This window comes from Flavobacterium fragile (assembly GCF_023634865.1).
Lineage (GTDB): Bacteria > Bacteroidota > Bacteroidia > Flavobacteriales > Flavobacteriaceae > Flavobacterium > Flavobacterium fragile.
Map to the genome: position 1 here is coordinate 1 of NZ_JAMLJN010000006.1, position 115,343 is coordinate 115,343.

Sequence of the window (115,343 nt, forward strand, 5' to 3'; positions counted from 1 at the left end):
TCACCTCTTCCCATTCCGAACAGAGAAGTTAAGCCCGACTGCGCAGATGGTACTGCATTTATGTGGGAGAGTATGTCGCCGCCTTTTTTTTGAAAACCCTTCATCATTCGATGAGGGGTTTTTTGTTACCAATATGCCGTCCCAACGGGACTCTAAATAAGAAATTCTAACTTTCAACGGTTAGGATTTTTTTGTTTTTACAAATAGTAGACTTCTTATCAAATTGATTTAATGAATTGAATAGTTATCTTTTAAAATTTCAATGAAATTATTCAATAGGAAATGGATATTATTAAGTTGTTCTATTTGTTTTTAATTTTTCTTGTTTAGCATAATAGAGCATATATTTTCCATCTTCGGGAAGTTCATTAAATAATCCTTTATCATTAATGATTTCTAATCTATCTGGTTGTAAAGAAATGATTTGATTTATCAAGATTTCATTTTTTAAAATGGCGATAGCCTTATATTCATGATTACTTTGGAGGAAGTATTTTTTATCAAAATCTTTATTATTAATCGTAATATCTTTTCGATTAAAAACTTTGCCAATTTTTGTTAGAATATCTTCTTGGGTGATACACAATTCGATTTTAATAGGATTGAAGAATTCGACAATCCCAATCATGTATTTTTTCTCAAATGTTCTTCCACCTGAAGTGACATAATAGGTTTTGTTTGCAATATTATATCTAAAACCTGAATGCTCATAGGTTACAAATAAATCACCACTTTCAGATTTTAATATCCCATTTCTTTCAGTAGCAAATTGCTCCCAAATGTATCTTATATCTTTTCCTAGTATGAATTCTTTAATTTTCTTATAAACGGACATTATATTAACTAGATAAATTAGTTTTCAATAAAGATAGTAATTAATGTCATTTTATATAAGTATATGGGGATATAAAAAAATCCGACTTTAAAAGAGTCGGATTTCGTATTTTATCTAAATTGTTTTATTTTAACGTACTCGGACAAACATAAGCTGTTAAAGGAATATCCGTCGTTCTGATGCCGGACATTCCTTTTTCTACGTTTATCATGTTGTGGTAGCCTCTTGCTTTTAAGATTGATGACATGATTACCGAGCGGTAACCACCTGCACAATGAATGAAGAATTTTTCGTCTTTTGGCACTTCGGCTAATTGTTCGTTAACGTAATCTAATGGGATGTTTTTAGCATTTACGACATGTTCGGCTGTAAATTCTCCTGGTTTTCTTGAGTCGATTACTGGTGCGGTTTCGTATTGTGATGCGAAAACTTCTGGTGAAATCGATTCAATGCTATCGATTTCGTAACCTGCAGCTTTCCATGCTTCGATTCCTCCTAATAAGAAACCTAATGTATTATCAAATCCTACACGAGATAATCTGGTGATGGTTTCTACTTCTTTTCCTTCAGGAGTAATTAATAAAATAGGTTGTTTGGTATCTCTAATTAAAGCCCCTACCCAAGGAGCAAATTGCCCATGTAATCCAATAAAAATTGATCCTGGAATATGTTCTTTTACGAAATCATTCTCATTTCGAACATCTAAAATTAAGGCATCTGTTTGATTTGCAACGGCTTCAAATTCTTTTGGATGTAAAGGTGTTTCTGCTTTTGACATTACCGCATCTAAACTTTCATATCCTTGAATGTTCATCAATACATTTTGTGGAAAATAAGCAGGAGGAGGCGTTAACCCATCTAATAATTCTTTAATGAATTCTTCTTTAGTCATATCGGCTCTTAAAGCGTAGTTGACTTTCTTTTGATTGCCTAAAGTATCGGTGGTTTCTTTACTCATGTTTTTTCCACAAGCACTTCCTGCACCGTGATTTGGATAGACAATTAAATCATCACTCAAAGGCATAATTTTATTGCGTAACGAATCGAATAAATGTCCTGCTAATATTTCTTGTGTTAAATCTTCTACCAATTCTTGAGCCAAATCAGGACGACCCACATCTCCAATAAATAAAGTATCTCCGGTGATAATTCCGTGTTGTTTTCCAGTTTCATCTGTAACTAAATAACACGTACTTTCTAAGGTGTGACCCGGTGTGTGAATCGCTTTAATAGTTACATTTCCTACTTTAAACTCTTGTCCGTCAGTAGCTACAATGCACTCAAAGTTTGGTTTTGCTGTTGGACCGTAAACGATAGAAGCACCGGTTTTCTTAGCCAAGTCTAAATGTCCCGAAACGAAATCAGCATGAAAATGTGTTTCAAAAATGTATTTGATTTTAGCGTTGTCTTTATTCGCTTTTTCGATGTAAGGTTGTACTTCTCTCAATGGATCTACGATTGCCGCTTCGCCATTGCTTTCAATGTAATACGCTGCGTGAGCAATGCATCCGGTATATATTTGTTCGATTTTCATAATAATCTTATTTTTTACAAATTTACGTTCTAAAATTTATTTCTTCTGTACCCAAAGTTACATTTACATTTCTTTTAACAAGATAATGGCAGCCATTACCAATACAAAGTAAGCAAAAATCTTTTTTAATTGGCTTTCATTTGTGTATTTAGTAAGGTACATGCCTAGAAATATTCCTACTATTGAAATAGCCGAAAACGTTAACAAAAATAGCCAATCGATTTCCAAATTCTGCACATCACCGATAAATCCTACCAATGAGTTCATGGCAATTATAAATAGGGAAGTTCCAACGGCTTTCTTCATCGGTAATTTAGCAAACAAAATTAATGATGGAATAATTAAAAATCCGCCACCTGCTCCGACTAATCCAATTATGATTCCGATTATAAAAGTTTGAATTCCGATTAAAATGGCATTTCTTTTCTCTTCATCATTGATGTTTTGACTTTTCTTTTTTAAAACTGAAAGAGCTCCAAAAATCATAATCACAGCAAAAAATAACATCAAGAATGTTTCTTTTGTAATGAGAAAAGGAGATTCTATTAAGACTTTAGGAATTTTGGGAACAATAAATTTTCGAGTTAAGTAAACTGCTATGAATGAAGGAATTGCAAATAGGAATCCGTTTTTAATATCAACTAAGTTTTTTCGGTAGTTTTGAATCGCGCCAAAAGTAGAAGTTGTTCCAACAATAAATAAGGAATAAGCGGTTGCTGTAACGGGATTTATACTCATCAAATAGACCAAAATGGGTACGGTTAAAATAGATCCACCACCGCCTGTTAGTCCTAAAACTAATCCAATAAACAACGCGCCAATGTAGCCTAAAATCTCCATTAGAATTGAAGGATTTCAATTTTGTTTCGGTGCAATTTGATTTTTCCTTGCAATTCTAATGCTTTTAATAAACGCGAAATTACAACTCTCGATGTATGCATTTCATAAGCAATCTCTTGGTGTGTGTTTTTGATTTCGGTATCGCCAATTACTTTTGCTTTATCAGTTAAATATTTGTACAAACGTTCGTCTAAATTCATGAAAGCCAAGGTGTCAATCGCTTCTAACATTTCGTTTAAACGGACATTGTAGCTGTCAAAAACGAAGTTTCTCCACGTTTTGTATTTGGTCAACCATTCTTCCATTTTTTCTACTGGAATCATTAACATTGCTCCATCGGTTTCGGCAATAGCACGAATGCGACTTTTCGATTGTCCCATACAACACGTCAAGGTCATAGCACACGTATCGCCACGCTCTAGGAAATACAACAATAATTCATCGCCATTTTCATCTTCTCTTAATATTTTAATCGCGCCAGTTAATAAAAGCGGCATCGTTTTGATATAATCCCCAATTTCAATCAGGTAATCATCGGCTTTAAATTCCTTGTAAATTGCCACTTTTGCAATTTCGTCCAATAAAGCTTCCTCAAAAATATAGCTGTAGGCTTGATCTAAAATAGCTCTCATTTGTAATCCTTTTTTTGTAAAGATACGACGATTCTTTAAAAATCAAATGTTACTTTTGTTACAAAGAAATCGAATCGACACTTTATGACTCCAAAAAAATACAATAAGACCAATTTCCACAAATATACTTTTTGTGAGTTTATTGAAGTCGATACGAATGTGATTCCAAATATCGAGTGGCATTACAAAAGTAAATCGGGTAGTGGTTATTGTTTTACAGAGGAAGGTGTTTATCGTATTTCGAATCATTGGGGAAGAGCCGCGAATTGTAGGTGGCGTTTGATTTCCGAAATTAAGAATCCAAATCAGAAAGAACGAATTGGTTATGCCAAATGGACAGATTTCTATCCGAATAACGAAACTGAAAACTTTTTCTACATAGAAGTTAATTTCGAAACCAAAGAAGTAACTTTCCAACACAAAAATAATCCGAATTACGACGGAAAAGCTGTTTTACGAAATGCTTCCGAAACTGCAAAAGTCATCCGACAGATAAAAGAAATTTTGGAATCTGATATATGGGCAAAATATTTGGATTTTGATGATTTGGAACAACTTCGAAAAGAAATTATTCAAAAGTTAATTACGGATCATCAATCCTTAGCGACAATAAAAAAAGAATTATTTTAAAATATGGAAACACAATTCGACGAAATAAAAAAAGACATTCAATTAATCATCGACAATATGGCGATTAAGAACTTTTCGGAAGCCAGTATTTTACTGATTGAAGTAAGTGATGTATTAGATGAAATGATTGATAGTACAGATGACGAAGTGGTTTTGAGAGAAATTAGCAAGTACCAAGTTTTATTAAATCATTTGCAAATTAAAATGAGTACGAAAGAATAATTAAAATAAGGTCAATTGTTCTTTTTCAGGTTCGATTTCACTCAGAAAAGGTATAGTTTCTAGTACATCATATTGTTTTCTATCGGGATTAAAAATTCGGATCGTGATGCCTATGCAAATGAAATTCAAATTTACAGCATCAAATAAACGGTAAGCAATTTTGATTTGATCTTCAGTAAGTTTTCTTCCAATAGAAATATGTGGTTCTGAACTTTTATGATTTACTGGAAATTGAATTTGTTTTGGAATTTCCTTCATAATGGCAGCCATTTTACTTTTACTTTCTTTGTCAGGTGCAATGAAAAAGGCACCATTTGGATATTGTTCGAAAGCATTAAAGGTCACTTCAAAAGGAATTTGATAACGGCAGTAATTGGCAATTCTCGATTTTATATTTTCATAAGTAGTCAAATCGTATTCAAACTCACAAATAGTTACGTGCGCTAAAGAATTCTTACTTGGATACCATCCAATTTTAGCACTCAATTGTTCTTTGAGTTCTTTGACTGCTTCGATAACGCTTTCAGAAGGTTGAAAAACTACCGAATATTTTGCCATACCTTAATTACCTTTTAAACGTGTAAAAATCTTTTGTAATAATGCTTTTCCATCTCTTTTGGCTTTTGGAACTTCCTCAGCCCAATAAATTCCATCAGAGATTGGTATCATTTGGTAACTAAAAGCAAACTGAGGATTTTCAGGATTATCGTTCAATAAACCAAATCGCAAATCATTAAAATATAAGCGATTATTTTGTTCAGTAATCAAATACCAACCTTCGCTAATTTTCTTAAGTTGTTGGAAATCATACGAATTTATTAATTTTTCTTCTAATTTTTGATTTTTAGGATAGAAAGTAAAACTAATTGCTTGGGAATCAAATAGAGAATAATCAGCAAGATAATAGCCTTTTGAAGTGGCAATATTCGCATTCCAAAGAATACAATTGAAAGCAGTGGGTTTTACAATCAATTCTTGGTAAGTTATTTTTTGATTTTTTAATGCGTTTTCGAATTGCTGCACCGCAAAAAGTTTCAAAATACAAGTTAGAAGTAAATACGCAGAACTAATTACCAAACCGCGAATCAGATATTTTCTTCGAGTTAAAGACCCTTTATTTTTCCAAACAAAAATTAAGCAAATTAAAAGAGGAATCGTGTATAAAGGATCAATTACGAAGATGGTTTTCAAGGCAAATCGGTAATCCAAAGGCCAAAGTATTTGAGTTCCCCAAGAGGTAAACAAGTCTAGTAAAACATGGGTAAATAAACACCAAAACGCCAATAAAGAAGCACTTTTGAAGCTGATTAAATTCTTTTCAATTTTAGAAATTATCCAACCTAATATTGGCGACAAAAACGCAAAAAAGAGTAGGGAATGACTCAACCCTCGATGAATAGCGACACCTCCAACATCACTAAGAAACTTTCCCACTATAATATCTAAATCGGGAATTGTACCTAAAATAGCACCATACAAAAACGTTTTGTTTTGCAGTTTTTTACCTGCAACCAATTCGGCTGTAGCAATTCCTAGTGCGATTTGTGTTAGTGAATCCATTAAGGTTTACTTTCCGATACAATATTTGAAGTTAGTAGTATTTATAATGCTTTACAAGGTTTGGGCAACAAATAAGCATCAAATTCTTATAAATAAAGGCTTAAAAACAAGTAAATAAAGGAAAGTTGATTTATTTGTCAGCATGTAAATATATAAAAAAAGTCGCTACTATGAGCGACTTAATTCTAAGTAATTTAAACTTATCCTGCGATTTGAGAGCCTAAATACATGCTGTTTGATAGTTGTGTTCCATCAGCCGACATAAACGCTATAAAAAGCTCTAAAGTGTCTCCTGCATAGGTAGTTGGAATAGCTACGTTGTAAGAACCATCAACACGAGTGTTTCCATCCCCAACAATTGAAACAGATTCTTTTTTAGCTGGGTTGTAAACTAACAACATTACTTTATCAGTAGCATTTGCATTACTCTCAGCCGAGTTGTCTCCCCAAGTGAATGTAACCTCTCCAGAAGTTGAAGCATCAGCTGAAGGGTTTAAAGGCATTGATAAACCACCTCTACTCAAAAGTGCTAATGTGTAATCTACAATGAAGTCAGGATCTACTCCTGTAATTGCATTGTTTAAGATGTAAGACATTGCAGCATTAAACTCTGTCTTTTTGTTTGCAAGGTTTCTGTAACCTGCTTTAACAAAAGGCTTAATCGCTTGTAAAAACTCTAAAGTCACAGTAAATTTTGTTCTTTGCATTACTTGACCTGCTGTTCTCGGATTTGCAACATTTGAAGGTTTAACTCTGATGTAGTCAATCCCTTTCCAGTTACCACCAATAACATTACCTACTTTACCTGATACTCCTCCTAGAATACCTTGATTAATTTTTCCCATTAGATGAAAATTTTTATGAATTAATAACTTACTTGGACTTGGTACGGCTTTGTCCAAGAGCTGTACCATTTGTGTAAATATAGGGCAATAATTGTGCTAAACTATTGTGAAATAAGGCTTTGCAGTCGTTTGCGTTCTGTTGCTTTGTTTGGGTTGTGACAAGTTATTTATGACAAAGTGCAAAATAATGCAGGGACATTTTTTTAGTGTCATATATGACAAATTTTCAATGTGATTTTTAAAGAAATAGCCCGAAAAAATCGGGCTGGGATTAGAGGTAATAATGAAGTATTGCAGCTTTTAATCTTTCTATGGTGTCTAAATTTTTGCTGTAGATAGTTGATAGACTTTCTAGTTTTTTGAGTTTTTCTACGTTTTCAGTGTGTTTTTTGTGTTCCTTGTAGATTTGTAAAACTTTATCTCTGAAATTGCTTTTAAACTCCTGTAATCGAAGAAACGGAATAACTGAACCGACTAGGTGTTGATACCAGAATTTTGATTTCCATAAGCTTAATGCTATCCAATAGAGGTTTTCGGCTTCTTCTTCGGTTTTTACCAGTATTACGAAGCAGTTCGGGCAAGGTTCTTTTAGAGGTTTTCCGCTATTGTTTCCTTTGCTTAAAACGAAGAAGTGGGGTTGGCTGTAAACTCTGTCTTTTTGGTGTGTAAATACGTTGTGATAAGTCATAATATCGGATTTAAAGATATGCTCGCATTTCATGCTTCGCCATAAAATTTTTCAAAAGAAAAAAGGAAAAAAAAGAAAGCCATCTGTTCTAGTGTAGGGTTTCAAAAAAGCAAGTTTTTTTAAAAAAATACTACCCATATGGTTGAACTGGAATAGGGTTTTCGTTGTTTAATCGGGAAGTGGATTGGAAATGTTTGGGTGGAGATTTTTTTAAAAACCGTAGGCTTGAACTTGCTTTTTTGTAAACCCGAAACTTACCTTTGCATTCTTTTTTTTATTTTTTTGTTTTGTTTCCTTGACTTAATCGGGAGTTGTTTTTTGGTGGGATTTTCTTTTTGAATCGGGTAGTTCTGAAAGGGTAACAAATTTTATGGGATGGATATAAAAACCATTGAAAAAACAAATAAAACTGCTTTATATCCAGCACAAAAATTTGTTACTCTTTTTAGGTTTTGATTTTTGAGGGTGCAAGGGTGTTGATTGAAATTAGGGTTTTCAATGCTTGCTGAAGTGTTGTTATGGAATTGTATTGCACCTTCAAAAAACAATGAAAATACTGTTCCTATTTACTCCCGAAGATGATTATTTGTTTTTTTAAGGAGGTCGTGATTACTTACGTAATTCGGGTGGGAGCGTTGGAGTGCGGCTATTTTACATAATGAAATTATAGTTCAAAAAAATAACGCTTTTCCAATATTATCTCTTTTTTTTGAACTATAATGTTGCCATCATTATGTAAATATTGCTTGGGAGTGGTTTTAGCGTTGGGTTTCAGCTCTTGTTTTTGGGTTGGGAGTGCAGTGCTTTTATCTGGCTGTTTTATGTGCGATGGGGTTGGGAGAATAAAACAGACAAGGAAAAGTACAGCACATAGGGAAAAACAAGTGCTGAGTGCGTTGGGAGAAACCACTTGTGCGGTGGGGAGCGTTGGGCTGGGTGGGATGCAAATACGACAGCGATAGCGTTCCTAATTATTTTCTTTATCTGTTATGTTATGCATAAAAGCACCATTGTTTATCAATTCCTCTTCTAAAACTACTTTATAATGATTACGACCATGTAATATTTTTTCCATCTTTATTTTTTTACTAATACCATAAACCACTTTAAATCTTTAATCTAATATAATACTTACCATTGCTTTTAAATATGCATTTGTATTTTTTCTAAATTAAGGTAAGAAATTCAATTGACTTTCTCTTTCGTAAAGTTTAGAAGGTTCAAATAACTTATTATATGCAATAATTCTTAGATATAGTGATTTACATTGCATTGTTGCTTTTAGCTTATCAAACTCATATATTTTTTTATAGTAGTTTCGTAATTTTGATACTTGATGGTTATTTGCACTTTTTCAAATTTTTGCTGGCTTACTCACTTGTTTTAGCATTACCTAATTGACTATAAAATAATATATTTTATTGCCCGTTTATAATTTCTTTTATCAGTTGTCCTGACTTTTTATCATACCAACGACCTGAAAAGGTTCTGCCCTTTTTGAATTGCCCTTCAAAAATCTGATTTTTAGAATTTGTTAATTTTCCAAAACCATCAAAAAAATCATTTTCAAAATTTCCTTCATATTTTAAGTTAGGTCCAGTAACAATACCATATCCAGATCTTTTACCATTTTTTAAGTTACCTTCATATTTATTTCCATTATACCAAGTTACGGTACAATTACCTTCCTCTCTACCATTAGAAAAATTACCCTCAACTCTGGAATAAACAACATTTGTTCCTATAAAATACGAAGTTAAGACTCCATAACCAGATAAAAAACCATTACTACAAGCCCCCTCCCAAAAGTAAATGACTTTATCTTTTACATCTTTAAAATACATGCATTCTGAATTTTGTACTTTGACATAGTCATCTATTATCATGCTTTGATTCAGCTTTGTTATTGCTAATTTATAATCTTTAATAGTTGCAGGGTATATTTTTAAATCTTCGTTTATTTTATAAATCTCACGAAATTTATCGTCTAGTTCTTCGCTTTCCATTGCTTTAATGTATATGGAAACGTTTTTTCTTAAAGATAGTAATAAATTAAATTCTTCTTCACTTTCAAAAATTTTGTCTTTAATTAATAGTTTATTCTGACAAACAATTCTCAGATAAAGAGATTTGGCTGTAATCTTTCCATAAGTTTTATCAAATTCATCTAATTTCTTAATTGTAGTTTCATAATTTTGATTGTTGAAAGCTATCTCGGCTTCTTCAAATTTTAGGTCGGCTAATGCCCCGCCTTGTGCGAAAATTGTTTCGCACAAAAATGTAAAAAATAATAGAAAAAGTACTTTGGTTTTCATATTTGATAAAATTTTGAATTAGTTATCTCTTATAAAGAAATAAACATCTTCTTTTCCATTGAATTTTATTATTAATTTATTTTGTTCGATGTTAAAGATTAGCTCATCTTTGTCATAATCGAATTTTTTTTTGTCAACTATTTTATAAGAACAAACAAATTCATCTTTATTTTTTTTACGGACAAAATACCAATATTCACTAGCATCTTTACCTCTCGACATTTCTAATATCGGAAAATTCTCTACCCGCTTAAATGTAAACAATCCATTTTCTACATTACCATATAATCCTGTAAATCGGTTCAAATAATCCAAATCATAGGCTTCTTCAGAATATTTATTAATTCTATCAATATCGCGTTCATAATCTTGGGGTTCCAAAAAATCCCCTATCATTTTTAATATTTTGATTGTGCGGAACACATTCAAAACTATAATCTTACTTTTGGAATATGGTGATTTTATGACATAATAATTATTATATTTATCCTGTGAATACCTATCAAATACAAGGTTTTCGCCAAAGTATGCTTTCAGATTATCAAGTATGCTTTTGAAATGACCCGACTCGTCATCTCTATTAATTACTTCAAATTCATAAAATATAATCTTATTATCTTTTAGACCTATTGATTCTAAACTATTTGGTATATGTTTTTTGGAAAATTTTTTTTCATATCCGTATCGTGTTTTATAAGTTTTTTTAAACCAATCTTTATGAGTACTTTCAAAATCGTTAAAATCCATTCCTATTTTGATTCCTTCTTTATACTCCCAAGCGTCTATTTTTGGGGCGATTTCACGGTAATATTCGTCTTTTTTATCGTCATAATCCTTGATTTTAGCTAAACGTTCTAGTTTCTTTTTTTTTGCTCTTATTTTTTCTTCGGCCAATAACTGGTCTTTTTCCTCCTTTTTTTTCTTCCATTCGGCTTTGTTTTTTGGGTAATCTTTCAGTTTTTCATTAATATTGTAAACTTCTCTAAATTTATCATCCAATTCTTCGCCACCCATTGCTTTGAGATAAGAAGAAGTATTTTTTAGTAATGAAACCAATAAGTCTATTTGCGTTTCATTTTTGTATAACTCATTTGGAACAAACAGCTTGTCCTGCGAAACGATACGCAAATACAACGATTTTGCGGACACAGAGCCATATTGTTTGTCAAATTCATCTAATTTCTTAATTGTAGTTTCATAATTTTGATTGTTGAAAGCTATCTCGGCTTCTTCAAATTTCAGGTCGGCTAATGCCCCGCCTTGTGCTAAAGTAATTGTGCTAATAAAAATTAATAAAAATGTTGTAATAATCTTCATGATTAGTCTATTTTAATAGTTTTACCGTACTTGCTTTGTTTCTTTTTTTCTTCCTCCGTTGCTTTTTCTATATTGCGTTTGGGTACTTCGGTTGGTTTAGGGTCGTTGAGTGTGGCAGGTGCAAAATTTTGATCATTAATTTTTATTGTCTTGCCGTATTTTGATTCGTTTGTGTTTTTAGAATTGTTATTTACAGTGGTAGTTTTTGTACCCGGTTTACCTTTGTAAAAAATGTTGTTGATAGACACTCCATTACTTTTTAATAAATTGATGAAGGATTCTCTAAGATTTTCGGCTTCTGCCTCTGAATAATAATATCCATGAAGCACTTCATTGAAGGGTGTTAAATTAATTATCTCGCTTTTAACCGTTGATGTGTAAGCCCTGGTACCGTCACTGAAAGTGCCTATTTCAAAAACATTTGAAACATAAACCGTTGCTCCATATTCTTGATTAAGATTATTATTTTCAAAAGCATATATGAAATAATATATTTTATTTGCTTGTTCACGCGATGATAATGGAATATCTTTAGCATTAAATTTGTTGATGAATACAGATCTATTGTCTATTATCCTTTTTAGGTTTTCATTTTTAATCCTTTCGTTTTCTGCCACAATACGTTTTCTTTCTTCTTCTCGTTCTTCTCGTTCAAGTCTTTCTTGTCTTGATTGTACCCATATGTCTGCTAAGCTCCATAGTCCTTCAGAAACAACTTGTTCTGTTGTATTGGCGGTGTTTGTTGGAGATATACCCAATATTCGATTACTTTCTTGAGCATTTCTTTCTAACAAAGCGTTTACATCTGCTTGTGTCATTCCTTGGTTTTTATTGTTTTGAGAGTTTTTGGTAGTTGTAGAAGTATTGTTATTATTGTTGTTTTGAGAGGCTTTGGTAGTTGTGTAAGTATTATTGACCGTATATTGTCTTCTTTGCCAAGCTGCGAGTTCTTCAAGTGAAGCGTTTGGTCCAGGTTTTGGATCATTGTTTACGTTTGAACTTATATTTATATTGCTAGAATTTGATGAACTAGAAGTTTGCGTTGAAGCTGTTTCTTTCTTTTTTGCACTAAATTTTATAAGCCTAGCACCAGACACACCTTTTTCACAACCCTTTACATCGGGAATAGCTATAGTCCATCCACCAGTATCATCTGTTTTTCCTGCTTTAATACCTATATCGTTTTCAGAATAAGTTTTGGTTCCACCGCATTTTAATGTAAATTCTACTGTATATGAGACAATGTAAAGATCGGAAACATGATTGTTTGTTACAAAAATATCCGCAGTATGACCTAAATTTTTAACCTTCATTGAAATCGATGTGTGATTAGTATTTAAGTCAAAAGTTTGAGCATTAACTTTAATACTCACTAACATCCCTACTAATAGGACTAAAATTTTGGTTGTATGCATAAAAAAAATTTTAAATTAAAGAATCGTTTTAATAGGGATTTAATTTTTCTTTGGTTTGTAATTTTATTTATTTACCTAAAGTATTGTTAATTAATGCTAAATTATTAATTTTATAAATCAAATAATATAATGAAAGTAATTTTGTTTTTAATTTAATATTATTTGATTTGTTTTAATGAGAAAACATAACTTTTCTTTGTATTATTACAAAAACCATAATATCTCTTTACCGTGAGGTGGAATGTTTCCGCTCTCGAAGTGTGGTGCTATTTCGGCTACCATTTCTGGGTATTTGATGGTTATGGGTACGTTTTGTTGTCTTAATGATTTCCAATATAATCTACTAAATTGATATACTTGCTCAATTAGTTTTTTGATTTCGAAATTGTCTAAATCTTCTTCGTTATTGGGTGACGAAATTTTTAGTTTTATTGGGAATGGATAGCCTTCTTGTTCTGAATGTTTTTCGGAATCGTTGTATCTTGTATTGTTGAATAGTAGGTATTCTTTTTTCCCAATGTTTATTATAGTTCCACTTTTTGGCATTAAACGATTGTACCAATTGTTGTCAAAAGCAATTAAGTCTTCTGAATTGGTTTTATTAATGTTGATTATGTATAAAGGACAATCTAGTTTTAACCTGTTCATTTTTTGAATGATGGGTTTTAACTCTTTGTCGCTCATTTCTTTGTAAAAGTGAATGACTACTTTAGTAGGATTCTCTTCAAGGTTTGCATATTGATGTATTGCATCGCAAATTGAACCTGCTAACAGATTTGTATCACTTTTGGTAAAGTATTCGAACTTTTTAAATGAACCACTATTGTTGAAACTAAAAGCACTTGCCACGTAGTTAGTGTTTTCGTCTACATTTTTAAAAGCACCAACACCAATAATTAAATCTTTGTTTGAACTTGTGGAAAGCTGCCAAGGTTTACCCTCTAATTTAGCTAACAAGGCTAATGATATGTTGTTTAATTCGAATTGATAGTTGTTGATTTTTGATTTTAGTTTATCAAAATCAATTACTTGAGAAATAATTCTTCTTTTGAGTAATTCTTCTTTTACTCTGTAATATACTTTTTTACGTGTTTTATCTTCGTCAAACTTTGCAATAGGACTAATGTAAAATGCTACATAAGTGTTTTCGTAATTGAAATTACTATTGTTTAATTTTTCTATAATCTCAGGTAATGGATTATTTTCATCTTTGTATTTTATTGCTAATGACATATCGGTATGGGATTCGATATTAGCAAATTTGTATAAGCCTTTGTAATATGTTCCTGTTCCTTTTTGTAAATGATTATGCAATTCTTTGCATACCTCAGCGTGACTTTCGTGATAAATATAAAATATAGTGATGTTTGGTTTTGGTGATGTAACTAAAGCCCCTTTTGTTGGAAAGTCTAGTTTTGGTGTAAAACCAATTTCACCACCTTTGAATACAAGGTCATTGCAACTTCTGTCTACATGTAATATTCTTGTTTCCTCAACAGGTAAGTAGTTTAAGGAATGTAAGGGAATAAGGGTTTTAAAATCTACATTGTTTAAATAGGTTTGAACAAACTCATCAATAGCTGTTTTGTAGCGTATGTATCTATTTTTTGTTCTTTCTACTTCTACATCGATATTTAGTTTTGAAGCTAACTCACGATTAAGTATAGGCCATGATTTTTCAAGGTCTAGACTTGTTTTTAGTTCTGCATCAATTTTTTGATAATTTAATACAGATTTGTTATTGATAATCTTTTTTATGTATGTTGCTGGGACATCTTCTAATACTTCTATAACTGATTTTTTACACATTTTTGAAGTGTCATCATAAGCAATAACTAACTCAGGAAATTTTGATACTTTACTGAATTGGATTTTTAATGAAAACTTATTGAATACCCAAAAGTCTTTCTTTTCTTCTGTTTTATTTATAATCCAAATTTGAGGTTCTTTGATAAAGTTACGGGTAACTACTACACCTGATATGGATTTAAAATAATGGTATAATTTGTAGTTTAGAAAATCTTTATAGAAAAAAACATTCTTATCATTGAAATCAATTTCCAATGGGGTAGTGCCTTCGACATTTTTATCGAAAGTGGTGTAGATTTTCTCAATTCCCTCATTTCCTAGATTCGGGAAAATTTCTGTTATGTTGTTTGGATGGTTTGATTTATATACCGATACACTTCCTTTAATTTGTTCTAAACTAAAGTAAAGTGTTATTGGCTTTTGTGGCCAGTCAAAAGTTAGTAGGTTGAAATACAATTGTTGGCTCATATTGTGCTGTTTTAAATTATTCTAGTTTTTCAATCTTTTTAAAGTGTTTTAGGATTTCGTCCAATTCATTATCATCATTATGTTTTGCAAGGAGTAACCTATTGTCTATTGTGCAAAAGCATTTTCCGTTTAGTTTTTTAAAGTTATTCACAACAAATGTTTCGTATTCTTCTGTTTTTAAAAGTGATTCATAAAACTTAAAACCGCACTTTTCTTGTTTATTAAAAAATTTAAGGAAATGATTTCTAAAGGTACCTTTTACTTCATCCCTAAATGTTTGTATTTCACTTTCATTGAAGTTAGTGTAAGCCTTTAAAACAAATAAAAAATTAATTTTATATTGATGAACAAACAGAGTGTCTCTGTCAAATAATCGTTCTTTAAAATGGTAAGAGGGAACTGGTTTCCCTTTTTTCTTTATTGAGTGCGTATCGTAATTATTAATATCATCGATATAACCATATATGAAGAAGTTAGGAGAAATGTTATATCCTTCAGTTATTTTATCTCTATATCTGAGATTACCTAACTGATTTTGTCCCTTTTTGTTGAGTAAATCAATATTGAATTGAATCACATTTTTAGCATAAGTGAATTGTTTGTACTTTGAGACTTTACCCGCTTCACTATCTGATTTGTAGTATTTAGAATCTCCAATATAGAAAATATTACTTGTATCTATTAATGATTTATAATCATAAATATGGTCAATGATTTTACCATCATCGTTGTTTTTTAATTTGTCTATCGTAATACCATCAAGTTCAAGTGTATTTAATTTATCAGAGAATAATTTATCTACCATATCCTCAAAAACGAGGTTGTAATTGCTGATTGCTAAAAAATCTTCTCTTTTTCGTTTAATACTACTTTTGTCAAATTGAGAAAAATACAAATCACATAAAACATACATTTTCTTTAAGGTATCATTAAAGTAACGATGTTTAATTTTTCTGAGTTTAGACGAACCATTAATACATAAAGTTTCAAATTGTTTACCTGTAATGAAATTGAATGACTTATCAATTTTTAGGTTTAAATTATGCTCCGTGTTTAAATGATTTAGGATTGAGAAAAAGTATGTTAGTAATTCTTCTTCAGTATTTATTATTTTCTTCTTATTAGTAATTTCAACGTAAATAGGTGTTTTACCATTAGCTAGAATTGGTAATGACTTTCTGATTGTTTTTTCCCACTTAGGCTTTTTTGCTTGGTTTGATACAAACTCTATATGTTTGAATAAAATTTGTTGTTTATTCTTTTTATAGAAGTTAACAAAGCTTAATAGCAAGTCTAGAAAAGAATATTCTTTGTCTCCTAAATTTGTGTTTAACTCAAATGTTTCCGTATTATGGATTATAGAAGTATTGGTGTATCTCTTTTTAAACTCCGTTAAACTATTATAAAAATGTACTGATAATTGACGAACCCAATTGTATTGCGTTTTATGCTTTATGGATTCATTTACAATTAAGTCAACTAATTCATCTTTAGTGCAATTAAAAACCGTTTTTTTATCCTCTGCCATAAAAACTTTAGGCAGCATAAATACTAAACTATTTTTCTCAAATGAATGGTAATACCCTACAGACGTAATTGTTCCCTCCAAACCGTTTTGTTTATAAAACTTTGGATCATCAAATACTTCTTGAAGTAAATCGATTGGGTATATTTCGTTTTCTATTAGGATTTTCATTTCTTAAGATTCCATTTCTTCGGGACTTTCAGCAACTTGTCCTAGTGGATTTTCATCTTCTACAATTTCTAGAGATGGTATTGCTTTTAAATCAATTCTGTCAAATAATTCTTTTATTTTCTTTTTTCCATTTGTTTCTATTGGAAAGAAATCTTCATAAGAAGTGTTTTCTTCAAAAACCTTGTTATCTTCATCTTTGAATACATCATTCCATAAGTAAAATATGACTTTATTAACGAATGGTTTTAATGATATTACATTGCCATTATCGGGTTTAATGAAGTAATTTCCAATACATTTATCCATACCTAATGATGGATTAACTTTTATATGGTTTAAATTGATTTTTTCAATGAATTTAATCCAGCTGTATTTTTTGCCATCCTCAATATTAATTTCAAAATCAAAAGAGTCGTTTTTCTGTTTTTTATTATTTTCATCTAGATAAAATACTTCGTAACAAATTGGAACATATTCCCAATCCCATCGTCTTTTGAAAGCACTATCCATAGGGAATAATGACTGGTCTGAAGTATTCATTGTAGCAAGGATACTTAAATTAGGTGGCAGTTTTAAACCATTTACAATGCCTAAATGATTTTCATCTTCAAAAGCTTCATTTATTAGGTATTCTTTCAATTCTTTTGATGGTGTTACCGTATAACTTGAATTTCTATCTAACAATTGAAAAATTTCTCCAAAAATTTCAGCACAATTCCCTCTATTTATTTCCTCAATAACTAAAAAATATGGGTTTTCTAAATCTTGCCAAGCACGCTCATAAATGTTTGTAAACGCTTGTGGTACAAATTTATATTTAATAGTATCATTGCCAGCTGAATCCTTATCAGAAATAGGTTTATATCCGCCAATAAATGATGCATTATCATATTCTGGATGAAATGTTATTCTTTCGTAATAGTGTGAATCTAAATTTTCAATAATTTTATCAACTTTATATGATTTTCCAGTTCCTGGGGCACCATAAAAGATAATATTGACTGATTTAAACTTTGAAGCTAATTCAGTTTTGCTTTGATTTTCTGGTTTTGACTGAAATACTTTGATATCAATATATTTGCTTATTTCTGAAATAAATTCAGGTACAGAAGCGGTATTTATATTATTAAATTGAATATTGACACCGTATTTTTTAGAAAGTTCTTCTGGGTTTAAATCAGTTTTATATAACAAGCATAATGCAGATAAACCTTTATTTTCTGAAAGCCTTGAGCCTTCAATTTTATCAATTTCAGTTTCGAATATATATTTGATTAGTTTTTGAGCTCTATCAGTCATTCTTTATTATTTGGTTTAAAGTTAATTTGTTACAGTTACACAGTTAAATTATTACTAGATTCTTCTGTGTTCTGAATTATTTTACTTTTTGTAATTTTTTAATTAAGTTCTTTTATAGATTATAAGGTTTTGCAATTTTTATTTCCTTTTCAACTACTTGTAATATTTCTGATGGATTGCTTTCTTCTTTTATTATTTCATATATTTGGTCTGCTAGCCATATTGTGAATAACTCCCTTTCATTTGCGTGAAGTAAGCTTGCTAATAAAGGAATATGCTCCTTTTTTGCTCTTCGTTCTCCTCTTTCAATCTTACTTAGCATGGCGGTATCCATATCTAAAGCATTAGCTAATTGTCTTTGCAATAGGTGGTTTTGTTCCCGCAATTGTTTTATGTGTTCTCCAAATTTCATATCGGAATTTTTATTTTTTTGTCATAGGAGATATGTAATACCCTTTTTTATTTTAAAGGAATTTAAATATTTTAATGGGGTATTTCATAATACTATTATTGACTTGTCAAATTTTGTCTAATATATAGATTAGTAAGAAAAAACCAAATAAGTGAAAAGAAAAGTTATTCACAAGTTATAAGGCAGTTGAGGGTTATGAGAGAATAAGGGAAACTTGTATTAGTTTCCCTTAAAATCCTTATTTCCTTGTTTACTCGTGTTGCGGTATTTTCCATTCATTTCTCTATGTATTAAACCTACTTTTGCAAATGCAGTTATGTAGCCTTCGGCAGTTTTGTGAGGAATAGTTAATTTCTCTGCAATAGCTAAATAGTCGGCTGTTGTGAAAGCTTCGGGAAGCATTTCCAAGAACTTTTCTTTACGGTTTGTTCTTGTGGCTACTGGAGTTTCAACAGGTAAATCGTTAAACACTTTGCTACTATGCTGTGTCAAAACCGTTACTACATCGAGGACATTTTGAAAATCAATATCATCACATTCTCTAGTAGTGGAACAATCGCCATCTTCCATGATTCGTAAAGTTGTGATTACCATCATTAGACGAAAGGCATTTAATCCCATTCTTCTGATGGTAGCAATGTAATCATCGGTTTGAATATTCAAATATTTGGTTTGCACTTTTGAAAAATACTCATTGAATTGTAATTGTTGGCTTTGGCTCAATTTAATTTGAATACTCGGGTTGTTGTTTAACGCTTTGTAGAACTCCAAAAATTGTCCGCCTAGTTCGTTGTAATAATCATCTAATCCGTTTGTAGTTTGAATTTCAAATACGTTTTTCCAAATAGGTGTGATGTTCATGTAATAAAACATAAAACGACTGAATAAACCATTTTCTGCATTTGGTATTAAAGCTGAAACTTGCTTTGGTGTTCCAGATAATACCGTTGATAAACATGGGTTTTCAATATCTACATATTCACGGTCTGTTCTACGGTAATAGCTTATTGTTTCGTGATGATATGCTTTACGAAAACCATCGGAATAATTGCCATAATCGCTTTTAAATGCTTGTGCTAATGTATCGCCTTCGGTTTCAAAAATTAATCCTTCTCCGTTATTATCAAACAACAATTGAAATACTCCTGTTGTACTATTATTGGCAGGAATGAACAACATTCTTTCGGGTGGTTTTGCAGGTTTTTCGGCATTTGGATTTTTACCCTTTTCTTGGTTGTACATTGCAAGGTTAGCTTCGTATTCCTTTTTTATTAAAGTGGCTTGTTCTCGCTTTAATCTGTGAATAGGCTGCACCAATTGTTTGCATTGGGTTAATCTTCCTTTTCCTGCTGATGCTGGAGCTGTTACAAATAAATACAAGTTTGCCATTACTTTTTTACCATCGTAAATACCATAAATGGTAGGTAGGCAAGCACTTAATGTTGTGAGTGTTCCCAATAACAAAATATCTCTTTCCTCGTTTGTGGTTGCAGGTTTAACACAATCTTTTAGGAAAAGTGGTAAGGTGTCGTAAATATGACTTGGAAATACTGGAGTTTTCTCTGTTTTTACTTCGGTAACTTCATTATTTACTATTGGTTTTTCATTATGTATTTTAATGTTGTTCTGTTGTGCTAAATAATAGATTGTAGCCATTGTAACGCCTGTCCCCTTTGCTTTTAAGCAATTGTTGTATTGTACATCACATTCTTTGTAATCATAAGCACTATTGAATTTACTTATTCTGTGAAAATAGTCTCTACCCATTTCGCCAAATTCGTCAGCTAGTGCAAAGCCTACGTTTCTCCAGTTGTCGTAGCCCTGTGTTATGTCGGTTCCTGTGTATTCAATTTGTTGTAAATAGTTTTCAAACTGATTGTCGGAAACAATAGGAGTAGGCATTTGTTTTGGTTGAGGTTCTTGCTTTGCAGGAGCTTCTAACCATTCTTTTGGATTAAATATTTTCTTATTCATTTTGTTGTGTGTCTAGGGTTAATGTAAGCTTCGGAATCATAACATAAAAAACAAGCTCGGGAAATGTCTTTACCCGATGCATCGACTTTGATATTGTATTGCTGCTCTAAATAATTAGATACTGCGGTATAATATTCTTGATGTGTTGCTTGTTGTAAATCAATTTTTATAATCCATTTTAAACCATCGCCCGAAGGAGATTTGAAAAGTAATTCGGTTTCAAAATATTCATCTTTCAATAACATTTCTCTAGTTTGGTTTAGGTTTTCCAAATGATCTAAATCAATTGTCATTAGTAGTGAATGTTTGATTAAATCTTCGTCGTTTCGCTTGGTAAAAGTTCCTGAGAAGGTTACATAATCAAATTTGTTAGCTTTGTACTTTTTTTTCTCTTTAAGGTCTGTAATCGTTCTTAAATGGTTTGTAACGTTTTCATAAGTATTGCTTGTAATTAAATCGTATATCTCGCTTAATTTTAATTCTTTCGATGGAAATACGTTCATTACAGGAGCTTTGTAAAAACTGCATTTTACATACCAAGTTGTGTCTTCGCTTTCTATGTAATTTGTATTCTTTTCTTCTGAAACACTTAGTCTTAAATGCAATACTTTATCTATTGTTTGTAATAGCTCTTTTTTATTGTTGGCTTTAAAATACAATTGAGCAAAGTCGAAGACATCACCATGAAAATCCAAAATTTCGACATCTTTATGCGTTGCACAATTATTTACGATACTTACTAATAATGTTTCTTTATCCTGATTGTAAGGGTTACAAGTAACACTACATTCTCTCCCATGAAGAGAGAGAACGGTAGCGTTAGGATAAAACTGTCTCAATATAAACGCATAGATATTTATACCGTAGTGCGTTTTGTTCAGTATTTTTTCCTTAGTAATCATACTACTTGTCTTTTGATTTGTTGGTATAATTACACTGTAAAAGGTTTTCTATATCACTTGATTTGTAATAGAATTTACCTTCAATTTTACTGAATGGAAGTGTACCATTGTCACGATAGGTTTGAAGTGTTCGTGGGCTTATATGAAGTGTTTGTAGTACTTCTTGATTGTCTAACCACTCATCACTTAACTTTCCTCTTTTTTGATTTTTTAAGGCTTCTATATAAGCTTTCAAATATTGAATGTCTTTTGACATTTCCATTGCTAAGTCCATTAACTCTATCATAATTGCACCCTCCCTTTCTTAATTAAGTAGTTAGCTGCTTCTTGTTCGATTTCGTCAATAGAATTGCTTCTGTTTCTCAAAAGCCAATTGTCAAGTTCTTGGCGATTGAAATACAGTTTTTTCCCATTAGGTTTGTAATGAGGAATGCTTCCAGTACTCGTAAGTTTATACAAGTGTGACTGGGAAAGTTCTAAATAAATGCAAGCATCGTTAAAGTTTAGTACTTGCTTTTGCATTGCCTGCTGTGTTTCTAGCAATTTTTCAATGCGTTCTAATTTTTCTAAAATATTAGTGTCCATCTTCCTTAAAAGATTTAATTTAAAATGGACATCTGGCCAAATGTCATAGTTGGTTTTCAACTACGTTTCAAAGGTAGGGTAGGCACTTTGGTAAGGAAGAAAAAGGAAAAAATGGTATTAGTAACCTATTGAAAATAAATAGGTTAAAATATTTTTTGGTATTATGGTTTGGTATTATGAATTGATAATACCACTTTTTGATTTTAGGATATTTTGTCTAACCAGTAGGTTTTATCTACTAATTGTTTAAATTTCAATTCATCTTTACCTCTAAAGTTTCTGAACTCTTTATTTATATCGCTATTTTTACCATAGCGGTGTTCAAAAAAATTATAGATTTTAGAATCTCTAATAGGTTTTCTGCCCGGGAAAGTAAACTCATTGAAGTAGCCTTTGTTTTTTAGTTGTAATATAAATGCAGCTAAAAGCTGTTTGTTTCCTTTTTTGAAAATAAACTCATATTCGTTATCGATTATGCCGTATTCATTCAATGTTTTTTCATGAATTACAAATTGGTCAGGTTTGGTAATTAAATCTTCAAATTTGATTATTTTATTGTTTTCTCGTCTGTCTTCTAAATCACCTTTAATTGGTCTGAAAGCTTTTGCGTCTTCCTTGATTTTCTCGGTGTAATGAACTGGACTGCCTTCGTATGGTTTGATTACTAAATCTTTTGAAGCTTCTTCATATAAATATGTTTCTTGTATTTCTTCCAATTCCATTATTTCAAACTCGGCTTTGCCTTTGAAACGTTCTTGAAGTTCCATAAATAACATTATGCAATTGTATTTCATAAAATGAATTACATAAGCTTCATCGCTTTTTTTGTCTCTGGAAGGACTTTTGTATAAATCTTCTGTAAGATTATTATTTTCGATATGCTCTCTAATGAAATTAAAATATTGTTTTATACCGCTTTCGGCAACTACATATAAATATTGGTATTCTTCCTCTAGTTTATCTGTTTTGCTGTTTGAAATTATTTCGTTCAGCTTACTTGTAATGAAGTTTTTTATTAGTTCCGTGTAATATTTACGAATAGGAGTAATAGCCTTTTTAAAATCAATCTCATAAAGAGGAGTTGCAATAGGATATTCTTTTACTAAACTTTTTAGTTCTTCATTAATCTTTGCATCTGTTCTGTTGTCTTTTGATACAGGATTTATATAGATTAGATCATTAATAATATCTTTACTCATAACTAGAAATCTAATTTAATTTTGTTTGCAGCTTCTTGTTTTTTCTCGTCAATGATTTTAGCATAAATTTGAGTGGTTCTCAATTCTTTATGACCTAACATTTTTGATACCGTATAAATATCAGTTCCCAGTGTTAATTGCAATGTTGCATAAGTATGCCTTGCACAATGGAACGTAATATCTTTATGAATACCTGCTTTATATACCCATTGTTGTAATTTTAGGTTTGACCAAGCACTATAATTCAAAGCATCAAAGATTTTATCATCAGGTTCTTTGCGTTCTCCTAATAAGCTTACTGCTTGTTCTGAGATTGGTTGTGTTTCTGCTCCTTTGGTTTTCTTTTGTCTGAATCTTATGTAATATCCATAATCATTGGAGTGTTGGATTTCAGACCATTTTAGTTTTTCAATATCTGACCAACGTAAACCTGTAAGAGCTGAAAATAAAAATGCTTTTTTTAGTTCTGGCAGTTCACATTCTACTGGAACCAATTTTTGTAATTCTTCTAAAGTTAGAAATTCTCTTTGCGGTTCTCCTTGCTTAAAGGTATCAACACCTTCACCTGGATTGGTTTTTATAATGCCATCTTTAACCGCTTGTTTTAGTGCAGCTTTAAATTTATTGAAATATGAATATTTAGAGTTTTGAGAAAGTTTCTTTTTGCTTTTGGATTCTGCTTTAGAATCTAAATAGGTTCTGAAATTCTCTACTAACTTTCTATCTAAATCTTGAAAGCTTACATCGTAAGGAGCAAAGGTTTTAAAGTGTTTTATCATACTATCCCAATTACCATAATTACCATCACTTGTATTACGGTCTTCAGAAAGCTTTAGTAAATAAGCTGTAAAACTTCCTTTTAGCTTTTCAATATCATGAAAGCCAAAAGTTCCGTTTTGCATTTCTATTTGTCTTTGTGCTCGAATAGTTTCTGCAAGCTCTCGTGTTTTTTTGTTTACATCTTTTTCAGCCTTTGTTTTCGGGTCTGGGTTGAGGTATAGTCTTAAAAACTCGTTTTTTCTTTTTCCTTTGTGATAATAGTCAAGATATAAACTGATGCTATTACCTTTTAATCTTTCTCTTAGTGTAACTTTCATAGTGTTAAGATTTAAAAAGGTTTTCTATTTGCTCTTTCTGAATAATTTTCTTTCTTCCAAATTTGTGAATTTGTAATTCTCCACGTTTAACCATCCTATTAATAGTCCAACGACTTACACCGATGAGGTCGGCAGTATCTTGGATTGATAAATAGTTTTTAGTAAGTAGTGAATTAGGATTTAAGATTTGAGTGTCATTCTTTGAAACAATGATGTTTTGTTGTTCCAGTAGTGTTTGTTCAATCTTTTGCTGTTTGGCTTTTAATTTGTAATCACGTTGATTGCATTTGTGACTGCAATATCTTGTAGTGGTTTTGTGGGCAATATAAGTTTTGCCACAATGATTACATACTTTTGGAATAGAAATATTACTGCTCATAAAATGTTGCTTTATGTTGCAATAGGTAGCGAAGTGTAGCAATATGTAGCACTATTTCTCTACTTTATATCATTTGGTTATTTGGGCAACAAAAATGATATTATGGCAACAATTGAACAACAAATATATTTAAAAAAAGGCAGTTTGGCAACAAATAAAGGAAGAAAAAAATCCGTAAACACAACAAAAACAGATGCTTAACAATAAAGAGAAGTATAGTTACTTCCCGATACAGAAATTTGCAAAAATATTTCCAAGCAACTCGTCATTTGTAACTTCGCCTGTAATCTCACCAAAGTAATGCAACGCAGAGCGAATATCAATCGCCATTAAGTCAGAAGAAAGTCCCGAGTCTAAGCCCCATTTCACCTTTTGAATTTCTTCTAAAGCCTTCAATAAAGAGTCATAATGACGTGTATTGGTTACGATTGTTTCGTTATTTCTAAGCGCACCAGTGTTTATTAAAGAAAGTAACTCTTCTTTTAAAGTATCGATACCTGATTTTTCTTTTGCTGAAATAGTAGCCAATTTAACATTTAATTCTTGTAATTGTTTGCGAATTTGATTCACTTCTACTTCCGAAATTAAATCGATTTTATTGACTACAACGATAAGTTGTTTTAATGGGTATTTGTTTTTTATTTTCTCGATTTCGGTAATATAACGAGAACCTGAAACTTGAAACTTAGAACTTTCAAACAAATATATCACAACCTGTGCTTGTTCAATTTTTTCAAACGTTTTTTGAATCCCAATACTTTCCACCACATCTTTCGTTTCACGAATTCCAGCCGTGTCAATAAATCTAAAACCAATACCATTAATAACCAATTCGTCTTCAATGGTATCTCGAGTGGTTCCTGCAATATCAGAAACAATGGCGCGTTCTTCGTTTAATAAAGCATTTAATAAAGTCGATTTTCCAACGTTTGGTTCGCCTACGATAGCAACAGGAATACCGTTTTTGATCACATTTCCTACTGCAAACGAATCAATCAAACGTTTTAAAACGAATTCAATCCGTTCTAATAATTCATGAAATTGGGTTCTATCGGCAAACTCTACATCTTCTTCTGCAAAGTCTAATTCCAATTCGATTAGAGAAGCAAAATTTAGTAATTCTTCACGAAGTTTGGTAATCTCGTTACTAAAACCACCACGCATTTGTTGCATGGCAATTTGGTGACTCGCTTCATTATCAGAGGCAATTAAGTCAGCAACCGCTTCTGCTTGCGATAAGTCTAATTTTCCGTTTAAAAATGCTCGTAGGGTAAATTCACCTGCTTGTGCCATTTTCGCCCCTTTACGAAGCAATAATTGGATGATTTGTTGTTGGATAAAAGTAGAACCATGACATGAAATTTCAATCACGTTTTCACCTGTGTAAGAATTCGGACCTTTGAAAATAGAAAGTAATACTTGATCGTAAACTTTTCCATTTTCTACAATATGTCCCAAATGAATCGTGTGGGTTTTCTGTTTCGTAATATCCTTTCCTGAAACCGATTGAAATACTTCAGCTGCTATCGCAATAGCATCCTTACCAGATAATCGAATAATAGCAATCGCACCCGCTCCAGAAGGGGTGGCCAACGCAACTATAGTATCTTGTGGAATCATGTTCTAAATTTAGATCACAAAGATAGAAAAGTTATATTTAAAAAGTGATTGATTTTGTGTTAACGAGATAGTTTTAGGTTTAAAATATTAATTCAACAATCATCACTATCTTTGCTACATGAATCGAAATCCCTATTCCAACAATGTACTATTGAATCTTGGTATTCAAAGTTTAAATAAAATGCAAGAAGCAGCCCAAAAGGCTATTTTAAATGAAGATAATATTTTATTGCTTTCTCCAACAGGTTCGGGAAAAACATTAGCGTTTTTATTACCTATTTTTCAACTATTAGATGAAGAAGTAAAAGGTGTTCAATGTTTAATTTTAGTACCATCACGCGAATTAGGTTCGCAAATTGAGCAAGTTTGGAAAAAAATGGGAACGCATTACAAAGTCAATACGTGTTATGGAGGTCACTCGATAGAAACAGAATTCAAAAATTTAAGTAATCCACCAGCGTTGTTAATTGGAACACCTGGTAGAATTGCCGATCATATTGAACGAGGAAGTTTTGCTACTGAAAATGTAAAAACCTATGTTTTAGATGAATTTGACAAGTCGTTGCAATTGGGTTTTCATGAAGAAATGTCCTATATCATTGGGAAAATTACAAAAGCGAACAAACGTATCTTAGTTTCTGCTACTTCAGGTGTGGAAATTCCGAAATATACCAAAGTAATTGATCCGAAAGTATTGGATTTCATTCCGAAAGAAAAACAGAACGATAATTTAGATATTCGCATTGTATTTTCGAAATCAAAAGATAAAATTGATTCGTTGTTTCAATTGATTTGCTCTTTAAATTCCGAAGCTGCGATTATTTTTTGTAATCATAGAGAAGCGGTAGAACGCATTCATGATATGTTGACTCAAAAAGGCATCATTTCTACGTTTTATCATGGTGGATTAGACCAAGACGAACGAGAACGTGCGTTAATTCAGTTCAGAAACGGCAGTGTTTCGTATTTAATCACAACTGATTTAGGGGCGCGTGGTCTGGATATTCCAGAAATGAATCACGTAATTCATTACCATTTACCTGCCAAAGAGGACGAATTCACCCACCGAAACGGAAGAACCGCTCGTATGTTAGCCACCGGAACTGCTTATGTTTTGGTAAACGAAACCGAAAAGAAAGTCGATTATTTTGATTATGGCAAACGTAGATTAGATGTTTCTAATGCCAAATCGTTGCCAAAAGCACCTTTATATCAAACGCTTTACATTAGTGGAGGAAAGAAAAATAAGTTGAATAAAATTGATATTGTAGGCTTCTTTTCGCAAAAAGGAAAGTTGGAAAAAGACGACATTGGATTAATCGAAGTCAAAGATTTTATTTCTTTTGTTGCGGTGAAATATCCAAAAGTGAAATCGTTATTGCAAAATATCAAAGAGGAGAAAATGAAAGGGAAGAGGTATAAAATTGAAGTAGCGAGAAAAGTAATTAAGAAAGAGGAAGAGTAAAAATCTTGGTCTATGAAATATTTGGTTTTTATTTTTATATTTAGTTTGTTTTCATGTAAATCTGATGATAAAAAGTTAGAAGGTTTTCAGGAAAAAGCCGTAGAAATGAATCAGGAAAACTCCGCTGTTTCAATTGATACAACTTCTTTTATGGAATTTTTTGAAAGTTTTATTTTTGATAAAAGACTTCAAAAAAGCAATAAAGACTATTCTATTGATTATAATTTTTTCTCATCGAAAGATTTTATTGCTTACTTGAACTCTGACACATTATCTGTTTTTGAAGATAAGAATCTTTCAGACGAACAAGGTTTGATAATTCTCGATTTTAAAAAAGGTAAAAATTTAAAGTACAAGTTTGAAAAGATAAATAATAAATGGACGTTTTCTGGTTCTAATGCTATTTCCATTAATAGTTTGTCCGAAAAAAAGTTTGTTGATTTTTTAATGAAATTCTCTAAAGATAGTATTTATCAAAAATCACACATTTTATTTCCCTTAGTAGATTATTCTCTTGATGATGATTATGAAATCATTTCGCAGAAAATAGAAAAAGGAAAATGGAATCATTTTAATCTTGTAGAAGAAATAGAAAGTTTACTTTTTTTAGCCAATATTGATTCTAATAATAACTTTAGAAATATTTATTACAGAGGAAACGACAATGGAATTTTAATAAAGTTAACTTTCAAAAAAGTTAATAATAACTGGTTTTTAGTTAAAACAGAGGATTATTCAACTTAATGCATAATTTTGATTTATGATTTCTCCTACTTGCTCGCTTTGTAATTCCACATCAAGAATTTTTTGTGAAAAACCAAAGCATTTGTTTTATAAATGTGATTCTTGCGATGGTATTTTCAGACCCAAACATACTTTTTTAACCGCTGAAGAAGAGAAAGAACACTACGAAAAACACAATAATGATATTTATGATGAGCGCTATCAAAACTTTGTTTCGCCAATCGTAAATGCTGTTTTACAAGATTTTTCTCCTGAAGCGAAAGGTTTGGATTTCGGTTCTGGAACGGGTCCGGTAATTGCTAAAATGTTGACAGATAAAGGTTTTCAAGTGCAGAATTACGATTTATTCTTTGCGAATGAACCGTCACTTTTAAACCAAAAATACGATTACGTTTCGTGTTGCGAAGTAATGGAGCATTTTCATCAGCCTTACAAAGAATTTGAATTATTGAAAAGCATATTACTTCCGAAAGGAAAATTATACTGCAAAACAGAAGTTTTCAATAACCAAAAACCTTTTGAAAATTGGTATTACAAAGATGATTTCACCCACGTTTTTATTTACCAACCCAAAACTTTAGAATGGATAAAAGAAGAATTCCACTTTTCGAATTTGATTATCAAAGAAAAGTTGCTAGTGTTTGAGAATTAATTTATTTCTTATCCAAAACCGATTCTGGAACTAATTGTGAAATATCACCACCATTTCGCAACACATCACGCACAATACTCGATGAAATAAAGGATGTTCGAGCCGCAGTCAACAAGAAAACCGTTTCTATTTTCGACATGACACGGTTGGTGTGAGCAATGGCTTTTTCGAACTCAAAGTCGGCTGGATTTCGTAATCCACGTAAGATAAATTCTGCTTTTTCTTTTTTACATAAATCGATTGTTAAACCAGAGTAGGTAATAACTTTTACTTTTGGTTCGTCTTTAAAAGCTTCTTCGATGAAACGTTTTCTATCTTCTAATGAAAACATGTATTTTTTTTCAGCATTAACCCCAATCGCTACAATGACTTCATCAAATAAAGAAATACCTCTTTTGATAATATCGTAATGTCCGTTGGTAATGGGATCAAATGATCCTGGAAATATTGCTTTTTTCATGTTTTACTTCTTTAAAGCTAATTCAATAGCGTTTTCAAATAATTCTGGTAACGAAATTCCTGCTTCGCGAGCTTGTTGTGGTAGAATACTTTCGGTGGTTAGACCTGGAATTGTATTCATTTCTAACATATGCGGTTCATTGTTGACAATAATGAATTCACTTCTCGAAAAACCTTTCATTTTTAATACTTCGTAAGCTCTTTTGGCAACCGTTTCGATTTTTACTTTCAATTCATCCGAAATTCTGGCTGGCGTAATTTCTTTCGATTTGCCCAAATACTTTGCTTCGTAATCAAAAAAGTCATTTTCTGATACGATTTCGGTAATTGGTAAAACGGTAATTGTTCCTTTATAATTAATCACACCAACTGAAACTTCTGTTCCGTCCAAGAAACTTTCAATGATGATTTCGTCGTCTTCTTTGTAAGCGTTTTCAATAGCTGGAAGAAATTCTCCTCTAGTTTTCACTTTCGAAATTCCGAAACTTGAACCTGATTTATTTGGTTTTACGAAACATGGTAAACCTACTTTCGCTAAAATTTTTTCTACATTGATTTCATCCCCTAAATTCAAATAGTAGGATTCCGCTGTTTTGATTCCGTAAGGCTTTAAAACCGATAACATGTCGCGTTTGTTGAACGTTAATGCTGCTTGGTAATAATCACCAGAAGAATGTGGAATATTCAACAGTTCAAAATACGCTTGCATCAAACCATCTTCGCCTGGCGTTCCATGAATAGCATTGAAAACCACATCAAAATTGATTTTAGTTCCATTTACGGTTACTGAAAAATCGTTTTTATCAATTGGGAATTCGGCATCATTTTCGTCCACGTACACCCATTTTTCTTTGAAAATATGAATGCGATACGGATTATATTTTTCACGATTAATATTGTTAAACACAACATTTCCGCTAGTTAACGAAATTTTGTACTCGCTAGAGTAACCTCCCATGATAATGGCAACGTTTTTCATTTTGAAATTCTAAAAGTGATACACAAAATTACATTATTTATTCAGATTTTACGCTCTTTTATTTGTTTACCAAAGAAATATTTTTTCAAAACTATCGTTTTTAAAGAGTGAAGAAATGAAAATGAATTGCATCGAAATTTCTTATTGAATTTTATATCTTTGTCAAAATATCATTTTGTATGAGTTTATTTAAATATTTAACCAGTAAAACATTTTTTACTCAAGTTTTTTTAGCGGCTACAATTGTGGTAGTTTTCACATTTTTAGTAATTCAGTTTTTAGATTTTAGAACCAATCATGGTCAGGAAATCAAGGTACCCGATTTATCTAAAATGAAATTGGAAATCGCTGAAGAAAAACTAAACGAATTAGATTTAGAAGTCTTCTTATTAGATACCGTTGAATTTAATGCGGATTTTCCACCTTTTACGATTTTAGAACAAGATCCAAAAGCAGGAAGTTTGGTTAAAGATGGTCGTAAAGTCTATGTAAAATTAAATGCTGGTGAATTTACCGATATCACAATTCCTGAATTCAAAGATAAAACGTTCCGACAAATTTCCGCTACGATAAAATCCCTGACTTTAAAAGAAGGGAAAATCACTTATAAACCGCACATTGCTAAGGATATTGTATTGCAAATTTTTCAAGATGGAAGGCGTTTAAGAGCAGGAGATAAGGTGAAAAAAAATTCAACATTGGATTTTGTATTAGGGGATGGAAAAGAAGTTTTTAATGAAGAAACTTTTAGTTCAGAAGAACCTGCTGATACATTACCACCAGTAGAAGAAGTACAACCAGCAGAATTTAAAGAAGGAGATGGCGGATTATAATGTAGGAACCGAACTCGAAGACGAGTTATACGAACATCATCGTTTTGAAGCAAGTAAAGGTCAATCGGCTTTGCGTGTGGATAAATTTTTGATGAACATGATTGAAAATACCACTCGAAATAAAATTCAACAAGCGGCAGAAAAAGGTTCTATTTTAGTGAACGATGTTCCCGTAAAATCGAATTACAAAGTAAAAGCAGGCGATGTGGTGCGTTTAGTTTTGGCTCACCCAACTTACGAGCAATTGCTAACACCCGAAAATATTCCGTTAGATATTGTATATGAAGACGACCAATTGTTGGTGATTAACAAACCAGCGGGAATGGTAGTACATCCAGGTCACGGAAATTATTCAGGAACTTTAGTGAATGCGTTGGCGTATCATTTTGAGAATTTACCCATGAACAGTTCGGAACGACCAGGTTTGGTACATCGTATTGATAAAGATACTTCTGGTTTATTGGTTGTTGCCAAAACGGATTTTGCGATGGCATATCTTACCAAACAATTTGCTGAGAAAACTTCGGAAAGAGAATACATTGCCTTAGTTTGGGGTAATATCGAAGAAGACGAAGGAACTGTGGAAGGAAATATCGGTCGTCATGATACAAATCGAATGCAAATGGCGGTTCATTCTGAAGAAGAAAAAGGTAAACCTGCTGTAACACATTATAAAGTTTTAGAACGATTTGGTTATGTAACATTAGTTTCTTGTCAATTAGAAACAGGTAGAACGCATCAAATTCGTGTTCACATGAAACACATTGGTCACACACTTTTTAACGACGAACGTTATGGAGGTGATTCCATTTTAAAAGGAACAACTTTTACCAAATACAAGCAGTTTGTTGATAATTGTTTTAAAGTATTACCAAGACAAGCGCTTCATGCGAAAACATTAGGTTTTGAACATCCCATAACAAAAGAATTTTTACGTTTTGATTCTCCAATTCCGCAAGATTTACAAGAATGTATTGATAAATGGAGGGTTTATTCAAAAGCGCAAACCTTTACAGAAGAATAAAATTATTATTTATATTTGAACTTTATTACAAAACAAACTAACACGAATATTTATCATGAAATTATTAGAAGGAAAAGTTGCCATTATTACTGGTGCAAGCCGAGGAATTGGTAGCGGTATAGCAAAAGTTTTTGCAGAACAAGGTGCTAATGTTGCCTTTACGTACAGTTCGTCTGTAGAATCGGCAATGGCTTTAGAAAGTGAATTAAACGCTTTAGGAATTAAAGCTAAAGGATATAAATCAAATGCAGCAGATTTTAATGAAGCACAAAAATTAGTTGATGATGTAATTGCTGAATTCGGAACAATTGACGTTTTAATCAACAATGCTGGAATTACAAAAGACAATTTATTAATGCGTATGTCAGAGGAAGATTTTGATAAAGTAATCGAAATCAACTTAAAATCGGTTTTCAACATGACTAAAGCGGTACAAAAAATTATGTTGAAAAACCGTAAAGGTTCTATCGTAAACATGAGTAGTGTAGTAGGAGTAAAAGGAAATGCAGGTCAAGCCAACTACGCAGCTTCTAAAGCAGGTATGAACGGATTTACTAAATCTATCGCGTTAGAATTAGGTTCGAGAAATATCCGTTGCAATGCAATCGCTCCAGGTTTTATCGAAACTGAAATGACAGCTAAGTTAAACGAAGATGTTGTAAAAGGATGGAGAGACGCTATTCCATTAAAACGTGGTGGAACTCCAGAAGATGTAGCAAACGTTTGTGTTTTCTTAGCTTCAGATATGAGTGCTTATGTAACAGGTCAAGTTATTAACGTTGACGGCGGAATGTTAACTTAAGAGTTTAAACTATAAATGACAACAAGCACAATTTTACTTTTATTATTGTCAGTAATTATTGCTGCTGGATTGTCGTTTTACCAATATTCATATAAAGTCAAAAATCAGTCAAAATTGTACTGGTTTTTGGCTTTTTTACGTTTTATAAGTTTATTTTCAATCTTTTTGTTGTTGATAAATCCAATTATTAGCCGAAAAATAACAGAAATTAAGAAAACACCTTTGCCAATAGTAGTAGATAATTCCAAATCTATTTCCGAATTAAAAGCCACTAAAGAAGCATCAGAATTATATCTTAATATTTCTGAAAATAAAGCTATTGCTGAAAAATATGATGTTCAACTGTTTTCGTTTTCTGATGAATTTCAATCCTTAGAAAAGCTTGATTTTAAAGGCAATCAATCACACATTGATGGTGTGGCAAAGAATTTAAAACAGTTATTTCGAAACATTAATTATCCTGTAGTTTTATTTACCGATGGAAATCAAACCATGGGAAATGATTATGTATTTAGTTTTCATGAAAATACAAGTGTTTTTCCAGTTGTTTTAGGAGATACAACTTCGGTTTTGGATTTGAAAATTAATCAAATTAACGTTAATAAATATGCTTTTTTAAAGAACAAATTTCCAGTTGAGGTTTTTTTGCAATACAATGGAAATGACTTGATTACTTCTAATTTTTCAATTCAATCGGGTAATCAAACTATTTATAAACAAGCTGTTTCCTTTTCAAAAGATAAAAAAGCCCAATCAGTTATCATTTTGTTAGATGCTGATAAAGTGGGTATAGCAAAATACAAAGCGGTTATTTCTTCGAATATCAAAGAGAAAAATACCATTAACAATACCAAGAATTTTGCTGTTGAAATCATCGATCAACGAAGTGAAATTGCTCTGGTTTCAGCCATTAATCATCCCGATTTAGGTGCTTTGAAACGAAGTATTGAAACCAACCAGCAACGAAAAGTTTCAATTGTTAAACCCAATGAAATCAAATCGTTACAAGAGTATAATGTTTTGATTTTGTATCAACCTACAACTGCTTTTAAGCCGATATTGGATCAAAACAAAGTAGCTCAAATCAATACATTTGTGATTACGGGAACGGCTACAGATTTTGACTTCTTAAATCAAGTTCAGAACGATTTGAATTTTAAAATGTCTTCTTCAAAAGAGGATTATTTGGCAACGTTTGAGGCAAACTTTAATTTGTTTGCTCAGACTAATATAGGATTTGAAAACTTTCCACCATTGGAACATAATTTTGGAGTTATAACGGCAAAAAGCAATGTAAATACTTTACTGTCAGCTAGAGTTCGAAATGTACCAGTTCAAAATCCAATTTTAACGTTTACAGAAAATGGTGGTAAAAGGAAAGCTTATCTAATCGGAGAAAATATCTGGAAATGGCGTTTGGAAAATCATTTAAACAAAAAATCATTTGAAGACTTTGATTTGTTTGCTGATAAAATCATTCAGTTTTTAGTTTCCAATGCGTCTAAAAAGAATTTGAATGTTACTTACGAAAGCTTCTATAATTCAGGAGAAAGTATTGAAATTACAGCGGAATTTTTCAATAAAAACTACGAATTTGATGAAAAAGCGCAACTAACTATTCAAGTCACTAATTCCAAAACAAAAGCAACAAAGAAATACGATTTTTTGAAAACGATGAATTCCTATAAAGTAAATTTAGATGGTTTAGAAGCTGGAAATTATTCGTTTAAAGTTACTGAAAAACAATCAAACACTAGTTTCTCAGGAAGTTTCGAAGTGTTAGATTTTGAAATTGAGAAACAATTCGTAAATCCAGATAAAAATAGATTGGAACAATTGGCAACAAATACGAATGGAAAAGTGTATTATCCTAATCAAGTTGAGAATTTAATTCAAAGTTTGATTGATAATGAAAATTATATTCCTACCCAAAAAGAAATCATTAAAAAATCACCACTAATTGATTGGATTTGGTTGTTAGTTCTTGTAATTATCGCTTTAGCTACGGAATGGTTTACTCGAAAATATAACGGATTGTTATAAAAGAGTAATGTTTATTTCTCTTTCAAATTCAATATTATTATCTAAAAGTTGAATTCCTTCTTTCTCATAAATATTTCCATTATGATTGATATTATCTGCCAAACCACACCAAGGTTCGATACATAAAAAAGGTGCGTTTGGTTTAGTCCAAATTCCTAAATAAGAAAAGCCTTTGAATTCTACTGAAATATAAGGTTGATTCTTTCTCAAAAGCGTAAGTGTGTCTGATTTTAAATGTTTAAAAACCAAAGCATCCTTTTCAAATAAAGCATAATCTAAGTTGATTTTTCCATTTTCGGAAGGGATGATTTGAAACGAATTATTAAACTGTTCGTTTTCTAATTCATAAGAAACAAACTCTTCAACTTCATTAAATGCTAATGTAAAATTTGAAAGTGGTTCGTTTATTGCAAATGCCGGATGTGCTCCAATAGAAAACGGCATAATCTTATTCGATTTGTTGATTACCGAGTAATCCATTTTTAATCCATTTTCGGTTACTTCATATTTTAATCGCAATTCGAAAGGAAATGGATAACATTTCAGCGTTTCTGCATTTTCAGTTAAAAGAAATACTACGGAATTATCGGTTAGATATTCTGTCTTAAATTCAAAATTTCTGGCAAAACCGTGGCGTGGCAATTCATAAGTTTTTCCTTCAATCGTGTAAGCATCGTTTTTTAATCTTCCCACTATTGGAAAAAGAATCGGAGAGGTTTTATTCCAATACGTTTCTTCAACAGTCCAAATGTAATTTTGATTTTTTTTCTCTAATCGAATTAATTCGGCACCTAACGTGTTAATGGTAGCTTTTATTTGATGATTGTATATGGTGATATTCATTTATTGGTTTTATTTTTACGATGTTTACTATCAGTAATTTTATTTTTATAAAACAAATATACTTCACTTTCATGGCATTGTAAATAAATTATAACCCAAAATCTTTAACAAAATTTATTGGTTTTGTGTTGGTTTTCAGTGATTCAATTCACACCAAATCATTAAATTTGTGAAAAAAAGTTATGAGAAAATTATACATTTTTGTTTTGGTGATTTTTAGTCAGTGTATCTTTTCACAAACAGATGCAAGAATTTATGAAATCATCGAATCCGTTTCCACTAAGCGAATAGAAAGTGATATTCGAACATTGGCCAATTTTGGCACTCGAAATACGTTTAGCGATACAATATCTAATAAAAGAGGAATTGGAGCAGCTAGACGATGGATAAAATCAGAATTTGAAAAAGTATCTAAAGAGTGTTCAAATTGTTTAGAGGTTTTTTATCAAAAAGATTTTGTAACTACTAATGATGGAGAGCGTGTTCCAAAAGATACTTGGATTGTAAATGTAGTTGCTGTTCAAAAAGGTACCAAAAACAGCAATCGTTATGTAATTATGACGGGTGATATTGATAGTAGAAATTCGGATCCAATCGATTTTACAAAAGATGCGCCAGGTGCTAATGATAATGCTTCAGGAATGGCCGGAACGATAGAAGCTGCCAGGGTTTTATCTAAATATAAATTCGATTACAATATCGTTTATTTAGGATTGTCAGGCGAGGAGCAAGGCTTGTTTGGCGGAAAAGGTTTTGCAGAATACGCTAAAAAACAAGGATGGGATATCATTGGAGTTTTAAATAACGATATGATTGGAAATATCGAAGGCGTTGATGGTGTAATTGATAATCGTACTTTTAGAATTTTCTCGGAACCAACCCCTATTACAGAATCAGAGCGTGATAGAAATAATCGTCGTTTTTATGGAGGTGAAGTGGATGGAAATTCAAGACAATTGGCTAGATATATTCACAAATTAGCCACAACTTATATGCCTGAGATGAATCCAATGTTAGTCTATCGTTTGGATCGATTTGGACGTGGTGGTCATCATCGTCCTTTTAATGATTTAGGGTTTGCAGGGGTACGAATTATGGAAGCACATGAGAATTACAACCGCCAACATCAAGATTTAAGAGTAGAAAATGGAATCAAATACGGTGATGTCATTGAAGGAGTAAATTTTGAATATGCGAACAAGTTAACGGCTGTTAATGCTATTACTTTGGCAAGTTTAGCTTGGGCTACACCGGAACCTAAAAACGTGAGAATAGGAGGAATTGTTGAGCCTAATACCAAATTACGTTGGGAAAAACCAAATGATGAAAATATAATTGGATATAAAATTTATTGGCGATTAACTACTTCACCTCAATGGGAATTCAGTCGTTTTGTGGGTGATGTAGATAATTTTGAATTGAAAGGAATTGTGATTGATAATTATTATTTCGGAGTGGCTTCTGTTTCTAAATCGGGACACGAAAGTGTGGTTGTTTTTCCAAACGATATTATCCGAACTACTTTCAAAAGAAAATAATAGTAAAAAGAAACACCGATTCGAAATTGAACCGGTGTTTCCCAAACTAAAACAAACTTAACCCATTATGAACCCATGGATTGTGGGGATATTTTATGAATTGGTCTTAGTGAACCAATTCACTTTGATTTCTAAATACTAATTGTCCGTCGAAACTATCTAAAAGAATGATGCTGTCAGTAGTTACTTTTCCAGCTAATATTTCTTTCGAAAGTTGGTTCAATACTTCACGTTGGATTACACGTTTTACAGGTCTTGCTCCAAATTGAGGATCGTATCCTTTTTCGGCTAAATAGGCTACTGCTTCTGGAGTTGCATCCATAGTAATGTGTTGTTGTGCCAACATTTTAATCACACTCTTCAATTGTAATCCTACAATTTCTTTAATGTTTTTATCAGTTAACGGTGTGAACATTACGATTTCATCGATACGGTTGATAAACTCAGGTCTAACGGTTTGTTTTAATAACCCTAGGACTTCTGTTTTTGCCGCTTCGGTAGCCGCTTCAATTCCGCCTTTTAAATTCTCGAATTTCTCCTGAATAATGTGACTTCCCATATTTGAAGTCATGATGATAATCGTATTTTTGAAATCTGCCACACGACCTTTGTTATCGGTTAATCGACCTTCATCTAATACTTGTAACAAGATATTAAACGTATCAGGATGAGCCTTTTCAATTTCGTCTAACAATACCACAGAATACGGTTTTCTTCGAACGGCTTCCGTTAATTGTCCACCTTCATCATAACCTACATATCCTGGAGGCGCACCCACCAATCTACTAACCGCATGACGTTCTTGATATTCACTCATATCAATTCGGGTCATCGCATTTTCATCGTCGAAAAGGTATTCGGCAAGAGCTTTCGCTAATTCAGTTTTACCAACACCTGTTGTTCCTAAGAATAAGAACGAACCAATTGGTTTTTTTGCATCTTGTAAACCAGCACGACTTCTTCTAACGGCATCACTTATAGCTCCAATAGCTTCTTCTTGTCCCACAACTCTTCGATGTAATTCATCTTCTAATTTGAGCAGTTTTTCTCTTTCACTTTGAAGCATTTTGGTAACTGGAATTCCGGTCCATTTTGCTACTACTTCTGCGATATCATCATGTGTAACTTCTTCTTTGATTAGCGAAGTTCCAGCTTGATTTTCTGCTAATTGAATTTGTAAAGCATCTAATCGTTCTTGTGCTTCTTTAATTTTTCCGTAACGAATTTCAGCTACTTTCCCGTAATCGCCATCTCGTTCTGCGCGTTCAGCTTCTAGTTTAAAATCTTCAATCTCAAGTTTTACCGCTTGAATATTATCTACAACATCTTTTTCTGATTTCCATTTGGTGAAAATTTCGTTACGCTCTTCTTTTAAATTCGCTAAATCTAAACCAAGAACTTTTAACTTAGTTTCATCGTTCTCACGTTTAATCGCTTCTATTTCGATTTCCAATTGCATGATTTTTCTATCCAAAACGTCTAATTCTTCTGGTTTCGAATTGATTTCCATACGCAATTTTGAAGCTGCCTCATCCATCAAGTCAATCGCTTTATCTGGTAAGAAACGATTCGTAATATAACGTTGCGAAAGTTCTACCGCAGCAATAATGGCATCGTCTTTAATACGAACTTTATGATGCGCTTCATATTTTTCTTTGATACCACGTAAAATCGAAATCGCACTTTCAGTATCAGGTTCGTCGATGTTTACTTTTTGGAAACGTCTTTCTAATGCTTTATCTTTTTCGAAATATTTTTGATATTCGTCCAAAGTTGTAGCTCCAATCGCACGTAATTCACCACGAGCTAAGGCTGGTTTTAAAATATTGGCTGCGTCCATAGCGCCTTCGCCACCACCAGCACCTACTAAGGTGTGAATTTCGTCAATGAAAAGCACGATATCACCTTCAGCTGAAGTTACTTCTTTCACTACGGCTTTCAAACGTTCTTCAAATTCCCCTTTGTATTTGGCTCCAGCAATTAACGCACCCATATCTAAAGAGTAAACAATTTTATCTTTTAGATTTTCTGGAACGTCACCATCCACTATTCGATGTGCTAAACCTTCTGCTATAGCGGTTTTACCCACACCTGGTTCTCCAATTAACATTGGATTGTTTTTGGTTCTTCGAGTTAGGATTTGTAGTACTCTACGAATTTCCTCATCGCGACCAATAACAGGGTCTAATTTTCCATTTCTTGCTAAATCATTTAGATTTTTAGCGTATTTGTTTAAGGAATTATAAGTTTCTTCTGCAGAAGCTGAGGTTACTCGTTCTCCTTTTCTAATTTCCGCAATAGCTGCTTCTAAGCCTTTTTCGGTAACGCTTTGATCTTTTAAAATTTGCGCTACTTTGCTTTTCGATTTGAAAATAGCTAAAATCAAATGTTCGATTGAAACATATTCATCGTTCATTTTTTTAGCGATAATTTCGGCTTCGGTAAGTGTTGAAGATGCGCTTCTTGAAAACATTAAATCGCTACCCGTAACTTTTGGAAAACTCTGAATGGTACTGTCCAATACTTTTTTGAAAAGCTCTACGTTAACATTCAATTTTTTCAAAATGAAAGGCGTAACGTTTTCGTCTACTTCTAAAATTCCTTTGAATATATGTTCGTTTTCAAGCTGTTGGTGCCCAAAACTTTGTGCAATTTGCTGTGCTTGTTGCAAAGCTTCTTGCGATTTGATTGTAAATTTGTTGATATTCATATTCTTAATTAATCCTTTTTAGTGAGTTGTTTGATAGGGATTATTCAATATATGTTCCAATCTTTAAAAAATGCCAAAATGTCTTTATTTTCTGTGTTTTGCAGTTGTTTTGATGTCAAAATGACATTTTTTATTGTTTTTTTGAGTTAAAAACACTTATAAAGTTACAAAAAAAGACAGTAGGTTGTACTACTGTCTTCTGTTAATTAAGTTTTAAAATTTATCTTCTATTCTTAATATTGGAATTGGATTTTTTTATTTTTTGAGTAATCATTTCAAATCATTTAAAAAACTAATATAATGTTTTTTGATTTTTAAAACTGCAGTATATAATAAATCATGATCTTCTGATTGTGATATGATGGTAGTATTAAATTTTGGATTGGTGTTGTTTTCTCCATTGTATGAAATATTGTTTTCAAATTTCATGGAGTTGTTCAAGTTGTTATTTGAGTAAACTGAAGCATTATTGTTGGCATAATATTGATCTCCTTTTTTTTCGATTTTGTTATTCTTTATTAAGCTAGTTGATTTAATTTTTTTATTAGTTACTAACTCTCCATTCTCTAAATTAAGAAGATTTATTTCTGCATCTATAGTGCAATATTTTTTATTAATAAATTCATTAATTTCACCCTCATAAGCCATAGAGGTGTAAATTGTTTTACTTGTATTGGAATTTAAATCTGTAATAGTGTATGGATTACTAACCACAGTTTGATATTTTTGAGATTTAGGATTTTCAGATGTTTCAACTATTTCAATTTCTTTAATCAAAACTTGTATTAAATAATCATATTTAACAGATTCGTTTGTAATAGTGTGGAATTTTATATTTTTATTTTTTTTACTTTTAGTAACAGAGTTCAGAATTTCATTCTTGTATTCTTCCAAAAGTGGAATATTTGACTCGTTATTAATTACAATTAGAACTGATTTGTTTTCATTTGGATCAAATATTCTTTGATTGGATGAACAACTTAAAAATACAAAGGGGAGTAAAAGGAGAATTATTTTTTTCATAATTAAAAGTTTTTGGTACTAAAATCGAATCAAATATTATGCCAATAAATCTTACAATTAAAAAAGTGGTTTTTTTGAATAAAAAAACGCATTTAATATTTTTAAATGCGTTTATTAAATTTTAAAATTTACCTTCTAAACTTATTATTGGTAATAATTCCTTTGAGTTTGGCTTTTAAATCTTCGCCGGTATCATAAACCATTTGTTCATTACTTGGGAAAGGTACGGCTCTTCGGTCAAAATATTGATAATAATTTTCATCACAAGCGCGTTTGTCTCCGTTATAATTGGCGTAGATGTAATCAAAAATAAATTCACTAGTCACTGGAAAAGCATCAATTAATTGATTGGTTCTAAAGTCAATATAGTCCACTTTAGCAGTTACTTGACACGATTTGAATTGAGTAAATTCATAGATATTAACCGTAATCGTTTTCATGTTATCCACTTTGATTGGATTACCTAAACTATCTTTAACTACATTTCCATTGGCATCTAAAAGTGTTTTAGTACCATCCTTAATCTGTTTTTCTTTAATAAATTGCTTTTCTCTTACTTGTTCTGGTGAGATGTTAATTTGTCTGAAATTTACAATCATACCAAAATCATAGTTGATATTTTTTTGTTTGTTGTTATGATATACCGTCCATTTATCATTGATACCATGCGTGCTGAAATCCAGTAAATCGTCTTGTAAACGAGCTGGAATTACCATGTTGGTTTCGTTTTTAGTATACACGTGAACAAAATCAGTTCCTTTAAATTGCGCCTCATCCATTAAAGCACGAACGTCTTTGTAATTGGGATTTAATTTATCTAAATAAGCTAAATCGTCATAGGCTTGTCTGAAATCCATTTTATTTTTGGATGTCATTAATTTTTTAGCATTTGTGTATAAAAATCCTGAAAGATTGTTTTTTGAATTAATTAAGTTATCGGAATAATCATCTAAAGGAAAAATAGCATTTCTTCCTTCTTTAATAAGTTTTAGGGGTAAAAGCGGTTTGATTCTTTCTTGTCGATTATTTAATTGAGTGTATAAATTGAAAATTCGCTCGTGATTAGAAGGGTTATTTTCTTTTATTAGTAAGTTCAAAGTTTCTAAATCACGTTGTTTGGCTTTGGCGAAAGCTTCCTCTAAGATATAAATGTATTGTTGCTTTCCTTTATCATTTTTTCCACTGAGGAGTTTGTTTATCGAATTATTTATAGCCTCATCATAATTTCCTGAATTTAAAGCAGTATGCGTTTGTTTTAAGCTACAAGAGGTTATTAAAGCTAGAATGCCTAATAAGAAAAAAATTTTTTTTACCATATTTTTAATGTGATTAAATATTAGGGTAAAATTATGGTATTTATATTTTAAATTATAATTTTTGTTAATTAAGTTCTACATTAAGATTACATGTTTGGTTATATAGTTAGTAGCCTGTTACTTCTACATAGTAAGTAACAGAAGAAGGTGATGAGTGAAATTGTAATCCATCTATAGAACCTCCAAGTAAAACAGCAGTGGTTTTAGATTGTAGCATATTTACTACTATTGCGGTTGTAGATACACTTTTAACCTGAGCTATAGCACCCTTTTCATTGTTAACATTATTTACAGGGGAAATATGAACACTTAATATTGTTGTAAATCCTGCGGAACTGATGTTAATACTCTGTCCATCTGCCGTAGATCCAGTTACTGTACCGTACCATTTTTTTATTTGATTAGTAATTGCGCCACTTGAATTAAAGCTTTTAACAGTATTTTCTGCAATTGCCAACTTAACCCATTTTGTACCATTCCAATTGTAGTAACCTGGTATAACATCACTTACAGTTGTGGTATTATAAACAATGGTACCTTCAGCTAAAGAACCTCCTTGCGGATTGGTAACTGTTGTAATATCTGTTGTAGATGTTAACGCCACTTGCGGAGGTAAAAAACCAGTAGAGCTAGAATTTACGTCAAGTGCTCCTCTAGGTGTTGTGGTGCCAATACCTACTTGAGCATAAGAGGTATGGATTAGCAAAAACAGCACTAATAGTAAGAATAATTTCTTCATGATTTATTAGTAAAAAAAATGTTGTAACTATATAAAATTACAACAATTTTTTAAAAAGAAATTATTTTTTTTCAAAAAGTATTCTAATGTTTTAATTCTACTGCTGGTAGTAATTTAGTGGAAACTTCACCAAAACCAATTCTTAAATTTCCTTTTTGACAATATCCTCTTATGATAACAGTATCGTTATCATTAATAAATTTACGTTCAGAGCCATCTTTCATTTTCAATGGTTTTTGTCCACCCCAGGTTAACTCTAACATAGAACCAAAAGAATCTTCTGTAGGCCCTGATATTGTTCCACTTCCCATCATATCTCCTGAATTTACTCTACATCCATTAATCGTGTGATGAGCTAGTTGTTGCGCCATTGACCAATACATGTATTTAAAGTTAGAACGAGAAACTATTGTTTCATCAATATTTTCAGGTTTAATTGCAACTTCTAAATTGATATCAAATGCTTTTTCTCCTTTTTGTTGTAAATAAGGTAATGGCTCAGGAGATTGCTCAGGACCTTTTGTTCTGAAAGGTTCTAATGCATCCATTGTTACAATCCAAGGTGAAATTGAGGAAGCAAAGTTTTTTGCTAAGAAAGGTCCTAGTGGCACATATTCCCATTTTTGGATATCACGAGCACTCCAATCGTTAAACAACACCATTCCAAAGATGTGTTCTTCTGCTTCTTCAACCGAAATAGGTTCTCCCATTAAATTGGCATCAGTGGTTATAAAAGCTGTTTCTAATTCAAAATCCACTAATCTTGAGGGGCCAAAAACGGGGGTTGTTTCTCCATTTGGTAAAGTTTGGCCATAAGGTCTGTGAACAGGGATACCTGAAGGAACAATTGTCGAGCTTCTTCCATGGTATCCAACAGGAATGTGCAACCAGTTGGGTAAAAGTGCATTGTCTGGATCTCGGAACATTTTTCCTACGTTTGTAGCGTGTTCTTTTGAACTATAAAAATCGGTGTAGTCTCCAATTTGAACGGGTAAAAGCATTTCAATATCTTCTACTTTGAAAATAACCACTTCTCTGTGACTTTTGTTATCTCTTAAAATTGGGTTGTTTTCATCAAAAAGTTCAGCTAAACGATTTCTGACTAAACGCCATGTTTTTCTACCATCTGATATGAAATCGTTCAATGTATCTTGCATAAACATATCATCAGTAAGTTCAATACCTTCAAAATATCCTAATTGTTGTAAAGCACCCATGTCGATAGCACAATTTCCAATTCGTGTTCCAATGGTAATTACGTCTTCTTTAGTAATGAAAACACCAAAAGGGATATTTTGAATAGGAAAGTCACTATTTTCAGGTACTGGAATCCATGATTTTCTATTTGGGTCGTTTGCAGTATTTGGCATATTTATATTGATAAGTTTGTTGTTGAAAAATTATGAACCAAATATAAAATTATCTATTAATTTAACAAACCTTTTTCGTAATTTTGACCTAATTTTAACGAATATTTATTGCAATGCTACGCGACGAACAAATTTTTGACCTAATTCTTGACGAACAAGATAGACAAATTCACGGAATTGAATTAATTGCTTCTGAAAACTTTGTGAGCGACCAAGTAATGGAAGCTGCAGGTTCATGTTTAACTAACAAATATGCTGAAGGATATCCAGGTAAAAGATACTATGGAGGATGTGAAGTGGTAGATATTGTAGAACAAATCGCAATCGATAGAGCTAAGGCTTTGTTTGGTGCTGAATATGTTAACGTTCAACCACACTCAGGTTCTCAAGCTAACACAGCAGTTTTTGCAGCTTGTTTAAAACCAGGTGATACTATTTTAGGATTTGACTTATCTCACGGTGGTCACTTAACGCATGGTTCTCCTGTAAATTTCTCAGGTAAATTATATCGTCCTGTTTTTTATGGAGTTGAAGAAGAGACTGGTGTATTGAACTATGACAAAATCCAAGAAATTGCTTTAAGAGAAAAACCAAAAATGATCATTGCTGGTGCTTCGGCTTATTCTCGTGATATGGATTTTAAACGTTTCAGAGAAATTGCAGATAGCGTTGGTGCTTTATTGTTAGCCGATATTTCACACCCAGCAGGCTTAATCGCTAAAGGTCTATTGAATGATCCAATTCCACATTGTCATATTGTAACTACTACTACTCATAAGACTTTAAGAGGTCCAAGAGGTGGAATGATTATGATGGGTAAAGATTTTGAAAACCCATGGGGATTAACCACTCCAAAAGGAGAAATCAGAATGATGTCGCATGTTTTAGATATGTCGGTTTTCCCTGGAAATCAAGGTGGACCTTTAATGCATATTATTGCGGCTAAAGCAGTGGCTTTTGGGGAAGCTTTAACGGATGAATTTTTCCGTTATGCTATGCAAGTAAAGAAAAATGCACAAGCAATGGCAGAAGCGTTCAACAAAAGAGGTTACAAATTAATTTCTGGTGGTACTGATAACCACATGATGTTAATCGATTTAAGAAATAAAGGAATTTCTGGTAAAGATGCGGAAAATGCATTGGTAAAAGCTGAAATTACAGTGAATAAAAACATGGTGCCATTTGATGATAAATCACCATTTGTTACTTCGGGTATTCGTGTGGGAACTCCTGCTATCACAACACGTGGTTTAGTGGAAGAAGATATGGAAACGGTTGTAGCTTTAATTGATAAAGTATTAATGAATCATACTGATGAAGCAGTTTTAGAACAAGTTGCAGAAGAAGTAAATGAATTAATGAGCGAAAGAGCAATGTTTGTATTTTAATTTCAAACAAAATCCCAATAAAAAACTCCTGACTAATCATCAGGAGTTTTTATTTTTAAAAAGTTCAGGATTATTTTCCGTCTCTATCTACTTTAATTCTTTCTTCTCGATTCGCTAATTCCCAAGCTAAGGCAAATGCTAATTGAGCACGTTTGGCTAAAGCATCGTACTCAATTTTGTCAGGAGTATCGCTAGGTAAGTGGTAATCAGCATGAACTCCATTAAAGAAGAAAATAGCCGGAATTCCTTTTTTAGCAAAGTTATAATGGTCTGAACGAAAATAGATTCTTTCAGGATCGTTTCTTTCGTTGTATTTATAGTCTAATTTTAATTGGGTGTACTTTGTATTCACCTCTTCATTAATACTGTGTAATTCACTACTTAATCGATCTGAACCAATGACATAGATGTAATTGTTTGTGTTTGGATGAAGTGTATCTCTTCTTCCAATCATATCAATATTAATGTTAGCGATGGTATTTTTTAAGGGAAATAAAGGATTTTCTGAATAGTATCTTGAACCATGTAATCCGTGTTCCTCACCCGTTACGTGTAAAAATAAAATCGAACGTTTTGGTCCGTGACCTTTTTTCTGAGCTTCTTTGAAAGCTTGAGCAATTTCTAGTAAAGCAACTGTTCCAGATCCATCATCGTCAGCTCCGTTGTAAATTTCACCGTTTTTCATTCCAACATGGTCGTAATGAGCTGAAATCACTAAAATTTCATCTGGTTTTTCAGAACCTTTAATGAAAGCCCAAATATTTTCTGAATCATTAAGTTTTGGTGCAAATCCTCTTTTCATAAATTCAGAAGGCACTTTTTGATAAAAATCAGTTGCTCCAGGTGGAAAACTGATGTCCATTTTTTTGTATTCGTTGATTAAATACTCCCCTGCTTTTTTTTGTCCAGGTTCTCCTGTGTTTCTACCTTGCATTTCATCACCTGCTACAATATATAAGTGTTTACTTAGTTCAGGAGCCGTGATGGTTGAAATATAAGTTCCAGCTTCCGCTAGAGTTTGCGTCTTTTGTGCCGAAGAACAACTTGTTAAAAATAAAGTTAGGATAGCACTAGAAAGCAATAGTTTCTTCATAGTTTTATTTCGTTTTTTTTGTTTAAAACAAATATAAAAAGTTAGCGGTGAAAGTCAATTTTTTTATTACTTTCAATTGAAGATTTTAACATTTATTTCGCTATTGAATTTAAAAATTTTGAAATGTCTGAAATCGGATTTTCCTTCAAAAAGTTAATAAAAGCACTTCCAATTATCGCACCTTTTTGATATTTTGTAGCTTGTTCAAATGTTTCTTCATCTTTAATTCCAAAACCAACAATTTGCGGATTTTTTAAGTTTATATTTGAAATTCGTTTGAAATACTCCATTTGTTCTGAACCAAATCCTGATTGACTTCCCGTAACGGCTGCAGAACTCACCATGTAAATAAAACTATCGGAAATCGCATCGATTTGTTGTATTCTTCCTTCCGAAGTTTGTGGCGAAATCAAAAAGATGTTTTTCAAGTTATATTTTTCAAAAATAGACTTGTATTCGGTTTCGTAAATGAATAGCGGTAAATCAGGAATAATTAAACCATCAATTCCAACTTCAGCACATTTTTTACAAAATTGCTCTATTCCAAATTGCAACATCGGATTAAAATAACCCATTATGATTAAAGGAATTTGAACCGATTTTCTAATGTCTTTTAATTGTTCAAATAGTAATGAAGTCGTCATGCCGTTTTCAATCGCAATAGTTGAACTTTCTTGAATGGTTGGTCCATCAGCTAATGGATCAGAAAAAGGTAACCCAATTTCTATCATATCCACACCATTTTTTTCCAATTCTTGAATGATGGAATCGGTGTCGTTTAGTTCCGGAAATCCTGCAGTAAAATAGATGGAAAGCAGTTTTTTATCTTCTTGTAATTTTTGGTTAATTCTGTTCATATTTTTTTGTTTTAACGCAAAGGCGCAAAGTTTTTCGCAAAGTGCGTAATGATTTTATTAAACATATAAATCATATAAGATGATATACTAACTTTATATAAAGTTTTTAAAAGTTCATGTAAGTTTTTAGCTAATCACTATTCAAAACTTAAAATAATCGATATACGTATTCAAATCTTTATCCCCTCTTCCCGATAAATTGATGACCACAATATCATTAGGTTGGAATTGTTTTTTATCCAAGACAGAAAAAGCATGAGCGGTCTCAATTGCTGGAATAATACCTTCTGTTTTTGATATTTCTAATCCAGATTGCATGGCTTCTTTATCTGTTATAGCTATGAATTCTGCACGTTTAGTATCGTGTAAATGAGCATGAAGTGGACCAACACCCGGATAATCCAATCCAGCGGAAATAGAGTAAGGTTCGGTAATTTGTCCGTCTTCGGTTTGCATTAATAAAGTTTTACTTCCGTGAATGATTCCAATTTTTCCTAAAACAGAAGTCGCAGCACTTTCATCAGAATCAACTCCGTGTCCAGCCGCTTCCACAGCAATTAATTTTACCGATTCTTCGTCTAAAAATTCGTAAAAAGCACCAGCAGCATTGCTTCCACCACCCACACAAGCAATTACATAATCTGGATTTTCTTTACCTTCTTGAGCTAAAAGTTGGGATTTAATTTCCTTAGAAATCACACTTTGAAAACGTGCCACCATATCTGGATAAGGATGTGGTCCCACCACAGAACCAATGATGTAAAACGTATCAATTGGATTGTTAATCCAATCGCGAATCGCTTCATTAGTAGCATCTTTCAAAGTTTTTGAACCTGAAGATGCTGGACGAACTTCTGCGCCTAACATTTTCATGCGGGCTACATTGGGAGCTTGTCTTTTGATGTCGACTTCACCCATGTACACGATACATTCTAATCCCATTAAAGCACAAACCGTTGCTGTCGCTACGCCATGTTGACCTGCACCAGTTTCAGCAATGATTCTGGTTTTACCTAAACGTTTGGCGACTAAAATTTGACCGATGGTGTTGTTAATTTTGTGTGCTCCGGTGTGACATAAATCTTCTCGCTTCAAGTAGATTTTGGTGTTGTATTTTTCGGATAAACGTTTGGCAAAATACAAAGGCGTTGGGCGACCCACAAATTGTTGTAGCAAGTCGTTAAACTCTTCTTGAAAAGAAGGTTCGGCCATAATTTTTAAGTAGTTTTCTTTTAATTCCTCTACATTAGGATACAACATTTCGGGAATAAAAGCTCCTCCAAATTGGCCGTAAAATCCATTTTCATCAACATTATATTTCATATAGCAATTTTTTAAATTTTTGCAACTTGATTTTATTTTTGATTCCAAGTTTTTTTTCGAAACGGCTATTGACATCAATTCCATAGCACTTATTTGCAGCGGGTGATTTTAGAAGTTTTTTTAATCCGTCAATTTCTGTAGTTCCAATGCCACCGCTTAAAAAGTATGGAACATTAAAGTGATAATTTTCCAAAATAGTCCAATCGAAAGTAATTCCGTTGCCACCTGGTAATTTTCCTTTCGTATCAAAAAGAAAATAATCGACAGCAAATACATATTCTTTTAATTTTGAAAAATTGAAAGTTGAATCCATGGAAAAAACTTTGATGACTTCAACACCTAATTTTTTCACATTTTCACAAATAATAAACGACTCATTTCCATGTAATTGAATGATGTCTAATTGATATTGATTAATTTTTGCAGCAATTTCTTGTATCGACGCATCTACAAAAACGCCTACTTTTTTTGTAGTTTCATGAAGTTCAGGAATCGAATCCAAAGTCATATTTCGTTTTGATTTTTCCCAAAAGATAAAACCTAGATAATCAGGTTGTAAAGCTGAAATTTCCGTGATGTTTTCTGGATATTTCATACCGCAAATTTTTAGTTTTATGTTTTTCATGCCATTAATTTTTGAATGAATTGTTTAGCTTCCAAACCTGGATTTTCAGTTTTCATGAAAAGTTCTCCCATTAAAAATCCTTGATAGCCAAGTTGTTGTAATTCTTTTACTGCTTCAATTGAACTAATGCCACTTTCAGACACTTTTACGAATTCTTCTGGAATTTTAGTAGCTAATTCTTTGCTGTAATCCAAACTCACTTCAAAAGTTTTTAAATTGCGATTGTTCACTCCAATCATATCTAAACTTGGCATAATCGATTTTTCCAATTCCTCCAAATTATGAACTTCCAACAATACTTCTAAACCTAAACTTTGAGCAAATTCAGAAAGTTGCTTGATTTCTTTTTGAGTTAAAACCGCTGCGATTAGTAAGATTACATCGGCTCCGTGCGCTTTGGCTTCCAAAATTTGATATTCCTCAACAATGAATTCTTTTCGTAACAAAGGAATATTTGCCGAAGCTTTTGCTAATAAAAAATCATCCAAACTTCCACCAAAATATTTAGCATCTGTCAAAACAGAAATTCCGCAAACGCCTGCATTTTGATAACCTAAAACCACATCTTCTACTGAATGATTATTGTTAATTACAGCTTTAGAAGGCGAACGACGCTTATGCTCGGCAATAATTCCTGAAACACTATTTTTCAATAATTTACTCATAGAATACGTTCGAGAATTGAATAAAACCGAAGCTTCTAATTGCGAAACAGGAATAATGTTTTTCTTTATTTCGACTTCGCGTTTTTTATCGGTGATGATTTTATCTAAGATATTCATAATTATTATTTTTGTGTCACATCGAGCGAAGTCGAGATGTTCATAAGTTCTCGATTTCGCTCGAATTGATAACTATTAGTTGCTTATTTCAATTAATTTTTTCAATTTTTCTAATGCTTTTCCGCTGGCTAAACTTTCTTGCGCTTTGGCTAAAGCTTCCTCATAATTCGACTTTTCAACGGTCTGAATTGCAATTGCTGCATTTGCACAAACCACATTATTTTGAGCTGTGGTTCCTTTTCCAGAAATCACGTTGTAGAAAATTTTAGCGGTTTCATCCACAGTTGTTCCCCCTCTGATAGTTTCTAGTTTGCATTCTGGTAATTTGAAATCGTAAGGTTTTAAAATTTGTTCGGAAGTGTTGGAAATGATTTTTACTTCATCAGTCAAGGAAACTTCATCAAATCCGCTTAATCCGTGTAAAATGGAGTAGTTGGTATTCGTGTTTTGGTACAAATACGCATACATTCTCGCTAATTCCAAACTAAAAACGCCCACCATTTGATTCTTTGGGAATGATGGATTCACCATAGGGCCTAACATATTAAAAAACGTTTTCACGCCTAATTCTTTTCGAATCGGACCTACATTTTTCATAGCAGGGTGGAAGAGTGGTGCGTGTAAAATAGCAATATTGGTTTCTTCAATAGATTTGGTTAAGAAATCGGAATCGTTAGTGAATTTTACCCCCATTTTTTCCATCACATTACTTGATCCAGAAATCGAAGAAACTCCATAATTTCCATGTTTTGCGACTTTAATTCCTGTTCCAGCTACAATAAAAGAAGCTAAAGTGGAAATATTGAAAGTATCTTTTCCATCGCCACCAGTTCCACACAAGTCAATCGTATTGTAAGCAGAAAAATCTACGGGATTACACAATTCTAGCAAAGCTTCACGGAAACCTGCTAATTCTTCAATAGTAATGCTTCGCATCATATAAACCGTCATGAATGCTGCAATTTGACTTGGATTATAACTTCCCGATGAAATATTGATCAAAACATCTTTTGCTTCTTCTTTAGTTAGAATTTCGTGTTGGATTAAACGATTTAATATATTTTTCATTTTAATTATTTTAAAATTGGACATAAGTTGGGCTGTACTTCACTGATTTTGTGTTAGAGAAGCAAGAAATTAAGCGTGTATGTTGTTGTTAATTAATGGCTAAGCCAATTTTCTAGAATTTTTTTTCCGAAAGGAGTTAAAACACTTTCTGGATGATATTGCACACCTCGAATATCAAAATGAGTGTGTTTCATAGACATAATTTGACCGTTTTCATCAATAGAAGTTACGATTAAATCGGCAGGAAGATTTTCGTTGGAAACGACCCAAGAATGGTAACGGCCTACTTCGAATTCGTTTGGTAAATCCTTGAAAATAAAGTCGTCTTCGGTTTTTGTGACTTTGGTTGCCACACCGTGATATACTTTTTCTAGATTGGTTAATTCTCCTCCAAAAACTTCTCCGATAGCTTGTAAGCCCAAACAAACTCCGAAAATACTTTTGCTTGAAGCGTATTTTTTGATTACCTCTTTCAATAAACCCGCTTCATCAGGAATTCCTGGTCCTGGCGAAAGTAATATTTTATCGAATTTTTCTAGTTCATTCAATTCAAATTCATCGTTTCTAAATACGGTTACATTCGCATTCAAATCCTCTAAATAGTGGACTAAATTGTAGGTGAAACTATCGTAATTGTCTATAACTGCTATTTTCATAATTTTTGTTTCATGTTTTTTTGTTTCAAGTTTCAAGTTCCAATTAACCTGAAACTTGAAACCTTTTTATATGTTTTCTGCTAAATCAAGGGCTTTTTGTAAAGCACCTAACTTATTGTACACTTCTTGTATTTCGTTTTCTTCGGTTGAACTTTCAACAATTCCGGCTCCAGCTTGAAAATGTAACGTGTGATTTTTACTCAAAAAAGAACGAATCATAATCGCGTGATTGAAATTGCCTTCAAAGTCTAACACTCCGATGGCGCCACCATAGAAACTTCGATTGGTTTTTTCGATGTTTTCAATCAATTGCATGGCTTTTATTTTTGGCGCTCCAGTTAAAGTTCCTGCCGGAAATGTCTTGGCAACTAATTCCATAAATGTATGATTTTCTTTTAATTTTCCCGATACTTTTGATACCAAATGAATCACGTGAGAGAAAAATTGCACTTCTTTGTATTTTTCTACTTTCACTTCGTGGCAACTTCGGCTTAAATCGTTTCTTGCTAAATCGACTAACATGACATGTTCGCTGTTTTCTTTCGTGTCTTCGCCTAATCTTTTGGCTAACTCGGCATCTTGTTCGTCGTTTCCTGTGCGTTTGAATGTGCCTGCGATAGGATGAATTTCGGCAAAATTGTTTTTGATTACTAATTGTGCTTCTGGTGATGAGCCGAATATTTTGAAATTTCCATAATCAAAATAAAACAAATACGGTGAAGGATTTATGCTTCGTAAAGCACGATACACATTGAATTCATCGCCTTTGAAATCTTGTGAAAATCTTCTAGAAAGTACCAATTGAAAAACATCGCCGCGTAAACAGTGTTTTTTGGCTAATGAAACATAGTTTTTGAATTCGTCATCGGTTAAGTTAGAAGTTCCGTTTCCTGATTTTTGAAAGGAGAATGTAGCAAAATTTCTTGCTTGTAATAACTGTTCAATTTCAGGGATATTATTACTTCCATCAAAACTATGACAAAATAAATAGGCTTCATTTTTGAAATGATTTATTGCGATGATATTCTGATAAACAGCGTAATAAATTTCAGGAATTTCGTTTTCTGATGATTTTTTAGCAATTGAAACTTTCTCAAAATATTGAATTGCATCGTAAGCTAAATAACCAAATAATCCTTGTGTAATGAATTTAAAATCTGACTTTTCATTTTCGAATTGATTAGAGAAATTTTCGATTTTTTTAGCAACATTAACATCAGCATCAATTGGAATAATCTCTGAAAATCCATCTGGAAAATTCGTTTCAATTTTTTGATTTTCCACTTTTATGGAAGCTATCGGATTGAAGCAGATGTACGAAAAACTATTATCATTTGCATGATAATCCGAACTTTCCAATAAAATGCTATTGGGAAATTTATCGCGAATTTTTAAGTAAACACTTACTGGCGTAATGGTGTCGGCAAGAATTTGTTTGTAACTAGTATGTAACTTGTATTTTTTCATGTGATTTGAATTTTTGGCAATAAAAAAAGGCTTGTCGTGATTGACAAGCCTTTTCTATGTATTGGTTTTAAATTATACTATAGCAGGTTTCGCTCACGACGTTTGACGTAAGTTAGACCACCACCAAGTATTATTTAAAATTGAAATCATGTTCTTAATTGTATGATGCAAATATTTCTAATTAATTTTCGAATAAACAAATTTTTTAATACAAACTTGGATATTTTGTTGGATCTGCTTCATTCATAATCGCATAAACTTTCTCAAAAATGTCTTCTGCAGAGGGCTTTGAGAAGTAATCACCATCCGTTCCATAAGCTGGTCGGTGCGCTTTAGATGTTAAGGTTTGAGGTGCGCTATCTAAATGTTTATAAGCATTTTGATTCTCCACAATTTCTTGTAAAATATAAGCACTTGCTCCACCTGGAACGTCTTCGTCAATTACTAATAAACGATTCGTTTTTGCAACCGATTTTACAATATCGTGATTGATATCGAAAGGTAAAAGCGATTGAATATCAATAATTTCAGCGCTAATTCCAACAGATTCTAATTCATTTGCTGCTTGTTCAACCAAACGTAATGTTGAACCGTAAGAAACTAACGTAATATCCGTTCCTTGTTTGATAGTTTCAACAACTCCGATTGGTGTTTTGAATTCGCCTAAATTCGTAGGCATTTTTTCTTTTAAACGGTAACCGTTCAAACATTCTACTACCAATGCAGGTTCGTCAGTTTCTAGCAATGTGTTATAAAAACCAGCGGCTTTGGTCATGTTTCTTGGAACTAAAACGTGAATTCCTCTAATCGCATTGATAATCATTCCCATTGGTGAACCTGAATGCCACACACCTTCTAAACGGTGACCGCGAGTTCTGATGATTAACGGTGCTTTTTGACGACCCGCTGTTCTGTATTGTAATGTCGCTAAATCATCACTCATGATTTGGATAGCGTACAACAAATAATCTAAATATTGAATTTCAGCAATTGGTCGTAATCCACGCATTGCCATTCCAATTCCTTGACCTAAAATTGTAGCTTCACGAATTCCTACATCGGCAACGCGTAATTCTCCGTATTTCTCTTGCATTCCTTCTAAACCTTGGTTTACGTCACCAATATTTCCAGAATCCTCACCAAAAATTAAGGTTTCTGGATATTTAGAAAAGATAGCATCAAAGTTGTCTCTTAAAACCAAACGAGCATCCACATCTTCCGCAGTTGCATCGTAAGTTGGAGCTACTTCTTTCGTTTTTAAAACGGTTGTATCCGATTGCGAAAATAAGTGCGAACTGAATTTTGGTTGGATTTTCTCTGTATAATTCTCAATCCAAGTTGCTAAAGTAGCACGTGAATTTTCTTTGATTATCATGCGCAATACTTTACGAGCGGCTACCAATAAATCTTTGCGAATTGGTTCTTTTATAGAAGCAACATCGTTAGCTATTTTTTCGATAAATACTTTGTTTTCACTTTGTGAAGCGATGGTGTTTAATAGACCAACTAACTCTTGTTGTTCAGCTTTAATTGGACTTGTAAAGTTGGTCCAAGCTGCTTTTTTACCTTCTAAAACATCTTTTTTAGCTTGGGCGTCGATTTCTTCTAATTCTTCTGAAGTAGCGATGTTGTTATCGATTAACCAAGTTTTCATTTTAGCTACACAATCAAATTCTGCTTCCCAAGCCAAACGTTCTGCATTTTTATAGCGTTCGTGACTTCCAGAAGTTGAGTGACCTTGCGGTTGCGTTAATTCGCTTACGTGCACTAAAACAGGAACGTGTTCTTCACGAGCAATTTGAGATGCTTTTTGGTACGTTTCTACTAAAGCTGGGTAATCCCAACCTTTAACGCGTAAAATTTCGTATCCTTTATTTTCTTCATCACGTTGGAAACCTTTTAAGATTTCTGAAATGTTTTCTTTTGTGGTTTGATGACGCGCATGCACTGAAATTCCGTATTCGTCATCCCAAACGCTCATTACCATTGGTACTTGTAAAACACCCGCAGCATTAATCGTTTCGAAGAATAAACCTTCAGAAGTAGAAGCATTTCCGATAGTTCCCCAAGCTACTTCATTTCCGTTTTCGGAGAAGTTGGTTTGGTTAATACCTGAAACATTTCTATATATTTTTGAAGCTTGAGCCAATCCTAACAAACGCGGCATTTGTCCAGCGGTAGGAGAGATGTCAGAGCTCGAATTTTTTTGTTGGGTTAAGTTTTTCCAATTTCCATTTTCATCTAATGAATGCGTTGCAAAGTGTCCGCCCATTTGACGACCAGCACTCATTGGATCAAAATTAATATCGGTATGGCCATATAATCCAGCGAAGAATTGCTCGATATTCATAGCACCAATTGCCATCATAAAGGTTTGGTCGCGGTAGTATCCTGAACGGAAATCTCCATTTTGAAATGCTTTTGCCATAGCTAATTGCGGCACTTCTTTACCATCGCCAAAAATACCAAATTTAGCTTTACCTGTGAGTACTTCTTTTCTTCCAAGAAGACTACATTCTCTACTAATTCGGGCGATTTTATAATCGTTAAGGACTTCTTTTTTGAAATCTTCAAAAGAAACTACTTCCGATGTTGTTGCTGTTTTCATAAACCGTTTATACGAAATTGATAATTCAACAAATTTAATTATTTAGCAGAATAAAACAATACTATGTTTGATAATTTTTTAATTATTATTAATTTATCAATAGATTTCGTTTTAAAAACGCAATGAATTTAAAAAAAAATGATTTTTATTTATGTAATTCTTAAAGATAGGGTTGAAAATATGTTAAAACCATTTTCTAGTGAATAATGAAATTAAAGTTTTAGGGGCTAATGTTACTACAAAACGAATTTTTTCTCCATAATTATTTGAATTTAATTCGAAACCATTGGAAGAGTAAACAGGTAAGAAAAGTTCAAAAAAATCAGGAACTAAGTTAAAATGCAAACCGGAATCAAAAACGAATTTAGCAGTTGAATATTGGTTTTTAAGCATTCCAGCATCTCCATAAATTTGAATCCAATTCCAAATATTGAAAGTTCCGTTAATAGTTGCCATCCATTGGTTAGCAAGTCTTGTGTCAAATTTAGACTTGAATCCACCTTCTGCATAAACGTATTGTTGACTATAAATACCTGTGGTTTCACTTCTTCCTAATAAATTATAATCAAACATATAATCGTTGGGTCTGTCTAGTCCAAAACTAAAAAAGTCTGAATTGGTACTTCTGAACATAAAGGCTCCGGCAAAAAGGCGTAAACTAATTTGACGATTGTTTTCGAATAATTTTCGATAGTGAATTTCAGAAGCAATTTTTCCAAAAGAATTGGATATTTGCAAATCATTTAAAATGGAAAAGTGTTTGGTTCCTTCGGACTGGTAATTTCCATATTTTAGATTGAAAATATTGTAATTTTCAGTGTTAGTATCTGTAATATATTCTGATTTATCACGATTCACATACACTTGTCTTATTTGAATGAATTCGTTTTTATTAGTTCTTAAATTTTCATCACGAAATCTAAATTGAATCATCGGTGTAAAAGTTGTGTAAAAAGCATCTTTTGTGTAATGAAAACGACTACCATTTGCCATGTATCTGATACTATATAGCTTTCCTTTTTCGCGAATATTATCTTCAATTAAGGTGGAAAATTTTCCAACAAAAGTCCCCGTATTAGTTGAATACATAGGACTTATACTAAATATAAAAGGTTTATTGAGTATTGATTTATTGTTGAATCGAATTCCAGGTGCTATTCCGTCATATATATTAAATTCAGCTTCTGGAACAAAAAATAATTGATTGTAATTTGGCTCTTCCAAATCTTTGAAAAAAAGAAACTTAAATGGACGGTTGTTAAAAAAGAAACCTTTTAGAGATTTCCAATTGTTTCTTAGATTGTATTCGGGAACTTCATTGAAATAGTTTAAGGTTAATTTATCAGCTTCAAATCTTGGAACGATTAGTGTGGAATCGGATGTGATATTGGTAATCCAACTTTTATGAACGATTTCATTATCCTTGATGTGATAGAGTGAAATCGGCACATTAGTTCCTGTTTTATTGATAATGTTAACTGATAAAGAATCCTTTGATTTGGTTACTTTTCCAAATTTATAATCTATTAAATCACGCGTTTCAATAACAGTTCTAAAAAACCAACCGATATCTTTAGGACTATTTTTCAATAAAACGGTTTCGAATTGACGTGAATTGCTTCCGAAAAATTGATTTTCTTGGATATATTCTCGAATTGAATTATGAACAATATCATCTCCTAAATAACTATCTAAATATTTAAAACTTAATCCTGCTCTATATTTACTAGCGATTTGCTCATTAAATTTTATCAATTTATTTTTTGGTTCGTTCAGTGGTTGATCTAGATTTTTTCTTGCCATCAACATATATAAATAATTGAATTGTTGGTTAAAATCGAGATTAACAAAATGGTAAGGTTTTAAAATTTTTAGATTAGCTACATTTCCAGTCATCTTTAAATTTGGGAAATATTCTTCCGCGTACTGCATCATTAAAAATAGTTGAATACCATCATAAATCCAATAGTCGCGTCTTTGGTTAAGATTCAAATTTTCCTTTAAATAATTATTCAAATAGGTTTTTAAAAATTTTAATTCAAACATGAGATTGTCTGAAAATGGACTTAAAAAACTAGGTAATTGATTTAATCCATAAAAAGGCTGACGCGCATAATCTTCTTGAGAAATTAATATTTTAGAAGTTAGTGGCGATCCAAGTTTTGAAGCTGTAAACCTACTAATTCTGTCAAAAATAATAGCTTTATCAATTTCATTTACTTTGTTGTCAACAATGCCACAACTTACTTCAATAATTTCATTTTTATAAGTTTGATAAGTTAAATTTGGTTCAATAATTATAACAACTTCACTTTTGTTTTTTGCATTTAAAGTGATTTTTTTAGTGGATGAAAGAGCCAAAGTTTCTAATATGTTCAAATTACTATTTAAATAGAAATCGTTCGGAATTTCGATGTCAATTTCAAAATCTGAAAAAGCATTTGGAATGTCATCGAGATTCTCGTTGCTTTGTAATACAAATTGTTTGTTTTCGAATTGTGCCGGATTCAAATACCAATTTTTTAATATGATACTTCCATTGCTGTAATAACCATATTTAGTGAACTTAGCGTCGGGAATTTTTACAAGATAAGTAAATGAAAAAGTTTGTTTTGAACAAGGTAAGATAGGTTCATTAAGTTCTAATTTTAATAAATCAACTTTTGCATTGGCTCGATTCCATGAAACGGACTTATATTTTTCATCAACTATGTTTTTTATGCTTGTGAAACCTCTTTCTTTTTCACTTGCCAAGTGAAAAGAGCGGATAAATTCATCCGAAAATTTCTTTGCCAAAGGGGATGTTTTAGATGAAAATGCGTTGTTCCAATCGTTGAGAATAATATGGTTTAAAGTGTCGTTACTTGTGTTGTTGTAGGTTAAAACTTGTTGTATTAGTAAAGTTTTTTCTTCTATGTTTACTCTTACGCTAATTTTAGAATGGTGTTGAGAGTAAAATAGAACAGGAAATAAAAGTAGAAATATTTTAATCGCTTTTTTCAATATCGAGATAAATGTTTTTGTTATTTATGTTTTATAGATCACAAATTAAGTAAAAAGTTGCTTTATTTTCCTGAAAATAAATTAAATTCACGATTTATATCGTGAATTAGGCTATTTTATAACTAATATTCGTAATTTTGATAAAAATAGTTTTTTATGCCCCAAAATTTACTTGCTTATTTATTCCTTTTATTAGGAATGTTTTCTTATTCTCAAAATGTAGTTATCAATGAAATTGATGCTGATACTCCTGGTACTGATCAATTAGAATTTGTTGAATTAAAGTCTACTACCCCTAACTTTTCTTTAGATGGTTATGTTCTAGTTTTTTTTAATGGAGGAAGTTCAACACCTTTTTCAGGTACATTAAGTTATTATGCTATTGATCTTGATGGATTACAAACTGATTTCAATGGAATAATTCACATTGGGAATCAGTTAGTGACTCCTACACCTTTTCAACTTTTTCCAAATAGTACAATACAAAATGGTCCAGACGTAGTTGCTTTATATTTGGGAAATGCTTCAGATTTTGAATCAGGTACTGTTGCAACAAATAGTAATCTTGTAGATGCATTGGCATATTCAGGAAATAATAATCAACCAGCTAGTTTGATGAATATTTTAGGTATTTCGAATTGTACAAATGAAAATAGAAATAATTTAGCTGCTTCACAATCCATTCAAAGAAAAAATGATGGAACTTATGAAGTAAAATCTCCAACTCCAGGTATGAACAACGATGGTAGTGGAACAATTCCAAATTACATAACTGTTTCATTTCCACAAACTAGTTTTAATGAAGGTGATAGTTTTAATATCACATTTACCACTAGTCAACCAGTTCAGAATCAAAATTTGATAATGAATTTTACTTTGGCTAATGGAAATTTCAATAATCAAGATTTTTCCGGAGGTTTAACTGTAATGATTCCTGTTGGGCAAACAACTACACAGAATGGTATTATTATTAGAAATGATGGAATTGATGAAGGGGATGAAGAAATGAAATTTATTTTACAGTCTTTACCAATTGGTTATGTTTCTTATAACAATAATATGATCTTTAGGGTTAATGATGCTAATTTTGCGACTGATCCTTGGGGAACCCCTTTAAATCCTACCTATAATATTGTATCACCAACGATACCTCAGGGTTATTATAGTTCTTTAGAGGGTTTATCCGGAAATGCATTAAAACAAGAATTACAGAATATTATTGCGAATCCTGCAGTAGTTAGATTGCATAGTTATGCTGATATTTGGGAGATTTTAAGAAACGCTGATCGTAATCCCGCCAATAATAATCAGGTTTGGTGTATGTATGTAGAGCAGCCAATGTCAAAATTAGATCAACAAATTACAAGTAGTATTGTTGATAAATGGAATAGAGAACATATTTTTTGTCAATCAAGAGGTGGTTTTGAAGTGGCTCAAGGGGATACAGCGGATGGTATCAATATATGGACAACTACAAGTGCAGCAAGTAGAGTTGATGGTGTTTCTGATGCTCATCATATACGAGCTGAGAATGGTCAAGAAAATTCATCTAGAAATAATAAAAATTATGGTCCATCAAATACTACTACTGTTTATGCCGGACCAACGGGAACTCACGGTTCGTGGAGAGGTGATGTGGCCAGAGCTTTGTTTTATATGGCGGTTCGTTTTGATGGTTTAAATATAGTTAATGGTGATCCTAGCGAATATTTGATTAATACAACAACAAGTTCCGGTAACATAGGTGATTTAGCCACTTTATTGGTATGGAATAGTTTAGACCCAAGAGACGATTTTGAAATGAATCGAAACAATTACATCTATACTTGGCAAATGAATCGTAATCCCTTTATTGATCATCCTAGTTTAGTAGATTATATTTTTGGTACAAATTTTGGCCAACCTTGGTCAGCAACTTTATCAACTCAAACACCTATTGATAAAAAAATAGCAGTTTATCCAAATCCAGCTTCGGATTATCTGATAGTTTCTGGTTTAGAGGGAGTTTCAAAAGTTGAAATTTACACCATCACAGGTCAATTGGTGCAAAATATAGATTTTGAAAATGAGGTACGCATTAAATTAGATATAAGTGCCGGAATGTATTTGGTTAAAGTTACTAACGGTTTTCAAACATCAACAAAAAAAATCATAGTTAAATAAACTCATTACTGTTTTTAGAAATGTTAAAAAATGTTAAAATTACTTTTCATGTAATTTTTGGCAATGTTATTGGTTTTAGTTTTATAACTATTAAATTTAAAACTATGGAAACTATTAAAAACAAAATAGCAACCCTTCTAGGAGTATTGATTTTAGTGTTTATGTTGGTTGTACCATCAGATGTTTTTTCTCAAGGGCCTCCACCATGGGCTCCAGCTCATGGCTACAGAGCAAAAACAAGACATATTTACTTCCCTGATCAGAACATGTATTATGACATTCAAAAAGGGGTTTATATTTATTTTAATAATGGAAAATGGTCGGTTAGCGCAAAAGTTCCTTCAGTTTTTGTTAGTATTAATCTGGGAAGAAGTACCCAAGTTGAATTGGATTTCTATGGAGATAGACCACAACGATATAATTATTCTCATAAAACAAAATACAAAGTAAAGAAGCACAAATCTCATAAACACGACCACCACAATCATCATCACCATAAAAAAGGGAATGGTAATGGAATTAATGGGAGAGGAAATGGTAAATAAAAAAAGGTCAGATTTTTAAATCTGACCTTTTCATTTATATTCTCGCTATCTCTTTTAGCTCCTTAACAAAGCGTTCGGCTAAAACATCGGCTTCGGTTTGTGATGGTGCTTCCGTGTAAATTCTGATGATAGGTTCTGTGTTTGATTTTCTTAAATGCACCCATTCGGTTGGGAAATCAATTTTTACGCCATCTATAGTTGAAATATTTTCCGATTTATATTTTTCGGTTAACGTGGCTAAAACGTTGTCTACATCAATTTGAGGGGTTAATTCAATTTTGTTTTTACTCATGTAATATTGTGGAAAACTCGCTCTAATTTCAGCAACCGTCTTATCTTGATTGGCTAAATAGGTTAAAAACAAAGCCGCTCCTACAATACTATCACGACCATAATGCGATGATGGATAGATAATTCCTCCATTTCCTTCACCACCAATAATAGCATTGGTTTTCTTCATTAATTCTACAACATTCACTTCTCCAACAGCACTTGCTTGATACGTTCCGCCATGTTTTTCGGTAATATCACGTAAAGCACGAGAAGACGACATATTAGAAACCGTATTTCCTGGAGTTTTTGATAAAACATAATCCGCAACAGCTACCAAAGTATATTCTTCACCAAACATTTCGCCATCGTTCGAAATGAAAGCTAATCGATCTACATCTGGGTCAACTACAATTCCGAAATCAGCTTTTTCTTCTACAACTAATTTACAAATATCACTTAAGTGTTCTTTCAAAGGCTCTGGATTGTGTGGAAAATGTCCGTTTGGCTCGCAGTATAATTTTACGACTTCAACACCCATTTGCTCTAATAGGTTGGGAATAATAATTCCTCCTGAAGAATTTACAGCATCTACAACCACTTTGAATTTTTTAGAACGAACTAAGTCGGCATCAACCAAAGGCAATTCTAATACTTCATCAATATGAATATCCATGTAAGCATGGTTCTCAGTAACTTCTCCTAATGAATCTACATCAGCAAAATCAAAGGCTTCAGCTTCTGCAATTTCAAGAATTTTAGCTCCATCGGCACCGCTTAAAAATTCGCCCTTTGCATTTAATAATTTAAGAGCATTCCATTGTTTTGGGTTGTGTGATGCGGTTAAGATGATTCCGCCATCCGCTTTTTCCATTGGTACTGCAATTTCAACCGTTGGTGTAGTGGATAAACCCAAATCGATAACATCAATTCCTAAACCAACTAAGGTATTCACCACCAAATTATGAATCATAGGCCCCGAGATTCTCGCATCTCGACCAATAACTACTTTTAGTTTCTCTTTTGCAATGTTTTGTTTTAAAAAGGTTCCGTAGGCAGAAGCAAATTTTACGGCATCAACCGGAGTTAAATTATCACCAACTTTGCCTCCAATAGTACCGCGAATTCCTGAGATAGATTTTATTAATGTCATTTTTATAGTTTAAAAGTTTAAAAGTAAACCGAATTGTGTCACAAATATAAAAAGTTAGAAATTGGAATTCGTCAAAAATTAGAAAGATTTTTATATATTTACTCTTGATAGTTATGTGTAAACAAAATCAGCAATCCTTTTAAACTTATAAACACATAAACTTTTAACCTTTTCCAATATGAATTTTCTCGCACATATTTATTTATCTGGTGATAATGATTTTGTTAAAATTGGCAATTTCATGGCGGATAGTATTCGTGGTTCCAGGTATTTAGATTATTCGCCTGAGATTCAGAAAGGGGTTTTGTTGCATCGTCATATCGATAGTTTTACTGACGCACATTCTATTTATCGGAGAAGTAAACATCGTTTGCATGAAAAATACGGACATTATTCAGGGGTGATTATGGACATAGCATATGATCATTTTTTAGCGAAAAATTGGAGTAAATATTCTAATGAAAAGTTAGAACATTATGCCGCTGATTTTTATCAATTAATGCAAGATAACTACGAAATTCTAACCGAAAGAACAAAAGGAATGTTGCCTTACATGATTGGCAGAAATTGGTTAGTAAGTTATGCATCTTTAGAAGGTTTAGAAATGATTCTTTTTCAAATGGATCATAGAACTAAAAACAGAGTGCATATGCAGGAAGCGGTTGTAGAAATTAAAGCATTTTATTCTGAATTTGAAGCCGAATTTTTTCAGTTTTTTGAGGAATTAAAACTTTCATGTCAACAAAAATTAAAGGAATTGAATCAACTATAAATTTTGATTTCGATTTATAAAACTTAATTTCGCATGTAAAATCAAAACAATGCCAAGAAAGAAATCCTTTTCCTTAAAAACGTTTTTACATAAAACCTTCCGACGTTTAGAGCGATTTGTTTTTCTTTTGAAATCGTTATTAACACCGCGTCAGTTTATTTATTTGTCATGTGTTTTAGTTGGAATTTCTTCTGCATTAGCGGTAATTATTCTTAAAACTTTTGCACATTGGGTTTTTAAATCTTCCCAAAAGTTAGATGATATTTTTCATCTTCCCTATAGTAATAGTACATTACCTATCATTGGAATTATAATAACTGTAATTATTGTAAAAAAAGTTTTGGATGGTTCCATTGAAAAGGGAACTTCTCAAATTATGTATGCCGTTGCCAAAAAGCGCGGTATTATGTCTAGAAAACAAATGTTTGCCCAAATTATCACAAGTTCCTTCACCGTAGGTATGGGCGGAAGTGCTGGTTTAGAATCACCCATTACCATTACTGGAGCTGCTTTTGGAAGTAATTATGCGCAGAATTATCGTTTAAGTTACAAAGACCGAACGCTATTATTAGCTTGTGGTGTCGCTGCTGGAATCGGTGCTGCCTTCAACGCTCCGATTGCTGGAGTTTTGTTTGCTATCGAAGTAGTTTTGGCTGAAATTAGTATTACAGCATTTATCCCGATTATGATTAGTGCTGCTACAGGAGCTTTAGTTTCAACGGTAATGTTAAATGAAGACATCTTGTTTTCGTTTAAAAAAGTGCAGTTTTTCGATTATCATAATTTACCGTATTATATTTTATTAGGCGTTTTAAGCGGATTAGTTTCAATAAACTATGCACGAACTTTTAGAAAAATCGAACATTATTTTAGTGGTTTAAAATTTAATATCATCAATAAAGCATTGTTTGGAGCTGGAATTTTAGGTGTACTGATTTTCTTGTTTCCGTCTTTATTTGGTGAAGGTTATGAAAGCATCAAGCTATTAGCCGACAGTAATCCCGAGCGATTAGTTCAAAATACCGTTTTTGAGCGCTTTGAAGATTCGAAATGGATTTTGTTGTTGTTTGTTGGTGCTACCATGTTGATTAAAGTCTATGCCACAAGTTTAACATTAGGCGCTGGTGGAAATGGTGGAAATTTTGCTCCTTCGCTTTTTGTAGGTTCGTATTTAGGATTTTGTGTGGCTTATTTTTTCAACATAATAGGTTTTGCCAAATTGCCAATTGGGAACTTTACTCTTGTTGGAATGGCAGGTATTTTGAGCGGATTGTTTCACGCACCTTTAACCGCAATTTTCCTTATTGCTGAAATTACAGGTGGTTACAATTTGATGGTTCCTTTAATGATCGTTTCCTCGGTAAGTTTTGCGATTTCTAAGCGTTTTGAGCCTTATTCTTTCGATATTAAAAATTTGGCTGATAAAGGTGAAGTTTTTACCGATAATCGCGATGCTAATATTTTGAATTCTATCGATGTAGCGAAATTAATTCAAAACGATTACAAGGCAATTTCTGTTAGTGATAACCTTACCGAATTGGTTGAAAAGGTCCAATATTCTGAGGATGTCGTTTTCCCCGTTTTGGATGAAAATCATAAGCTATTGGGTTTGATTTCACTGGATGAAATAAGACCTATTGTTTTTTCATCATTTAAAGTGAAATATACTTCCACTAGCGAAGTTATGAAACCTCCAAAAGAAATAATTTTCTATGATGAGACTTTGGAAACTATCATGGAAAAATTCGACACTTCAAACTGTAAAGTATTGCCGGTATTAAAAGATGGAATCTTCCTTGGATTCATTCATAAACAACTTATCTTAGAGAAATACAGAATGCGATTGAAATCGATGATTATTGAATAAGACTGTATTTAAAAAATTATAATTAACAGAATTCTTCACATTTGTCTATCTCAAAAATTGGATTGAAATCAGTATCTTTGCGTTTTGCTAAAAAAACATGCAACACTCAGAAGAAACAATCGAAATTATTGGAGCAAGAGCTCATAATCTTAAGAATATAGACGTAACTATTCCGCGTGAAAAACTGGTTGTGATTACGGGTTTATCAGGTTCAGGAAAATCCTCACTGGCTTTTGATACGATATATGCCGAAGGCCAACGACGATACATCGAAACCTTCTCAGCTTATGCGCGTCAGTTTTTGGGTGGATTAGAACGTCCTGATGTAGATAAAATCGACGGTCTTTCGCCTGTGATTGCTATTGAGCAAAAAACTACAAGTAAATCACCGCGTTCTACTGTAGGAACGATTACTGAAATTTACGATTTTTTACGTTTATTGTATGCTCGTGGCGCCGATGCTTACAGTTACAACACGGGTGAAAAAATGGTTTCGTATTCCGATGAGCAAATTAAGCAATTGATTTTAGAAGATTTCAACGGAAAACGAATCAATATTTTAGCACCAGTAATTCGTTCTCGAAAAGGACATTATCGCGAATTATTTGAGCAAATTGCCAAGCAAGGGTTCTTAAAAGTTCGTGTAAATGGCGAAATCCGCGATTTAGAGTACGGAATGAAAGTCGATCGTTATAAGACGCATGACATTGAAATCGTAATCGATAGAATGGCAATTGATACAGAAGAAGATACCGATAAACGTTTATCAGAAAGCATCAAAACAGCTATGTATCATGGCGAAGATGTAATGATGGTCATCGAGCAAGAAAGTCAAGAAGTCCGTTTTTACAGCCGTAATTTAATGTGTCCGTCTTCTGGAATTTCGTATCCAAATCCAGAACCAAATAATTTTTCATTTAACTCTCCAAAAGGCGCTTGTCCGTGTTGTAACGGATTAGGAACGGTGAATGAAATCAATCTTCAAAAAATTATCCCAAATCCAAAAGCTTCCATAAAAAACGGTGGTTTTGCTCCTTTGGGTGAATATAAAAGTTCGTGGATTTTCAAGCAATTGGAAATTATCGCACAAAAATATGATTTCAAAATAACCGATGCCATTGAAACCATTCCGCAGGAAGCTATGGATATGATTTTGTATGGTGGAAACGAAAAGTTCTCAGTAGTTTCTAAGGTTATGGGAATTACTAAAGACTACAAAATAGATTTTGAAGGAATTTCAAATTTCATCAAAAATCAATACGATAATTCGGATTCGGCAAGTATCAAACGTTGGGCAAAAGAATTCATGGACGAAAATGATTGTCCAGAATGTAAAGGAACGCGTTTGCGAAAAGAATCGTTATATTTCAAATTAAACGGAAAAAATATTGGCGAATTAGTTCAAATGGACGTTGCCGAATTATCGGAATGGTTTGCCGATTTACCCAATCACCTTTCTGAAAAACAACAAGTAATTTCAACTGAGATTTTAAAAGAAATTACAGCGAGATTGCAATTTTTATTAGATGTTGGTTTGAATTATTTATCACTAAATCGAAGTTCAAAATCGCTTTCGGGTGGTGAAGCGCAACGAATTCGATTGGCAACGCAAATAGGTTCGCAATTAGTTGGGGTTTTATATATTTTGGATGAACCAAGTATTGGTTTGCACCAAAGAGACAACGAACGTTTGATTAAATCGTTAGAAAGTTTACGTGATATTGGAAACTCAGTAATCGTCGTGGAACACGATAAAGACATGATTGAACGTGCCGATTATGTGATTGATATTGGTCCGAAAGCAGGTCGTTTTGGTGGACAAATCATCAGCAAAGGAACACCAAAAGAATTGTTGAAAGAAAATACCATTACGGCTCAGTACATGAATGGTAAAATGCAAATTGAAGTACCAAAAACACGTAGAGAAGGCAACGGAAAATCCATCAAATTATCAGGAGCAACGGGAAATAATTTGAAGAACGTTTCAATTGAAATTCCGCTAGGAAAATTAGTTTGCGTTACTGGAGTTTCAGGAAGTGGAAAATCGACATTGATTAACGAAACGTTGTATCCGATATTAAACGCGCATTTTTTCAATGCAGTTAAAAAACCGCAACCGTATAAAAAAATCGAAGGTTTAGAACATATCGATAAAGTAATCGACATCGACCAAAGTCCGATAGGAAGAACACCTCGTTCGAATCCGGCTACTTATACAGATGTTTTTTCGGAAATAAGAACTTTGTTTACTCAAGTTCCTGAAGCTATGATTCGTGGCTATAAACCAGGAAGATTTAGTTTTAATGTAAAAGGCGGAAGATGTGAAACTTGCGAAGGTTCAGGTGTTAGAACTATAGAAATGAGCTTTTTACCTGATGTTTATGTAGAATGCGAAACCTGTATGGGAAAACGCTTCAATAGAGAAACATTAGAAATTCGTTACAAAGGAAAATCAATTTCGGATGTATTGAATATGACGGTTGATGAAGCGGTAGATTTCTTCGAAAATATTCCAAAAATTTATCGAAAAGTCAAAACGATTCAAGAGGTTGGATTGGGGTATATTACCTTAGGTCAACAAAGCACAACACTTTCGGGTGGTGAAGCGCAGCGTATTAAATTAGCAACGGAACTTTCCAAAAAAGATACAGGAAATACATTTTACATCTTGGACGAACCTACAACAGGTTTGCATTTTGAAGACATTCGCGTGTTAATGGATGTAATTAATAAGTTAGTTGATAAAGGAAATACGGTATTAATTATCGAACATAATTTAGATGTGGTTAAATTATCAGATTACATCATCGACATTGGTTACGAAGGAGGGAAAGGCGGTGGAGAAGTAGTAGCCAAAGGTACTCCGGAAGAAATCGTGAAAAATAAAAAAAGTTATACAGCGCAGTTTTTGAAAAAAGAATTATCTTAGCAGTCTAATTACTTCACACAACAACTCAGCTAAACTTTAATTTTTATTTCTAATAGTTTGTTTACAAACAAATTAACTAAAATTATTATGGCATTAGATCAATACGAAAACGAAGATCACAAAATTCAAGAAAAATTCAAGCAAAAGACTTGGAACGAAATAAGAACCAATGATTCATGGGCAATTTTTAAAATCATGTCAGAATTCGTAAATGGTTACGAATCAATGGGAAGAATTGGTCCATGTGTTTCTATTTTTGGGTCAGCAAGAACAAAACCGGAAGATAAATATTATTTATTAGCTGAAAAAATCGCTTATAAAATTAGTAAGGCAGGTTACGGAGTAATCACGGGTGGCGGTCCTGGTATAATGGAAGCAGGTAACAAAGGAGCACATTATGGAGGCGGAACTTCGGTAGGTTTAAATATTGAATTGCCTTTTGAGCAACATTTTAACCCTTATATCGATAAAGATAAAAACTTAAACTTTGATTACTTCTTTGTAAGAAAAGTAATGTTCGTAAAATATTCGCAAGGTTTTGTGGTAATGCCAGGAGGTTTTGGAACCTTAGACGAATTGTTCGAAGCGGTTACTTTAATTCAAACGAAGAAAATTGGAAAATTCCCTATCATTTTAGTGGGAACTGAATTTTGGTCAGGTTTATTGGATTGGATTAAAACCGTTATGATTGACAAAATGAAAAATGCCAATCCAGAAGATATGAACTTAATCAAAGTGGTAGATACAGAAGATGAGGTATTGGAAGCGTTAGATAACTTCTACAAAAAATACAATTTGTCACCAAACTTCTAAAAAAGCAAAAGTCCTTCAAATCGAAGGACTTTTTTTATTTTAATAGAAATTCTTTAATTTTATAAATTACAGTTTCATCCCCTAAAATTTTACGATGACCCAAACCTTCTGTAATTACCAATTCTGAACCTTGTAAATGTTCGTGAATATGATAAGCCGCTTTAACTGGAACATCATCATCTTCTTTATCGTGCATAATTAAAACTGGTATTTTAATGACTTTAGCTGCTTTGTAAGCTGAATAATCATCCATTTTTCCCGTAAACCTTTTTTCAAAATGATCTCTCAATTTGATTCCATATTCGGGTTTTAATTGTAGTTTTTTGATAAAATCATCAATAATATCTTGAATAATATCACCAGCTCCAATGGTAACGGCTTTTTTAACATTCAGATTTTGCTTTATCGCATTTAAAACCGACATTCCACCAAGTGAATGGCCAATTGCATATTCAAACGAACCATATTTTTTTTCCAATTCTAAAATCGAAGCGATAAACTCAGTCATTATCGAATAATTTCCCTTTGATTTTCCATGCCCAGGCGCATCAAAACTAATCGTCATGTAACCCATTTTAAGTAGCTCGTCTGCAATTTTGACCAATTGGGTTCCTCTACCCGACCATCCGTGAACCAAAAGTATTCTTTTATTACTTTTTCCATATTCATAAACTACGATTTCTTTGTTTATGGAGGGCACCATAATACTTTTTTGAACACTTTCGCGTTCCATATGTAATTCACGTTTTGGTAATTTATGACGAATTGGAGTAGTAAAAAGTTTGGCAGCAAATTTAGTTGTTAAACTAGGAGAAATAGCCTGCAAAATTTTAGCAGAAAACAAAATAGCTTTAGGTATTTCAATAACTTGCGATTGTTTTTGTTTCTTTTTGGACATGTTCATAAATTTTGTGCAAGTTACAATTTATGTAAACGAGGAAGTAAATTTTGGACTATAAAATAAAGTTAAATTATAAATTGTTTCTAGTTTACATGGTTACAAAATTTGTTTTGGGGATTAATTGTTAAACTATAAAATCGTATTTTTGTAAAAAATTTTCACTCATGAATTTCAAATTTAAATTTATTGCTTTTGTTATCTTGATACTCGTAGTATCATGTTCTAAAAATCCTTTCACGGGAAAAAGTACAATGGCTTTAGTTCCTAATAGTCAAATTTTTCCATCGGCTTTTCAACAATATAATCAATTTTTATCTGAAAATAAGGTAATAAAAGGAACAGCCGATGCCAAAAGAATAGAAACTATTGGATCAAAAATTAAAACTGCATCAGAAAGATGGTTAGCGGCTAATGGTCACGTAGGGTATTTGGACGATTATGCTTGGGAGTATAAATTGGTAGACAGTAAAGAAGTTAATGCATGGTGTATGCCAGGTGGAAAAATCGTTTTTTACACGGGTATTTTACCTATTTGTAAAGATGACGCAGGAATAGCAGCTGTTATGGGACATGAGGTTGCGCACGCATTAGCAAATCATGGACAACAAAGAATGAGTGCTGGACTTTTACAGCAATTAGGTGCGGTTGGTACTCAAGTAGCAGTTGGAAATAAAGATCCTGAAACACAAGCCTTAATCATGCAAGCTTATGGAATAGGAACTCAGGTAGGAGGTATGCTCCCTTTTAGTAGAGCTCATGAAAGTGAAGCAGATATGATTGGATTAACCTTAATGGCAATTGCAGGTTATGATCCAGGTCAAGCGGTTAAATTATGGGAACGTATGTCGGCAAATTCAGGAGGACAAGCACCACCAGAGCTTTTAAGTACACACCCAAGTAATGAAACACGTATTAAAGAATTGACCGCTTTAGTTCCACAAGCAAAAGCCGAGGCTGCTAAGTTTGGAGTAACTTTTAAATAATTAGAAAAATACTTTTATATTTGAATCCCGACATTGTCGGGATTTTTTTATTTTAAAATAAATGCTATGCAACAATTTCAAAAAGGAGATTCAAAACTTCTAAACGCTTGGGCTTTTTATGATTGGGCAAATTCTGTTTATGCTTTGGTAATTTCATCTACTATTTTTCCTTTATATTATGGCGCTTTATTTCGCCAAAAAAATATTGAAGAAATTGCATTGTTTGGACTTTCAATTCGGAGTGAAGCTTTAATAAGTTATGTTACAGCATTAGGTTTTTTAATCATTGCTTTTATATCGCCATTATTATCAGGAATTGCCGATTACTTAGGAAATAAGAAGTTTTTCCTGAAACTTTTCTGTTATGTTGGTGCTATTTCATGTATGAGTTTGTACTTTTTTTCAATAGATGATGAAAAGGTTATTTTCAGTTTGGTTTCTTATTTACTTGCCTTAATCGGTTTTTGGGGCAGTTTAGTATTTTATAATTCGTATTTACCCGATATTGCTCACAAAGAACAACAAGATAAGATCAGCGCAAAAGGGTTTAGCTTAGGATATGTGGGAAGCGTTATTTTGTTGCTAATTTGTTTGGCAATGGTAATGTCGGTAGAGGATGACCAAAAGTTGCAAATGATGCAATATTCGTTTCTTTTAGTTGGATTTTGGTGGATAGGATTTAGTCAGTATACCTATTATTACTTGCCCGATAACAAAAACTCAAATAAACTCCACAGAAATCTGCTTTTCAATGGTTTTAAAGAGTTGCGAAAAGTTTGGCATCAGTTAAAAGAATTAAAACCTTTACGACGTTATTTAGCTGCTTTCTTTGTTTACAGTATGGCCGTTCAAACCATTATGATTGTGGCGGCTTATTTTGGAGAAAAAGAAGTGCAATGGGGAAGCGATAGCAAACGAACAATGGGTTTGATAGTAAGTATTTTATTAATCCAATTAATTGCCGTTTTAGGTGCTTGGTTAACCTCAAAAGCTTCAGCAAAATTTGGCAATATTAAAGTGTTGATTTTTATTAATTTCTGTTGGATTTTAATTTGTACATATGCTTATTTCGTAATCACTCCAAACGATTTTTATATTGCAGCTGCTTTCGTTGGATTGGTCATGGGAGGGGTTCAGTCTTTATCACGATCAACGTACTCTAAATTCATACCAGAAAATACGGTTGATACAACATCTTTCTTTAGTTTTTATGATGTAGCCGAGAAAATTGGTATCGTAATCGGAATGTTTACCTACGGTTATATCGCTGATGTTACAGGTAAAATTCAAAATGCTATCTTATTTTTAATCTTATTTTTTGTTGTGGGATTACTTTTATTATTACGAGTGCCAAAAAAGTAATTTATTGGCATACATCTTGACCTATATCTTTTGAAATTGCTATTTAGAATTGTTTTATGATTTGATTATCAATAAAATAACGCTTTTCTGCGTACCTTTGAATGGTATTTCAAATGATTATTACTGACAAAAAGACCAGATATATTATTATGCCGAATCAAAAAATACTAGCACTTGACAATTTGTCACTTCAAGAAATGGATCCAGATGCGGAATTGATTCCGTTAATGACGCCTGAAGACGAAGAAGAAATGAACAACGAGGCTTTGCCCGAAGATATTGCCATTTTGCCTTTACGAAATACCGTTTTATTTCCAGGAGTGGTTATTCCAATTACTGCAGGAAGAGATAAATCGATTAAATTAATTAATGATGCTAACGCCAAAGGTAAAATTATTGGTGTCGTAGCTCAAATTGATGAAAATGTAGAAGAACCTACTCCAAATGACGTCCATCATATTGGAACAGTAGCTCGTATCATGCGTGTTTTAAAAATGCCTGATGGAAATACAACTGTAATTCTTCAAGGTAAAAAACGTTTCGAAATTGAAAATTTTACCCAGGAAGAACCTTATTTGAGAGCTACTATAAAAGAAGTTCCAGAAGAACGCCCTGATACTAAAAACGTTGAATTCAAAGCGATTGTAGAGTCAATTAAGGAACTGGCTATCCAAATTATCAAGGAAAGTCCAAACATCCCAACAGAAGCTACTTTTGCTATTAAAAATATCGAAAGCAACCCGTTTTTAATCAATTTTGTTTCTTCTAACATGAATCTTTCGGTTGAAGAAAAACAAGAATTGCTGTCAATTCCAAATTTAAAAGACAGAGCATTAGAGACTTTACGTTATATGAATTTAGAACTTCAAAAATTAGAAGTTCGCAACGATATTCAGTCTAAAGTGCGTTTTGATTTAGACCAACAACAGCGCGAATATTTCTTGCAGCAACAAATGAAAACCATTCAAGAAGAATTGGGTGGCGTTTCGTATGAAGCCGAAATTGAAGAAATGCGTGCCAAAGGAAAAAAGAAAAAATGGGACGATAAAACTGCCAAACATTTCGAAAAAGAATTGTCTAAGTTGCAGCGAACCAATCCAAATTCGCCTGATTTTGGTATTCAAAGAAATTACATCGAGTTGTTTTTAGAATTGCCTTGGAACGAATTTACCAAAGACAACTTCGATTTAAAACGTGCTCAAAAAATTCTTGACAGAGATCATTACGGTTTAGAAGAAGTAAAGAAACGTATTATCGAACATTTGGCTGTTTTGAAATTGCGTAACGATATGAAATCGCCAATTTTATGTTTGTACGGACCTCCAGGGGTTGGTAAAACCTCAATTGGAAAATCTATTGCAGAAGCTTTAGGAAGAGAATATATTAGAATGTCTTTAGGCGGTTTACGTGACGAAGCAGAAATTCGTGGTCACAGAAAAACCTACATTGGTGCAATGCCAGGACGAATTCTTCAAAATATTAAGAAAGCGAAAACGTCAAATCCAGTATTTGTTTTGGATGAGATTGATAAATTGTCATCTAGTCATAACGGAGATCCATCTTCGGCTTTATTAGAAGTTTTAGATCCAGAACAAAACAAAGAATTTCATGATAATTTCTTGGAATTAGGATATGATTTATCAAAAGTGATGTTCATTGCAACATCCAATAGTTTGTCAACGATTCAGCCAGCACTTCGTGACCGTATGGAAATCATCGAAATGACAGGTTATACCATTGAAGAAAAAATCGAAATCGCCAAAACACACTTATTGCCAAAACAATTAAAAGAACACGGATTAACCGCTAAAGATTTACAAATTGGTAAAAAACAATTAGAGAAAATCGTTGTAGGTTATACACGTGAATCTGGAGTTCGTGGTTTAGAGAAAAAAATTGCTCAAGTGGTGCGACATGTAGCAAAATCAATTGCTATGGAAGAACCTTACAACGTAAAAGTTTCCGATGCTGATATTTTAGAAGTATTGAAATCGCCACGAATGGAGCGCGACAAATACGAAAATAACGATGTTGCAGGAGTAGTTACTGGTTTAGCGTGGACATCAGTAGGTGGTGACATTTTATTCATTGAATCCTTAATCTCAAAAGGAAAAGGAGCGATGACCATGACGGGTAATTTAGGAACCGTTATGAAAGAATCAGTTACCATTGCTTTGGAATACATTCGTGCTAATGCAGAAGATTTAGGGATTAATCCAGAAGTTTTAAACAATTATAATATTCACATTCACGTTCCAGAAGGAGCAACACCAAAAGACGGGCCAAGTGCCGGAATTGCCATGTTGACTTCAATGGTGTCTTCGTTTACTCAAAAAAGAGTGAAAAAACACATCGCCATGACAGGAGAAATCACACTTCGTGGAAAAGTATTGCCTGTAGGTGGAATCAAAGAAAAGATTTTGGCTGCGAAAAGAGCAAACATCAAAGAAATCATTTTGTGTAAGGAAAACAAACGCGATATCGAAGAAATTAAACCTGATTATATCGAAGGTTTAACGTTTCATTACGTTGACAGAATGAGTGAAGTGTTAGACATCGCCATTACAAATCAAAAGGTGAAAAACGCCAAAGATTTAGGAACTAAAAAATAATTTCAAATTTATAAGTACAGGAACTCTCAATAATTCACTTATTGGGAGTTCTTTTTTTGTTTCCTAACCGATATAATTTTATCTTCGCACTTGCGTTATAAGTAAGATTAACATCAAAAAATGCTAAGAAAAGTCGTATTCCTTTCATTCCTACTGCTATCGGCTGCTACATTTAGCCAAATAGGAGGTAAGGCAGTATATCAGTTTTTGAACTTAGCACAATCACCGCGACAAGCTGCTTTAGGTGGAAAAACGGTTACCGTTGTGGACTATGATGTAAATCAGGCTTTTTATAATCCAGCTACGATAAATCCTGATATGCACAATCGCTTGTCTGCAAATTACGGAAGTTATTACGGAGAAGTTTCTTATGGAACTGCGGCTTATGCTTACACGTATGACCGTCATTTGCAAACTTTTCACGCTGGAATTAGTTATATCAACTACGGTACTTTTGAAGGTCGTGATGAACTTGGGAATGTAACCTCCAATTTTACAGGAAGTGAAGCTGCATTATCGCTAGGTTACGCTTATAATTTACCTTGGACCGATATGTATGTTGGGGCCAATGCTAAATTGATTTCTTCTACTTTAGAAAGTTACAATTCCATTGGAGCAGCGGTAGACTTAGGGTTTTTGTATATCGATACAGCTAATGATATTAATTATGGTTTTACGATTCGAAATTTAGGTTTTCAAATTAAGCCATATGAAACTACCAATGAAAAGTTACCATTAGCTATTGATGCCGGAATTTCGCAATTGATGGAAAATGTTCCAATTCGTTGGCATGTGACTTTTGAAAATTTACAACAATGGAATATTGCTTTTTCCAATCCAAATCGAGCACAAGGAAGTTTAGATGGAGGTTCGGAAGAAGAAAAAGTATCGTTTTTTAACAACGCTTTACGTCACCTAATTTTAGGAGCCGAATTGTTTCCAGAAAAAGGCTTTAATCTTCGATTAGGTTACAACTTTAGAAGAAGTGAAGAATTACGAATTGTAGACCAACGCAATTTTTCAGGAATATCAGTTGGTTTTGGATTGCGATTTGGAAAAGTAAAATTCGATTATTCGTATTCCAGATATACCGTGGCAGCCAACACGAGTTTGTTTGGCTTGATGATTGATTTGAATTAGTAAAAAGTAAAAAGTGAAAAAGTTAATTAAAATTTTGATTTCTATAGTTTTTATTTGGACAATCGATTGTTATTGCCAACAAAAAAATAATGAAAAGTTAGATTTTAAAAACTCTATAGAATACTCTATTGAAAGTGTAAGTAATGAATTGAATCCATTAATAAAAAAAATAAATATTCTTTTTAACGATGGTGATATTGATAGTTTAACGATGAATGACTATCACTTGTGTAAATCTACAATTAATCTGAATAAGCATTTTGTAGAAAAATTAGTTGAAGTTGATAATGAAATTAATTTAAAAAGTGGAACTATAAAATATTTAGAAGATTGTGAAAAAATTCTTGATATTTTTATACTACCAGTCATAAAGGTTTTAAATTATTCTGAAGAAATTGACAGAAATAAAATTATTGACGGAATTTCATTAATTGAGACTTCATTGAAACAAACTACCGATTTAAGCCAATCACTCGATGAATTTTGTTTGAAATATAACTTATCAAGAAGAATGAGAGATTTTGATAAGAACGTTTTTAAAGAGAAAATCGAAAAACTCAAGTCAGAATTAAATAATTAATTCACTTATTTTTGATTATATATGAAAAAAATTACCATAGCAATAGACGGTTTTTCGTCAACAGGAAAAAGTACATTGGCTAAGCAATTGGCTGCAGCATTGGGTTACGTTTATGTAGATACGGGTGCGATGTATCGAGCAGTTGCTTATTATGCGATGCAACATAACTTGGTTTCAGAAACCCATTTAGATAAAGCAGGTTTGATTGCTCAATTACCGAATATCAATTTACGTTTTCAATTCAATCCTGCTTTAGGATTTGCCGAAATGTACTTAAACAACGAGAATGTAGAAGCTCAAATCAGAACGATTGAAGTTTCACGTATGGTGAGTAAAGTAGCCGAAATTTCGGAAGTGCGTGCTATGTTAGTCGAGCAACAACAAGCCATGGGCAAAGATAAAGGCATTGTAATGGATGGAAGAGACATTGGCACCGTAGTTTTCCCGGATGCAGAATTGAAATTGTTCATGACCGCAAGTTCAAAAAAGAGAGCTCAAAGACGTTTTGATGAATTAGTTGAAAAAGGACAACACATTACCTTTGAAGACGTACTTCAAAACGTAGAAGAACGCGATTATATCGATACGCACAGAGAAGATTCGCCTTTAGTGAAAGCAGATGATGCTATTGAAGTCGATAATTCTTCGCTAAGTAAGAAAGAGCAATTTGAATTGGTTTTAAATTTGGTAAAGGAGAAACTTTAACTATTTCCCCTGTTTTGCTTTCTGCTTTGCTTGTTTTTTAAAATATCCTCTAAACAAGAAATTATGTTTCAAAGCCTCTAAATCTTCATTTAGTTTGATGCTTGCTTTGTTGATGTTGGTAATGGTTGAATCGATTTGTTTTACCAATTTTGGATCATTCGAAAGATAATTTATTGCACCTTTTCCATCTTTAACATTGGTAATAGTGGTATTTAAATTGGTAACCACTTTGTCTATCTCACCACTTGATTTTTCTAAATTAATCACAATTTTTTTCATTCGATTCGCAACAACTGTATCATTTAAAGTACCGATAACATTGTCTTTTCGATTTAAATCGTTGATTAATTTATTCAAACTAGCTACAGATTCCGAAGTTCCTTTACTCGTAATGCGCAAATAATTCATCGTTTCTTGAAGGTTTTTCGACATTACTGTGTCGCGAATTAACATGCCAACAGTCCCTTTTCCTTGTGTGATTTCTTGTGTTATCTTCAACAAATCTGCGGTTAACATGGCCGCATTTTCATTGGTTACATTTAAGGTTTCTAGCATCGCATCAGTTCCAATTCGGCTGTAAGATTGAATAGTGTCGCCATTTTTTACTTTTTGTGCTTCACCTTTTCCAGGAATAATATTGATAATCATGTTGCCCACCAAACCATCGGAACTAATCGTAGCAATTGCATTTTTCTTAATGTGTTCCATAATTTTGTTATCGATAATCATGTGCACACTAATAGTGGTATCGTTAATCATTTCGATTTCCCTTACGGTTCCAATGTCAATTCCTGCATAACGTACATTGTTGCCTAATTGTAAACCATTTACGTTGACAAAAACCGCTTTCAAATGCGAGGTATTACCAAACATATTTTGCTTGTTTCCAATAAAATAAATGGCGGCTAAGAATACCAAAGTGCCTATGATAACAAAGATTCCGAGTTGTATTTTTTGAGAATTGGTTTTTTCCATTGCTAAAACTATTTAAAAAATGCTTGTACTTTTGGATCGGTTGAATTGGTTAATTCGTCAAACGTTCCTTCTATATAATTAATACCATCTATTAATAAAATCATGCGATTAGCAATTACTTTCGCGCAATCTACATCGTGTGTGATGATAATCGATGAGGTGTTGTATTGTTTTTGTATTGAATTCATCAAAAGTACAATTTCTTTTGATGTAATGGGGTCTAAACCAGTTGTGGGTTCGTCATATAAAATTATTTTGGGTTTTAAAATCAAGGTTCTGGCTAAGGCAATTCTTCGTTTCATACCGCCCGAAAGTTCGTTTGGCATTAAATCAATAGCATGCACTAAGCCCACACTTTCCAAAGCTTCCATAACCAAAGGTGTCGTGTCATTAATATTTCCAAATTTTTTCATGTGACGACGCAAGGGAAATTCCAAGTTCTCTCGAACCGACATCGAATCGTATAACGCACTTCCTTGAAATAAAAATCCGATCTCAGTGCGTAATTCGTCTAAATCTTCTTGTTCGAGGTTGTTGATTTCTTGGTTCATGACTAAAATCGAACCGCTATCAGGTTGCTCTAAGCCTATCACACATTTAATCATCACCGATTTTCCCGAGCCCGATTTTCCCATTACCACTAAATTTTCTCCTTCAAAGAGTTCCAAATTGAAACCATTCAAAACCACATTGCTGCCAAATTGCTTGTGCAAGTCTTTGATGGTAATAATCGCATTTTTAGTTGGAGTTGTCATGGTTATAAATCGTAAAAAATGTTCGTTACAAAAACCGCTACAAAGTCAATAATAAAAAGCAACATTGAAGTATAAACTACCGCTGCATTGGCAGCTTTTCCTACGCCAGCCGTACCTTTTTTACAGTTGTAGCCTTTGTAGCAACCTACTAAACCAATCGCAAACCCAAAAAAGAAAGTTTTGATGGTTGCCGGCACAATATCGCTATATTCTAAAATATTAAAAACCTGATTGAAATATAAGGTAAACGATACATTTCCTTTTATGTTTTCTACCAAATAGGAACCATAAATAGCAATGAAATCACCTAAAATTACTAATAATGGCAACATTAACGTAGTCGCTAAAATTCGTGTAATGACTAAATATTTGAAGGGATTGGTTCCCGAAACTTCCATGGCATCAATTTGCTCGGTTACTTTCATGGAACCTAATTCAGCTCCAATACCTGAGCCAATTCTTCCAGCACAAATTAAAGCGGTGATGATGGGACCAATTTCGCGAATAATGGAAACACTAACCATAGATGCCATCCATGAAACGGCACCAAATTCCTGCAACGTTGGACGCGATTGCAAGGTAAACACCAATCCAATGATAAAGCCCGTAACGCTTACCAACAATAAAGAGCGATTTCCGATGTAAAAACACTGGCGCAACAATTCTTTGAATTCGTAAGGCGGTTTCCAAAATTCTTTGAAAAAACGTTCTGCAAAGTAGGAGAGTTCCCCCACTTCGATGAGAAATTTTTGTAAAGCTTCAGTAAGGTTGTTTAAGTATTTTTTCATGAAGCATCATTATTACAACCAAATATAGTAATTTTTAATCAGATATTACATGACATTTGTAAGAGTTGTAGTAAAAAATAGGAGTTATAGTGGAGTAGGATTTTAAAACAAAAGCTTTAATCTAGTTTTTTAATTTGTTTATCAAAATCAGAAATTATCTTTTGGGTTTTATTAAACACTTCATATTCTTGAATAGCTTTTTTATCCGCTTGGAGTTTAGAAATGAAGCCTTTTCCCTCTAAAATTTTATAGTCATTGAAGTTTAAAAATCTGTTAACACTTTCTGCTAATTGTTCCATCGTAAAAGTATTCTCACGTTCGATTAAGCCTTCAATATAATCGAAATAGGAAGTAACTCTTCGTTCTAATTGTTTGATTTCTTTTTCATCTAAGTAGTTTTTTGATTTGATAACATCTTGCTTTAAAATTCTACCATCAGGAGCATTTTTCCAAGTTGTTAAACCCATATTTTCAGCAGTTTTATTTGCCTTTTTGTGAATGATTTCGGCAGCTGTATTTCCAGTTATGGCAAAATGAAACTTATTCTGAATCATAGCATAAAAGTTCTTTGTGATTTCGGAATTTCTGTCGTAATCTAAACAACATTCGGCAAAAATATCAGTTACTTGTTGATAAATACGACGCTCACTTGCTCGAATAGAACGAACGCGTTGCAATAATTCTTTAAAATAATCTTTTCCAAAAACTGCTTGCCCTTGTTTTAGGCGATTATCATCTAAAACAAAACCTTTAATAATATATTCTTTTAATGCTTGTGTTGCCCAAATACGAAATTGCGTAGCTTTAGCCGAATTTACTCTATAACCAACAGAAATAATGGCATCGAGGTTGTAATAGTCTAAATCTCTATTTACTGTCCGATTACCTTCTGTTTGAACTGTTCGGATTTTCCGAACAGTTGAAGTTTCATCTAGTTCGTTAGTAGTATAGATATTAGTTAAATGCTCGCTAACAGTTGATTTTACTACACAAAAAAGCTCAGCAATTGCCTTTTGTGTTAACCAAACCGATTCATCCTGCAACAAAACATCAACCCGAATTTCACCAGTAGGAGCGGTGTATAACAAGAATTTTTTTAAACTTTCCTCCATGTTTATTTCTTTAGAAATTCTTTTTCATAAGCTTTTCAGTAACATAATTACAATCAAATATACTGAATTATTTATCACTTGCCAACTTACATTTGTAAGAGTTGTAGTAAAAAATTGGAGTTTTGGTGAGTTGGGTTTTGGTTGGATTTTGAATTTGTTTACTAAGTATTAACATTCAAAAAGCTTGTAAACTTTTCGTAAATCAAATTAAATGACCTTTCAAAAATTAAACCGAGAAATACAAACCTTATTAATCCAACAAACATTGTGAACGGTACTAACATTCCTAGTGCATTTGGGAAACCAATTTTAAAAGCATTGTAAAAAATTCCGCTTATTCCAAATATAAACATTATTGAAATTAATATTTTGAATGGTTTATTGACTTCTGCAATAATATTAACTGAGTGATTTGAAAAATCACCTTTTAATACCGTAAATGCACCAATACCAAATTTAGAATTTATAATTTCAAAATGATTCCCATTAATTCGTCCAATAAATTCTTTATTTGTTAATTTAGTTGAAAGACTATCTGAATGCAAAGTATTTGACCTTAAAATCTGTATATTCTTTTCAAAATTATCTATCAATTCAATTTTGTAATTCTTTGTTGGAAAAATTTTCATAAATAGCTTTAAAAATATTAAAAAATGATTGTACTTAAATGTTATAAAAATACATCTTGTTAATTTGTCAAAATTGTAACTATACATTTATAGTACTTCAAATATAATCAATTTTTCCTACAAACCCTTTCCAAGTTTTTAACAAAAAATCCGACTTGCTTTCACAAATCGGATTTCATCTATTTTCTAAAATCTATTTTCTTTGTTCCAAAAGACTACAAGTGAATTACTTCACCATAAGCATCAGCCACAGCTTCCATAACCGCTTCACTCATGGTTGGGTGAGGGTGAACTGCTTTTAAGATTTCGTGCCCTGTAGTTTCTAATTTACGTGCTACAACTGCTTCTGCAATCATATCGGTAACACCAGCACCAATCATGTGGCAACCTAACCATTCACCATATTTAGCATCGAAAATTACTTTTACAAATCCATCTGGAGTTCCAGCAGCTTTTGCTTTTCCTGAAGCTGAGAATGGGAATTTACCCACTTTGATTTCGTATCCTTTTTCTTTCGCTTGTTTTTCAGTCATACCCACAGAAGCAATTTCTGGAGTTGCATACGTACAACCTGGAATGTTTCCGTAATCTAATGGCTCAACATGTAAACCTGCAATTTTTTCCACACATAAAATACCTTCAGCAGAAGCAACGTGTGCTAATGCTTGTCCTGGCGTTACATCACCAATAGCGTAGTAACCTGGAACGTTAGTTTGGTAATATGCGTTTACTAAAATTTTATCTCTATCGGCAGCAATACCGGTTTCTTCTAATCCAATGTTTTCAATGTTGGTTTTAATTCCAACAGCTGATAATAAGATATCCGCTTCTAAAACTTCTTCTCCTTTTGCTGTTTTAACGAATGCTTTTACGCCGTTTCCAGAAGTATCAATTCTTTCCACAGAAGAATTCGTCATTACATTAATTCCAGCTTTTTTCAACGAACGCTCAAATTGTTTTGAGATGTCTTCGTCTTCCACTGGAACTACGTTTGGCATGAATTCTACAATCGTAACTTCAGTTCCCATTGCGTTATAGAAATGAGCAAACTCAACTCCAATCGCACCAGAACCCACAACAATCATTTTCTTTGGTTGCTCAGGTAATGTCATCGCTTGACGGTATCCGATTACTTTTTTACCATCTTGCGGTAAGTTTGGTAATTCGCGAGAACGCGCTCCTGTTGCAATGATGATATGATCAGCTGAATATTCTGTTACTTTTCCGTCAGCAGCAGTAACGTCAACTTTTTTACCTGGTTTTACTTTTCCAAAACCATCAATAACGTCGATTTTATTTTTCTTCATTAAGAATTGAACTCCTTTGCTCATTCCTTCTGCAACCGAACGCGAACGTGCAATCACAGCATTGAAGTCTTTGTCAAATTCCTTAACGGTTAATCCGTAATCTGAAGCATGTTTTAGGTAATCAAAAACTTGAGCCGATTTTAATAATGCTTTCGTTGGAATACAACCCCAATTCAAACAAATTCCACCCAAATTTTCTTTTTCGATAACGGCTACTTTGAAGCCTAATTGTGATGCTCTAATAGCAGTTACATAACCACCAGGACCACTTCCTAAAACTATGATATCGTATTTCATTTTATAAAGTATTTCAGTTTTATTTATAAGTTGCGAATTTAAGGAATTAATTTAAAACAAGTGCAAGGTCAAGAACAATTTCAAAGTCAAATTCAAGTTCAATTGCAAATTCAATTTAAAGTACAAAAAGTAAAACGTCTCTGTGTAGCTCTATCAACACAAAGCAAATCAAAAAAACCTCGGTGAATCTCTGTGTAAAAAATTTAACCACAAAGGGCACAATGAAAGCACAATGAACACAAAAAATCAGCGATAATCCATTCAATCCGTGTTATCCGCGTTCTAAAACTGAATACTAATCACTGAATACTGAACACTACACTATTCAACCTCCACAGCAAACTGCGAATCGTACAATTTCTTATAATAACCATTTGGTTTGTTCACCAATTCGCTATGTTTTCCGAATTCTACGATTTGACCCTTATCCATTACGATGATTTTACTCGCGTTGATAACAGTTGCTAATCGGTGGGCGATTACTATAGAAGTTCTATTTTTTGTTATGGTTTCCGTAGCTTTTTGAATCAATTCTTCCGAATGTGTATCGATTGAAGAAGTCGCTTCATCCAAAATTAAAATACTTGGATTGCTAACATACGCTCTCAAAAAAGCAATCAATTGACGTTGGCCTGAAGAAAGCATCACACCACGCTCTTTTACGTTGTAATCGTAGCCTTCTGGTAAAGACATGATGAAATCGTGGACGCCAATTTTATTTGCGGCTGTAATGACATCTTCTCTAGTAATTGCCTCGTTATGTAGCGTAATGTTATGATAAATCGTATCAGCAAACAAGAAAACATCTTGCAACACAATAGCAATTTGCTTGCGAAGACTTTCTAAGGTATATTCTTTAATGTTTCGATTATCAATAGCAATTTCACCTGAATCAATTTCGTAAAAACGATTCAATAAATTGATAATGGTTGATTTTCCAGCACCCGTACTTCCTACAATAGCAATGGTTTCGCCCGGTTGGACTTCTAAATTGATGCCTTTTAAAACTTCTTCGTTTTTGATGTAACTAAAACGAACGTCTTTCAATTGAATAAATCCTTTAAAATGCGTCGCTTCAACTGTTCCGTTATCTTGAACATCATCTTGTTTTTCTAAGATTTCAAAAACTCTATCGGCGGCAATGATTCCCATTTGCATTACGTTGAATTTATCAGCAATTTGACGCAAAGGATTAAATAACATGTTGATTAACATCGTGTAAGCAAATAAATCTCCTACGGTTGTTAATGTATCACCATTTATGATGGAAATTCCAGCATAATACACAATCGCACCAAGGGTTAATGAAGAAACAATATCGGCTATAGGGAAAAAGATGGAGTTGTACAAAATGTTTTTCAACCAAGCTACATTGTGTTTTTGATTGATTTCTTTGAATTTTTCTAATTCAATCGCTTCTCTATTAAATAATTGTACGATTTTCATTCCGGTTAATCGCTCTTGTACAAAAGTGTTTAAGTTGGCTACTTCGTTTCGAACGTCGTTAAAAGCGACTTTCATTTTCTTTTGAAAAACATCGGTAGCGTAAATTAAAACCGGCATGGCTAAAAGTACTATTAGCGATAATTTCCAGTTCATATAAAACATGATTCCGAGTATCACAACCATTTTGAGTACATCACTCACAATCATGAACAAACCTTGACTAAAAATACTAGCAATCGATTCAATATCCGAAACGGAGCGTGTTACTAATTTTCCAACAGGTTCATTATCAAAGTACTTCATTTTAAACGAAGTAATATGATGGAATAATTTATCGCGAATGTCTTTTATGATATCTTGTCCGAGCCAATTTGCCCAATACGTAAAGTAAAACTGCGCCAATACTTCTAATAAAAGTACTACAGCCATTAAAACAACATAAAGGAGTAAACCGTTTTTGTCTTCAGGTTTAATGTATTCGTCAACTGTTTGTTTTAATAAATAAGGTCGCGCTGCAGCAAAAATAGAAAGTAAGATAGCCCAAATAATCACCCAATTGAACCTTTTTTGATAAGGTTTTGCATAGTGTAATACTTTTTTTAATGAATTGGATTTGATGAGCTTCATTTATTTATTTTCTATTTTCCTTGTTCTATTTTCTAAAATCTATTTTCTGTTTTCAACAAACGGATAGCTTACATTCACCAAATACAATCCGTGTGCTGGAACTGAAAATCCGGCTTTTCCTCTGTTTTTACTTTCGATAATCGTTCTTAAATCAGCGACTTCTATTTTGCCTAAACCAATGTTTACCATAGTTCCCACAATCGCTCTTACCATATTGCGCAAAAATCGATCCGCGGTGATGGTAAAGATAAGCTGATTTCCCGATTGTTTCCAATGCGCTTCCGAAATTTTACAATTAAACGTATTCACATCGGTATGTACTTTCGAAAAACATTCAAAATCAATGTATTCGAATAAAATTTTGCACGCATCATTCATTTTATCCAAATCCAAATGATGTGAATGATACCAACTTCCATCGGTAATAAACGCATCTTTAAACGTGTGCATGTAATATTCGTAAGTTCTCGAACTCGCATCAAAACGCGCATGAGCCTCATCAGCCACTTTAAAAATACGATACACTACAATCGACGGCGGTAAAAACGAATTCAATTTGTGTGACCAATAGTCGGAATCCAATTCCAATTCGGTTTCAAAATGCGCATACATTTGTTTGGCATGTACGCCCGAATCGGTTCTTCCGGCACCTACAATTGCGATAGTTTCTCTGAAAAGGGTAGAAAGCGCCTTTTCCAAAGTTTCCTGTACCGAAGCGGCGTCAGGCTGACTCTGAAATCCGTGGAAGTTTTTTCCATTGTAGGCAAATTCTATGAAATATCTCAAAATTGGGTGTTCGGTTTTCTTAAATAGCTTACAAATTTACAAAATTCAAAAGTAAAGTTCCTTTCAAATTGTGATAATAAAAACTTAATTTTGTCTTATGAAGAAAATTCTGTTGTTATCCGATACGCACAGTCATATTGATGATGCTATTTTGAAATACGTCAACCAAGCCGATGAAGTGTGGCACGCGGGCGATATTGGGAATTTAGAAGTCACTGACACAATTAAAAAACTAAAACCACTTCGCGCTGTTTATGGCAACATCGACGATGAAAAGGCACGTTTAGAATTCCCATTAAACAATCGATTTTTCTGTGAAGGTGTAGATGTTTGGATGACACATATTGGCGGTTATCCTGATAAATACAATCAAGCAATTCGTGCCGAAATCACAAAAAATCCTCCGAAACTATTCATTTGTGGACATTCGCATATTCTAAAAGTCCAATTTGATAAGAAATTGAATTTGTTACACATGAATCCAGGCGCTTGCGGAAAGTATGGTTTTCATCAAGTCAGAACCATGTTGCGTTTTGAAATCGATGACGATAAAATACAGAGATTGGAAGTGATTGAATTGGGTAAGAAGTAATCATAATGAATATTGAAAGCATTCTAGTAATTAATCTGTTAAATAAAAAAGGATTTCTTACTTTTGCATTTCAAAACAACACACAATACTTTAAAAACGAAAAGACATGAAATTTTTTATTGACACGGCTAATTTAGAGCAAATTAAAGAAGCACAAGAATTAGGAATTTTAGATGGTGTTACTACAAATCCATCATTAATGGCTAAAGAAGGGATCACTGGTAAAAACAATATTCTGAAACATTATGTAGACATTTGTAACATTGTTGACGGCGATGTAAGTGCCGAAGTTAATGCTATGGATTTAGAAGGTATGATCAGAGAAGGTGAGGAATTAGCTGATTTACATGAACAAATTGTAGTGAAATTACCTATGACTAAAGAAGGTGTAAAAGCATGTAAATATTTCTCAGATAAAGGAATTAAAACGAATGTTACTTTAGTGTTCTCTGCGGGTCAAGCGTTATTAGCGGCAAAAGCAGGTGCTACTTACGTTTCTCCTTTCTTAGGAAGGTTAGATGATGTTTCTACTGATGGATTAAATTTAATTCAAGAAATTAGAGATATTTACGACAACTATGGTTTTGAAACTCAAATTTTAGCGGCTTCTGTTCGTCATACGATGCATGTTGTAAATTGTGCTAAAATTGGAGCTGATGTAATGACAGGACCATTATCTTCAATTACGGGATTATTGAAACATCCTTTAACAGATATCGGAATTGCTCAGTTTATAGCGGATTACGAGAAAGGAAATAAATAATTTTCCGAACTATACAAAATAAAAAAGCGTTCTATTTGAACGCTTTTTTTAATGTAGTATTTCAATTTTTTAGATTTTGCTCGAAGTTCACATCAAATAAATTAGCAAATCCATTTTTGATGGTACCATCAGCGTTTAATATGATTATTCTGTGAATTTTAGTAATAACCCATTGTTTTCTGATAGTTTCAAAATCTACAGCATGTAACTCAAGTACATTCTTAAAATTATATTTCTTTAGTGCATTAGTCCAATTCACTTCATTATCATTGACATTTATAGCAATAAATTCATATTCAGGATATTTAGCTTGTAATTCGTTTACCTTTCTGTGAGACGCAACAAAATGAGATTCAGCATGACTTGTCCAAAAGAATAAAACGGTTGGCTTTTTTATCAAAGAATTGATATTGATAATCTGCTTGTTTCGATGCATTAATTTGACTTCTGGCAATTGATTACCTACTTTTAGGTTTTGAACGGAATTGTAAATTTCGGAAATCTCTTTCTTATTTTCTTCGTCAGTAGTCAACTGTAAATAACGTTCAATAAATTTTTGATTATTATACATGTTTTGATCTTCTAACAAATACATCATTGCTACATTATTCAATACCACATTTTTTACCTTTTGATTTTTAATTAAGGTATCAGTAATATTGAGTTTTTCGATATTGTTTTCTAACGAGTTTTCATTCAAATCTGAATGATCTTTTTGAAGTGCCACATTATTAAGCATTACACTCACATACTTTATGAACGGAGAATAATTCGTTAAAAGTGCATTTTCAAAATCTACATTTTTACGATGGTTGTAGTAATTTGAGGGTAATTTGGCTCTAACATTTTCACCCGTTCTGAATTGATGTGCGTAAGGATAAATTTCTTTTTTTGTAATGTGATGAAAATCTAAACAAGCCTTTGCTACAACATCGAAGTTTTCGTCCCACCCAATTTCTGCTTTTCGTTTTAGATAAAATGATTTACGGATTGCAAAACTAGAATCGATATTTTTAATAAAACTTTTTACATCTCTATCAAAAGTATCATACATTTTATCTTTGTCCGCTTCGTTTTTCAGATACAATTCCATCAAGAAGTTATTTTTTGTATCACCGCGACCACAAAAAACAACAGAGTTGTCAAAGTCAAACGTATTTACTCGAACCATCAAGCTATCATTCTTATCAAAATAGACATATTGATATTCAGGATTATGTTTAAAAGTGTACAAACCTGGAGTTAAAGAATCAAACTTGTGCATGAAACGATTATTTTTGTCCAAATAAATCGTATCAATTACCTCGTTGTCTTTCAGGAATAAAACATACTTTTCTTGCGGATTTATTATTTCTCCTCCAAAATAAGCAACGTAATCATCTCCTTTAAAAACTTTTTTACAAGAAACTAAAGAAGAAAAAAAGACGATAGATAGGGGTAAAAAATATTTAAAGTAATTTTTAATCATTCACTCTGTATTATTTAACAACAAAAGTATCAGATATAATTAAACTATGTTGTTAAGGTACAGTTAAAATAAGTTAATATTAATTCTAAACTTAAAGTAGTCAAAAATCTACTTATTTTACTACTTTTGCAACAATTTTAATAAAAAAAATAAAAATGTTAACAGTTTCAAACTTATCGGTTCAATTTGGAAAACGAGTTTTATTCGATGAAGTAAATACTACTTTCACGCAAGGAAATTGCTACGGAATTATTGGAGCAAATGGTGCTGGAAAATCAACTTTCATGAAAATTATTGCTGGCGAAATGGAGCCTACTTCGGGTAGAGTTATCTTAGAACCAGGAAAACGTATGTCGGTTTTAAACCAAAATCACAACTTATTTGATGAATATACCGTTTTAGATACTGTAATGATGGGGAATAAAGTATTACATGCTGTTAAAACAGAAATGGATGCTTTGTATGCCGATTATACAGATGAAAATGCCAACAGAATTGGAGAATTACAATTGCAATTTGACGAAATGAATGGCTGGAATGCTGAAAGTGACGCAGCAACCATGTTGTCTAACTTAGGAATTGGTCCAGAATATCACTATACCATGATGGCTGATTTGGATGGTAAGTTAAAAGTTCGTGTGTTATTAGCACAAGCCTTGTTCGGAAATCCTGATGTGTTGATTATGGATGAGCCTACCAATGACTTGGATTTTGAAACGATCGGTTGGTTAGAAAATTTCTTAGCGAATTATGAAAATACAGTTTTAGTCGTTTCGCACGACCGTCACTTTTTAGATGCAGTTTGTACGCATATTTCAGATATTGATTTCGGAAAAATTACACATTATTCAGGAAATTATACGTTTTGGTACGAGTCTTCACAATTAGCAGCTCGTCAGAAAGCGCAACAAAATAAGAAAGCGGAAGAGAAAAAAGCAGAATTAGAAGAGTTTATCCGTCGTTTTAGTGCGAATGTGGCTAAATCAAAACAAGCTACTTCTCGTAAAAAAATGATTGAAAAATTAAATTTAGACGAGATTAAGCCTTCAAGCAGAAGATATCCAGCAATTATTTTCGAAACGGAAAGAGAAGCAGGAGATCAAATTTTAAATGTACAGAATTTAGCAGCTTCAGTTGATGGTGAAACCTTGTTTAAAAATGTAGATTTAAACATGGCTAAAGGTGATAAAATTGTAGTTTTCTCTAAAGATTCGAGAGCTACGACTGCTTTTTACGAAATTTTAAACAACAAAATGACTCCGGATGCAGGAACATTTGATTGGGGAATTACAACAACACAATCGTACTTACCGGTAGAAAATCACGAATTTTTTGATGGTGTAGATTTGAATTTAGTAGATTGGTTACGTCAATGGGCAAAAACCGAAGAAGAACGCGATGAAGTTTACGTTCGTGGATTCTTAGGAAAGATGATTTTCTCAGGAGAAGAAGCCTTGAAAAAATGTAACGTATTATCTGGAGGTGAAAAAGTGCGTTGTATGTTGTCAAGAATGATGATGATTAGAGCTAACGTATTAATGTTAGACGAACCAACAAATCACCTAGACCTTGAGTCCATTACGGCATTCAACAATTCGTTGAAAAATTTCAAAGGTTCGGTTTTATTTACAACACATGACCATGAGTTTGCTCAAACGGTAGCCAACAGAATCTTAGAATTAACACCAAATGGCGCTATCGACAGATACATGACATTTGATGAGTATTTAGAAGATGAGAAAATCAAAGAATTAAGAAAGAAAATGTATTCTTAATATCAATCCCGTTACTACAACTAGTAACGGGATTTTTTTTACAATACGATTGCTATTAGAAATATAAATTCTAAATTTGTACAAACAACACACTATGAGTCAAAAACTTTTGCTCACTTCAAAAGAAGTACACATTATCTTGCATCGATTAGCTTGTCAACTAATTGAAAATCATTTAGATTTTTCCAATACCGTTTTAATAGGATTACAACCAAGAGGTAAATATTTAGCGGAGAGAATTAAGCAAATTCTGGAATCGGATTATAATATTTCCAACATTCAATTAGGATTTTTGGATATTACATTCTTTCGTGATGATTTTAGAAGAGGAGAAAAACCATTGGAAGCCAACAAAACCCAAATTGATTTCTTAGTAGAAGATAAAAAAGTAGTCTTCATCGATGATGTTTTATACACTGGAAGAAGTATTAATGCCGCTTTAACTGCCATACAATCTTTCGGAAGACCATCAGAAGTAGAACTTTTAACGCTAATCGACAGAAGATTCAGTCGCCATTTACCGATTCAACCAGATTATAGAGGAAGACAAGTGGATGCCATAAACAATGAAAAAGTAATTGTTAAATGGCAAGAAAATGACGGAGAAGACGCGGTATATCTGGTTACAAAATAAACAACAACAAACACACAACTACATATAAATGAAAGAATTATCAGTAAATCATTTAATCGGAATAAAATATATTACCAAACAAGATATTGATTTAATTTTCGAAACGGCCGACCATTTCAAAGAAGTTATCAATCGTCCTATCAAAAAAGTACCATCTTTACGAGATGTTACCATTGCTAACATTTTCTTTGAAAACAGCACTAGAACCAAATTATCTTTCGAGTTAGCACAAAAGCGACTATCAGCGGATGTAATTAGTTTTTCGGCAGCACAATCTTCGGTTAAAAAAGGAGAAACTTTGATAGATACGGTAAATAATATTTTATCAATGAAAGTGGATATGGTGGTTATGCGTCATAGTAGTCCTGGAGCAGCTCATTTCTTGTCGAAAAATATTAACGCAAGTGTTGTAAATGCTGGAGATGGCGCACACGAACACCCAACACAAGCGTTATTAGATAGCTTTACGATTAGAGAAAAATTAGGCGATGTAGGCGGAAAGAAAATCGTAATCGTAGGTGATATTTTACACTCGAGAGTAGCCTTATCCAATATTTTCGCTCTTCAAATGCAAGGCGCAGAAGTTAAAGTGTGTGGACCAAAAACGTTAATACCAATATATATTGAATCGCTAGGAGTGAAGGTAGAACCAAATCTTCGTAAAGCCTTAGAATGGGCAGATGTTGCGAATATGTTACGTGTTCAAAACGAACGTTTAGATGTAAGTTATTTCCCTACGACTAGAGAATATACACAACAATATGGTGTGACCAAAGAATTATTAGATTCGCTAAACAAAGAAATCGTAATCATGCACCCTGGACCAATTAATAGAGGAGTAGAGATTACTTCAGATGTTGCAGATTCTCAGCAATCCGTGATTTTGGAACAAGTAGAAAATGGAGTTGCCGTTCGTATGGCAGTGATTTATTTATTGGCAAGTAAGATTAAAAATTAGTATCTTAGCATAAATTCAGAATTCAACAAATGAAAGTCGATCAAAAAGGACATACTACAATAATTAAAGATACCCACAACAATGTGGAAGCTTTTGTGGAAAAGTTAACTAATGAATATCATGCATTTCAAGGTCAAAACTTGATTTTGGATGTATCGCAAGACAAAGCCATTTCGAATGCCGATTTAGCGCATTTTAAAGAATTAGCCAAAAACCACAAAAAGGCAAAAAAATCAATGATTATTGTTACTGACACGGTTGATTTTAATAAAGTTCCCAATTATTTAAACGTGGTTCCTTCTGTTTTAGAAGCTCATGACATGATTGAAATGGACGAAATTGAACGCGATTTAGGATTTTAATAAAAGTTTACAGTCTCAGTTTACAGTATTCAGTAACTGCGACTGAAAACTGCGACTGAACACTAAAAAATGAAACTACAAATACTCGGTTGTTACGCAGCCACTCCTAGAACCATTACGAATCCCACCTCACAAGTTTTAGACATAAAAAATCATATGTTTTTAATTGATTGTGGTGAAGGAACGCAAGTGCAATTACGTAAGCATAAAATCAAGTTTTCTCGTATTAATCATATTTTTATTTCACATTTACACGGTGATCATTTTTATGGATTAATCGGTCTAATTTCAACATTTATGTTGTTAAATCGAGAAAACGATTTACACGTTTATGGTCCAAAAGGAATCAAAGAAATCATTTTATTACAATTGAGAGCTTCGGGTTCGTTTACGGGTTATAATTTGTATTTCCACGAATTAGAATCGAAAGAAAGCGAAGTCATTTTTGAAGACGAAACGGTAATTGTAAAAACGATTCCATTAAATCATCGTGTGTATACAAATGGATTTTTGTTTCAAGAAAAGTTAGGAAAACGCCATTTGAATATCGAAGCAGTTGCCAAATACAAAATTGAAAAAGTGTATTTCGATAAAATTAAATCCGGAGGCAATGTGACATTAGATTCAGGTGAAATAATTGACAATGAATTGCTTTCGTTTCCGCCTGATGCTCCTATGAGTTATGCGTTTTGTAGCGATACTTTATATGATGAATCTATTGTTCCCATTATCAAAGATGTCGATGTTTTATATCATGAATCTACTTTCTTAGATTCGGAAATGCAATACACGGAAAAAACGAAACATGCAACAGCAAAAGAAGCGGCTAAAATCGCAAAATTAGCTAATGCTAAAAACTTAATTTTAGGACATTATTCTACACGTTATGGTTCTATCGAACCTTTCAAAACCGAAGCAGAAACTATTTTTGAAAATGTACTTTTAGCCGATGACGGCAAAGAATTTGAATTTTAATATGATACAGACTGTAATTTTCGATATGGATGGCGTAATTGTAGATACCGAACCGGTACATCATTTTGCGTATTACCAACATTTTAATGAATTAAACATCGCAGTTTCAGATGAAATGTATCGTTCGTTTACAGGAAATTCCACTCGAAATATCTTTCAGAAATTAAAAGCTCAATTCGATTTGCAAGACGATGTGGAAGATTTAATCTTGAGAAAACGCCATTTGTTTAACGAAGCTTTCGATTTAAAAGAAGATTTGTATTTGATTGAAGGTGTAGAAGAATTAATCCAAGAATTACATGCAAACGGAATTCAGCTAATTCTAGCTTCTTCGGCTTCAAAGGTGACGATTAACAGAGTGTTTACTCGCTTTAATTTACACCAATATTTTACCCATATTGTATCGGGAGAAGATTTTCCTAAGTCGAAACCACATCCAGCAATTTTTGAACATGCTGCAAGTTTATCAGTTGCTCCAATAGAAAATTGCATCGTAATTGAAGATAGTACCAACGGAATTCAAGCCGCAGTTTCAGCTGGAATTTTTTGTGTGGGTTACGATAGTTTTCATTCGAAAGACCAAGATTTATCCAAAGCTAATGTCGTTATTCGACATTTCAATGAATTGAATTTTGAGAAAGTTCGTGATTTAAACTAACTCATTTCTTGATCGTGTAAGGTATGTTTCGCTAAAATGCGCTTACTATCTTTTTTAACCGATTCATTTTTTCGCATCGACCAAAAGAAATCGCTCGAAAACTTTCTAGCTTCTTCCAAATTCACAATAGGATTCGGATAATCGCGTCCCAATTCAAACCCATACAACATGGATTCTATTGGAGTTAATTTCCAAGGTTCGTGGATGAATTCGGTTGGAATATTTGCTAATTCAGGCACCCACTTTTTGATGAAATTTCCATCTTCATCATGTTCGTACGAATTTTTCACCGGATTGTAAACACGTAGTGTATTGATTCCTGTAACGCCAGCTTGCATCTGAATTTGCGGATAGTGAATTCCAGGTTCAAAATCTAAAAATTGTTGGGCCAAATGCGGGCTACAATTTTGCCAAGGTTGGAACAAATGATGTGTATAAAACGATACTACCAAAGCACGCATTCTAAAATTCAAATAACCAGTCGTATTCAAACAACGCATACAAGCATCAACCAAAGGAACGCCCGTTTTTCCAGTAATCCAAGCTTTGTGGAATTTTTCGTTAACTCTTTGATTCAAATTGCGATAGCCTTTATTTACAGCGATGAATTCCATTGAACATTCCATCTCAAATTTCTGAATGAAATGCGCTTGCCAACGCAAACGTGAAGCAAAATTGGAAATCTGACGCTTAAATTTTCCTTGCTGATGCAATTCCCAAGCTTTAGTATATACTTGTCGAATTGATAAATTTCCCCATGCAATATAAGGCGATAAACGACTACATCCTTTTCTGGCTAATTCTGGTTTTGAAATGTGGCTGCTGTAATTTTGAATGCGTTCTTCAAAAAATGATTTCATGTAACGTAAGGCTGTTGGAACGCCACCTTTCTGAAAATTGGGATTGTGAACCGTTTGAATCGATGGAATTTCGAAATGATTTTCTAATTCTTCAATTTCAATATATTTAACAAAACTTCTGGGTGTAGGTTGAAATGGAAGGCAATCTTTATCCATAAAATCATACCAATCTTCTTTCCACGTTTTTCGATTTTTGATGCCTCGAATAACGCCGTTAGTGATGTATTCGTTCCAAGTGATACCTTTATTTTTTAATAATTTCGAAACAGCTAAATCTCTATCAAAAGTCAATTTAATTCCAGTCTCTTGATGTGAATAAACGGCTCTGATGGAAATAAGTTTCGATAGTTTTTCAAAAACTGCAACTGCTTCGCCTTGAACAATTAAGATTTGCGTGTGATATTTTAAAAGTTCTTTCTGTAAAGCTTCTAACGATTGTTTTATAAAATCAAAATGACGTTGACTGTAATGATAATCTTTCATCAACGAAGGTTCGAAAATGTAAAGCAATAAAGTCTTCCCAGAAGTTGATAAGGCTTCATGTAAGGCTTCATGATCGTGCAAACGCAAATCTCTCTTGAACCAAACAATTTTCATTTTTTTACGTTTTATAGTGTTTAGGGCAACGCTATTCTAACCAACAGCTTCTTTGTAGACTTTTAAACATTTTTCACGTGCTTCTTTATGGTCTACAATAGGTTTTGGATAATATTGAGTTTCCAATTCAGGAATCCATTTTTTGATGTATTTTAAGTCTTTATCAAACTTTTTGATTTGTTCTGTTGGGTTGAAAATTCGAAAATAAGGTGCAGCATCCACTCCAGAGCCAGCAGCCCATTGCCAATTCCCAACGTTACTAGCCATTTCGTAATCCAAAAGATTTTGAGCAAAATAAGCTTCGCCCCAACGCCAATCAATTAAAAGATGTTTACAAAGGAAACTGGCTACAATCATTCGAACCCGATTGTGCATGTGTCCCGATTTGTTTAATTCACGCATTCCGGCATCAACAAAGGGGTAACCCGTTTTTCCTTGACACCATTTTTTGAATTTTTCTTCGTTATTTTCCCATTGAATTGCATCGTATTTTTCCTTGAAACTTTTGTTTGCCGTATGTGGAAAATGCCATAAGATTTGCATGAAAAATTCGCGCCAAATCAATTCGTTCCAAAAGGTTTCGTTTTTTTCAGCAATAGCTTTGGCAATCATTTTTCGGATAGAAACCGCTCCAAATCGGAGATAAATTCCCAAATACGAGGTTTTGTTTAATGCAGGAAAATTTCTAGTAGCTTCGTAATTTTGAATTAAACTTTCGGAAACATCATAAGGCGTAACTTTAATTTCAGATTTTTCAAAACCAATTTCGTCTAACGATAAAAAAGGGTAGTAGTGTTTGGCTATCTTATCCAATTTTTCTTCCGAAGGATAATGAACTAATTTTATTTTTTTGAAGTTCTCTTTCCATTTTTTCGAATAAGGCGTGTACACCACATAAGGACTTCCATCATCTTTAACTACTTCGCTTTTTTCAAAAATTACTTGATCTTTCGAAGTTAAAAACGAAATTCCATTGGAAATAAATAACTGATTCATTTCCTTATCACGTTTACGCGCGTAAGGTTCGTAATCGTGATTGGTGAAAACAGACCTAATTTTATTTTCAGCAATTAACTTTTCGAAAATTTCAATAGGTTTACCATAAAAAACGGCTAATGATTTTCCGTGTTTATTCAATTCCAATTGAATTTTCTCTAATTGTTCGTGGATAAATGTTACTCGCGCATCATTTTTTGGTAATTGTGACAGAATATTTTCATCAAAAATAAAAATGGGTAAGACATCTTCATTACTATTCAAAGCATGAAAAAATCCTACGTTATCATCTACTCTTAAATCGCGTCTAAACCAAAAGATGTTCATTTTTTTTGTTTTGGGTTAAAGTTTCAAGTTTAAGGTTTCAAGTTTGATTTTTGAACTTGAAATTGAACTTGTTATCCGTTTACTAATAAACTTGACATTCCACCATCAACATGGAAAATTTGTCCTGAGATCCAACTGCTTTTATCACTTAATAAAAAGGTTGCCATTTGTGCGCTGTCTTCTGGTTTTCCAAATCGTTTTAACGGATGGCGCTCGGCTGATTTTTCTTGTTTCGTTTCGTTATTCAAGAATTTATCGGCTAAAGGGGTATCGGTTAATGATGGTGCAATTACGTTTACTCTAATTTTTGGTGCATATTCTGCGGCTAATGCTTTTGCAAAACCTTCAATTGCACCTTTTGAAGCGGCTACGCTAGTATGAAATGGCATTCCCATGGTAGCAGCTACACTACTAAAAGCAACTATACTCGCTTGTTCCGATGCTAATAGATTTGGCAAGACTGATTGAATTACTTTTACCAAACTTAGGAAATTAATTTGTAAATCGGTTTCAAAAGCTTCTGGTTTTAGTCCTTTGAAAGGTCTTAAATTGATGCTTCCCGGACAATATACTAATCCATCAATGATAGTTGGTAATTTAGATGTGTCAATTGTGTCAGTTGTTGCATCAAATGCAATGTGAATAGCTTTAACATCGGATAAATTTTCATTACTTCTTGAAGCAATGTAAACGTTATTTTCGAATTGTAGTTCTTTTGCTATGGCTAATCCAATTCCGTAAGAACCACCTATTAATAATATGTTTTTCATGATGTTATCCTTTAAATTCCCCAAATAATTCGATTAATTTTTTTCTACGATATTCAAATATCTCATCTAATTTTGGTTTCACTAAAATAGGATGAACCAACTGACCTAAAATTCCCATTGGGACTTTATAATCTACAATATCTTCCATTTCAACACCACCGGGAATTTCTTTGATGAAATGTTTGTGATGCCATAATGCATAAGGACCAAAACGTTGTTCGTCTACAAAATAGTGTTTGTCAACCACATGAGTAATCTCTGTCACCCATTTAGTTGGAATTCCTAAAACTGGAGTCACTATATATTGAATAATTTGCCCCGGAAACATTGGTCTATCAGCTCCAGAAAGAATTTTAAATCCCATGTAATCTGGGGTAATCAATTGTAAATTTTTGGGATCAGATAGAAGTTTCCAAGCTTTGTCAATTGAAATTGGTAAATTTTGTTTGGTATGTAGTCGATAAATTTTCATGATTATTTTTTTTTGTAAAAGTACAAAATTGTTTAAACTTTTAAGTAAAAAATTAAACAAAAAAATATCATTTAAGTATTAATTAACATTTGGTTTGATCACAATTTGTAAATTTGACCATCTAAAAACACTAACTATGAGAAAAATTATTGTAATGTTGGCCTTAGTATTAGCCAATTTTGTGGTAGAGGCACAAGTAAAAACACCTCAGTCAAGTCCATTAGCAAAAGTTGAACAAGTTGTTGGATTAACTAATGTACAATTAGAATATTCTAGACCAAGTGCAAAAGGAAGAACTGTTTATGGAGATTTAGTTCCTTTTGGTAAAATGTGGAGAACAGGAGCAAATGGAAACACAACTATTTCCTTCAGTGATGATGTTAAAGTTGCAGGAAAAGAACTTAAAAAAGGAAAATACGCGTTGTTTACAACTCCAAAGGCAGATAGTTGGGATGTGATTTTCTATACGGATACTAACAATTGGGGTTTACCAGAGAAATGGGATGATACAAAAGTGGCATTAAAAGTAACGCTTAAGCCTGAAACTTCAAATAAATCAGTAGAATCATTTACTATTTCTTTGAACAACTTAACTAGTGATGCTGGTGTTGTTGAAATTTCTTGGGAAAGAACTTCAGTAGCTATTCCTTTTACAGTTCCTTCAGAAGAAATGGCTATGAAGAGTATAGAGAAAACGTTAGCAGGTCCAACTGCAGCAGATTATTTTTCATCTGCTCAATATTTCTATCAAACTAATAAAGACATGAATAAAGCGTTAACTTGGGTTAACAATGCTATTTCAAACTCACCAAAAGACAGAGATGTTCCTTTTTGGTATTTGAGATTAAAGTCTTTAATACAAGCAAAATTGGGTGACAAAAAAGGAGCTATTGCTACAGCAAAAGAATCTTTAGCTTTATCAGTTAAAGCTGGAAACGCTGATTATGAGAAAATGAACAAAGACAGCATTGCTGAATGGTCTAAATAATGAAGCATTTTAATAAACAAAATCCCGATTCAATCGGGATTTTTTTATGTTTTATTTGAATATTTTTGGATTAAGAATGATAACGTAATTGTTAAAAGCGCTCCAATAAAATTCAACCATAAATAACTTACCACATCCAAATAAAAGATATAAAAAATGGTTAACTGGCTCACGCAAGCTCCAATGAAGACTGCCTTTCCTTTGATATAATTGATATAGAATCCTATTAAGAAAATACCTAAAACGGTTCCGTAGAAAATCGAACCAATGATGTTCACCAATTGAATCAAATTTTCGAATAACGAACTAATACATGCAAATCCAATGGCTACCATTCCCCAAAATACTGTGAAATATTGTGTGGCTACTACATAATGCTTATCGGATTTACTGCTCACGTTTCTTTTGTAAATGTCGATAGCTGAAGTAGCACCAAGGGAATTCAAGCCAGATGCACTAGACGACATAGCCGCACTAAAAATTACAGCTAAAAGTAAGCCTAGAAGTCCTTTTGGTAAGTAATTTAAAATGAAATACAAAAACACATAATCTTTGTCATTAGTTTCTGTTTTTTCGTCTACTTTTTTAATCACTTCTTTCGCGTCTTCTCTTAAATCTTTTTCTTTCAAGGAAAGTGCTACCATTTGTTTCTTTAAAATAGGATTATCGAATTCATTGTGCTTTAATTGTTCGATATAAATTTGATTCACAATCTTTTTGTCTGTGTTGATTTGTGATAATTTTTGTTCTAAATTTTCGTAATCGGCCTTGTATTCCGAAGCTTTTACTTTTTCAACATTGGTTGGATTGAAATGAAGGGGAGCATCGTTAAATTGAAAGAAAACAAATACTAAAACTCCAGTTAAAAGAATGAAAAACTGCATCGGAACTTTCAAAATTCCGTTCATTATTAATCCCATTTGACTTTCTTTAACCGATTTTCCAGATAAATAACGTCCTACCTGAGATTGATCCGTTCCAAAATAGGAAAGCATCAAGAAGAATCCACCGGTAATTCCACTCCAGAACGTGTAACGTGTCTCTGGATTGTAAGAGAAATCTAGAATGTCCATTTTTCCATTTGCGCCTGCAATATGAAGTACATTTGAAAAATCAACTTCGTGAGGAAGATTCGCTAAAATGTAAAAGAAAATGATGAACATTCCCGACATAATCACGAACATCTGATGTTTTTGGGTAACATTAACTGCTTTAGTTCCGCCTGTTACGGTGTAAACAATTACTAAAATTCCGATGATGATATTCAGCATATTTAAGTTCCAACCCAATAAAGCCGATAAAATAATCGATGGCGCATAAATCGTAATTCCGGTTCCAAGTCCTCTTTGAATTAGGAATAAAATGGCGGCTAATGTTCTAGTTTCAATATTAAAACGTTGCTCTAAGTATTCATAAGCGGTATATACTTTCAGTCGATGGTATATTGGAATAAAAGTATAAGCAATTACAATCATCGCTAAAGGCAATCCAAAATAGAATTGCACAAATCCCATTCCGTCATGATAGGCTTGACCTGGTGTTGATAAAAAGGTAATTGCGCTTGCTTGTGTAGCCATAACCGAAACCCCAACGGTGAACCAAGGCGTTTCGTTGTTATCTAATAAATAGTCTTTTACATTGGTGCTTCCTTTGGTTTTAAGAATTCCGTAAATGACAATAAACGATAAAGTGACTGATAAAACTATCCAATCTAAATTTTCCATACTTAGGTATAAATTTCTTTTAATAAATAGAAAATCAAAATGTAGATAGCATTCAAAATCAGTACAATGCTATAACTTTTTTTCCATCTGTGTTTTTCTTCCATTACTTATCCAATGCAATTAAATTAGCCAATAATCTATAAGCGCCACTTACCCCTTCAGGAAGTTCTCTAAAGAAACTTAATCCAGTGTAAATATAATTTCCTTTTCCGTATTTAGCGATTAATAAACCTCCATTTTTTGGTGTTTCGCCTGGATCATTGGAAGCTAAAATTGGAATAAATTCGGAACTCCATTCGTTTGGATAATACAATCCTTGCTCTTGGACCCAACCTGTGAAGTCCTTTTCAGAAATTTTATTAGGTTGATTCAGTACTTTGTGATTTGGGGATAAGAAAGTAACTTTCGCATTTTCATCGGTAACGCGATCTCTTGAAAGTTTTATGTTGTAAGGTGCTATTTCTTTGGTAATCAAATTATTGGTAGTATTATACTGAACGATAACATTTCCACCATTAGCCACATAATCAAAAAGTATTTTATTCTTAAATTTCAATTCGTCTACCACATTAAAAGCACGAATTCCTAAAATTACAGCATCAAAGGATTTTAAATTTTCGGTTGTGATTTCGTTTGGATTCAGATTAGTCACTTGGAAACCTAAGTTTTCTAAATTTTTGTTCACTTCGTCACCAGCACCCATGATGTAACCGATATTTTTACCTTTTGTAGCAATATCTAATTTTACCACTTTAGATTCAGAAGTTACTAAAATTGTTTGTTTTGGGATGTGAGGATATTGAATGCTAACTAATTCTTTGTCCAAAGTTCCGTTTGATGTACTTATTTGCGCTATTAATTTTGATGTAATTTCAGGTTTTGTAGGATACACTTTAAAAGTGAACTTACGTTCTTCATTTTTGGCTTCAATTGAAAACGGAATTTCCTTAGGTTCGATTTTCCAATCTTGTGGAATTACTAACGACAGTTTTCCCGAAGTATTCGCTTTATGAGCTTTTACTTTTATAGTTATTTCTTTAGGTTGGGTTGAATTGAAAATAATTACTTTAGGCTCAATTGAAGAAGTAAATTCAGGTAAAATGGTAAAAGGAACATAGGTTTCGCCATCATCTGGATTATTGAATTTGTAGCTAATATTTTTAACGAATTCGATAGTTTTTCCTTCGATTTCCATAGTAAAAATTACAGGAAATGAAGTAGAAATTTCAGGTAAAATACGAATCGATTTATCCGAAACTTGATACATACCTTCGGTTTGTTGTTCTTTTAACCAAAATAAATTAGAATAATCAACCGCATTTCCAACCACAACATCTTTGAATTCAAGACTTACTCTTTCGTTGTTTTTTAGAGGTTTGTTTTGAGTTTCGTTTTTAATATTTAATGCGTTAATCGAAATCAGTTTTACATTCGATTGACTACGATTAATCACCTCCAATTGAAGATTGAATTTACTATCTTTTGTAATCGTTTCTGTATCTGCAATGGCTTCCATGAACAAACCGCTACAAGCTTCAATAATTTTGATAATTTGTTTCGTTTTGATTTCTTTCCAATGCGAATCTTCTAATTTTTGAATCAAATCGTAGGCTTTGATTAAATTTGGAATGTGAGTGGATGGATTTCCAAAGTTGAAATTCTTTTCAATTTCGTATAAAATTTTACCGATTTCATTGCCACCTTTTACTCGATTCCAAGACGTATCGATGCCTTCAAAAAGGTTGGTATTGCTTGGTAAATCACCTTTTAGCAACTCTAAATACTCAATTTCGTCACCACGTGTTCCTAAAGTTCCAAAACCTTGACATTTGTGTTGGCTGCGACTCAAAGCAGCAATTTCGTTATTGCTTTTTCCTTTTAAAGGATAAAAAACGTTAGAGTTTACAGCTAAAAGATTCGATTTATCGGCTGCATCAAACGCTTCTTGGCTGCCATAAAACCACCAAGAGGTGTTGAAAAAAACACGTTTTGGTTTGTATTTTATTATATCATAAGCTTCTAAACTTAGCATAGCAGAAGCAGTATGATGTCCGTGAGTGGTTCCTGGCGTATTGTGCGCAAAACGGTTTACAATGATATCAGGACGAAAGGTTTCCATAACCTGTATTACGTCTTCCATAACCTCTTCTTTATTCCAAATGGCAAATGTCTCATTTGGTTCTTTCGAAAAACCAAAGTCATTAGCGCGAGTAAAAAATTGTTCACCACCATCAATTCTTCTAGCTGCTAGTAATTCCTGAGTTCTGATAGCCCCTAATTTTTCTCTAAGTTCGGTTCCGATTAAATTTTGTCCGCCATCGCCACGAGTTAAGGATAAATAGGCAGTTTGTGCGTGGTAATGATTGGAAAAATAGGTGATAAGCTTCGTGTTTTCATCATCAGGATGTGCGGCAACGTAAAGTACTTTTCCTAGGAAATTTAGTTTTTGAATTTGCTCGTAAATTTCAACTGAATTCAGTTTTTGTGGAGCTTGAGCTAATGTTGCTATTGAAATAAAAAAAATAAAGATTGAAGTAAAGCTTCTTTTCATTGCTATGGTTTTGTTTCAAAAATAAGGAATTAAAAAAAAGGAAGATTTTTTTGCTTTCTATTTAACAGATTTTTATAAAATGAATCAGTCAAAAAATTCTTTTTCTTCTAATGATTTGTAAATTACTGAAATTCCTTTTTGCATTAATAGGTTGTTAGGATAGGTAATCATTTCACCATCATTTGTTTTTAAGATTACATAGAAGGCTTTAATATCTTCAATTTCTCCTTCAACAGGATATTCTTTATCGTGAATTTTGATTTTATCTCCAATCTTAAACGGATAAGAAAAGAAAATAATAATGCCTGCTGTAATGTTACTTAGAATCGACCATTGGGCAAAAGAGGCAACACCAACAACGGCAAAAATTGAAGAAATAAAAAGTAAAATTTGATCTTTTTTTACTCCCCAAATTATAGTGATCGAAATCACTGTTAAAATTCCCAATAAAAGATTAATGTATTTGATTATTAGATTAGTACGATGTTCTAATACTTCGTTTAATCTTGCAAAGCGAATGACCACTTTAGTAATGATTATTCTTAAAATGATATAAATTAGAATTACAGTTAAGGTAGCAATTCCTTCTTCCCAATACGGATTGTTAATTAGTTTTTGCATAATTCATCAGTTTTTGAAATAGCATTTCTGTGGGTAAACCTACTACATTGGTATACGAACCTTCAATTTTTGAAATTCCGACTAAACCAATCCAATCTTGAATTCCGTAACTTCCGGCTTTGTCAAAAGGTTGGTAATTATCAAGATAATATCTGATTGCTTCATCAGATAAATTGGCAAAAGTAACTTTTGTCACACAATGAAAAACCTCTGTTTTGTCCATAGATTTCAAGCAAACAGATGTAATCACTTCATGCGTTTGATTAGCCAATTGTTGTAACATTTGAAAGGCATCATCATAATCTTTTGGTTTGCCCAACGCTTTTCCGTTTAACCAAACGATTGTATCACTTGTAACTAATACGTCGTTTTCTTTTAGTTCGTTTTCGAAGGCATTGGCTTTTAATTCGGCTAAGAAATTGGTAATTTCTTCGGCTTGCAAATACTCGGGATAGATTTCTTCAATTTCCTTTAAGCGAATGGTGTAATGCAAATCCATTTCTTTAAAAAACTGCTGTCTTCTGGGTGAACCCGAAGCTAAAATAATATTGATTGTATTGAGTTTGTCTTTAAGCATGGGTTAATTTTAAATTGAAAACAATAACAGCAACCGATAAAATTCCGAAAAAGAGAATCATTTTCAAGACCAAACTCAAATGATGAAATTCTTTTTTTGCACTAGCATTCAGTAATTTTACTCCACAATAAATGAGTGGTCCAACGATTAAAATCATTGTATAATATACGACATAATCCAATTCGAATAAATTAGAATTTACATAATAGACTAAAATTCCAATTGAAATTATGGTTAAAACGCCAACAATTATCTTCGTTTTTTGAACTCCGATAGCGATAGGCAACGAGTTAATTCCTGATTGATAATCGCCATCCATATCTTCCATGTCTTTAACAATTTCACGTATCAAATTGATGATAAAAGCAAAAACGGCATAATGCATTAAAATATCGAACGCTTCTTTCATTCGGAAACGATTTTCTACATCAATTGCGGGTAAAATATCAAATAATCCAATGATGATGATACTCGTTGAAAGCATTAATGCCACTACAACATTACCTAGGACAGGAATTTGTTTGAAACTCGTAGCATACATATAAAGTAAGGTCGCCACCAAAATAAACATAGAAGCGAAAGTAGGTTTGTAAATCACATTTGACAAATAAAACCCAATTCCAACACCAACAATTGTCAATCCAATATACCAATTATACGCCACAGTTTCCGAAATCGAAATCCCAACTACACGGTTTTGAGGTTTGGCAATTTCATCGGTATCTTGATCCATAATATTATTGATGACATAGCCACCAGCTGCTATGCAAACGGTTGCAATTACTAATAAAATATAATTGAAATCGGTTAAAGCTAAATCAACATAGGATTGTTTTAAAAATAAATATCGAAAAACCAACTGCATAAAGGCTAGTAATAGTAGATTTTGAAATCGAATTAATTTTAAGTATTTCATTTTGTTTTTTGTTATAATATTGTTACTCAAAGTTTCACTAAGTAAATCACAAAGTCACACTAAGTTTTTTGCGTCCTTTGCGTTAAAATCAACTTTTAATCAAATTTCGCATCAAAATGTTCCATCCATTTGCCTTGTACTTTCATTACTTGTTCGATAACATCTCGAACGGCTCCTTTTCCGCCTTCTACGTGTGAAATGTATTTGGATATTCCTTTGATCTCTGGTACAGCATTTTGTGGACACGTTGGTAAACCTACCAATTGCATTACGTGATAATCTGGAATATCGTCTCCCATGTACAACACGTTTTCAGGTTGGATATTGTAAATATCGGTGAATTCTTTAAACGTTTCTACTTTGTTTGGAACGCCTAAATAGATATCGGTAATTCCTAAATTTCTTAAGCGAACGCGAACACCTTCATTACTTCCGCCCGAAATAATACAAACGGTATAGCCATTTTCAATAGCAGCTTTCATAGCATAACCATCTCGGATGTTCATATTGCGAAGCATTTCGCCTGTTGGGGTTACGTGAATAGTTCCGTCAGTTAACACTCCATCTACATCGAAGATGAAAGTGGTAATTTCGTTCATGAGTTCTTTATAACTTTTTGACATGTTGTATCGATTGTGTAAGTAATTGATATAGGTTTTTATATTCGGGGTTTTCTAAGAAATCTAAATGTTTTTCAATGGTTTTGGTATCGTTTCGTAAAGCCGGACCCGTTTGTGCTTCTTTCGGAGAAAGTTCCATGATTTTATGAGCTGTTTCCTGAATTAACGGATGCAATACTTCAAATGAGACGTTGCTTTCTGTGCAAATTTCATTCCCAATATGGTACAAATGATTCACGAAATTACAAACAAAAACAGCAGCTACGTGTAAACTTTTTCGTTGTTCCGAAGAAATTCGGACTACTTTTTGTGAAATGCAATTGCCTAATTTTTCCAAAAGTTGATAATCCGATTCTTTTTCAGCTTCTAAACAAATGGGAATAGGAGAGAAGTCGATTTCTTTGCCTTTGGTGAAGGTTTGTAATGGATAAAAAACGCCTATTCGATTCTGATCATGCAATACTGAAATATCTGAAGTTCCAGAAGTATGCACTACCAAACGATTTTCAAACGGTAATTGCGAAGAAACTTCCGAAATGGCATTATCTGAAACCGAAATAATGTACAAATCAGCCTCAATAATTTTATTATAATCAGATGTGATTTTTTCTTCAGGAAGCAAATGCAATAAATGATTTGGGTTGCGAGCAAATGCTTGAGCCAAATCCACATTTTTAGCCTGCAACAAGACTTGAATTAAGTGTTGGGCAACATTTCCTGAACCTATTAAAACGACTTTTATCATGGGGTAAAAATAGTGAATTTTAAGGAAATTTTGTGATAAAAAAACTCCCAATTCATTTGAATCGGGAGTTTTTTTATACTGTAAACTGCGACTGTAAACTGAACACTATCTCAAACTCGCTCCTAACTGTGTTTCAAAATTACCTTGTAACTTACTCATAATTTTATCAATTTGAGTGTCGGTTAGCGTTTTAGAATCGTCTTGTAAAATGAAACTTACGGCGTATGATTTTTTACCTTCTGGTAAGTTATTTCCTTGGTAAACGTCGAATAGATTAACATCTTTCAATAAGCCTTTTTCAGTTTGCTTCGCGATGGTATAGATTTGTTCGAATTTTACGTTCTCGTCTAATAATAACGCTAAATCTCTTCGAACTTCTGGATATTTTGGAATATCGGTAAACTTGATTTTGTTAGAAACGTATTTTTGAATTTTATCCCAAGCAAAATCAGCATACAAAACTTCTTGTTTAATATCAAAATATTTTAAGATTGATTTTTTAACGGTTCCAAATTCTACAATCACTTCTTTTCCAACGGCTAAGGCTAATCCTTCCGCAAAAACATCATTTTCAAAAGGTAAAGAAATCACTTTTTTATCCAATCCTAAACGACTTAAAATCGTATTGACATATCCTTTGAATAAGAAGAAATCAGATTTTGATTGTGCGTTAGTCCAACTTTCATTTTGACGATTTCCGGTTACCAATAATGTTAGGTGTTTGTTTTCATCATAACCACCTGGCATTTTGTGGTAACTTTTTCCAAATTCAAAGAATTTTAAATCGCTTCTTTTTCTGTTGATGTTGAAAGAAACCGCTTCTAATCCTGAGAATAATAACGATTGACGCATCGAAGATAAATCACTACTCAATGGATTTAACATCATTACATTGAACTCTTCTTTTAAGTTTTCAGAAAGCTTTACGTAATCTGGCGTAGTTAGTGAATTCGCCATCATTTCGTTGAAACCTAAAGAACACAATTGGTTGGCAATGATATTTTGAACTTTATATTCTTCCGTTCTTGATGAATTTGCTGTAGTAGCATTTACCTTAGAAGGAATTTTGATATTGTTATAACCGTAAACACGTAAAATTTCTTCGATTACATCAATTTCTCTAGTAACATCTACACGGTAAGATGGAATGGTTAATCCTAGACCTGCCTCTGTAATACTGTTAACTTTGATATCTAAAGACGCTAAAATTTTCTTAATTGTTTCTGGTTTAATTTCTTCACCAATGATTTTATTCACTTTGTTGAAATGAATAAACACGCTGAAGTCTTCAATCTTTTTAGGATAAATATCCACGATATCCGAAGTAATTTCGCCACCCGCCACTTCTTGAATTAATAAAGCAGCACGTTTTAAAGCGTATTCAGTAATACTAGGATCGATTCCTCTTTCAAAACGGAAAGAAGCATCAGTACTCAACGTATGTCTTTTAGCTGTTTTTCTCACCGAAACTGGATTGAAATAAGCACTTTCTAAGAAAATAGCCTGTGTTTTTTCAGAAACTCCTGAAGTTTTCCCTCCGAAAACTCCCGCAATACACATTGGACCACTTTCGTCACAAATCATTAAATCTTCTTCGTGAAGTGTACGTTCGATATCATCTAAAGTTACAAACTTTGTTCCAGCCGGAACTGTTTTTACAATGACTTTATTTCCTTTAATTTGAGCAGCATCAAAAGCGTGTAAGGGTTGCCCTAACTCGTGTAAAACGTAATTAGTAACATCTACAATATTGTTTTTGGGAGTTAATCCAATTGCCTTCAAACGGTTTTGCAACCAATTTGGAGAGGATTTTACTGTCACTCCCGAAATTGTTACCCCACAATATCTTGGCACTAATTTTTCGTTTTCAACTTTTACATCGATTTTTAAAGTACGTTTTTCTACTTTAAATTTACTAACCGATGGTGTAATTAATTCAGAAGTAGTTCCCTTTTGTGATAATCCAGCACGTAGATCGCGAGCAACACCCATGTGTGACATCGCATCAGCACGATTTGGAGTTAAACCGATTTCAAATACTTTATCTGTTTCGATTTCGAAAACTTTTGAGGCTGGCGTTCCTGGTTTTAAGTCTTCATTCAAAATCATAATTCCGTCATGATTATCCCCAAGACCTAACTCGTCTTCAGCACAAATCATTCCGTGACTTTCTTGTCCGCGGATTTTTCCTTTTTTAATTTCAAATGCGTTTCCGTCTTTGTCAAATAATTTGGTGCCAATAGTCGCCACAGGAACTTTTTGACCTACGGCTACATTTGGAGCACCACAAACAATTTGAACAGGCGCGTTTCCATCACCCAAATCAACGGTTGTGATTTTTAGTTTATCAGCATCAGGATGTTTTTCGCATGTTAAAACATGACCAATAACAACGCCATGTAAACCTCCTTTTAAACTTTCATATGTATCAACGCCTTCCACTTCTAAACCTAAGTCAGTTAGAATGTCAGCAATTTCTTCAGTTTTTAAATCGGTTTTGATAAATTGTTTTAACCAATTGTAAGATATACGCATTTTTGTATCGAATTTTAAACCGCAAAGATACTTTATAAAATTAGAATTTAGAAATTAGAATTTAGAAATTTTGAATACTAGTTTGGTGATAAGTTTAGAAAGATTAAATTGTTAATTTGATAAATATTTGAGATAAAAATTAATAGAAATGTAATTTTTAGATGTTAAAATTATGTCAATATCAGTTTTGTGCTATTAAATGAAATAATTGTGCTATTCTAAAATAAGAATTGAATCTAAATTTGATAAACAAACCTAAAATCAAAATTATGAGTAATTTAATTCAAAGACCACAACTAAAAGAAAAGTACGATAATTATATCAACGGAAAATGGACAGCGCCTTCAACAGGGCAATATTTCGAAGTACTTTCGCCAGTAGATGGAAAATTAATGGCAAAAGCAGCGCATTCGGCTAAAATGGATGTTGAAATGGCTGTAAATGCAGCTGACGAAGCATTCAAAACATTTAGCCAAACTTCGGCTACAGAAAGAAGTATTATGTTGAATAAAATCGCAGACAGAATTGAAGCTAATTTAGAATACATTGCTGCAGTTGAAACTGTGGACAATGGAAAAGCTATTCGAGAAACTTTAGCCGCAGATATCCCTTTAGCTATTGACCATTTTAGATATTTTGCAAGTGTTATTCGTGCTGAAGAAGGTTCTATCACTGAATTAAACAAAGATACGGTTTCTATTATTGTTCATGAACCTATTGGAGTGGTAGCCCAAATTATTCCTTGGAACTTCCCAATTTTAATGGCCGTTTGGAAATTAGCGCCAGCTTTAGCTGCAGGAAATTGTGTGGTGTTAAAACCAGCAGAAAGTACGCCAATTTCCATATTGGTTTTAATGGAAATCATTGGTGATTTAGTTCCTGCAGGGGTTATTAATGTTATTAACGGATTTGGTTCAGAGTTAGGAAGAACTTTAGTTACCAATCCTAAAGTTAGTAAAGCTGCATTTACAGGTTCGACCGCTACGGGTAGAATGGTAATGCAATATGCAACCGAAAATATTATTCCAGTTACGTTGGAACTTGGAGGGAAATCGCCTAATATCTTCTTTCCATCAGTTATGGATGCAGATGATGCTTTTTTAGATAAAGCATTAGAAGGAGTAGCTCTTTTTGCCTTAAATCAAGGAGAAATTTGTACGTGTCCATCAAGATTGTTAGTTCATGAGTCGATTTATGATAAGTTTATAGAACGTGTATTAGAACGAGTGAATGCCATTAAAATGGGTAATCCATTAGACCCTACAGTTATGATGGGGGCTCAAGCTTCTCAAATTCAAAAAGATAAAATTCTTTCGTACATTAAGTTAGGAAAAGAAGAAGGTGCCGAATTGTTATGCGGTGGCGATGTAAATCATTTAGGTGGCGATTTAGAAGGTGGTTATTACATTCAACCAACCTTATTTAAAGGACACAACAAAATGCGTATTTTCCAAGAAGAGATTTTTGGACCGGTATTAGCGGTAACTACTTTTAAAGATACTGAAGAAGCAATTGCTATTGCAAACGACACCATGTATGGATTAGGAGCTGGAGTTTGGACACGCGATGCACACGAATTATACCAGGTGCCAAGAGCGATTCAAGCGGGAAGAGTTTGGGTAAACCAATATCATGCATATCCAGCAGGAGCACCATTTGGAGGTTATAAACAATCAGGAATTGGTAGAGAAAACCATAAAATGATGTTAGATCATTACCGTCAAACAAAAAATATGTTGATTTCTTACAACAAGAACAAATTAGGTTTCTTTTAGTAGATGATAAACGAACCCAGTGTAATGCTGGGTTTGTTTTTATAAATAATTAGAGCTTTTGTGGACTTAATTTATAGTCATCTAAGTGTTTCTATGGTAAAACTTACGTAATTTAGATGTTTAAATTTCAAAGTATGGAAAAAATAAAACGATTAGAAGCTACCGAAAAAGCAATAGAATTAATTAAAAGGCTATCGGATAAGTTTGGTGATTTGATGTTTTATCAGGCAGGTGGATGTTGTGAAGGAACGCAGCCACAATGTTTTGAAAAAGGTGGATTTTATTTGCGTTATGGCGATGTTTGTATCGGAACTATTCAAGGGTTTGAATTTTGGGTGGACAAAGATTTATTCGAATATTGGAAACACGCACATTTTACACTAGATGTAACCGATGGAATAGGAGCAGGCGGATTTTCATTAGAAACCCCTTACGGAAAAACATTCAAAGTAAATTATAGATTATTTACCGAAGAAGAAGTTCAGAATTTAAAGGAAACTAGGTTGAATGAGTAAAAATTAACTTGAAACTTGAAACTTGAAACAAAAATCAACCATTGTAATTCATCAACTGATATTGCTTTGGCGTTACGCCTTCGTATTTTTTGAACAATCGAATGAAGTAATTACAGTCTTCAAATCCAGTAGCGTACGAAACTTCATTGATTTGTATGTTTGGATTGCTCAATAGTTTTTTGGCATATTTTATCTTTTCGTTGAGTATGTATTCTATGGGACTCATACCTAATTCTCTTTTAAAATAGCGATAAAATGAAGTCGTACTCATACAAGCTTTATCGCTCAAATCTTTCAAATTAATAGCTTCTCGTATGTTGTTTTTGATGTATTCGATTGCAGGTGTAATTGGACTATTACTATCTATAAAGTTTTCATTATCAAAACGTTTAGTGGTTTGTGTTTGAATAATTCGGATAATCAATTCTTGAAGCGTTAAATCAGCTAAAACATCTTTGGTTAACGAATTGCCCATGCATTCTTTAATCAGTTTGTTAATTGTACCTGCTAATTCTACATTGTTATAAAAGAAATAGTTTTCATGGTCTAATTTCCATGAATTATTTTGCCCTTCTTTTGGATATTTTTCGTTTAAAAAATCTAAAGTATTGGTGATAATTTGATTATCGATAGCCAAAGAAATACACTGCGTAGGATTATCTTTTGAAGCTTCGGGAAAATCGATTTTCATTTCGGCGTTAGATGGGACAATTACGGTTTCGCCTGGTAAATATTCAAAACTTGGATCTTCAAACAAATGCATTACTTTCTTACCACGCAACATACTCGTAACTACCAAGTCTTTAAACTTCAAAGGAACCAAATCTGATTTTTGATAGGTTTCAAAAATGTTTAGTTCACAATGATCTAAAGAAAAAATAGTACGATTTTCTACCAAAGTTTTTAATGACTTTTCTTGCGTTAAGGCGGGGGTAAATAGTAACGCTTTATTTGGCATAATTTTAATAAATAATTACCCTAAATTACAAAAACAAAAATAAAATAGATATAAAATCCTAAAAATTAACAATTCTTAATCATCGATTTAAAAGATTTCGAATTAAAAATAAAAAAACCTCTAACTTTAAAGATAGAGGTTTTAAATTGGTTTATTAGTTTTTAGAAAGAGAATTTCAAATAGAATTCATTTGAGCCATTTGCTCTTCCTAAAAGTTCTTTTCTTAAGCTATATTCATAGGCATAACCTAACATGAAATTTTTACTGATTTTAATTTTAGCTAGACCAGCAAGCGATTTATCAGTACGATAGGTTGCACCTAAATGAAATCCTTCGTTAATTATCGTTGTAGCAGTAAAATCTGTTGAAAAAGGAGCACCATTTACATAACGTACCATTACAGAAGGAACCAACTCAACGTTTCCACTAATATCAAAGTTATAACCTCCAGAAAAGTAGTAGTGTACACGATCTGTTGACACAGTTGCATATCCATCTTCATTTTTAGCTCTTTCTGTATTTAGCATTTTTGGAGTAGAAAGTGATACATAAAACTTATCATGTTTCAGGTAGAAACCAACTCCCACATTTGGGTTAAAACGGGAGATAGGTACTAAGCTCGGATCACTAATAATGTTATAAGTCTCTAATCCATTCGTATTAACTTCATAGTTATTACCACCGGCTTTAATTCCCATGAATAAATCTAATTCATCTGTTAAAGTAACATTGTAGGATAAGTCTAATGTTACAAAAGATTGTTTTTCAATGAATACTTTGTCGTGAACAAAAGATAAACCAAGTGCTAATTTTTTACCTACAGGAGTCATAAATGATACCGCCTGAGTTGAAGGAGCATCCTTGATACCGGTCCATTGTTGTCTGATAGTTGATTGAAAAATGGTTCCATTTTCGGTTCCAACAAAAGCTGGATTTACTAAATTTAAGTGATCTTTATAGAAAGTAATCATACTTTCTTGTTGAGCTAATAGGCTACTGCTTGTAGCAAGCAGTAGTCCTAATAGAATGATTGTTTTTTTCATAATTTCTAAATTACCTTAAATTGGAAGTGATTAGTTTCTTGAGATGTATAACCAACCATCATGGTCTACAGTTCCATTGCCATCTAAATCGATTTGATAGTAATATGAACCTCCATCAGGAAGTGATTGTTCACGGTTTTTATAATATCCGTTCCATTCGTTACGGTATCCTCTAGCACTAAATACTAAGTCACCCCAACGATTATAAACTTTAACTGTATTATTTGGATGATTTTCGATATTGTAAATGATCCAAGTATCATTAATACCATCTCCGTTTGGAGTAATAGCCTCAGAAGGATTGATTTCTACTATATCACAAACATCACCAATTCCATCGTTGTCTCTATCTTCTTGTAATGGGTTAT

At 32.8% G+C, this 115,343-nt stretch carries 101 protein-coding genes and 1 rRNA gene (1 of these 102 running past the window's edge); 35 read left to right on the plus strand and 67 right to left on the minus strand.

The features are described 5' to 3' along the window. Positions 1-87: ribosomal RNA gene (gene rrf, locus NAT47_RS08180) — 5S ribosomal RNA — on the plus strand; the annotation flags it as partial. Between the two features lie 205 nt (positions 88-292). Here the strand turns inward: rrf and NAT47_RS08185 are convergent. The 4 genes from NAT47_RS08185 to NAT47_RS08200 form a co-directional block, all read right to left on the minus strand. After that, positions 293-835 (minus strand): hypothetical protein, encoded by a 543-nt coding sequence (locus tag NAT47_RS08185; protein ID WP_250581909.1) that lies wholly within the window; start codon positions 833-835, stop codon positions 293-295. 124 nt (positions 836-959) lie between these two features. Then, entirely contained in the window at positions 960-2,369 is a 1,410-nt protein-coding gene (locus NAT47_RS08190; protein ID WP_250581910.1) for an MBL fold metallo-hydrolase, read from the minus strand. A gap of 63 nt (positions 2,370-2,432) precedes the next feature. After that, positions 2,433-3,209 (minus strand): sulfite exporter TauE/SafE family protein, encoded by a 777-nt coding sequence (locus tag NAT47_RS08195; protein WP_250581911.1) that lies wholly within the window; start codon positions 3,207-3,209, stop codon positions 2,433-2,435. Next, entirely contained in the window at positions 3,209-3,841 is a 633-nt protein-coding gene (locus tag NAT47_RS08200; RefSeq protein WP_026726080.1) for a Crp/Fnr family transcriptional regulator, read from the minus strand. The genes NAT47_RS08195 and NAT47_RS08200 overlap by 1 nt, the downstream gene beginning before the upstream one ends. A gap of 84 nt (positions 3,842-3,925) precedes the next feature. Here NAT47_RS08200 and NAT47_RS08205 point away from each other — a divergent pair, with 84 nt between their 5' ends. Further along, positions 3,926-4,471, plus strand: coding sequence for a hypothetical protein (locus NAT47_RS08205; protein WP_250581912.1), 546 nt, complete (start codon positions 3,926-3,928; stop codon positions 4,469-4,471). Between the two features lie 3 nt (positions 4,472-4,474). Next, positions 4,475-4,693, plus strand: coding sequence for a hypothetical protein (locus NAT47_RS08210; protein WP_250581913.1), 219 nt, complete (start codon positions 4,475-4,477; stop codon positions 4,691-4,693). Here the strand turns inward: NAT47_RS08210 and NAT47_RS08215 are convergent, their stop codons facing one another. From NAT47_RS08215 to mnmE, 19 genes are all read right to left on the minus strand, one after another. Then, entirely contained in the window at positions 4,694-5,251 is a 558-nt protein-coding gene (locus tag NAT47_RS08215; RefSeq protein WP_250581914.1) for a 2'-5' RNA ligase family protein, read from the minus strand. Positions 5,252-5,254: 3 nt separating this feature from the next. Then, positions 5,255-6,253: a metal-dependent hydrolase gene (locus NAT47_RS08220; protein WP_250581915.1), complete on the minus strand. Its 999-nt coding sequence runs from the start codon at positions 6,251-6,253 to the stop codon at positions 5,255-5,257. Positions 6,254-6,453: 200 nt separating this feature from the next. Next, positions 6,454-7,098 (minus strand): DUF6266 family protein, encoded by a 645-nt coding sequence (locus tag NAT47_RS08225; protein WP_250581916.1) that lies wholly within the window; start codon positions 7,096-7,098, stop codon positions 6,454-6,456. A gap of 271 nt (positions 7,099-7,369) precedes the next feature. Further along, positions 7,370-7,786, minus strand: a complete 417-nt coding sequence (locus tag NAT47_RS08230; RefSeq protein WP_250581917.1) for a DUF6943 family protein — start codon at positions 7,784-7,786, stop codon at positions 7,370-7,372. A 1,418-nt stretch (positions 7,787-9,204) separates the two neighbouring features. After that, entirely contained in the window at positions 9,205-10,101 is an 897-nt protein-coding gene (locus NAT47_RS08235; RefSeq protein ID WP_250581918.1) for an MORN repeat-containing protein, read from the minus strand. A gap of 18 nt (positions 10,102-10,119) precedes the next feature. Beyond that, positions 10,120-11,418 carry a hypothetical protein gene (locus NAT47_RS08240; protein WP_250581919.1) on the minus strand — a complete coding sequence of 433 codons (1,299 nt, stop codon included), beginning with the start codon at positions 11,416-11,418 and terminating at the stop codon, positions 10,120-10,122. Between the two features lie 2 nt (positions 11,419-11,420). Further along, positions 11,421-12,833, minus strand: coding sequence for a hypothetical protein (locus tag NAT47_RS08245; RefSeq protein ID WP_250581920.1), 1,413 nt, complete (start codon positions 12,831-12,833; stop codon positions 11,421-11,423). Between the two features lie 204 nt (positions 12,834-13,037). Next, entirely contained in the window at positions 13,038-15,110 is a 2,073-nt protein-coding gene (locus NAT47_RS08250) for a Piwi domain-containing protein (RefSeq protein ID WP_250581921.1), read from the minus strand. Between the two features lie 16 nt (positions 15,111-15,126). After that, positions 15,127-16,806 (minus strand): hypothetical protein, encoded by a 1,680-nt coding sequence (locus NAT47_RS08255; protein WP_250581922.1) that lies wholly within the window; start codon positions 16,804-16,806, stop codon positions 15,127-15,129. A 3-nt stretch (positions 16,807-16,809) separates the two neighbouring features. Then, positions 16,810-18,105 carry an McrB family protein gene (locus NAT47_RS08260; RefSeq protein ID WP_250581923.1) on the minus strand — a complete coding sequence of 432 codons (1,296 nt, stop codon included), beginning with the start codon at positions 18,103-18,105 and terminating at the stop codon, positions 16,810-16,812. 112 nt (positions 18,106-18,217) lie between these two features. Next, the gene (locus tag NAT47_RS08265; protein WP_250581924.1) at positions 18,218-18,517 is read right to left on the minus strand and encodes a helix-turn-helix domain-containing protein; all 300 of its coding nucleotides are present in this window, start codon (positions 18,515-18,517) and stop codon (positions 18,218-18,220) included. A 219-nt stretch (positions 18,518-18,736) separates the two neighbouring features. Further along, complete coding sequence (locus NAT47_RS08270) at positions 18,737-20,491, minus strand: DUF3987 domain-containing protein (protein ID WP_250581925.1); 1,755 nt, start codon at positions 20,489-20,491, stop codon at positions 18,737-18,739. After that, a complete protein-coding gene (locus tag NAT47_RS08275) occupies positions 20,488-21,393 on the minus strand; it encodes a BT4734/BF3469 family protein (RefSeq protein ID WP_250581926.1) in 906 nt (301 codons plus the stop codon). The genes NAT47_RS08270 and NAT47_RS08275 overlap by 4 nt, the downstream gene beginning before the upstream one ends. Before the next feature lies 1 nt (position 21,394). Continuing rightward, positions 21,395-21,679: a helix-turn-helix domain-containing protein gene (locus NAT47_RS08280; RefSeq protein ID WP_250581927.1), complete on the minus strand. Its 285-nt coding sequence runs from the start codon at positions 21,677-21,679 to the stop codon at positions 21,395-21,397. Then, positions 21,676-21,978 carry a helix-turn-helix domain-containing protein gene (locus NAT47_RS08285; RefSeq protein WP_250581928.1) on the minus strand — a complete coding sequence of 101 codons (303 nt, stop codon included), beginning with the start codon at positions 21,976-21,978 and terminating at the stop codon, positions 21,676-21,678. Before NAT47_RS08285 ends, NAT47_RS08280 begins: the two co-directional genes overlap by 4 nt. A 203-nt stretch (positions 21,979-22,181) precedes the next feature. Then, positions 22,182-23,177, minus strand: a complete 996-nt coding sequence (locus NAT47_RS08290) for a DUF6617 family protein (RefSeq protein WP_250581929.1) — start codon at positions 23,175-23,177, stop codon at positions 22,182-22,184. A 2-nt stretch (positions 23,178-23,179) separates the two neighbouring features. Further along, positions 23,180-24,274 (minus strand): site-specific integrase, encoded by a 1,095-nt coding sequence (locus NAT47_RS08295; RefSeq protein ID WP_250581930.1) that lies wholly within the window; start codon positions 24,272-24,274, stop codon positions 23,180-23,182. 4 nt (positions 24,275-24,278) lie between these two features. Continuing rightward, positions 24,279-24,653, minus strand: a complete 375-nt coding sequence (locus NAT47_RS08300; protein ID WP_026726309.1) for a helix-turn-helix domain-containing protein — start codon at positions 24,651-24,653, stop codon at positions 24,279-24,281. A 219-nt stretch (positions 24,654-24,872) separates the two neighbouring features. Next, complete coding sequence (gene mnmE / locus NAT47_RS08305) at positions 24,873-26,273, minus strand: tRNA uridine-5-carboxymethylaminomethyl(34) synthesis GTPase MnmE (protein WP_250581931.1); 1,401 nt, start codon at positions 26,271-26,273, stop codon at positions 24,873-24,875. Between the two features lie 118 nt (positions 26,274-26,391). Here mnmE and NAT47_RS08310 point away from each other — a divergent pair, with 118 nt between their 5' ends. The 3 genes from NAT47_RS08310 to NAT47_RS08320 all read left to right on the plus strand — a co-directional run bounded on the left by NAT47_RS08310 (position 26,392) and on the right by NAT47_RS08320 (position 29,134). Further along, positions 26,392-27,738: a DEAD/DEAH box helicase gene (locus NAT47_RS08310; RefSeq protein WP_250581932.1), complete on the plus strand. Its 1,347-nt coding sequence runs from the start codon at positions 26,392-26,394 to the stop codon at positions 27,736-27,738. Positions 27,739-27,750: 12 nt separating this feature from the next. Next, the gene (locus NAT47_RS08315; protein WP_250581933.1) at positions 27,751-28,482 is read left to right on the plus strand and encodes a DUF4348 domain-containing protein; all 732 of its coding nucleotides are present in this window, start codon (positions 27,751-27,753) and stop codon (positions 28,480-28,482) included. 82 nt (positions 28,483-28,564) lie between these two features. Then, the gene (locus NAT47_RS08320) at positions 28,565-29,134 is read left to right on the plus strand and encodes a class I SAM-dependent methyltransferase (RefSeq protein WP_250581934.1); all 570 of its coding nucleotides are present in this window, start codon (positions 28,565-28,567) and stop codon (positions 29,132-29,134) included. A 1-nt stretch (position 29,135) separates the two neighbouring features. Here NAT47_RS08320 and coaD read toward each other — a convergent pair whose 3' ends face one another. Both coaD and NAT47_RS08330 read right to left on the minus strand, forming a co-directional pair. After that, positions 29,136-29,594 carry a pantetheine-phosphate adenylyltransferase gene (gene coaD, locus NAT47_RS08325; RefSeq protein WP_250581935.1) on the minus strand — a complete coding sequence of 153 codons (459 nt, stop codon included), beginning with the start codon at positions 29,592-29,594 and terminating at the stop codon, positions 29,136-29,138. 3 nt (positions 29,595-29,597) lie between these two features. Then, positions 29,598-30,572 (minus strand): D-alanine--D-alanine ligase, encoded by a 975-nt coding sequence (locus NAT47_RS08330; protein ID WP_250581936.1) that lies wholly within the window; start codon positions 30,570-30,572, stop codon positions 29,598-29,600. A gap of 179 nt (positions 30,573-30,751) precedes the next feature. Here NAT47_RS08330 and NAT47_RS08335 point away from each other — a divergent pair, with 179 nt between their 5' ends. The 4 genes from NAT47_RS08335 to NAT47_RS08350 are packed head-to-tail and all read left to right on the plus strand — an operon-like array spanning position 30,752 to position 35,274. Further along, on the plus strand, positions 30,752-31,405 hold the full coding sequence (locus NAT47_RS08335) for a PASTA domain-containing protein (RefSeq protein WP_250581937.1): 654 nt from the start codon (positions 30,752-30,754) through the stop codon (positions 31,403-31,405). Further along, positions 31,392-32,429 (plus strand): RluA family pseudouridine synthase, encoded by a 1,038-nt coding sequence (locus NAT47_RS08340; RefSeq protein WP_250581938.1) that lies wholly within the window; start codon positions 31,392-31,394, stop codon positions 32,427-32,429. Before NAT47_RS08335 ends, NAT47_RS08340 begins: the two co-directional genes overlap by 14 nt. Before the next feature lie 55 nt (positions 32,430-32,484). Beyond that, positions 32,485-33,231 (plus strand): 3-oxoacyl-[acyl-carrier-protein] reductase, encoded by a 747-nt coding sequence (gene fabG / locus NAT47_RS08345; protein ID WP_250581939.1) that lies wholly within the window; start codon positions 32,485-32,487, stop codon positions 33,229-33,231. 15 nt (positions 33,232-33,246) lie between these two features. Next, on the plus strand, positions 33,247-35,274 hold the full coding sequence (locus NAT47_RS08350; protein WP_250581940.1) for a hypothetical protein: 2,028 nt from the start codon (positions 33,247-33,249) through the stop codon (positions 35,272-35,274). Here NAT47_RS08350 and NAT47_RS08355 read toward each other — a convergent pair. Continuing rightward, positions 35,269-36,117 (minus strand): aldose 1-epimerase family protein, encoded by an 849-nt coding sequence (locus NAT47_RS08355; RefSeq protein WP_250581941.1) that lies wholly within the window; start codon positions 36,115-36,117, stop codon positions 35,269-35,271. The genes NAT47_RS08350 and NAT47_RS08355 overlap by 6 nt on opposite strands. Positions 36,118-36,299: 182 nt before the next feature. Between NAT47_RS08355 and NAT47_RS08360 the strand changes: the two genes are divergently transcribed. Then, on the plus strand, positions 36,300-37,655 hold the full coding sequence (locus NAT47_RS08360; protein WP_250581942.1) for a M28 family metallopeptidase: 1,356 nt from the start codon (positions 36,300-36,302) through the stop codon (positions 37,653-37,655). Between the two features lie 106 nt (positions 37,656-37,761). Here the strand turns inward: NAT47_RS08360 and clpB are convergent, their stop codons facing one another. From clpB to fahA, 5 genes are all read right to left on the minus strand, one after another. Next, the gene (clpB, locus tag NAT47_RS08365) at positions 37,762-40,365 is read right to left on the minus strand and encodes an ATP-dependent chaperone ClpB (protein WP_250581943.1); all 2,604 of its coding nucleotides are present in this window, start codon (positions 40,363-40,365) and stop codon (positions 37,762-37,764) included. A 270-nt stretch (positions 40,366-40,635) separates the two neighbouring features. After that, positions 40,636-41,388, minus strand: a complete 753-nt coding sequence (locus tag NAT47_RS08370; protein ID WP_250581944.1) for a hypothetical protein — start codon at positions 41,386-41,388, stop codon at positions 40,636-40,638. A 128-nt stretch (positions 41,389-41,516) separates the two neighbouring features. Then, positions 41,517-42,704 carry a hypothetical protein gene (locus NAT47_RS08375; protein ID WP_250581945.1) on the minus strand — a complete coding sequence of 396 codons (1,188 nt, stop codon included), beginning with the start codon at positions 42,702-42,704 and terminating at the stop codon, positions 41,517-41,519. A 106-nt stretch (positions 42,705-42,810) separates the two neighbouring features. Beyond that, positions 42,811-43,443: a hypothetical protein gene (locus NAT47_RS08380; RefSeq protein ID WP_250581946.1), complete on the minus strand. Its 633-nt coding sequence runs from the start codon at positions 43,441-43,443 to the stop codon at positions 42,811-42,813. Positions 43,444-43,526: 83 nt separating this feature from the next. Beyond that, on the minus strand, positions 43,527-44,813 hold the full coding sequence (gene fahA, locus NAT47_RS08385; RefSeq protein ID WP_250581947.1) for a fumarylacetoacetase: 1,287 nt from the start codon (positions 44,811-44,813) through the stop codon (positions 43,527-43,529). A gap of 113 nt (positions 44,814-44,926) precedes the next feature. On the opposite strand from fahA, the gene glyA reads away from it, so the two are divergent. Further along, positions 44,927-46,201: a serine hydroxymethyltransferase gene (gene glyA / locus NAT47_RS08390; protein ID WP_250581948.1), complete on the plus strand. Its 1,275-nt coding sequence runs from the start codon at positions 44,927-44,929 to the stop codon at positions 46,199-46,201. 70 nt (positions 46,202-46,271) lie between these two features. On the opposite strand, the gene NAT47_RS08395 is transcribed toward glyA, so the two are convergent. The 10 genes from NAT47_RS08395 to NAT47_RS08440 all read right to left on the minus strand — a co-directional run bounded on the left by NAT47_RS08395 (position 46,272) and on the right by NAT47_RS08440 (position 59,476). Beyond that, complete coding sequence (locus NAT47_RS08395; RefSeq protein WP_250581949.1) at positions 46,272-47,294, minus strand: M28 family metallopeptidase; 1,023 nt, start codon at positions 47,292-47,294, stop codon at positions 46,272-46,274. A gap of 92 nt (positions 47,295-47,386) precedes the next feature. Next, complete coding sequence (gene trpA, locus NAT47_RS08400) at positions 47,387-48,151, minus strand: tryptophan synthase subunit alpha (protein WP_250581950.1); 765 nt, start codon at positions 48,149-48,151, stop codon at positions 47,387-47,389. A gap of 141 nt (positions 48,152-48,292) precedes the next feature. Next, positions 48,293-49,474, minus strand: a complete 1,182-nt coding sequence (gene trpB / locus NAT47_RS08405; protein WP_250581951.1) for a tryptophan synthase subunit beta — start codon at positions 49,472-49,474, stop codon at positions 48,293-48,295. Then, positions 49,464-50,099, minus strand: a complete 636-nt coding sequence (locus NAT47_RS08410) for a phosphoribosylanthranilate isomerase (protein ID WP_250581952.1) — start codon at positions 50,097-50,099, stop codon at positions 49,464-49,466. The genes trpB and NAT47_RS08410 overlap by 11 nt, the downstream gene beginning before the upstream one ends. Continuing rightward, positions 50,096-50,881, minus strand: coding sequence for an indole-3-glycerol phosphate synthase TrpC (gene trpC, locus NAT47_RS08415; protein WP_250581953.1), 786 nt, complete (start codon positions 50,879-50,881; stop codon positions 50,096-50,098). Before trpC ends, NAT47_RS08410 begins: the two co-directional genes overlap by 4 nt. A gap of 75 nt (positions 50,882-50,956) precedes the next feature. Further along, positions 50,957-51,949 carry an anthranilate phosphoribosyltransferase gene (gene trpD / locus NAT47_RS08420; RefSeq protein ID WP_250581954.1) on the minus strand — a complete coding sequence of 331 codons (993 nt, stop codon included), beginning with the start codon at positions 51,947-51,949 and terminating at the stop codon, positions 50,957-50,959. Positions 51,950-52,041: 92 nt separating this feature from the next. After that, complete coding sequence (locus NAT47_RS08425; RefSeq protein ID WP_250582093.1) at positions 52,042-52,608, minus strand: anthranilate synthase component II; 567 nt, start codon at positions 52,606-52,608, stop codon at positions 52,042-52,044. A gap of 63 nt (positions 52,609-52,671) precedes the next feature. After that, positions 52,672-54,072: an anthranilate synthase component I family protein gene (locus NAT47_RS08430; RefSeq protein ID WP_250581955.1), complete on the minus strand. Its 1,401-nt coding sequence runs from the start codon at positions 54,070-54,072 to the stop codon at positions 52,672-52,674. 205 nt (positions 54,073-54,277) lie between these two features. After that, entirely contained in the window at positions 54,278-56,680 is a 2,403-nt protein-coding gene (locus NAT47_RS08435; protein ID WP_250581956.1) for an alpha-ketoacid dehydrogenase subunit alpha/beta, read from the minus strand. 183 nt (positions 56,681-56,863) lie between these two features. Beyond that, on the minus strand, positions 56,864-59,476 hold the full coding sequence (locus tag NAT47_RS08440) for a gluzincin family metallopeptidase (RefSeq protein ID WP_250581957.1): 2,613 nt from the start codon (positions 59,474-59,476) through the stop codon (positions 56,864-56,866). Positions 59,477-59,839: 363 nt separating this feature from the next. Between NAT47_RS08440 and NAT47_RS08445 the strand changes: the two genes are divergently transcribed. Both NAT47_RS08445 and NAT47_RS08450 read left to right on the plus strand, forming a co-directional pair. Continuing rightward, a complete protein-coding gene (locus NAT47_RS08445; RefSeq protein WP_250581958.1) occupies positions 59,840-61,846 on the plus strand; it encodes an endonuclease in 2,007 nt (668 codons plus the stop codon). 104 nt (positions 61,847-61,950) lie between these two features. Beyond that, on the plus strand, positions 61,951-62,391 hold the full coding sequence (locus NAT47_RS08450; RefSeq protein WP_250581959.1) for a hypothetical protein: 441 nt from the start codon (positions 61,951-61,953) through the stop codon (positions 62,389-62,391). A 34-nt stretch (positions 62,392-62,425) separates the two neighbouring features. On the opposite strand, the gene glmM is transcribed toward NAT47_RS08450, so the two are convergent. Continuing rightward, positions 62,426-63,814, minus strand: a complete 1,389-nt coding sequence (glmM, locus tag NAT47_RS08455; protein ID WP_250581960.1) for a phosphoglucosamine mutase — start codon at positions 63,812-63,814, stop codon at positions 62,426-62,428. Positions 63,815-63,992: 178 nt separating this feature from the next. Here glmM and NAT47_RS08460 point away from each other — a divergent pair, with 178 nt between their 5' ends. The 4 genes from NAT47_RS08460 to NAT47_RS08475 all read left to right on the plus strand — a co-directional run bounded on the left by NAT47_RS08460 (position 63,993) and on the right by NAT47_RS08475 (position 70,195). Then, on the plus strand, positions 63,993-64,586 hold the full coding sequence (locus tag NAT47_RS08460; protein ID WP_250581961.1) for an acyl carrier protein phosphodiesterase: 594 nt from the start codon (positions 63,993-63,995) through the stop codon (positions 64,584-64,586). A 49-nt stretch (positions 64,587-64,635) separates the two neighbouring features. Continuing rightward, positions 64,636-66,453, plus strand: coding sequence for a chloride channel protein (locus NAT47_RS08465; RefSeq protein WP_250581962.1), 1,818 nt, complete (start codon positions 64,636-64,638; stop codon positions 66,451-66,453). 97 nt (positions 66,454-66,550) lie between these two features. Further along, positions 66,551-69,382, plus strand: a complete 2,832-nt coding sequence (uvrA, locus tag NAT47_RS08470) for an excinuclease ABC subunit UvrA (protein WP_250581963.1) — start codon at positions 66,551-66,553, stop codon at positions 69,380-69,382. A gap of 87 nt (positions 69,383-69,469) precedes the next feature. Beyond that, entirely contained in the window at positions 69,470-70,195 is a 726-nt protein-coding gene (locus NAT47_RS08475) for an LOG family protein (protein ID WP_250581964.1), read from the plus strand. Between the two features lie 34 nt (positions 70,196-70,229). On the opposite strand, the gene NAT47_RS08480 is transcribed toward NAT47_RS08475, so the two are convergent. Beyond that, the gene (locus NAT47_RS08480) at positions 70,230-71,093 is read right to left on the minus strand and encodes an alpha/beta fold hydrolase (RefSeq protein ID WP_250581965.1); all 864 of its coding nucleotides are present in this window, start codon (positions 71,091-71,093) and stop codon (positions 70,230-70,232) included. A 167-nt stretch (positions 71,094-71,260) separates the two neighbouring features. Here NAT47_RS08480 and NAT47_RS08485 point away from each other — a divergent pair, with 167 nt between their 5' ends. The 6 genes from NAT47_RS08485 (at position 71,261) to cmk (ending at position 78,478) form a co-directional block, all read left to right on the plus strand. Beyond that, on the plus strand, positions 71,261-72,079 hold the full coding sequence (locus NAT47_RS08485) for a M48 family metallopeptidase (RefSeq protein WP_250581966.1): 819 nt from the start codon (positions 71,261-71,263) through the stop codon (positions 72,077-72,079). A gap of 66 nt (positions 72,080-72,145) precedes the next feature. Continuing rightward, positions 72,146-73,441, plus strand: a complete 1,296-nt coding sequence (locus NAT47_RS08490; RefSeq protein WP_250581967.1) for an MFS transporter — start codon at positions 72,146-72,148, stop codon at positions 73,439-73,441. A gap of 149 nt (positions 73,442-73,590) precedes the next feature. After that, complete coding sequence (lon, locus tag NAT47_RS08495) at positions 73,591-76,053, plus strand: endopeptidase La (protein WP_250582094.1); 2,463 nt, start codon at positions 73,591-73,593, stop codon at positions 76,051-76,053. Between the two features lie 120 nt (positions 76,054-76,173). Beyond that, positions 76,174-77,193, plus strand: a complete 1,020-nt coding sequence (porQ, locus tag NAT47_RS08500) for a type IX secretion system protein PorQ (protein ID WP_250581968.1) — start codon at positions 76,174-76,176, stop codon at positions 77,191-77,193. Positions 77,194-77,206: 13 nt separating this feature from the next. Continuing rightward, positions 77,207-77,773: a hypothetical protein gene (locus tag NAT47_RS08505; protein WP_250581969.1), complete on the plus strand. Its 567-nt coding sequence runs from the start codon at positions 77,207-77,209 to the stop codon at positions 77,771-77,773. A 21-nt stretch (positions 77,774-77,794) separates the two neighbouring features. Next, positions 77,795-78,478 carry a (d)CMP kinase gene (cmk, locus tag NAT47_RS08510; protein WP_250581970.1) on the plus strand — a complete coding sequence of 228 codons (684 nt, stop codon included), beginning with the start codon at positions 77,795-77,797 and terminating at the stop codon, positions 78,476-78,478. On the opposite strand, the gene NAT47_RS08515 is transcribed toward cmk, so the two are convergent. The 8 genes from NAT47_RS08515 to truA form a co-directional block, all read right to left on the minus strand. Continuing rightward, positions 78,479-79,453, minus strand: coding sequence for an MlaD family protein (locus tag NAT47_RS08515; RefSeq protein WP_250581971.1), 975 nt, complete (start codon positions 79,451-79,453; stop codon positions 78,479-78,481). It lies immediately after the preceding gene. A gap of 8 nt (positions 79,454-79,461) precedes the next feature. Further along, complete coding sequence (locus tag NAT47_RS08520; protein ID WP_250581972.1) at positions 79,462-80,208, minus strand: ABC transporter ATP-binding protein; 747 nt, start codon at positions 80,206-80,208, stop codon at positions 79,462-79,464. A 2-nt stretch (positions 80,209-80,210) separates the two neighbouring features. Beyond that, positions 80,211-80,996 carry an MlaE family ABC transporter permease gene (locus tag NAT47_RS08525; protein WP_250581973.1) on the minus strand — a complete coding sequence of 262 codons (786 nt, stop codon included), beginning with the start codon at positions 80,994-80,996 and terminating at the stop codon, positions 80,211-80,213. A gap of 116 nt (positions 80,997-81,112) precedes the next feature. Further along, positions 81,113-82,108, minus strand: a complete 996-nt coding sequence (locus tag NAT47_RS08530) for a virulence RhuM family protein (RefSeq protein WP_250581974.1) — start codon at positions 82,106-82,108, stop codon at positions 81,113-81,115. A gap of 161 nt (positions 82,109-82,269) precedes the next feature. Further along, complete coding sequence (locus tag NAT47_RS08535; protein ID WP_250581975.1) at positions 82,270-82,737, minus strand: hypothetical protein; 468 nt, start codon at positions 82,735-82,737, stop codon at positions 82,270-82,272. Between the two features lie 215 nt (positions 82,738-82,952). Then, entirely contained in the window at positions 82,953-84,341 is a 1,389-nt protein-coding gene (gene lpdA, locus NAT47_RS08540; RefSeq protein ID WP_250581976.1) for a dihydrolipoyl dehydrogenase, read from the minus strand. A 321-nt stretch (positions 84,342-84,662) separates the two neighbouring features. Beyond that, positions 84,663-86,414 carry an ABC transporter ATP-binding protein gene (locus NAT47_RS08545; protein ID WP_250581977.1) on the minus strand — a complete coding sequence of 584 codons (1,752 nt, stop codon included), beginning with the start codon at positions 86,412-86,414 and terminating at the stop codon, positions 84,663-84,665. 39 nt (positions 86,415-86,453) lie between these two features. After that, positions 86,454-87,200, minus strand: coding sequence for a tRNA pseudouridine(38-40) synthase TruA (gene truA / locus NAT47_RS08550; protein ID WP_250581978.1), 747 nt, complete (start codon positions 87,198-87,200; stop codon positions 86,454-86,456). A gap of 97 nt (positions 87,201-87,297) precedes the next feature. Here truA and NAT47_RS08555 point away from each other — a divergent pair, with 97 nt between their 5' ends. Further along, positions 87,298-87,792: a metallophosphoesterase family protein gene (locus NAT47_RS08555; protein ID WP_250581979.1), complete on the plus strand. Its 495-nt coding sequence runs from the start codon at positions 87,298-87,300 to the stop codon at positions 87,790-87,792. Positions 87,793-87,898: 106 nt separating this feature from the next. Beyond that, on the plus strand, positions 87,899-88,555 hold the full coding sequence (gene fsa, locus NAT47_RS08560) for a fructose-6-phosphate aldolase (protein WP_250581980.1): 657 nt from the start codon (positions 87,899-87,901) through the stop codon (positions 88,553-88,555). 61 nt (positions 88,556-88,616) lie between these two features. Here the strand turns inward: fsa and NAT47_RS08565 are convergent, their stop codons facing one another. Next, entirely contained in the window at positions 88,617-90,023 is a 1,407-nt protein-coding gene (locus NAT47_RS08565; RefSeq protein ID WP_250581981.1) for a TlpA family protein disulfide reductase, read from the minus strand. A 155-nt stretch (positions 90,024-90,178) separates the two neighbouring features. On the opposite strand from NAT47_RS08565, the gene NAT47_RS08570 reads away from it, so the two are divergent. From NAT47_RS08570 to NAT47_RS08595, 6 genes are all read left to right on the plus strand, one after another. Then, entirely contained in the window at positions 90,179-91,798 is a 1,620-nt protein-coding gene (locus NAT47_RS08570) for an ABC-F family ATP-binding cassette domain-containing protein (RefSeq protein ID WP_250581982.1), read from the plus strand. A gap of 94 nt (positions 91,799-91,892) precedes the next feature. Continuing rightward, positions 91,893-92,432 (plus strand): bifunctional pyr operon transcriptional regulator/uracil phosphoribosyltransferase PyrR, encoded by a 540-nt coding sequence (pyrR, locus tag NAT47_RS08575; protein WP_250581983.1) that lies wholly within the window; start codon positions 91,893-91,895, stop codon positions 92,430-92,432. 28 nt (positions 92,433-92,460) lie between these two features. Continuing rightward, positions 92,461-93,390, plus strand: coding sequence for an aspartate carbamoyltransferase catalytic subunit (locus tag NAT47_RS08580; protein WP_250581984.1), 930 nt, complete (start codon positions 92,461-92,463; stop codon positions 93,388-93,390). 29 nt (positions 93,391-93,419) lie between these two features. Next, a complete protein-coding gene (locus NAT47_RS08585; protein WP_250581985.1) occupies positions 93,420-93,752 on the plus strand; it encodes a ribonuclease Z in 333 nt (110 codons plus the stop codon). Between the two features lie 69 nt (positions 93,753-93,821). Beyond that, complete coding sequence (locus tag NAT47_RS08590; protein WP_250581986.1) at positions 93,822-94,727, plus strand: ribonuclease Z; 906 nt, start codon at positions 93,822-93,824, stop codon at positions 94,725-94,727. Between the two features lies 1 nt (position 94,728). After that, the gene (locus tag NAT47_RS08595) at positions 94,729-95,385 is read left to right on the plus strand and encodes an HAD family hydrolase (RefSeq protein WP_250581987.1); all 657 of its coding nucleotides are present in this window, start codon (positions 94,729-94,731) and stop codon (positions 95,383-95,385) included. Here the strand turns inward: NAT47_RS08595 and NAT47_RS08600 are convergent. The 4 genes from NAT47_RS08600 to NAT47_RS08615 form a co-directional block, all read right to left on the minus strand. Next, complete coding sequence (locus tag NAT47_RS08600) at positions 95,382-96,842, minus strand: FAD-binding domain-containing protein (protein ID WP_250581988.1); 1,461 nt, start codon at positions 96,840-96,842, stop codon at positions 95,382-95,384. The genes NAT47_RS08595 and NAT47_RS08600 overlap by 4 nt on opposite strands. 36 nt (positions 96,843-96,878) lie before the next feature. Continuing rightward, positions 96,879-98,165, minus strand: coding sequence for a cryptochrome/photolyase family protein (locus NAT47_RS08605; RefSeq protein ID WP_250581989.1), 1,287 nt, complete (start codon positions 98,163-98,165; stop codon positions 96,879-96,881). A 71-nt stretch (positions 98,166-98,236) separates the two neighbouring features. Beyond that, positions 98,237-98,935, minus strand: coding sequence for an SDR family NAD(P)-dependent oxidoreductase (locus NAT47_RS08610; protein ID WP_250581990.1), 699 nt, complete (start codon positions 98,933-98,935; stop codon positions 98,237-98,239). A 4-nt stretch (positions 98,936-98,939) separates the two neighbouring features. Continuing rightward, positions 98,940-99,407 (minus strand): SRPBCC family protein, encoded by a 468-nt coding sequence (locus NAT47_RS08615; protein ID WP_250581991.1) that lies wholly within the window; start codon positions 99,405-99,407, stop codon positions 98,940-98,942. Between the two features lie 136 nt (positions 99,408-99,543). Between NAT47_RS08615 and NAT47_RS08620 the strand changes: the two genes are divergently transcribed. Then, positions 99,544-100,395 carry a DUF2911 domain-containing protein gene (locus NAT47_RS08620; RefSeq protein ID WP_250581992.1) on the plus strand — a complete coding sequence of 284 codons (852 nt, stop codon included), beginning with the start codon at positions 99,544-99,546 and terminating at the stop codon, positions 100,393-100,395. A gap of 44 nt (positions 100,396-100,439) precedes the next feature. On the opposite strand, the gene NAT47_RS08625 is transcribed toward NAT47_RS08620, so the two are convergent. The 8 genes from NAT47_RS08625 to pheT all read right to left on the minus strand — a co-directional run bounded on the left by NAT47_RS08625 (position 100,440) and on the right by pheT (position 110,684). Further along, on the minus strand, positions 100,440-102,119 hold the full coding sequence (locus tag NAT47_RS08625; RefSeq protein ID WP_250581993.1) for a sodium:solute symporter: 1,680 nt from the start codon (positions 102,117-102,119) through the stop codon (positions 100,440-100,442). A gap of 103 nt (positions 102,120-102,222) precedes the next feature. Then, a complete protein-coding gene (locus NAT47_RS08630) occupies positions 102,223-104,670 on the minus strand; it encodes a PIG-L family deacetylase (RefSeq protein ID WP_250581994.1) in 2,448 nt (815 codons plus the stop codon). 84 nt (positions 104,671-104,754) lie between these two features. Then, positions 104,755-105,291, minus strand: coding sequence for a mechanosensitive ion channel domain-containing protein (locus NAT47_RS08635; RefSeq protein WP_250581995.1), 537 nt, complete (start codon positions 105,289-105,291; stop codon positions 104,755-104,757). Then, positions 105,275-105,868 (minus strand): Maf-like protein, encoded by a 594-nt coding sequence (locus tag NAT47_RS08640; RefSeq protein ID WP_250581996.1) that lies wholly within the window; start codon positions 105,866-105,868, stop codon positions 105,275-105,277. Before NAT47_RS08640 ends, NAT47_RS08635 begins: the two co-directional genes overlap by 17 nt. After that, positions 105,861-106,784, minus strand: coding sequence for a geranylgeranylglycerol-phosphate geranylgeranyltransferase (locus NAT47_RS08645; RefSeq protein WP_250581997.1), 924 nt, complete (start codon positions 106,782-106,784; stop codon positions 105,861-105,863). Before NAT47_RS08645 ends, NAT47_RS08640 begins: the two co-directional genes overlap by 8 nt. A 95-nt stretch (positions 106,785-106,879) precedes the next feature. After that, positions 106,880-107,407, minus strand: coding sequence for a KdsC family phosphatase (locus tag NAT47_RS08650; protein ID WP_250581998.1), 528 nt, complete (start codon positions 107,405-107,407; stop codon positions 106,880-106,882). Next, a complete protein-coding gene (locus NAT47_RS08655; RefSeq protein ID WP_250581999.1) occupies positions 107,391-108,149 on the minus strand; it encodes a Rossmann-like and DUF2520 domain-containing protein in 759 nt (252 codons plus the stop codon). The genes NAT47_RS08650 and NAT47_RS08655 overlap by 17 nt, the downstream gene beginning before the upstream one ends. 105 nt (positions 108,150-108,254) lie before the next feature. Then, entirely contained in the window at positions 108,255-110,684 is a 2,430-nt protein-coding gene (gene pheT / locus NAT47_RS08660) for a phenylalanine--tRNA ligase subunit beta (protein ID WP_250582000.1), read from the minus strand. 269 nt (positions 110,685-110,953) lie between these two features. On the opposite strand from pheT, the gene NAT47_RS08665 reads away from it, so the two are divergent. Both NAT47_RS08665 and NAT47_RS08670 read left to right on the plus strand, forming a co-directional pair. Beyond that, complete coding sequence (locus NAT47_RS08665) at positions 110,954-112,459, plus strand: aldehyde dehydrogenase family protein (RefSeq protein WP_250582001.1); 1,506 nt, start codon at positions 110,954-110,956, stop codon at positions 112,457-112,459. 134 nt (positions 112,460-112,593) lie between these two features. Then, positions 112,594-112,974, plus strand: a complete 381-nt coding sequence (locus NAT47_RS08670; RefSeq protein WP_250582002.1) for a DUF779 domain-containing protein — start codon at positions 112,594-112,596, stop codon at positions 112,972-112,974. A 34-nt stretch (positions 112,975-113,008) separates the two neighbouring features. Here NAT47_RS08670 and NAT47_RS08675 read toward each other — a convergent pair whose 3' ends face one another. From NAT47_RS08675 to NAT47_RS08685, 3 genes are all read right to left on the minus strand, one after another. Beyond that, complete coding sequence (locus NAT47_RS08675) at positions 113,009-113,932, minus strand: AraC family transcriptional regulator (RefSeq protein WP_250582003.1); 924 nt, start codon at positions 113,930-113,932, stop codon at positions 113,009-113,011. Between the two features lie 161 nt (positions 113,933-114,093). Continuing rightward, positions 114,094-114,975: a PorP/SprF family type IX secretion system membrane protein gene (locus tag NAT47_RS08680; RefSeq protein ID WP_250582004.1), complete on the minus strand. Its 882-nt coding sequence runs from the start codon at positions 114,973-114,975 to the stop codon at positions 114,094-114,096. Positions 114,976-115,005: 30 nt separating this feature from the next. Further along, positions 115,006-115,343: the 3' end of an HYR domain-containing protein gene (locus NAT47_RS08685; RefSeq protein ID WP_250582005.1), read on the minus strand. Its footprint extends 9,559 nt past the window's final position; only the last 338 of its 9,897 coding nucleotides appear in the window; its start codon lies beyond the right edge, outside the window — the gene reads right to left on this strand; its stop codon occupies positions 115,006-115,008.

What these genes read in the sequence shown, in the direction of transcription:
- NAT47_RS08380 (WP_250581946.1), bottom strand. Translation starts at nt 43,443, where the DNA reads ATGAAGAAATTATTCTTACTATTAGTGCTGTTTTTGCTAATCCATACC.
- NAT47_RS08635 (WP_250581995.1), bottom strand. Translation starts at nt 105,291, where the DNA reads ATGCAAAAACTAATTAACAATCCGTATTGGGAAGAAGGAATTGCTACC.
- NAT47_RS08450 (WP_250581959.1), top strand. Translation starts at nt 61,951, where the DNA reads ATGGAAACTATTAAAAACAAAATAGCAACCCTTCTAGGAGTATTGATT.
- NAT47_RS08485 (WP_250581966.1), top strand. Translation starts at nt 71,261, where the DNA reads ATGAATTTCAAATTTAAATTTATTGCTTTTGTTATCTTGATACTCGTA.
- NAT47_RS08190 (WP_250581910.1), bottom strand. Translation starts at nt 2,369, where the DNA reads ATGAAAATCGAACAAATATATACCGGATGCATTGCTCACGCAGCGTAT.
- NAT47_RS08515 (WP_250581971.1), bottom strand. Translation starts at nt 79,453, where the DNA reads ATGGAAAAAACCAATTCTCAAAAAATACAACTCGGAATCTTTGTTATC.
- NAT47_RS08280 (WP_250581927.1), bottom strand. Translation starts at nt 21,679, where the DNA reads ATGATAGAGTTAATGGACTTAGCAATGGAAATGTCAAAAGACATTCAA.
- NAT47_RS08570 (WP_250581982.1), top strand. Translation starts at nt 90,179, where the DNA reads ATGTTAACAGTTTCAAACTTATCGGTTCAATTTGGAAAACGAGTTTTA.
- NAT47_RS08640 (WP_250581996.1), bottom strand. Translation starts at nt 105,868, where the DNA reads ATGCTTAAAGACAAACTCAATACAATCAATATTATTTTAGCTTCGGGT.
- NAT47_RS08545 (WP_250581977.1), bottom strand. Translation starts at nt 86,414, where the DNA reads ATGAAGCTCATCAAATCCAATTCATTAAAAAAAGTATTACACTATGCA.
- NAT47_RS08340 (WP_250581938.1), top strand. Translation starts at nt 31,392, where the DNA reads ATGGCGGATTATAATGTAGGAACCGAACTCGAAGACGAGTTATACGAA.
- NAT47_RS08270 (WP_250581925.1), bottom strand. Translation starts at nt 20,491, where the DNA reads ATGAATAAGAAAATATTTAATCCAAAAGAATGGTTAGAAGCTCCTGCA.
- NAT47_RS08350 (WP_250581940.1), top strand. Translation starts at nt 33,247, where the DNA reads ATGACAACAAGCACAATTTTACTTTTATTATTGTCAGTAATTATTGCT.
- fahA (WP_250581947.1), bottom strand. Translation starts at nt 44,813, where the DNA reads ATGCCAAATACTGCAAACGACCCAAATAGAAAATCATGGATTCCAGTA.
- NAT47_RS08630 (WP_250581994.1), bottom strand. Translation starts at nt 104,670, where the DNA reads ATGAAAAGAAGCTTTACTTCAATCTTTATTTTTTTTATTTCAATAGCA.
- NAT47_RS08535 (WP_250581975.1), bottom strand. Translation starts at nt 82,737, where the DNA reads ATGAAAATTTTTCCAACAAAGAATTACAAAATTGAATTGATAGATAAT.
- uvrA (WP_250581963.1), top strand. Translation starts at nt 66,551, where the DNA reads ATGCAACACTCAGAAGAAACAATCGAAATTATTGGAGCAAGAGCTCAT.
- NAT47_RS08655 (WP_250581999.1), bottom strand. Translation starts at nt 108,149, where the DNA reads ATGATAAAAGTCGTTTTAATAGGTTCAGGAAATGTTGCCCAACACTTA.
- NAT47_RS08410 (WP_250581952.1), bottom strand. Translation starts at nt 50,099, where the DNA reads ATGAAAAACATAAAACTAAAAATTTGCGGTATGAAATATCCAGAAAAC.
- NAT47_RS08525 (WP_250581973.1), bottom strand. Translation starts at nt 80,996, where the DNA reads ATGAAAAAATACTTAAACAACCTTACTGAAGCTTTACAAAAATTTCTC.
- NAT47_RS08185 (WP_250581909.1), bottom strand. Translation starts at nt 835, where the DNA reads ATGTCCGTTTATAAGAAAATTAAAGAATTCATACTAGGAAAAGATATA.
- NAT47_RS08585 (WP_250581985.1), top strand. Translation starts at nt 93,420, where the DNA reads ATGAAAGTCGATCAAAAAGGACATACTACAATAATTAAAGATACCCAC.
- NAT47_RS08665 (WP_250582001.1), top strand. Translation starts at nt 110,954, where the DNA reads ATGAGTAATTTAATTCAAAGACCACAACTAAAAGAAAAGTACGATAAT.
- NAT47_RS08220 (WP_250581915.1), bottom strand. Translation starts at nt 6,253, where the DNA reads ATGGATTCACTAACACAAATCGCACTAGGAATTGCTACAGCCGAATTG.
- NAT47_RS08250 (WP_250581921.1), bottom strand. Translation starts at nt 15,110, where the DNA reads ATGAGCCAACAATTGTATTTCAACCTACTAACTTTTGACTGGCCACAA.
- NAT47_RS08300 (WP_026726309.1), bottom strand. Translation starts at nt 24,653, where the DNA reads ATGAGCAGTAATATTTCTATTCCAAAAGTATGTAATCATTGTGGCAAA.
- NAT47_RS08435 (WP_250581956.1), bottom strand. Translation starts at nt 56,680, where the DNA reads ATGAAAACAGCAACAACATCGGAAGTAGTTTCTTTTGAAGATTTCAAA.
- NAT47_RS08675 (WP_250582003.1), bottom strand. Translation starts at nt 113,932, where the DNA reads ATGCCAAATAAAGCGTTACTATTTACCCCCGCCTTAACGCAAGAAAAG.
- NAT47_RS08315 (WP_250581933.1), top strand. Translation starts at nt 27,751, where the DNA reads ATGAAATATTTGGTTTTTATTTTTATATTTAGTTTGTTTTCATGTAAA.
- NAT47_RS08200 (WP_026726080.1), bottom strand. Translation starts at nt 3,841, where the DNA reads ATGAGAGCTATTTTAGATCAAGCCTACAGCTATATTTTTGAGGAAGCT.
- NAT47_RS08610 (WP_250581990.1), bottom strand. Translation starts at nt 98,935, where the DNA reads ATGAAAAACATATTATTAATAGGTGGTTCTTACGGAATTGGATTAGCC.
- NAT47_RS08650 (WP_250581998.1), bottom strand. Translation starts at nt 107,407, where the DNA reads ATGTCAAAAAGTTATAAAGAACTCATGAACGAAATTACCACTTTCATC.
- NAT47_RS08615 (WP_250581991.1), bottom strand. Translation starts at nt 99,407, where the DNA reads ATGAAAATTTATCGACTACATACCAAACAAAATTTACCAATTTCAATT.
- glyA (WP_250581948.1), top strand. Translation starts at nt 44,927, where the DNA reads ATGCTACGCGACGAACAAATTTTTGACCTAATTCTTGACGAACAAGAT.
- porQ (WP_250581968.1), top strand. Translation starts at nt 76,174, where the DNA reads ATGCTAAGAAAAGTCGTATTCCTTTCATTCCTACTGCTATCGGCTGCT.
- NAT47_RS08285 (WP_250581928.1), bottom strand. Translation starts at nt 21,978, where the DNA reads ATGGACACTAATATTTTAGAAAAATTAGAACGCATTGAAAAATTGCTA.
- NAT47_RS08375 (WP_250581945.1), bottom strand. Translation starts at nt 42,704, where the DNA reads ATGGTAAAAAAAATTTTTTTCTTATTAGGCATTCTAGCTTTAATAACC.
- NAT47_RS08490 (WP_250581967.1), top strand. Translation starts at nt 72,146, where the DNA reads ATGCAACAATTTCAAAAAGGAGATTCAAAACTTCTAAACGCTTGGGCT.
- cmk (WP_250581970.1), top strand. Translation starts at nt 77,795, where the DNA reads ATGAAAAAAATTACCATAGCAATAGACGGTTTTTCGTCAACAGGAAAA.
- NAT47_RS08290 (WP_250581929.1), bottom strand. Translation starts at nt 23,177, where the DNA reads ATGAGTAAAGATATTATTAATGATCTAATCTATATAAATCCTGTATCA.
- NAT47_RS08205 (WP_250581912.1), top strand. Translation starts at nt 3,926, where the DNA reads ATGACTCCAAAAAAATACAATAAGACCAATTTCCACAAATATACTTTT.
- NAT47_RS08355 (WP_250581941.1), bottom strand. Translation starts at nt 36,117, where the DNA reads ATGAATATCACCATATACAATCATCAAATAAAAGCTACCATTAACACG.
- NAT47_RS08335 (WP_250581937.1), top strand. Translation starts at nt 30,752, where the DNA reads ATGAGTTTATTTAAATATTTAACCAGTAAAACATTTTTTACTCAAGTT.
- NAT47_RS08580 (WP_250581984.1), top strand. Translation starts at nt 92,461, where the DNA reads ATGAAAGAATTATCAGTAAATCATTTAATCGGAATAAAATATATTACC.
- mnmE (WP_250581931.1), bottom strand. Translation starts at nt 26,273, where the DNA reads ATGATTCCACAAGATACTATAGTTGCGTTGGCCACCCCTTCTGGAGCG.
- NAT47_RS08240 (WP_250581919.1), bottom strand. Translation starts at nt 11,418, where the DNA reads ATGAAGATTATTACAACATTTTTATTAATTTTTATTAGCACAATTACT.
- NAT47_RS08595 (WP_250581987.1), top strand. Translation starts at nt 94,729, where the DNA reads ATGATACAGACTGTAATTTTCGATATGGATGGCGTAATTGTAGATACC.
- NAT47_RS08670 (WP_250582002.1), top strand. Translation starts at nt 112,594, where the DNA reads ATGGAAAAAATAAAACGATTAGAAGCTACCGAAAAAGCAATAGAATTA.
- NAT47_RS08275 (WP_250581926.1), bottom strand. Translation starts at nt 21,393, where the DNA reads ATGATTACTAAGGAAAAAATACTGAACAAAACGCACTACGGTATAAAT.
- NAT47_RS08330 (WP_250581936.1), bottom strand. Translation starts at nt 30,572, where the DNA reads ATGAAAAACGTTGCCATTATCATGGGAGGTTACTCTAGCGAGTACAAA.
- lpdA (WP_250581976.1), bottom strand. Translation starts at nt 84,341, where the DNA reads ATGAAATACGATATCATAGTTTTAGGAAGTGGTCCTGGTGGTTATGTA.
- NAT47_RS08600 (WP_250581988.1), bottom strand. Translation starts at nt 96,842, where the DNA reads ATGAAAATTGTTTGGTTCAAGAGAGATTTGCGTTTGCACGATCATGAA.
- NAT47_RS08445 (WP_250581958.1), top strand. Translation starts at nt 59,840, where the DNA reads ATGCCCCAAAATTTACTTGCTTATTTATTCCTTTTATTAGGAATGTTT.
- coaD (WP_250581935.1), bottom strand. Translation starts at nt 29,594, where the DNA reads ATGAAAAAAGCAATATTTCCAGGATCATTTGATCCCATTACCAACGGA.
- NAT47_RS08265 (WP_250581924.1), bottom strand. Translation starts at nt 18,517, where the DNA reads ATGAAATTTGGAGAACACATAAAACAATTGCGGGAACAAAACCACCTA.
- pyrR (WP_250581983.1), top strand. Translation starts at nt 91,893, where the DNA reads ATGAGTCAAAAACTTTTGCTCACTTCAAAAGAAGTACACATTATCTTG.
- fsa (WP_250581980.1), top strand. Translation starts at nt 87,899, where the DNA reads ATGAAATTTTTTATTGACACGGCTAATTTAGAGCAAATTAAAGAAGCA.
- NAT47_RS08295 (WP_250581930.1), bottom strand. Translation starts at nt 24,274, where the DNA reads ATGAAAGTTACACTAAGAGAAAGATTAAAAGGTAATAGCATCAGTTTA.
- NAT47_RS08460 (WP_250581961.1), top strand. Translation starts at nt 63,993, where the DNA reads ATGAATTTTCTCGCACATATTTATTTATCTGGTGATAATGATTTTGTT.
- NAT47_RS08480 (WP_250581965.1), bottom strand. Translation starts at nt 71,093, where the DNA reads ATGTCCAAAAAGAAACAAAAACAATCGCAAGTTATTGAAATACCTAAA.
- NAT47_RS08245 (WP_250581920.1), bottom strand. Translation starts at nt 12,833, where the DNA reads ATGCATACAACCAAAATTTTAGTCCTATTAGTAGGGATGTTAGTGAGT.
- trpA (WP_250581950.1), bottom strand. Translation starts at nt 48,151, where the DNA reads ATGAACAGAATTAACCAAAAATTACAAGAAGATAAAAAACTGCTTTCC.
- NAT47_RS08370 (WP_250581944.1), bottom strand. Translation starts at nt 41,388, where the DNA reads ATGAAAAAAATAATTCTCCTTTTACTCCCCTTTGTATTTTTAAGTTGT.
- NAT47_RS08475 (WP_250581964.1), top strand. Translation starts at nt 69,470, where the DNA reads ATGGCATTAGATCAATACGAAAACGAAGATCACAAAATTCAAGAAAAA.
- trpB (WP_250581951.1), bottom strand. Translation starts at nt 49,474, where the DNA reads ATGAAATATAATGTTGATGAAAATGGATTTTACGGCCAATTTGGAGGA.
- clpB (WP_250581943.1), bottom strand. Translation starts at nt 40,365, where the DNA reads ATGAATATCAACAAATTTACAATCAAATCGCAAGAAGCTTTGCAACAA.
- lon (WP_250582094.1), top strand. Translation starts at nt 73,591, where the DNA reads ATGCCGAATCAAAAAATACTAGCACTTGACAATTTGTCACTTCAAGAA.
- NAT47_RS08235 (WP_250581918.1), bottom strand. Translation starts at nt 10,101, where the DNA reads ATGAAAACCAAAGTACTTTTTCTATTATTTTTTACATTTTTGTGCGAA.
- trpC (WP_250581953.1), bottom strand. Translation starts at nt 50,881, where the DNA reads ATGAATATCTTAGATAAAATCATCACCGATAAAAAACGCGAAGTCGAA.
- NAT47_RS08230 (WP_250581917.1), bottom strand. Translation starts at nt 7,786, where the DNA reads ATGACTTATCACAACGTATTTACACACCAAAAAGACAGAGTTTACAGC.
- NAT47_RS08360 (WP_250581942.1), top strand. Translation starts at nt 36,300, where the DNA reads ATGAGAAAATTATACATTTTTGTTTTGGTGATTTTTAGTCAGTGTATC.
- NAT47_RS08195 (WP_250581911.1), bottom strand. Translation starts at nt 3,209, where the DNA reads ATGGAGATTTTAGGCTACATTGGCGCGTTGTTTATTGGATTAGTTTTA.
- NAT47_RS08620 (WP_250581992.1), top strand. Translation starts at nt 99,544, where the DNA reads ATGAGAAAAATTATTGTAATGTTGGCCTTAGTATTAGCCAATTTTGTG.
- NAT47_RS08680 (WP_250582004.1), bottom strand. Translation starts at nt 114,975, where the DNA reads ATGAAAAAAACAATCATTCTATTAGGACTACTGCTTGCTACAAGCAGT.
- NAT47_RS08520 (WP_250581972.1), bottom strand. Translation starts at nt 80,208, where the DNA reads ATGACAACTCCAACTAAAAATGCGATTATTACCATCAAAGACTTGCAC.
- NAT47_RS08605 (WP_250581989.1), bottom strand. Translation starts at nt 98,165, where the DNA reads ATGAACATCTTTTGGTTTAGACGCGATTTAAGAGTAGATGATAACGTA.
- NAT47_RS08565 (WP_250581981.1), bottom strand. Translation starts at nt 90,023, where the DNA reads ATGATTAAAAATTACTTTAAATATTTTTTACCCCTATCTATCGTCTTT.
- NAT47_RS08260 (WP_250581923.1), bottom strand. Translation starts at nt 18,105, where the DNA reads ATGACTGATAGAGCTCAAAAACTAATCAAATATATATTCGAAACTGAA.
- NAT47_RS08555 (WP_250581979.1), top strand. Translation starts at nt 87,298, where the DNA reads ATGAAGAAAATTCTGTTGTTATCCGATACGCACAGTCATATTGATGAT.
- NAT47_RS08645 (WP_250581997.1), bottom strand. Translation starts at nt 106,784, where the DNA reads ATGAAATACTTAAAATTAATTCGATTTCAAAATCTACTATTACTAGCC.
- NAT47_RS08590 (WP_250581986.1), top strand. Translation starts at nt 93,822, where the DNA reads ATGAAACTACAAATACTCGGTTGTTACGCAGCCACTCCTAGAACCATT.
- NAT47_RS08310 (WP_250581932.1), top strand. Translation starts at nt 26,392, where the DNA reads ATGAATCGAAATCCCTATTCCAACAATGTACTATTGAATCTTGGTATT.
- trpD (WP_250581954.1), bottom strand. Translation starts at nt 51,949, where the DNA reads ATGAAAAATATATTAAATCGTTTAATCCAACACGAAATTCTAACTAAA.
- NAT47_RS08625 (WP_250581993.1), bottom strand. Translation starts at nt 102,119, where the DNA reads ATGGAAAATTTAGATTGGATAGTTTTATCAGTCACTTTATCGTTTATT.
- NAT47_RS08210 (WP_250581913.1), top strand. Translation starts at nt 4,475, where the DNA reads ATGGAAACACAATTCGACGAAATAAAAAAAGACATTCAATTAATCATC.
- NAT47_RS08255 (WP_250581922.1), bottom strand. Translation starts at nt 16,806, where the DNA reads ATGAAAATCCTAATAGAAAACGAAATATACCCAATCGATTTACTTCAA.
- fabG (WP_250581939.1), top strand. Translation starts at nt 32,485, where the DNA reads ATGAAATTATTAGAAGGAAAAGTTGCCATTATTACTGGTGCAAGCCGA.
- NAT47_RS08430 (WP_250581955.1), bottom strand. Translation starts at nt 54,072, where the DNA reads ATGAAAAAATACAAGTTACATACTAGTTACAAACAAATTCTTGCCGAC.
- NAT47_RS08395 (WP_250581949.1), bottom strand. Translation starts at nt 47,294, where the DNA reads ATGAAGAAACTATTGCTTTCTAGTGCTATCCTAACTTTATTTTTAACA.
- NAT47_RS08530 (WP_250581974.1), bottom strand. Translation starts at nt 82,108, where the DNA reads ATGGAGGAAAGTTTAAAAAAATTCTTGTTATACACCGCTCCTACTGGT.
- NAT47_RS08465 (WP_250581962.1), top strand. Translation starts at nt 64,636, where the DNA reads ATGCCAAGAAAGAAATCCTTTTCCTTAAAAACGTTTTTACATAAAACC.
- NAT47_RS08215 (WP_250581914.1), bottom strand. Translation starts at nt 5,251, where the DNA reads ATGGCAAAATATTCGGTAGTTTTTCAACCTTCTGAAAGCGTTATCGAA.
- pheT (WP_250582000.1), bottom strand. Translation starts at nt 110,684, where the DNA reads ATGCGTATATCTTACAATTGGTTAAAACAATTTATCAAAACCGATTTA.
- NAT47_RS08225 (WP_250581916.1), bottom strand. Translation starts at nt 7,098, where the DNA reads ATGGGAAAAATTAATCAAGGTATTCTAGGAGGAGTATCAGGTAAAGTA.
- glmM (WP_250581960.1), bottom strand. Translation starts at nt 63,814, where the DNA reads ATGACATTAATAAAATCTATCTCAGGAATTCGCGGTACTATTGGAGGC.